Origin of the sequence: Aeromonas dhakensis, assembly GCF_002285935.1 — a bacterium.
In the GTDB taxonomy this organism is placed as follows: Bacteria; Pseudomonadota; Gammaproteobacteria; order Enterobacterales; family Aeromonadaceae; genus Aeromonas; species Aeromonas dhakensis.
In genome coordinates this window covers 4782501-4868053 of record NZ_CP023141.1, presented here as the reverse complement: position 1 = coordinate 4868053, position 85553 = coordinate 4782501, and the positions used below count along the sequence as shown (strand labels likewise).

The following is an 85553-nucleotide window of genomic DNA, read 5'->3' as shown; positions in this document are numbered from 1 at the left end:
ATGAAAAGCGGCGCCGGCCGGCGCCGTTTTTTGAGCGGTTTGTCACTATTTGCGCAGGCTGGCGACGTGGCGGCCCGCGCCCTTTCCTTGTCGCCGGTCACGGGGTAAACTGCGCCATCTTTTAACTGGCGCGTAACAAAAACAATGAAAGTCCTGACCGTCGATTACCGCTCGCCCGACGCGGCGCAGCGCTTCACCGAATCCCTGCGGACCACCGGCTTCGGGGTGCTGACCAATCACCCCATCCCGAAAGAGCTGGTGCAGTCCATCTATGACAACTGGTATCGCTTCTTCATGAGCGAGCAGAAGCAGGATTTCCTGTTCAATCGCGAGACCCAGGACGGTTACTTCCCGCCGTCGGTGTCCGAAGTGGCCAAGGGCCACAGCCAGAAGGACATCAAGGAGTACTTCCACATCTACCCCTGGGGCCAGATGCCTGCCGAGCTGAAAGAGCAGGCGATGGAGTACTACCGCCTCGCCAACGACCTGGCGGCCGAGCTGCTGGGCTGGGTCGAGCAGTACACCCCGAGCGACATCGCCGCCCACTACAGCTGCCCGCTCTCTTCCATGATTGAAGAGAGCCAAAAGACCCTGCTGCGGGTGCTGCACTACCCGCCGTTCGACGGCACCGAGGAGCCGGGCGCCATCCGCGCCGCCGCCCACGAAGACATCAACCTGCTGACCATTCTGCCCGCCGCCAACGAACCTGGCCTGCAGGTGAAGGGGTCCGACGGCGAGTGGATGGACGTGCCGTGCGATTTCGGCACTCTCATCATCAACATCGGCGACATGCTGCAGGAGGCCTCCCGCGGCTACTACCCCTCCACCACCCACCGCGTCATCAACCCGACCGGCGGCAGCGCCGCCAAGTCCCGCATCTCCCTGCCGCTGTTCCTCCACCCGCGGCCGGACGTGGTGCTCTCCGAGCGTCATACCGCCCACAGCTACCTGATGGAGCGGCTGCGGGAGCTGGGGGTGATCTAGTCCCCGAACCGGGCTCACCACAGTGCCAAACCGGAGCAAAATTGCTCCGGTTTTTATTTGTTGGCAGGATTGCGCGCTAAATAGAATTTAATTAGTCAGTGCTGCCAATAATGCGTGTTTCATCCAGATAAACGGCGTTGTGATTGCGCAGCCCCCCCCGTACTCTGAGCGTCATTTTGGGCCCCTTGTGGCGGGCCCCACGGTTGGAGTTCTTATGAAGCAGTCCCAATGGTCATCCCGGCTCGGTTATATCCTGGCCGCCGCCGGTTCCGCAGTCGGTCTCGGCGCTATCTGGAAGTTCCCCTATGTGACGGCCGCCAACGGCGGTGGCGCCTTCCTGCTGGTGTTTCTGCTGTTCAGTTTCACTCTGGGGGTGGCGGTGCTGATGGGGGAGACGCTGCTCGGCAGCCTGAGCCGGCGCGGGGTGGTGGGAGCCTTCGGTGAGCTGATGGGCAAGCGCTGGCGCTGGGTCGGCGCCATGGGGCTGCTCAGCAGCCTGCTCATCTACAGCTTCTACAGCGTGGTGGGCGGCTGGACCCTGGGCTACACCGGCATGGCGCTGGCGGGCAGTCTGCAGCATGGCGATGGCGCGGCCCTCACCGCCCGCTTCAACGACTATGTGGGGGATCCGCTCTGGCCGGTGCTGACCCACCTGCTGTTTGCCGGGCTCACCTGGTGGTTCGTGCAGGGGGGCGTGCAGAAGGGGGTGGAGCGCACCCTGCGCTGGATGATGCCGGCCCTCTTCATCATGATCCTGATGCTGGTGGCCTTTGGCCTCACCCTGCCCAATGCCATGGCCGGGGTACGCCACTTCCTGATGCCGGACTTCAGCAAGCTCGGCATGTCCGGCGTGCTCGACGCTATGGGGCTGGCCTTCTTCTCCCTTTCCATTGGCCTCGGCATCCACACCACCTATGGCGCCTACCTGCCCTCCAGCGAGGGGGTCGGCCGCTCCAGCCTCTGGGTGGTATTGCTGGCAAGCCTCATCGCCGTGCTGGCGGGCTTGATGATCTTCCCTGTGCTGGCGGCCACCGGCATCGATCCCGCCTCCGGCCCGGGTCTCACCTTCATGACCATGCCGGCGGTGTTCCAGCAGTTGCCGTTCGGCCAGGGGCTGGCGGTGGTGTTCTTCGCCCTGCTGGTGGTGGCAGCACTCTCGTCCGCCATCTCGCTGCTGGAGCACCTGCAGTGCTTCGTCAGCGAGAGTCTGGGCTGGTCACGACGGGCCGCCTGCAGCCTGATCACTGTGCTGGTGATGGCGAACGGCATTCCGGTCAGCCTGTCGTTCGGCCCCTGGGCGGACGTGACCCTGTTTGGCAAGAACATCTTCGAGCTGCTCGACTTTGTCACCTCCAACCTGATGATGCCGATGTTCGGGTTGGCGCTCACCCTGCTGCTGGGCTGGCGGCTCGGTCGCCAGGCACTGCCTGCCGGCTTGGCCCTGCATTGGCACACCCTGCTGATGGGCTGCTGGCGCTGGCTGGCACCGCTGCTCATCGGCGGCATCCTGGTACGCGGGCTGGTATAACCGGCTCAGGGATGAAGGGGGGCCGGCGTCGCCTGTGGGTGGCGGGCCCGCACCTTGTCGACGGCGGCCTGCCAGCGGGCGATCACGGCATCATCCTCGCTCTTCGAGAAGACGATGTAGAGCCAGTTCTCCTGCAGCAGCAACCCGGAGTTCACCACGCTGCGGGGGGAGAACTTCATCTTGGCCAGGATGGCCGGCATGATCTGATCCCCCATGGGGAAGGCGTCTATCTTGCCGAGCACCAGGAGCTCGATGGCATCTTCGATGGTCTGGCAGCGCACCAGGTTGGTGTAACCCTCCCGGGTGAGCAGCTCGTCATCGGCGTTGCCGAGCAGCACGCCGACCCGCGGCAGCTTGCGCAGCTGGGCCAGATTGGTCAGCGGCTGGCTGCCTCTGGTCTGGTAGATCACCACCCGGTTCGGAAACAGCGGCCCCACCCACTTGAATTGGGACTCCCGATGGGGTGTGCGCAGGATGACGAACAGGGCGAAACCGGGTTCGACCCGGGTCAGGGCGAGCGCCCGCTTGAGGGGGTAGATCTTGATGGGGTAGTGGACCCCCATCTCCTGCTGGACCTCCTGTACCAGTTGCACAGCCAGCCCGCCGACCTTGCCGTTGCTGGTGTGGGTAAAGGGGGGCAGCTCGTGGCTGATGAGGGTCAGCGGAGGTTGCGGTGTGGCCAGTGCCAGGGTGGGCAGCAGTAGCCAGGGGAGCAGCCAGCTCATCCAGTATCCGGTCAGGTGCGTCACGTCGGTGCATCCATGTTGCGCAAAGGGGTCGCCGCGGGTGGTCGCTGACCGGCCTGCCGAGGCTAACTCTATTATTGCTCAAGGGATTGGGCGGCCTGATGATCTTTGCCGGTGGCGGCAGAGAATCCCGTTTTGAAGGGGGGGATGAAAAAAAGTTGATCGCGTTGTGTCAATTTTTCTTTCCATGGTTTAGGCTGTGAGCCCATTTGGCATTCAGGCCCGCTTATTCATGTCATCCCGCTGCGCACTGCCCGGTCGATTTTTTGGCTCGCAAGAGAGGTGACCTTGCACGCACAGTTTGTCTGAATGTTCATTGCAAAGGTCGCCGCCAGGCGGCCTTTTTTGTGCCCCGCCCAGTGCGGTAACCCATGGAGTATCGATTCGATGTTGTCTTGCCCGGAGGTTGTATGAGCCAGGTTCAGTGGTCTTCCCGTCTCGGTCATGTGCTGGCTGCCGCCGGTTCGGCGATCGGTCTTGGCGCCATCTGGAAGTTTCCCTATGTGACCGCCACCAATGGCGGCGGCGCCTTCCTGCTGGTGTTTCTGCTGTTCAGCTTCACCCTGGGAGTGGCGGTGCAGGTGGGGGAGACCCTGCTCGGCAGCCATAGCCAGCGAGGGGTGCTCGGTGCCTTCCGCAAACTGGTGGGGCCGAACTGGCGCTGGATGGGGTACATGGGGATCCTGTGCGGCTTCTTCATCTACAGCTTCTACAGCGTGGTGGGGGGCTGGACCGTGGGTTATGCGGCTCTGGCCATCGGCGGAGAGCTCAACCTGAGTGAGGCGAATGCCCTCACCGCCCTCTTCACCGGCTACGTGAGCGATCCCCTCTGGCCGATCATCACCCACCTCATCTTCGCCGGGCTCACCTGGTGGTTCGTGCAGGGAGGCCTGCAGAAGGGGGTGGAGCGAGCGCTGCGCTGGATGATGCCGGCCCTGCTGGTGATGATGCTGCTGCTGGTGGCGACCGGCCTCTCCATGCCGGGCGCCATGGCCGGGGTGCGCCAGTTCTTGCTGCCGGACTTCAGCCAGCTCACCGGCCAGGGGGTGCTGGATGCGCTCGGGCTCGCCTTCTTCTCTCTCTCCATTGGCCTGGGGGTACACACCACCTACGGCGCCTACCTGCCAAACAGTGACGGCGTGCTGCGCTCCGGCGTCTGGGTGGTCACCCTGGCAAGCCTCATCTCGGTGCTGGCGGGGTTGATGATCTTCCCGGTGCTCGCCTCCACCGGCATCGATCCGACCGCCGGCCCCGGCCTCACCTTCATGACCATGCCGGCGGTGTTCAACCACCTGCCGTTCGGCCAGGGGCTGGCGGTGGTCTTCTTCCTGCTGCTCTTGGTGGCGGCGCTCTCCTCCTCCATCTCCATGCTGGAGCACCTGGTGCGCTTCACCACCGAGGAGTGGGGCTGGTCGCGCCGTGGCGCCTGCCGGGTGCTGACCTTGCTGATCATGGCCTGCGGCATTCCGGTCAGCCTGTCGTTCGGCCCCTGGGCCGAGTACACCCTGGTCGGCAAGACCATCTTCGATCTGCTGGACTACCTCACCTCCAACCTGATGATGCCGCTGTTCGGCCTGGTGCTGACCCTGCTGCTGGGCTGGCGACTGGGGGATCGCATGGTGCTGGCGGATCTCTCGCCAGTGTTGCGGTTCTGCCTGCTCTGGTGCTGGCGCCTGGTGGCCCCGCTGCTGATCGGCGGGATCCTGGTGCGGGGCTTGCTGTAAGAGCGGCCCGGCGCTGGCCGGGCCTGAGGGCCTAGTTGGGGGGCGTGGTGGGCAGGCGGGTATTGAGGTGTGAGCGGATCTGCAGCAGCGTCTTCTGGTACTCCTCGGCATGATGCTCCATGAAGGAGGCGCTGTGGTTGAGACGCCGCTCCAGCCGGTCTACCAGCAGCGCCACTCTGGGGGCTGCCATGCCGGCCGGCCAGCACAGTTGCAGCAGCTCCAGCAACTGCCAGGCATCGCCAGGCAGGGCCGGGAACTCCTCCTGCAGCGTCAGCGCATACTGCACGGCCAGTTGGTGCTGGCCCGCCGCGCTGGCCCGCTGCCGCTCCTGGCGCAGATAGGTCAGCCGCAGCTCGCGCCGCTCCAGTTGTTTCGTCAAGTCGATGACGACTTGCTTGAACAACTGTTGCAGCAGCGGGGCCGGGGCGACCCTGGCCTGATACTGGCCGAGCTGGGTCAGGTAGCGTTTGGCGTGGTGGGGCAGGCCGCAGAACTGGCTGACGGCGAAGCCGAGCAGCTGGTTGAGGTGGTTGTCCCGCGCACTCTCCGGCGGGTGCTTGGCCAGCAGCAGCAGGGCCTCGTCGAAGCGGTAGTCCAGGCTTAGCATCAGCGCCTTGAGCAGGGCATCCTCGTGGGCTCGCAGGGTGACGGCCTGGTTGAGGTAGCGATACTCCTGCTGCAGTGAGCTGATCCTGGCGGCGCTCGGATAGTGCCAGAGTACCGCCAGGCTGGCATTGAGGATGAAGTTATCGATGGACACCCGCAGCTTGTGATCGCCGAAGAAGCGCAGGCTGAGGGCGTTGGCCTGCTCCAGCGCCTTGCCCTCATCCTTGATCAGCAGTGCCAGCAGAATGGCCGCCTGGCGCCACTCCGGTTGCCAGGCGTTTTTTTGCAGCAGATGACCGAGCACGTCCCAGGCCGCCTCCCACTGCCCCTCGTGCAGCAGACAGGCCAGCGCCAGCTCCAGCTGCAGGGCCGGCGGCAGCCGCTCCCGGTTGCGGGCCAGATCCTTGCGCGCACTCTCCAGCCTGCCGAGTCCCAGCAGGGCGTAGATCAATCCCTTGCGCGGCCACCAGGCGTCATATTCCGTGGTACAGACTGCGTAGTGCTGGGAGGCATGGAAGTGATCCTGCCATTGCAGCAGCATGTAGCCCTTGCTCCGGTCCAGCTGTTGTCCCAGCTCCCGATACTTCTGCTGCTCATAGAGCAGGTCCTCGCACAGGGCACAGCTCAGTTGCCACTCCCTGAGCCGCATGGGGGCCGGCAGGGCCCGGGTCAGCCCGGTCAACTGTACCAGCTCGCGCAGGCGGGTGGTCAGTTGCTCCTGGGTAAAGGGGATGGTCAGCTGCAGGGAAAAGTAGAGATCCGAGGGGGGATAGTGGAGTGGCTCCGGGTCTGCATTGAGCAACAACAGCACGCAGCCCGGCTCCAGTAGCCCCAGATAGTGAGCCTCCTGCAGCATGCGTACTCCCTCCAGGTCCTGGTGATGGCTCTGGTGGCAGATGATGGCGTCGAACGACTGCTGGCGTAGCAGGGTTGGCAGGGTTGCCAGCTCCTTGCAGTGGGTCAGCTGGGTTGATGCTATGCCCTGCTGGCTCAGCCCCTGGGAGAGCGCCGTGCTGAGCATGGTGTCGTCTTCGATCAGGAGGATCTGCATCCTTGGCACTCCTTGGCCGGTTCAGGATCGGAACAAGTATGGCATGTGATGGAGTCAAAAAGAGCTATTACTCTGTTACAGAGGTGCCGTGCCGGTCAACCCCTCGTCCGAGCTCACCTGCGGTGGGGGGAGGGCGCCGGATTGACAAGAAACACCACCACGCCGCCATAGGCCGCCTCGTCGGCCAGCCTGCTTTCCCACGTTTGATCCCATTCGCCTCCCTGTACCAGCCCCACCTTGAAGGGGAGGGTCAGCCGCGTCAGCGTTTGCAGGTAGCGCGCGTAGCCCGGCTCGGTGCGGCGGCCACGGTAGGTCTGCACCACCAGCTCGTCGACCGTGCCGACGAGGGCGTTGAGGGTGGCGACGTCGCCGGTGCGGGTCCAGTCCAGCAGGCCTGTGATGCTGATGGCGCAGCCGGCGGGCAGCTGGCTGCGCAGTTTGCGCAGGAAGTCGCCATAGTCCGCCAGCCGGTGGGTGCGGGCATCGAAGTCTATCTGGATGCCGCGCACCTCATTGCCCTTGCGCTGCCAGGCCGCCAGCTGGTTGGTCAGGCTCTTGAGCAGGGCCTCATCCCAGTCGAGCCGCTCCACCCGATAGGCGAGCCAGAGCTCCTTTACCGGCAGCTTGCTCGGCGCTATGCCCTGCCCCTGAAAACGCACGGGTTGGCGCGCATCGAGGGGGCCTATCTCCCCCTGATGCAGATAGAGCCGCTCTGCCTGCTGCAGCACCGGCTGGGGCTTGACTCCGGCCCACAGCCAGAACTGGCGGTAGTGGCTCGCCTCGACGGCGGCGTTGGCCTTGGCGCTCAATAGCGCCAGCATCACCAGTAATATTTGAGCTGCTTGGCCCACTGGCTCGTTCCGTACTGGCGTTTGAGGGTGTTGAACCAGCCCTTGCGCTGGCTGAGGGGGATCTCCTGGCTGCCGCAGCTGTTGTTGCCGCTCGGGGCGTAGCAGTTGATGGCGCGATAGAGGGCGTAGACCTTCTCCTCTTTGGCGGCCTTGGGGTTGGCGATCACCTGTTGATACCAGTCGAGCCGGCTGCGCTGCTGACCGGCAAACAGATCCCGGCTGCCCGCCAGGGTGTCGGCCCCCGGCCGCTGCAGGAGCGGATCCCAGTCCAGCCCCTGGCTCAGGAAAAACTCGCCGAGGCAGTTGAGCGCCTTGGGGGATTTGGGGTTGTCCGCCAGGGTGGTAACCACCGCGGTGAGCGCCGGGCATTGATACTCCTGGCTCCCTTGCCAGTCGAACGGGGCGGCCAGCGGAACCAGCGCGAGATCCTGCAGGAAGCCCCGGTAGTCGCCGTGGGTCAGCTGCTTGTAGCGCAGGGTGTGGCCGGCGCGCTGGCGCAGGGTGTCGGAGGCATGCTCATCCTGCACCATGCGGCGCAGCAGCGGGGCCGGCGCCACGTACTCCAGCAGCGGAATGCGGTAGTGATCGCTCTGGATGGGGCTCTCCTTGGCAAACACCTGCTCCAGCCGGCCGGCCCGTTCCAGAGTCATGGCCAGCGCCAGTTGCAGCAGCTGATCCTGCAAGGGGGTGGGCTGGCTGGCGAGCAGGGCGCGCCACTGCTGCTCCGCCTCGGGCAGCGCCTGACTGGCCGCCAGCGCCATGCCCTTGAGCACCTGCTGGCTGAATGCCAGGTTGTCGAGTGGCCCCTTGCCGAGGGCGGGAGCGGCGGCGATGACGGCGGCATAATCCTTGGCCAGATAATAACGCTCGGCCTGTTGCAGGTAGGCGAGCCAGGCCGGGTTGCCGGCAAACTGGGCGCTCTGCTGGGTCAGCTCGCCGCTTTGCAGCGGCAGCCACTCGTCCCAGCTCTCGTGCAGCCGCAGCCGGCGCAGATCCTGCACCAGGGTCAGCTGCGGCATGGCGGCTGAGCCGGTGAAACCGGGCTGCATCAACAGCTTGAGGTCTATTTCGTTGAGCAGATCCGGGTTGCCCGGCTGGCGGCTCACCTGCCGGAACAGGCCGGCCAGCGCCGCTTCGTCCCCCTTGAACCAGGCGAGCCGGCGCAGCAGCCCGTTGGCGGAGTCTAGATAGCGCCCCTCTGGGTAGCGGCTGCGATAGTCGGCAATGAACTGCTCGGCGCGCTGCACGGCAGCCTGGTCAATCAGGTTGCGATCCAGGGTGCCCCAGTCATCGAAGGCGCTTTGCTGTGACTGGTTGAGGGCGACCCGGATCCGCATGTAATCCGCCGTCTCTCTCAGCCAGGGCTGATCCTGCCCGGCGAGAGCGGCAAACAGCGCATCGGCCTGGGCGAACTCCCCCTGATAGAAGAGTCGGCTGGCGGCCAGGTAGTCGGCAAAGCCCTGACCGGCGGCCGACAGCGGCGCGGTCTTGTCCTCCGGCGCCGTGGCCGTTTCGGCCTGCTGGGCGCACTGGCCCAGCATGGCCAGCCGCTGGCGGGCCAGCTGGCTGCGCTCGTCGGCGCCAAGGGCCGGGGTGTCGACCAGCGCCTGCAGGAAGGCTTCGGCCGCGACTGGATTGTTGCTGATGCAGCGCCCCTCGCTCCAGCCGGCGGCCCGCTCCAGGGCGGCCTGGGTGGTGCTCTGCTCGATGCCAAGACCGGCGGCCAGCGCCAGCAGGGGATCCGGCCCGGCGGGGGCCGGCTCGGCCTGGGTCGGGTTGAGCCGGGCCGGGTTGAGCAGATCCTCGATGGCGAAGGGCAGCGGCAGCGGCGCCTTGGGCAGCGAGAAGGCCTGCTCATCGGCCAGCAGCAGCGCCAGGTTGGTGCGGGTGTCGTTGTCGGGGGAAAGGAACGGCAGCCCGTTCAGGTGGCACTGGGCGGCGGTCAGTTGCAGGGTGAGCGGCGTCTCGCAGCCATCCGGGCCGCAGGCCAGGACGGGCAGGCTGCACAGGGCCAGCCACAGGGGAGTCAGTTTCATGGGCGCTTCCAGCAGGAGTCGGGATGCTGGCACGCTACAAGATGCCTTCACCCCTTTCAACTGACCATAGGGGCAGGTCGGCTGGCGGCGGGCCTACTGCAGGCCGGGCCCTTTGGCCGAAAAGGGGCAGTCGCGCTGCTGGATCAGTTGTTCCCCAGAGCCCGCCGCCCCCTGCCAGTGCAGGGCGAGCTGGCCGAGGCGGCCCAGGTGGCGCAGCTCGAATTCGTAGCGCAGGCAGGGCTCGGTGAGGGGCAGGCTGGCCATGCCGGCCGGCAGCCGGTAGTCGTAGCGCAGCAGGGGGCCGTCTGTCAGCGTGCTGTGGCTGGGCAGCAGCCCTTGTGCCGTAGGGACGGGGGTGGTCAGCCGGCGGCGCAGACTCAAGGGAGCGTCAATCGCCTTCTGGTAGTGCAGGCCGTTCATGGCCGCCAGCTCTTCCTCCAGCCGTTGCAACTCCCCCTCCAGCCCGCTCAGCGCGGCCCCCAGCTGCTGATGGCCGGGGGAGGCGCAGCCCCCCAGCAGCAGGGTGAGAAGCAACAAGGGGGGGCGGGTCGGGTGCATGGGCTCTCCTTTGAGCGCACGGATGGGCTGGGCCGGGGCTGACTATAGCAGGGTATTGGTGGGCGGCGCGGCGCGCAGCAGACCGGCGAGCCGCTCCAGCGCCTCGGCGACGCGGGCGTCGGTGGCCGGCTGGCTCAGGCTGAGGCGCACGCCCTGCGGCGCGGCGAACTGGCCGGCGGCGAAGTGTTCCCCGCTCGCCACGCCGACGTCAAGGGCGTTGGCGGCCTCGGCAAACTCCTGGCTGCGCCAGGGCTCCGGCAGCGGCAGCCAGGCGTGCATGGAGCCCGCCTGCCAGCAGGCCTCCGGCAACAGGTGGCGCAGCAGCTCGCCGCGACGTGCCAGGATCTGCCGCTGCTGCTCTACGAGAGGCATGATCTGGCGCTGACTCACCAGCTTGCAGGCCAGCTCGATGAGCAGCGGGCTCACCATCCAGCTCGACAGTCGCATCGCCTGGGCGAAGGCGCCGCGCAAGTGGGGCGGGGTCAGCACGAAGCCGACCCGCAGGCCGCCGCAGGCGATCTTGGCCAGACTGCCCAGATAGATGACCCGCTCCGGCGCCAGGTTGACCAGCGGCGTCACCGGCTGCTGGGGCAGCAGGCCGTTGACGTCGTCCTCGATGATCAGCAGATCGTGACGGCGGGCGATGGCGATGATGGCCTCGCGCCGCGCCAGGCTCATGGTGGCTGTGGTGGGATTCTGCAGGGTGGGGGTGAGGTAGAGCAGCTTGGCGCGGCGGGTGCGGCAGGCCGCCTCCAGCGCGTCGGGCAGCAGCCCCTCCTCGTCCATCGCCAGCCCCACCACCTGATTCTTCAGCTGGCGGGCGTTGCCCAGCATGCCGGGGTAGCTGAGCCCTTCGCAGAACAGGGTCTCCCCCACGCAGCCGGTGGCCAGCAGGGAGAGCATGATGCCGTGCTGGGCGCCGTGGCTGAACAGCAGATGCTCCTCGCTGCCCACTACCCCCTGCTCGGTCAGCCAGTCGATAAAGAGCTGGCGCTGGCCGGGCTGGCCCGCCTCCTTGTCGTAACCGAGCAGGGCGTTGAGATCCCCGTCTGCCACTTCCGCCAGCATGGGGCGGATGATGGCGGCCCGATCCAGCTGCACCGGCAGGTTCTGCCACAACTCGATGCGGTGCCCCTCCTCCTTGCGGATCACCCAGGCGTTGGCCGGATCCTCATGCTCCCCCTTGACCCAGGTGCCGTGGCCGACCCGGGCGGCCAGCAGCCCGCGCCGCTCAGCCTCGCCATAGGCGCGGGTGACGGTGCCGACGGTGACCCCCAGCCTGTCCGCCAGCGCCCTGTGGGTGGGCAGCCGGGTCTGGGGCGGCAGAGAGCCGTCCTGAATGGCTTGCTCGATGGCCTTCACCAGCTTGAGGTAGAGCGGGCCGGCGAAGGGGGTGAGGTCTGGGGTCCAGATTGTCATGGTGACAATAAATCCATTGATCGAAATGTATCGGCAATATAGCGTGATTTTGAACCCGATAACAATCAAAAACAGCACATTGTATCGATACAATGTGTGCAGTTCAGGAGTACAAAGATGACGATCGAATGGTATGCCACCCTGTTTGGCTTTGCGGTGCTCACCTGTGGCACGCCGGGCCCCAACAACCTCATGCTGACCGCCTCCGGCGCCAACTTCGGGGTGCGCCGCACCCTGCCCCATCTGATCGGGGTGGCGGTGGGCCAGCCGGTGCTGCAGATGGTGCTGGCGCTGGGGCTCTACCCCCTGTTCGAGCGCTGGCCGCTGCTGCGCCTCGGCTTGCAGATCTTCGGCAGCCTTTATCTGCTGTGGCTGGCATGGCGCATCGCGGTGGCCGGCGCCCCCGGTGATCCGGCCCGGCGTGCCCGTCCGCTGACCCTGCTGGAGGGGCTGGGATTTCAGTTCCTCAACCCCAAGGCCTGGATGATGGGGATCTCCGCCATCAGTCTGTTCAGCCTGCCCGGTGCCAGCTACTGGCCGAGCCAGTTCGCGGTGATGGCCATGTTCGTGCTGGTGGCGCTGCCGGTCTGCTTCGTCTGGGTGCTGTTCGGCCATCAGCTCAGCAACTGGATCAGCACGGATCGGGGCTGGCGCCGCCTCAACGGCAGCCTGGGGGCGCTGACTGCGCTCTGCGTGGTGATGCTCTGGTACTGAGCCTTGCCAGAGGCCGCATAAAGATGCGAAGAAAGTGCATTTGCGGCCTTGTCTGACGGGCACAGGCTCTGCATATTAGAAGGCTTGTCGCCGAGTCGGCGCCCTGCATCATCAAGAGGTTGAGATGGATCTGAACTGGTTGCTTCCCCTGGCGGGCTTTGCCCTCATCACTTGCGGCACGCCGGGCCCCAACAACATGCTGCTCACCAGCGCCGGTGCGGTCCAGGGCTTTCGCCGCAGCGTGCCCCTGCTGGTGGGGGTGGTGGGGGGGATAAACCTGATGATCCTGGCCACGGCGCTGGGGCTGGGGGTGATGTTCGAACAGCTGCCGCTGCTGCACGACGGGCTCAAGCTCATCGGCTCGGCCTACCTGCTCTGGCTGGCCTGGAAGGTGGCGACCGCCAGCGGCCCGGCCGAGGGCAACCGGCCGCTGATCCCGGCCCATCAGGGGGCCATGCTGCAGCTGCTCAACCCCAAGGCGTGGATGATGGCGCTTTCCGCCATCAGCGGTTTCACCCTGGCGGGGGAGGCCTACTGGCCCTCCGCCATCTGGGTGCTCGGTATCTTCTTCGTGACCGGCCTCTATACCGGGGCCTTCTGGGTGCTGTTCGGTGCCCAGGTGCGCCGCCTCATTCGCACCGCCAGAGGCTGGCGTCGTTTCAATCTCGGCATGGGGGTCGCCACGGCGGCCTGCGTGCTGATGATCTGGATTTAGTCCGGGCCTGTGCCCGGGCCTTTACCGGCTGTCTTGTTGGCCCTGCGGGGCCTTTTTTATTCCTGGGCGGTGCGATGACGCGCGCCGTCCTCTGCTCGGTTTGCACGATTGATTCACACGATCGGTTTGCATGATCGTTTTACACGATCGGTTCACAGAAGGAGGTCCCATGAAATGTATCGGTCTGCTGGGTGGCATGAGCTGGGAGTCCACCGTCAGCTACTATCAGGCGCTCAACCGGGGCGTGCGCGAGCGGCTCGGCGGCCTGCACTCGGCGCGGGTGCTGCTGAGCAGCGTTGACTTTGCCGATATAGAGCGGCTGCAGCATATCGGGGACTGGCCCGCCACCGCCCGTCTGCTGGCGGCCGAGGCGCGGGCCATCCAGGCCGGTGGCGCCGATTTTCTGCTGATCGGCACCAACACCATGCACAAGGTGGCACCCGAGATTGAGGCTGCCATCGACATCCCGCTGCTCCATATCGCCGATGCCACCGCACGTCAGCTGCAAGCGGACGGGATCCAGAGGGTCGGCCTGCTCGGCACCCGCTTCACCATGGAGCAGGAGTTCTACAAGGGGCGCTTGCAGGAGAAGTTCGGGCTGGAGGTGCTGGTGCCTGATGCGGCGCAGCGGGAGCGGGTGCACCGCATCATTTATGACGAGCTGTGCCTCGGCGACATTCGCGACGCCTCGCGGGCCGAGTACCTGGCCATCATCCGCGCGCTGGCCGCTGCGGGCGCCCAGGCGGTGATCCTCGGCTGCACCGAGATTGCCCTGCTGGTGGGGGAGGCCGACGCCGCGGTGCCGCTCTACGATACCACCGCGATCCACGCCGAGGCGGCGGTGAGCCTGGCGCTGGCTTGACGATCATGGCTCTGCTGGCAAGCAGGTGAGGCCGATAGTGGGTTGGAAAATGCCGGCGCCACGGTGCCGCTCTACGACACCACCACGATCCACGCCGAGGCTGCGGTAAGCCTGGCGCTGGCTTGACGACCATGGCTCTGCTGGCAAGCGGATAAGCCAGAAACTGTCCGGCCGCCGGCTCGGCAGGGCTTGACCTTGCCGCAGGGTTGCTGCATAGGCTGAAGGTCCGCTTTGGCCAACGAGGAGTGACTCATGCAGCGTCGCGATTTTCTCAAACTCTCCATCGCCGTCGGCATCGCCGGTGCCTTGCCCTGGTGGGGGCGGGCGGTTGCCGCCGAGCGCCCAGCCCTGCCTATTCCTGCGTTGCTGGAGGCGGACGCCAGCGGCCTGTTCCAGCTCAGGGCCCAGCCGGGCCAGATGCAGTGGCGACGCCAGCCGACCCGCAGCTGGGGCTACAACGGCAACCTGCTCGGCCCCACATTGCGTGCCCGCCAGGGGCAGGCGGTGCGAGTCCGGGTCGCCAACCAGCTGGCGGAGACCACCACGATACATTGGCACGGGCTGGAGGTGCCGGGCACCGCCGATGGTGGCCCGCAGGCCAGCATCCCCTCCGGCAAAGAGTGGCAGGCGGCGTTTCGCATCGAGCAGCCGGCGGCCACCTGCTGGTATCACCCCCATACCCACGGACAGACCGGCCATCAGGTGGCCATGGGGCTGGCCGGGCTCTTCATCCTCGACGACGAGGAGAGCCTGCGGCTGCCGCTGCCGCAACGCTGGGGGGTGGACGACATCCCGCTGGTGCTGCAGGACAAGCGGCTCGATGGGCGGGATCAGGTGGACTACCAGCTGGACGTGATGAGCGCGGCGGTCGGCTGGTTCGGCGATCTGATGCTGACCAACGGCGCCGTCTATCCGACCCACGACGCCCCCCGCGGCTGGCTGCGGTTGCGGTTGCTCAACGGCTGCAATGCTCGCTCCCTCACGCTGGCGACCAGCGACGGTCGCCCCTTGTATGTGATCGGCAGCGATGGCGGCCTGCTGGCGGAGCCGGTGGCGTTGAGCGAGCTGGCGCTGCTGCCGGGGGAGCGCTTCGAGGTGATGGTGGACGCCCGCAACGGCCAGGCGTTCGATCTGCTCACTCTGCCGGTACGCCAGATGGGGATGACCCTGGCGCCGTTCGATGCGGCCCTGCCGCTGCTGCGGATCCGGCCCTCCCTCATCGAGGGCAAGGGACGTCTGCCGGACAGCCTGGCGCGGCTGCCTGCGCTGCCCGCCACTCAAGAGTTGCCGAGCCGCACCCTGACCCTGTCGATGGATCCCGAGCTGGACCGGCAGGGGATGCAGGCGCTGATGAGCCGCTACGGCCACGGCGCCATGGCGGGCATGAGCATGGAGCACGGCGAGGCGGGCACCATGGCCGGGATGAAGATGGACGGGCAAGGCGACGGGATGGCCGGGATGTCGATGGCGGGGATGGATCACGGTGACATGGCCGATATGAAGCAAGCGGGCGGCGCGCTGGACTTGCACGGCGGCAACCGCATCAACGGCCAGGCCTTCGCCATGAACGACCCGCAGTTTGCGGTCAAGCGCGGCCGCACCGAGCGCTGGATCATCTCGGGGGAGGGGGACATGATGCTGCACCCCTTCCACATTCACGGCACCCGTTTCCGGATCCTGAGCGAGAACGGTCGGCCGGTGGCCCCCCATCGCGCCGGCTGGAAGGATATCGTCAAGGTGGAGGGCGGGCGCAGCGAGGTGCTGGTGCGCTTCGATCACACGGCGCCGAAGGAGCGGGCTTATATGGCTCACTGCCATCTGCTGGAGCATGAAGACACCGGCATGATGCTCTCGTTCACGGTGGAAGAGTGAAATAATGGCCCGTTCGGGGCCATTGTTTTTTACTGGTCAGATCTCACTATCTGGCTGCGCCGCATACCCCTCGGCATAAAAGCGTGTAAAATTGCGCCCTGAATTTTCCGGCCGGCGCACGCCGGCCGCGACTCCTTACACGCAAGGCTGACATTGTGACAGAAGTAGATAGATTCGCGGACATTCGCCCCTACCGCGATGAGGAAGTACCGGCAGCCATCGAGCGGCTGATCCGGGATGATGAATTCATCGGCGCCATCGCCAAGTATCGCTTCGGCTCCCTGATGAGCTGGCTGGGCTGGGCCATTCGCCCGCTGATCCGCCAGTTCCTGCGCTACAAGTGGTCCAAGGTGACCACCATCCATCAGGTGCAGATGGGGGTGACCCGCTACATGAGCCGGATGATCGCCACCTCCACCCAGGGGGTGACCTTCTCCGGGCTTGAGCATCTTATAAAAGAGCAGGGCTACCTGTTCGTCTCCAACCACAGGGACATCGCCATGGATCCGGCGTTCGTCAACTGGGGGCTGCATACCCATGGTTTCGATACCGTGCGCATCGCCATCGGCGACAACCTGCTGCGTAAACCCTGCGCCACCGAGCTGATGAAGCTCAACAAGAGCTTCATCGTCAAGCGCTCCGCCAAGGGGCCGCGGGAGATGATGAAGGCGCTCGGCGAGCTGTCGGCCTACATCGGCCAGTCGGTGCACGAAGGCCACTCCATCTGGATCGCCCAGAAGGAAGGGCGCGCCAAGAACGGCGATGACAAGACGGATCCGGCCATCCTCAAGATGTTCTATGTGGACGGCAAGAAGCAGAAGATCGAGTTCGTCGACTACATGCGCAGCCTCAATATCGTGCCGGTCAGCATCAGCTACGAGCTGGATCCCACCGACAAGGCCAAGGCGCGCGAGCTCTACGAGAAGTCCATCAACGGCAGCTACGAGAAGGGCGAGTTCGAGGACATCGAGAGCATAGTCGCCGGCATCGTCGGCCAGAAGGGGCGGGTACACGTCTCCTTCGGCGCCCCCATCACCGAAGGCTTCAGCGATCCGGACGAACTGGCGGCGCTCATCGACAAGGCGATCTGGGGCAACTACCGCCTCTTCCCGGGCAACTACCTGGCTGCGGATGTGGCGGGCCACGCCAATACCATCGAGCAGGCCGCCTTCCTGAGCCGTCAGTCGGAGGTGCCGGAAGAGCACAAGGCCATCTGGCGCGCCATGTACGCCAAACCGGTGGAGAACGCCGCCAAGGCTTGAATGACACCGGTTTTGACCAGGTGATGCGAAAAAAACGGGAGCTGATGCTCCCGTTTTTGCGTCTGGTCAAAGTCGCCGGCAATGGAGTAGTGAATAATATTGTTTCAGCTGGTACGATCACCCGGCGAACGCGCTTGCCCCGCTTGGCAAGCCGAGGATGAGTGTGTAACAGTGCACTCACCACGCCGGACAGAGCCATGGCTCCATCCCGGTCTGCACGGATAGCAGACGGTGTGACACAAGGACCTTCAACGGGTCCTTTTTCATTTTGCGGCTAAGATGTCGCCTGAATACACCTAAGGAAGCGCCATGATCACCGGCAGTCTGAATACCTTGCAGCGTACGCCGTTGCCCGCCCCGCTCGACCGCATCCTGGTCGAGGTGGTGCAAAGCGTCGACCGGTGGCGGCATGCCCCGCTCGGCAAGCAGGAGGTCGACGGCCTCAAGCTGTTCTGCCTGGTGAGCGAGGAGCTGACCGAGCCGGCGGCGGATCGCCGTGGCGAGTTCCATCAGCAGTACCTGGACATCCAGCTGCTGCTCACTGGCGAGGAGTGGATCGGGGTCGGCCCGCACACCTACGCGAGCGAAGGGGCGGATCACCCCCATCCCGATCTCTGGTTCGTCGACGACGAACAGACCAGTTATCTGGCGTTGCAGCCCGGCGACTTCGCCATCTTCTGGCCGGGAGAACTGCATCGCCCCCTCTGCACCCCCAACCTGCCGGCCAAGGTGAAGAAGCTGGTGGTCAAGGTGCATCGGGATCTGCTGGCCGGCCTGTGACCGCTGGCGCAGCCTGACTGAGACGAGTGCCCGGAATCATCCGGATTTGCACTTAACATATTGAAAAATTGGGCGCACTTTCCTGCGACCATAAGCCCCCGGCAGGGGAATCCCATCCATGTTGGATGACACGACACTGTCGGCATAAAGCCGAAGCACAGGAAGATGTAGAACATGAGCAAGTTGGTATTGATCCTTAACTGCGGTAGCTCTTCCCTGAAATTTGCCGTAATGGACGCCGAAACAGGTGAGGACATGCTGTCCGGCCTGGCCGAATGCTTCAATCTGGATGATGCACGTATCAAATGGAAACTCCACGGCGTCAAGGGCGAGGCCATGCTGGGCGCGGGTGCCGCGCACCAGGAAGCCCTCGACCACATCGTGGGTCACATCCTGCCGCAGGATCCGACCCTGGCCGAGCAGCTGGTGGCCATCGGCCATCGCATCGTGCACGGCGGCGAGCAGTTCTCCCGTTCCGTTCGCATCGATGACAGCGTGATCGCCGGCATCGAAGCCGCCATTCCGTTCGCTCCCCTGCACAACCCGGCGCACCTCATCGGCATCCGTGCCGCCCTCAAGGTCTTCCCGGCGCTGGCAGAGAAGAACGTGGCCGTGTTCGACACCGCCTTCCACCAGACCCTGCCAGAGGAAGCCTACCTCTACGCGCTGCCCTACAAGCTCTACAAAGAGAACGGCATCCGTCGTTACGGCGCCCACGGCACCTCCCACCGCTTCATCGCACAAGAGACCGCCAAGGCGCTGGGCAAGCCGCTCGCAGAGCTCAACATCATCAACTGCCACCTGGGTAACGGCGCCTCCGTTTGCGCCATCCGTGGCGGCGAATCCGTCGACACCTCCATGGGGCTGACCCCGCTGGAAGGGCTGGCGATGGGTACCCGCTCCGGCGACATCGACCCCGCCGTGGTCTTCTTCATGCACGACCAGCTCGGTTACAGCGTGGAGCAGATCAACCACACCCTGACCCGCGAGTCCGGCCTGCTGGGCATGACCGAGGCGAGCAGCGACTGCCGCTACGTCACCTCCAACTACGCCACCGACGCCGGTGCCAAGCGTGCGCTGGACGTGTTCACCTACCGGGTGGCCAAGTATGTCGGTGCCTATGCCGCCGCCATGGACGGTCGTCTGGACGCCCTGGTATTCACCGGCGGTATCGGTGAGAACGCCGCCATGGTGCGCGAGATGGTGCTGGATCGTCTGGCCCTGTTCGGCTTCAAGGTCGACAAGGAAGCCAACAACGCCGCCGTGCTGGGCGGTGAAGGCCCCATCACCGCCGAAGGCAGCCGCCTGGCGCTGGTGATGCCCACCAACGAAGAGCTGGTCATCGCCCGCGATGCCCTGAGCCTGGTCGGCTAACGCCCCTCGCTCCCAGACAACGCCCGGCCCCTGCCGGGCGTTGTCGTTTGTGGGCCGGTGCCCATTTGACATGGGGTGGCAGATACGTACCCTGACCGCAGTTTCACGCACAGGAGAATGGGATGAAGGAGACGATTTTTCGCTGGCTGGCCGGGCTCGGACTGGAGGTGACCGGCATGACGGGGCTGGTGATCGCCCTCGGCTTCATCGTGCTCACCTCGCTGGTGCTGCACATGCTGCTGCACCGGGTGTTGCTGGTGCGGCTGGTGGGCGTGCTCGGCAAGACCATGCAGGTGTGGCTGCCGCCCCAACTGCAGCAGCGGCTGTTCTACCGGCTCGCCTTCGTGCTGCAGGGGGCCGTGCTGCTGGGGCAGGCCGAGATCTGGCTGCCGCGCGACTCCGAAAGCCTGCAGCTCATCGAGACGGTGGCCCAGCTCTGGATCCTGCTGTTCCTGCTGCTGGCGCTGTTCGCCCTGCTCGACTGCCTGCTGTCGGTGAGCCGCTACACCCGGCTCGGACGGGATCTGCCCCTGCGCGGCATCTTCCAGGGGGTGAAGCTGGTGGGCAGCATCCTGGTGGGCATCCTGATGATCGCCCTGCTGCTCGGCAAGTCGCCGCTGTTCCTGTTCAGCGGCCTGGGTGCCATGACCGCGGTATTGATGCTGGTGTTCAAGGACCCCATCCTCGGGCTGGTGGCCGGCATCCAGCTCTCCGCCAACCGCATGCTGAGCGTCGGTGACTGGCTGCAGATGGACAAGTACGGCGCGGATGGCGAGGTGACCGACATCGGCCTCACCACGGTCAAGGTGTCGAACTGGGACAAGACCATCACCACCATCCCCACCTATGCCCTCATCTCCGACTCCTTCAAGAACTGGCAGGGGATGACGGAGTCGGGCGGCCGGCGCATCAAGCGCAGCGTCAACATCGACATGACCAGCGTGCGCTTCCTGACGGCGGACGAGCAGCTGCAGCTCAAGCAGGCCCAGCTGCTGGCGCCCTATCTGAGCCGCAAGGAGCAGGAGCTGAGCGCCTACAACCAGCAGCTGAGCGACGCCATCAGCTGCCCCATCAACGGCCGCCACCTCACCAACCTCGGCACCCTGCGCGCCTATCTGGACGCCTACCTGCGCGCCTACCCCGGCATTCGCAAGGACATGACCCTGATGGTGCGCCAGCTGGCGCCGACCACGGACGGCCTGCCGCTGGAGATCTACTGTTTCACGGCGACCACCGCCTGGGCCGATTACGAAGGGATCCAGGCCGACATTTTCGACCACATTTTTGCCATCATCGAGCAATTTCATCTGCGGTTGCACCAATCTCCCACAGGTTACGATATGCGCGCCTGGCAAAAGGGGTGAACGGCCATCAGACCAGGGCTGGCGGCGGATAAAAAAAGCGATATTAATCGCTGACCCGCCTCCACTTGTCAGTTGAAATTTGCCCGGCAGAGGAGAAAAATGGCGGCCTTCTCTTCGCCCCCGGATCGCCTGCCGCTCCCGGGTCAGCCCAGAGTCTTGAACCACGTCATCCATTACAGGAAAGTTATGAAGCTCCTCCACACTACTGCGGCCGCGCTGTGCTGCAGCCTCCTCTTGGGCGCCGCGCCTGCGCTCGCTGTTGAATACGCCCTGCCTGCGGCCAACAGCCGCCTGGTGGGTGAAAATCTGGAATACGTGGTCCCGGCCGAAGAAAACGGCCAGCCGCTGGAGGCCGCCGCCGCCAAATTCCAGCTGGGGCTGACCAACATGCTGGAGGCCAACCCCAAGGCGGATCCCCTGCTGCTGCAGACCGGCGAGAAGCTGATCGTGCCGCACCAGCTGATCCTGCCGGATGCGCCCCGTGAAGGGATCGTGCTGAACGTGGCCGAGATGCGCCTCTACTACTACCCGAAAGGCAAGAAAGTGGTGGAAGTGCTGCCCATCGGCATCGGCCAGCTTGGCACCGACACCCCGGAAAACTGGGTGACCAGCGTGCAGCGCAAGAAGGCGGGCCCGACCTGGACCCCGACCGCCAAGATGCATGCCGAATATGCCGCCCGTGGCGAGACCCTGCCGGCAGTATGGCCGGCCGGCCCGGACAACCCCATGGGGCTGTTCGCGCTCTACATCGGCAAGATGTACGCCATCCACGGCACCAACGCCCAGTTCGGCATCGGCCTGCGGGTGAGCCACGGCTGCGTGCGCCTGCGCAACGACGACATCGAGTACCTGTTCAAGAAGGTGCCGGTCGGTACCCGCGTGCAGTTCGTCAACCAGCCCATCAAGGCCAGTGTCGAGCCGGATGGCCGCCGCTACCTGGAAGTGCATCAGCCGCTCTCCCGCAATCAGGAGGAGTTCAACTCCAGCCTGCCTGCGCCGCTGCCGATGACCCCGGCGGTGACCCGCTTCATCGCCCACGCCGACAGCGACTCCCAGCTGGTCAAGCAGGCGCTGGAGCAGCGCAGCGGCATGCCGATCGCGATCAATCGCTGATTGGTGCTTGCCGACATGGCCCCGACTTCTGGTCGGGGCTTTTTTTTTGCCGCCGTGGCGGGATCGGGCCCCTGAACATGCCCGGTGGATAAGCAGTTGCTGCGTCAGGATAAAATCTGGCGGAACGGGGCAAAGCTGGTCTGTTGGTTAAAGATGAAACGTTTATATTGTGTTTTCTGTTTGTTAAAAAAGGTTGAGGTCATGGGATCTGCTGATTAAGCTAGGGCGGTTTTTTTAAGGAAGAGTCCGTCGTCAGAACGGGCACACACGTCACATAACGGAGTTTTGAATGACAGCCAGCACACCCATGCTTATCACCTTTCTGGTGTACATCCTCGGGATGGTCCTGATCGGCTTTATCGCCTATCGCGCCACCCGCAACTTTGACGACTACATCCTCGGCGGCCGCCGGATGGGGAGCTGGGTGACCGCCCTCTCCGCCGGCGCCTCCGACATGAGCGGCTGGCTCCTGATGGGCCTGCCGGGCGCCGTCTTCATCGGCGGCATCTCAGAGAGCTGGATCGCCATCGGTCTGACCCTGGGCGCCTACCTCAACTGGCGCTGGGTCGCCGGCCGGCTGCGGGTGCATACCGAGAAGAACCGCAACGCCCTGACCCTGCCGGACTACTTCACCTACCGCTTCGAAGACAAGAGCCGGGTGCTGCGCATCCTCTCCGCCCTGGTGATCCTGCTGTTCTTCACCATCTACTGCGCCTCCGGCGTGGTGGCCGGTGCCCGCCTGTTCGAGAGCACCTTCGGCATGAGCTATGACACCGCCCTCTGGGTCGGTGCCGCGGCCACCATCACCTACACCTTCTTCGGCGGCTTCCTCGCGGTGAGCTGGACCGATACCGTGCAGGCCACCCTGATGATCTTCGCCCTGATCCTCACCCCGGTGTTTGTCATCATCGCCGTGGGCGGCATCGACACCGCCATGGTGCAGGTGGCGGCGCAGAACGCCGGCAACCTCGACATGTTCAAGAACCTGGACTTCATCGCCATCATCTCCCTGATGGCCTGGGGCCTGGGCTACTTCGGCCAGCCCCACATCCTGGCGCGCTTCATGGCGGCGGACTCCCACCACTCCATGACCAATGCCCGTCGCATCAGCATGACCTGGATGGTGCTGTGCCTCGGCGGCGCCGTGGCCATCGGCTTCTTCGGCCTCTCTTACTTCTCCACCTTCACCGAGCAGGCTGGCGGTGTGACGGCCAACCCTGAGCGGGTCTTTATCGAGCTCTCCAAGATCCTGTTCAACCCCTGGATCGCCGGCGTGCTGCTCTCCGCCATCCTGGCGGCGGTGATGAGTACCCTCAGTTGCCAGCTGCTGGTCTGCTCCAGCGCCATCACCGAGGATCTCTACAAGCCGTTCCTGCGCAAGAACGCCTCCCAGCAAGAGCTGGTGTGGGTCGGTCGCGCTATGGTACTGGTGATCGCGCTCATCGCCATCGCCGTCGCCATGAATCCGGAAAACCGGGTGCTGGGGCTGGTGAGCTACGCCTGGGCCGGCTTTGGTGCCGCCTTCGGCCCCGTGGTGCTGCTCTCCGTGCTCTGGTCGCGGATGACCCGCAACGGCGCCCTGGCGGGCATGCTGGTGGGCGCCCTGACCGTCATCGTCTGGAAGCAGTTCGGCTGGCTGGGACTCTATGAAATCATCCCGGGCTTCCTCTTCTCCGGACTCGCCATTGTGGTGTTCAGCCTGCTGGACAAGGCCCCCTCCAAGGCCATGCTGGAGCGCTTCGACGACGCCGAGCGCGAGTTCCAGACCCCGCCGGATGCGCTGGGTCAGCCGGTAACCGTCAACTGAGTTGGCTACTGCCGATAACAAAAAGCCCCGCGATGCGGGGCTTTTTTGCCAGTACAAGCGACAGATCCGTATCGAAGACGCTCTAGATGCCAAAGATCCTTTCTGCGGTCTGAAAGAAGTTAAAAACCGGGCTTAATTGCTTGTCTTGCTCGTGTTTGGGTTGGCATGATGAAAGTCGGAACCGTATGGTTCCGACTTTCATCTGTTGATTGCCCATTTCTGCGAGAGAAAATTCAATATGCCCATTCTGATGAGTGGGCAGAGTGAGGATGGACGTCATCGCCACAACACAGGAGAGAAGGGTGATAGTAAGGTTTTGGCTGGGGTTGGGCTGTTTGTTGCTAGCTATGGTTGCGCAGGCCAGTGAGGTGTATCAAGGCAAGGTAGGGCGTATGCCGGTAGTGATGACCCTTGATACGTCATCAAATGGTACGGTCAGTGGGCGTTACTTTTACCGCAAGTACCGAAAGGATATTCCTCTGTCGGGTAAGTGGGAGGGTAAGATCCTGCAGCTCTCAGAATTGTGGGATAACAGTGAACCTGAAAAGATCGCCATGATCCTCGAGCGCTCCGGTAATGGCCTTCAGGGAACATGGGCCGGGAAGAAGCCTATTTCTGTGGTATTGAAGGTGGTCGATAGCAGCGCCATTGATATACAGGATCCGGTTCTTGTCAGCTGGCGTAAGCGTGATCTTTATGAACTCATGCGACTTGAAGGACTCTCACTAAAACCGGGCAAGCGCGAGTTATTTCAGGGTTATAGCTTGCAATGGCTGCAAGAGCCGCAAAGCAAAATTGCATATTTTCGCATTACGTCAGGGCTACCTGCTGAGCAGCTTGGGAAACTCAATCATGTGTTGGCAGAGCGTCAGTGGAGCGAGGTCGCCAGTTATTTTCAGTGTATGAGTACCCCTATGGGTGGGGAATTCGACCAGACGGTTACGCCCCGTTTCATCAGTCCGAACTTGCTCAGCGCCAGTATCTTTACCGGCTATTTTTGCGGTGGTGCACACCCTGACTTTGGTGATTCGCCATTAAACATTAATCTTGCCACCGGAGAGATGCTGACACTCGAAGACCTGCTCTGGGTTGGTAGTGGAGCTCCAGTAAAGTTCGATAGTCGGTCGTATGACCCAGCAGCATCTGAGTACAAGGAGAAGTATCTGGCCCCTTGGCTTGTAAACGAGTTTCGGCGGCTCTACCCCAATGATATGGTTCCCGATGCGGAAGAGTGCAATTACGCAGAACCGTCAATCTGGGAGTATGCCTCTTGGTATATGACAGAGAAGGGAATAGTGTTGGACCCTTCTTTTCCCCGTGTCGAGCGTAACTGCGAGTTGACCGAGTGGAGCATTCTGCCCTGGTCGGTTATCAAGCAGCACCCGGGGCGATTACCGCAGCTGATGCCTTGATGAAAAAACCGGAACCTTTGGGTTCCGGTTTTTTCATGCCTGCTGTTTGAGCCAACGCAGCAGCTGCTGCACAAACAGCGCGGGCTGCCGCAAAGATAGCTTTCGTTATGATCCTTGATGGTTGTGGAGCCAAGCCCTTGTAGGTTGTAACGGATCGTAGAGCAAGATTCTGTCTGGAGGCCGGTGTCAGGTGATAACTAGACCTGTACAAATAATCAAAGGCTTATGCGCATATCCGCACATTTGAATAGACCATCACCCAAAGTTAGAAACCGTGCATAATTCTTGAGCGTACCATGGTTTGTGAAACCTGACTTTTCTAAAACCCTTACACTTGCCATATGCTCAACAAATGGATTTGTTCTTACTTCCTTTATCCCCAAGCTTTTTAAATATTCCAGGCCAGCACAACACAATTCAGTCGAAATACCTCGATTGCTGAAATTTTCTGATATACCAAAAGGAATCTCAGCATGCCGTTTGTTGAACACAAACACAATCAACCCAAACACAAAGTCATCTTTGCTTTCTGCGACACCATAAACACGCACTTTGGGAGTATTATCCAAATATGACATTCGCCATTGTTTGATTTTCGAGAGCGTGGTTTCCGCAGTATCGTGAGGTAATGTCGAGATGTACTTTGCTGAAAATATTGAGCTGGAGTACAGATCAAACAAGGAGTCTGCATCAGCTTCTCTCAGCTCTCTGACTCTAAAAATATCACTCTCGTAGTTCATTATGCCTCCATTCGTCTAAAGCCAGTATAACAGGCGCTAGTTTGTGAACGTACTAATTAGCTTGATTGTTAATTTGAAACTTGTCGCCAAGATCCCTTGTTATTTCTTTTTCGCTATCCTGATACTTTAATCCTACAACTAGAAAAATAATTGCTAGCAGCCACACAAGGCCATCAAGCAGCCATAGTATCGCCAAATTTTTAGTTCCTAGAGCTGCAGAAGCATCACTTAATAGCCATGTCATTGCATATGAGGCCGGAAACCCAAACGCCGAATACGCTATAATTCCTTGCGTTATTTTCTTAGGGATACGTATTGTTCGATTAAAAATAAACCAATATGGTCGCTTTCCTTTTTTAAATCTGAACTTGGTTTTGTTTTCGTTAATCTCAATCGCTGGACGATATTTTAAATAGGTTCGAAACGCAGCATTTGGAGTTTCAGAATATATAAGGACCTTTATTTCATGAAAAGTTAAAGGCTTTGAATAAAGCTGCTCAAATGTTTCTTCAACAACAAGGCGGTTTTCTTGCTTTTTCCACTCCCTTTCATTTATTACCTTGTCAATTAACTCTACGCTTGAAGACCTAATCTTCATTTTTTCGCCACTTCTGGTAAGTAATGTGTAGATATACCGACTAAGTACAGTCACTATTGCAACGGCAATTGAGGTAACAAATTTTGATACTTCCAGATACTCCATTATTTCTCCTAAAGCTTAACAGTGATTAGATAGAAGGAAATACTAATACATTAGTATCGTCTTCTATCTAACGCCACTTAATACTGACTCAGGGAATTATAAATAATACTTTAATTTAATGGTTACTTTCCTACCTCTGAAGCTTATTGTATTCGCTTGATCTCTTCTTTGTGCACAGCCTTACGACTGTATAGAAATGAGCGTGGCGTTGGCCATGGGCAAATACCGACATGGCTACCGCCCCTGAATTTCAGCTTCCAGTGTGCTGCTTGTTACCTGCGAGAGGGTTGGCATGGCTCATGGGGAGACTCCGGTGAGGTGTGTTGCCATTTGGCTATAGTAACGCCCCTTGGATGGGGGAAAAGGGGGCAGCGAGTTATTTCTGAGCAAGATCAATAAATTGATAGATATGGCGAGAGCGGAGGGGGCGGGCAGGAGAAGGCGGCGTAGATGCCGCCGCCCCAAGTGATCGGCTTCTGGATTAGCGCTGCGTGCAGGTGAGAGTTGGCTGGCCGACACGCTCCAGCCTGGCTTCGTCTCCCTTGGTGAAGAGGGTGAGGTTTTGCCCTTCATAACGGGTGCCGCTGGCGCTGGGGGTTTCATAGGCGAGCACCTGCAGCGGGTCAGTACCCTCGTCCAGGTTGATCACCGCGGCGGGCCGCTTGGCCTCGTTGTAGAAGTAGGTGGAGAGGGTGACATTATTGCCACACTGGTAGTCCACCGGGCTTGGCACCATCAGCTGGCCGCCCTTGATCTGCAGTTCGGTGATCCGCAGCTGGTAGCTATCTTCCACGCACTGGCGCAGATCGCTCGCCTTCCAGCAGTCGTTGCGCCCCTTGATCCAACCGCGCTGGATGGCGCGCTCGGTTTTCTGCTGCTCGGGTGAGAACGCGGCAATTGCCTTGGGGTAGAGGGCCGCCAGCTCGTTATCCAGCGCCGCCAGCGCGGCATCCTTGCAGATCAGGGTTTCGGCGGTGCCTTTCGCCTTGGCGCAATCGAAGGAGGGGGTGGCAGCGGTGGCCAATAAAGGGGCAAACAGCAGAGTGGCAAGCAAGGTCTTGTTCATCGAGGGGGCTCCAGCAAGGGGGACCCGGCTACTAAAGCACAATGGCGCTGGGCCGCCGAGCATTTTTTGCGCCGGACGGCCCCAGACAAGGGGAGGGAGATCAGGCCAGCGCCAGGGACTGGCGGGCGCGCCACAGCCGCTCGTGGAAGAAGAACACGACCGTGTTGATGGCAGGCTCGATCATCGCCATCACGCCGCCGGTGAGCAGCTCGCCGCTCAGCAGGTAGGCGACGCCGAAGGCCACCGAGAAGTGCACCAGGGCGAAGCTGCTGGTCTTGGCCTGCAGGCTGTGGTGGGGCTTGAGCTTGTGCCAGCCGAGATCGTGGAAGTAGAAGGCGACCGTGTTGACGGCGGGTTCGATCAGGGCGATCAGGCTGGCGGTGAGCAGTTCACCGGTCAGCAGGTAAGCCACGGTGAAGGCCACGGTGAAGTGCAAAACGGCAAAGCTGATGGTCTTTTTCATGATGGCGGCTCCCTCTGGTGATAAGCAGAGTATCCCTCGAAATTGCATTAAATGAAAACCATTCTCACCTAATGATTGGATAGGGACGGCCTATCAAGTGAGAACGCCCTCACCGGATTGGGAGTTGCCAAGGGCCACAGCGGCGCTAGAGTGAGCCTTTGCCATGAAAAAGGAGCTTTCATGCATATGAATATCAACGCCACCCTGATGGGGCAGTTCATCCTGTTGCTGATGATCATCGTTGGCGTCGTGGCCTGGCGACTGGCTCGTCGCAAGAGCAAGCATCCGGCGCTGATCACAGTGCTGTGCATGCTGCTCAGCCTGGCCCCGCCTTTCGCCCTGCTAGCGCTGCTTATTCTGGCGCTCTGGCGGGATCTCCCCGCAGAGGTTGGCACCCGGCAATAGCAGCCCCCTCAGCCACCACTGCCGCGGTAATAGAAAAGCCCCTCGCGGGGCTTTGTCGTTTTTGTGGCGGATGAACGGTCAGGCCTCGGCCTTGTTGAGCCACTCCACCTTGTACTGGGCGCCGGCGCCCTGCGCCAGCTTGGCACAGAGGGGTTTGAGGAAGGCTTCGATCTGCTCGTCCAGCAGCCAGGGCGGGCTCACTATCAGCATGCCTGAGCCGTTCATACCCCAGTCGGCGGTCTGCCCGGCCACTTCCAGCTCGGCCACCAGCACGTTGCCGAAGTTTTCCCGCTTGATGGCGCGCAGCATGTCGCGGGACTTGTCCGCCTCTTGCCCGAGGATCGGATACCAGAGGGCGTAGATGCCGGTGGCCCAGCGTTTTTGCGCTTTTTTAAGGGTATCGACTACCGCGAAGTAATCTTCCTTCAGCTCATAGGGCGGGTCGATCAGTACCAGGCCGCGGCGCAGAGTGGGGGGCAGCAGGGCCACCAGCCCCTCGAAGCCGTCCCTATGGTGCACGGCGACGCGGGGGTCGTATCCCATGTTGGCGCGCAGGTCCTCCACCTCGTTGTTGTGCAGCTCCATCAGTGCCAGCTTGTCCTGCTCGCGGGCGAGGCGGCGGGACAGCTCCGGCGAGCCGGGGTAGTAGCGCAACTGACCATCGCTGTTCATCTCCTCGATGACGCCCAGATAGGGCGCCATGGTGGACCACTGGGCCCGCTCATCCCACAGCCGGCCAATGCCGTCGGCATATTCCGCCTTCTTCTGCGACCAGTCGCCGCGCAGGTCGTAGAGACCGCCGCCGGCATGGGTGTCCAGCACGATGAAGGGTTTCTCCTTCTTCTTGAGGGACTCGATGATCAGGGCCTGAACGGCGTGTTTCAGCACGTCGGCGTGGTTGCCGGCGTGAAAGGCGTGGCGATAACTCAGCATATTAGGTCTCTGAGGGGGCCCTGCTGGGCCCCCAGTAACGATAGATAGTTCAACAAGTTGCGGCTGTTGCCGCGAAACAGGGTGAGGCTGCGCAGGGTCTGCAGCAGGACCCCTTGTTGCAGCCGCTCCAGCTCCAGCTCGTGGGCCAGCATGGCCTGATACTCCTGCTCGCCAAGCCGCGCCTTGGCGCTCGAACGCAGGGTGCGCCAGGGGCCGAGCACCGCCTCGGTCTGCACCAGCGCCGGTTGCAGGTCGGTCAGGTCCACCGGGATCCCGCACTGATCCAGCCGGTGCAGCAACAGGGCCAGGTTGACGTTGCCCCCCAGCGCCTGCACGCTGAGCCAATCCTGGCTGCGCGCACCGTAGGTTTCGCCGCTCCAGTGCCAGAAGTCGAGCGGGCCCGGCAGTTCATGGGCGTCGATCCGCTCGCTCGTCATCAGCTGTTCGTCACGCAAAGAAGGCTTGCTCCATGGTTTCCAGCTCCTCAGAGAGGCTCATCCACTCCAGCTCCACCCCTTCCAGCTCCTCCTTGATGGGGCCCTGGGACTTGAGCAGCTCGGAGAGCTTCTGCTTGGCGCTCTCTTCATAGATGGCGGGATCGGCCAGCTGCTCTTCCACCGCGGCCAGCTTGGCCTGCAGCTTCGCCATGCTGGTTTCGAGCTTCTCCAGCTTCTGGCGCAGCGGCCGGGTCGCTTGCCGGAACTCCGCCTCACGCCGCTTCTGATCCTTGCGCGCCACCGCCGAGTTGGCGGAGACGACGCCGTCGTCCTGTTTGGCGTTGGCCTCTTTCTCCTGCTCGCCGAGCCACTTGTGGTAGTCGTCCAGATCGCCGTCGAAGGCCTCGACCCGGCCACCGTGCACCAGATAGAAGTCATCTGTGGTGGTACGCAGCAGGTGACGGTCGTGCGAGACCACCACCATGGCGCCCTCGAACCCTTGCAGCGCCATGGTCAGGGCGTGGCGCATCTCCAGATCCAGGTGGTTGGTCGGTTCATCCAGCAGCAGCAGGTTGGGCTTTTGCCAGGTGATGAGGGCCAGCACCAGCCGCGCCTTCTCGCCACCGGAAAAGGGGGCCACCTTGTCGAGCGCCTTGTCACCGTGAAAGCCAAAGCTGCCCAGGTAGTTGCGCAGCTCCTGCTCGGTCTTGTCCGGCGCGAGGCGCACCAGATGATCGAGGGGTGAGTCGTCCAGGCGCAGGGTCTCCAGCTGATGCTGGGCGAAGTAGCCGATGCTCACCCCGGCGCTCACTTCCAGCTTGCCGGAGAGCGGCGGGTTGGAGCCGGCCAGCATCTTGATGAAGGTGGATTTGCCGGCGCCGTTGCGACCGAGCAGGCCGATGCGCGAACCCGGTACCAGGTTGAGTTTGATCTTCTCCAGGATCACCTTGTCGCCGTAACCGGCGCTGAGGTTCTCCATGGCAATCAGCGGGGTCGGCAGGGCCGACGGCTCGCGAAACTCGAAGCTGAACTCGGAGTCGGCGTGGGCGGGCAGGATCTTCTCCATCCGCTCCATGGCCTTCAATCGGCTCTGGGCCTGACGGGCCTTGGAGGCCTTGTAGCGGAAGCGGTCCACATAGGATTGCATGTGGGCCATCTCCCGCTGCTGCTTCTCGTACATGGACTGCTGCTGGGCCAGGTGTTCGGCGCGCTGCAGTTCGAAGTCGGAGTAGCCGCCGCTGTATTCGTTGAGCTTGCCGTTCTCGATATGGATGATGCGAGTCACCACAGAGTCGAGGAAGTCGCGGTCGTGAGAGATGAGCACCAGCGTGCCCTGATAGCCCTTGAGCCACTTCTCCAGCCAGATGACGGCGTCGAGATCCAGGTGGTTGGTCGGTTCATCGAGCAGCAGCAGATCGGAGCGGCAGAGCAGCGCCTGGGCCAGATTCAGGCGCATGCGCCAGCCACCGGAGAAGCTGCGCACCGGCGAGCCGAGCTGCTCGTCGCCAAAGCCGAGGCCGTGCAACAGCTCGGCGGCGCGGGCGCGAATGCTGTAGGCACCGATGGTGTCGAGCTTGCCGTGCAGCTCGGCCACCAGCAGACCGTTGTCATCCCGCTCGGCCTGGGCCAGCTCGGCCTCCAGCGCGCGGAACTCCTTGTCGCCGTCGATCACGTAGTCGAGGGCGGAGCAGTCCAGCGCCGGGGTCTCCTGTGCCACCCCGGCAATCTGCCAGCCGGCGGGCAGGCTGAAGCTGCCGCTGTCGATGGCCAGCTCGCCCCGTACCAGTGCAAAAAAGGTGGACTTGCCACAGCCGTTCTTGCCCACCAGACCCACTTTGTGGCCGGGGTGAATGGTGGCGGATGCGTTGTCCAGCAGCTTGCGGCCGCCGCGGATCAGTTCGATTTGACTGGCAACTATCATGGATTGGTCTGCTTGGCTCAAATGAAGGAGAAAAACTGGCGCGGATCTTACGTGAAATGGCGCCGGTTTGCACTTTAGGTACGGGCCTGCTACTGGCTGGCACCACAAAAACATGTCATAACAGAACTATCAAACAGTATGACGGTGGAGGCTAGCATGCTGCATATCAGGGACATCATGACGACCCGGGTCGCCACCGTATCCATGGACGACAGGTTGAGCGTCATCAAGGAGATCTTCGAGCAGGCCCACTTTCGCCACCTGCTGGTGCTGGAAGAAGAGGAGCTGGTAGGTGTCATCTCCGATCGCGACCTGTTTCGCGCCATCAGCCCCTATCTCGACTCCGAGGCCGAGATGAGCCGCGACACCGAGACCCTCAACCGGCGCGCTCACCAGATCATGAGCCGCCACCCCATCACCATCGCTCCCCAGCTCACGGTGCGGGAAGGGGTCAAGCTGATGCTGGAGAAGAACGTCTCCTGCCTGCCGGTGCTGGAAAACGGCGCCCTGGTCGGCATCATCAGCTGGAAGGATCTGCTGCGCGCCGCCCTCGACAGCGACGCCTTCTAACCCGCCGGTACGGCTTGCAAGAGAATGAAAAAGGGCTCCGCGGAGCCCTTTGTTGTTGGTCACTGGTGCCAGCCCTCGTGTCAGGACAGCGGCTCCACCAGCAGGATATGGGAGTCATGCCCCGTCACCCGCACCTTGCTGCCGGCGAGCAGTGGCTGGCTGCAGCGCACCGTCCAGGCGGTGTCGTCCAGGTGTACCCGGCTCATCCCCTGAGTCACGTCATCCAGCAGCACCAGCTCGCGCCCCAGATACCCCTGCATCCGCTCGTTGATGGGGGCGGCGGCATCCTGCTCCGATCGATCCCGGCGGTGCTGCCAGCGCCACCAAGCCCAGGTGGTGAGCAGGGATTGCAGGGCGAACAGCAGCAGCTGGGCCTGCCAGCCGAAGGGCCAGACCAGCAGCAGCAGGCCCACCTCCAGCGCGGCGATGCCGGTCCAGAGCAGAAAGCCCACCGAGCCCAGCACCTCGATGGCCAGCAGCACGAAGCCGAGCCCCAGCCAGTGCCAGTGGGTCAGCCCCTCGAACAGGGCTGTCATGACTTGCCGCCCTTGCCATCCTTGAACAGCTCGGCCATGCCGGCCACGGCGCCGATCAGGCTGCCCGCCTCCAGCGGCATCATCACCACCTTGCTGTTGGGGCCTTCACCGATGCGGGCCAGCGCCTCTGTGTATTTTTGGGCCACGAAGTAGTTGATGGCCTGCAGATCCCCTTCGGCGATGGCTTTTGACACCATGTGGGTCGCCTTGGCTTCCGCTTCGGCGGCCCGCTCACGCGCTTCGGCGGCGAGGAAGGCGGCCTGACGCTCACCCTCGGCCTTGAGGATCTGGGACTGCTTCTCCCCCTCCGCTTTCAGGATCTTGGACTGGCGCACCCCTTCGGCTTCCAGCACCTCGGCCCGTTTCTGGCGCTCGGCCTTCATCTGGGCGTTCATGGCTTCGACCAGCGCCAGCGGCGGACGTACATCCTTGATCTCGATCCGGGTCACCTTGATGCCCCAGGGGGCGGTGGCCGCATCCATGGTGCGCAGCAGCTTCTCGTTGATGGTGTCGCGCTGGGAGAGCATCTCGTCCAGCTCCATGGCGCCCAGCACGGTCCGCATGTTGGTCATGGTGAGATTGCGGATGGCGCTGGTGAGGTCATTGACCTCATAGCCGGCCTTGCGGGCATCCACCACCTGCACGAAGCTGATGGCGTCTATGGTCACGTTGGCGTTGTCGCGGGAGATCACCTCTTGCGCCGGGATGTCCAGCACCTGTTCCATCATGATGATCTTGTGGCCGATGCGATCTATGTAGGGGATCAGCAGGTTGAGGCCGGGGGAGAGGGTGCGGGTGTAGCGGCCGAAGCGCTCCACGGTCCAGTTGTAACCCTGCGGCACTATCTTGATGCCGGCGCTCAGGGTGAGAAGTACCAGAAACACAAAGATCCCCAGCACAATCAATGACTCATTCATCATTTAGCTCCTTATGAAACACTTTCACTAGCCTATGGCCTTGTGTACGGCACCACAAGCGCCTTTGTCATCATACGGCTTTGTTAATTACTAAAACGCATTAAAAAGCATTTTTTATTATTTTGAGGGATAAGCAGCCCTGCCTATAGTCGCCCCATATTAGTCGTGTTCCGAGGGATGGGCCGAAATGGATTATTTGCCGATGTTTGCCAAATTGGACGGTCGCCCTGTGCTGCTGGTGGGTGGGGGCGAAGTGGCCCTGCGCAAGGCGCGCCTGCTGCTGGCGGCCGGTGCCAGGCTGACCCTGGTCTCCCCCGAGCTGGAACCCGACTTCCATGAATTTGCCGGTCGCTTCACCCATCTGGCGGAGCGCTTCACCCCGGCCCACTTGGCCGGCCAGATCCTGGTGGTAGCCGCCACCGACGACCTCGAGGTGAACGCTCTGGTCTATCAGAGCGCCAACCAGCTCGGTCTGTTCGTCAACGTGGTGGACGACCCCAAGCGCTCCAGCTTTATCTTCCCCTCCATCATCGATCGCAGCCCCATCATGGTGGCGGTCTCCAGCGGCGGCAAGGCGCCTGTGCTGGTGCGCCTGTTGCGCGAGCGGCTCGAGAGCCTGCTGCCTCGCCACCTCGGCGGCCTGGCCGAGCTCTCCGGTCGGGTACGCGACCGGGCCAAGCGGGTGCTCTCCTCCATTTCCGACCGCCGCCGCTTCTGGGAGCGGGCGTTTGCCTCCAACACCCTGGCCGGTCTGATTGAGAAAGAAGATTGGCAAGGGGCCGAGAGCTGGCTGAACGAGGGGCTGGACAAGGCCCGGACCGAGGTGGGTGAGGTGGTACTTGTAGGGGCGGGCCCCGGCGATCCGGGCCTGTTGACCCTCAAGGCGCTGCAACAAATTCAACAGGCCGAGGTGGTGCTCTATGACCAGCTGGTCTCCGCCGAGATCCTGGACCTGGTGCGCCGCGATGCGACCCTGGTGTCGGTCGGCAAGAAGGCGGGTGCCCACAGCGTGCCGCAGGAGGAGACCAACCGCCTGCTGGTGGAATACGCCAGGGCGGGCAACCGGGTGGTGCGGCTCAAGGGGGGCGATCCCTTCATGTTCGGCCGTGGTGGCGAGGAGCTGGAAGTGTTGGCCGAGGAGGGCATCCCCTTCTCCGTGGTGCCCGGTATCACAGCCGCCGCCGGTGCCACCGCCTATGCCGGCATTCCGCTCACTCACCGCGACCATGCCCAGAGCGCAGTTTTCATCACGGGCCACTGCCAGAAGGAGGGCAAGGAGCCCGACTGGCAGCAGCTCGCCGCCACCAGCCAGACCCTGGTCATCTACATGGGGCTGATGCGCTCCGAGCATATCCAGCAGCAGCTGGTGAACCATGGCCGAAGTGCCGCCACCCCCATCGCCATCATCGAGCGTGGCACCACGGCGCGGCAGCGGGTACTGACCGGCACCTTGGCGGAGCTGGCCGAGCTGGCCGCCCAGGCGGTGAGCCCGTCCCTTATCGTCATCGGCGAGGTGGTTGCCCTGCGTAAACAGCTCGCCTGGTTTGGCGAGACGGCGCAGGGGCAGGGGGCCGACAGCGGCCACGAGCTCAAGCTGGTGAGCCTGGCCTGAGGCCGAGACCCGAATCGATTTGACGGTGTTGCCAAGGCGGCACCGACCTGAACCAAGACCGCGTACCGACCAGGCGCGTCAGCAATGAACCGAGGACCCAGACATGGACCGTGAAAGATTGACCCATCTGCAGCAGCTGGAAGCCGAGAGCATCCACATCATCCGCGAGGTGGCTGCCGAATTTGAAAACCCGGTGATGATGTACTCCATCGGCAAGGACTCCTCCGTCATGTTGCACCTGGCCCGCAAGGCCTTCTATCCGGGCAAGATCCCGTTTCCCTTGCTGCACGTCGACACCGACTGGAAGTTCAAGGAGATGATCAAGTTCCGTGACGAGACCGCCAAAAAGTACGGGCTGGATCTGATCGTTCACAAGAACCCGGACGGCCTCGCCATGGGCATCAACCCCTTCGTGCACGGCAGCGGCAAGCACACCGACATCATGAAGACCGAGGGGCTCAAGCAGGCGCTCAACAAATACGGCTTCGACGCCGCCTTCGGTGGTGCCCGCCGCGACGAGGAGAAATCCCGTGCCAAGGAGCGGGTCTACTCCTTCCGCGACAAGTCTCACCGCTGGGATCCCAAGAACCAGCGCCCGGAGCTGTGGCGCGTTTACAACAGCCAGGTCAACAAGGGGGAGAGCATCCGGGTGTTCCCGCTCTCCAACTGGACCGAGCTGGATATCTGGCAATACATCTACCTCGAGAACATCGACATAGTGCCGCTCTACTTTGCGGCCCATCGCCCTGTGGTGGAGCGCAATGGCATCAAGATCATGGTGGATGACGAGCGCATGCCCATCGGCCCGGAAGATGAAGTGAAGCAGGAGCTGGTGCGCTTTCGTACCCTCGGCTGCTACCCGCTGACCGGGGCGATCGAGTCCAATGCCACCACCTTGCCGGAGATCATCGAAGAGATGCTGATCACCACCTCGAGCGAGCGGCAAGGGCGGCTTATCGACCACGATCAGGCCGGCTCCATGGAGCAGAAGAAGCGTCAGGGCTATTTCTAAAAAAATGTTCTAAGGAATCGCAACATGAACAACCACATTCAGACCGCCATCAGCGAACAGGGCATTGAAGCCTACCTGCACGCCCAGCAACACAAGAGCCTGCTGCGCTTTCTCACCTGCGGCAGCGTGGACGATGGCAAGAGCACCCTCATCGGCCGCCTGCTGCACGACTCCCAGCAGATCTATGAAGATCAGCTCAAAGCGCTGGAGTCCGACAGCCAGAAGCTTGGCACCACCGGCGAGAAGCTGGATCTGGCGCTGCTGGTGGACGGCCTGCAGGCGGAGCGCGAGCAGGGCATCACCATCGACGTGGCCTACCGCTATTTCTCCACCGCCAAGCGCAAATTTATCATCTCGGACACCCCGGGCCACGAGCAGTACACCCGCAACATGGCCACCGGCGCCTCCACCTGCGATCTGGCCATCATCCTGATCGACGCCCGCAAGGGGGTGCTGGATCAGACCCGCCGCCACAGCTTTATCGCGAGCCTGCTTGGCATCAAGCAGTTCGTGGTGGCGGTCAACAAGATGGATCTGGTGGAGTTCAGCCAGGAGGTGTTCGAGCGCATCAGCTTGGAGTATCGCGAATTCGCCAAGAAGCTCAGCGTTGACACCATCCATATCGTGCCGGTCTCGGCGCTGGACGGTGACAACGTGGTCAACCCAAGCGACAAGCTGGCCTGGTATCAGGGCGAAACCCTGCTCTCTCTGCTGGAGTCTGCCGAAGTGGAGCGCGAGCTGGAGCGTCACCCGGTGCGCCTGCCGGTACAGTACGTGAACCGCCCCAACCTCGATTTTCGCGGCTTCGCGGGGACGCTGGCCTCCGGCATCCTGCGGGTCGGCGACAAGCTGGCGGTGCTGCCGTCCGGCAAAGAGAGCACGGTGACTCGTATCGTCACCTTCGACGGGGATCTGGAGTACGCCCTGCCGGGTCAGGCCATCACGGTCACCTTCGCGGACGAGATCGACATCAGCCGGGGCGACCTGCTGGTAGATGCGGCGAAAAAGCCCCAGGTGACCCAGAACGTGCTGGCCCACATCGTCTGGATGGGGGAGGAGTCCCTGCAGCCGGGCCGGGTCTATGACGTCAAGCTGGCGACCAAGAAGAGCCGTGGCCAGGTGGAGGCCATCCGCCACCGTATCGAGATCAACAAGCTCGACGAGCTGCCGGCCTCCGAGCTCAAGCTCAACGAGATCGGCCTGTGTGAATTCAGCCTGACCGACCCGGTGGCGTTCGATCCCTACCAGGAGATCCGCGACACCGGCAGCTTTATCCTGATCGACCGGCTGACCAACGTCACCGTGGGCGCGGGCATGATAGTGGAAGGGCTGGCGGCCAAGGCGGTGGCAGGGCAATACAGCGAGTTCGAAGTCGAGCTCAACGCTCTGGTGCGCAAGCACTTCCCCCACTGGCAGGCGCTGACCATCAGCAACGATTCCGGCAAGGAGTAAGCCCATGACCTGGCAACAATCCCTGGTGCTGGGTCTGCTGGCTGCCCTCGTCGCCCTGCTGATCCAGGGCAAACTCCGGCCGGCGCTGCTCTTCTCGGGCGCCGTGCTCATCACCTACCTGAGCGGCCTGGCGGACATCAACGCCGTGGTGGCGGGCTACACCAACAGCGCCCTGCTGACCCTGGTGCTGTTGCTGCTGGTGTCGCTCGCGGTGGAAAAGACCCGGGTCATGAGCTGGTTCGCCAACCTGGTGGGCACCGGCTCCTTTAACAAGGTGCTGGTGAAGGTGTGGTTCTCCACCGCCTTCCTGTCGGCGTTCGTCAACAACACCGCCGTGGTGGCCTCCATGCTGGGGGCGGTCAAGCGCAACCCCAACCATGCGCCCTCCCGGTTGCTGCTGCCCATGTGCTTCGCGGCGACCTTTGGCGGCGTGCTGACCCTGATCGGCACCTCCACCAACCTGATCGTCAACAGCTTCCTCATCAAGATGGGGGCCAAGCCGCTCGGCATGTTCGACTTCTTCATGGTGGGGGCGGGGACCCTGCTGACCGGCCTCATCGCCGTGTTGCTGTTTGCCCGCCACCTGCCGGAGCAGGACACCGAGATGAGCCGGGAATCCGGCTATTTTCTCGAGGCCAAGGTGGGCCCCGGCTCCCCCATGGCCGGGCGCAGCGTCAAGGAGAACGGCCTGCGCAGCCTGAAAAGCCTCTATCTTGCCGAGATCATTCGTGGCAACCAGGTGATCTGCCCGGTGCAGCCGGAACACGAGCTGCACGAGGGAGACATGCTGCTGTTTTGCGGCGACGTGGAGAGCGTCGGCGTGTTGCAGGAGCTCAAGGGGCTGGATCTCTACGGCCAGCACCGCCTCAACGGCCAGCACCTGGTGGAGGTGATCGTCAGCCACAGCTCGCGGCTGGTGGGCCAGACCATCAAGGACGCCGAGTTTCGCACCCACTTCGATGCGGTGGTACTGGCGGTGCGCCGGGGTGAAACCCAGCTCACCGGCGGCCTCGGCCAGATTGAACTGCACGCAGGGGACACCCTGCTGCTGGCCCCCGGCCCCAAGTTTGCGGGCAACAAGTCCCTCTCCCGCGAGTTCGTGGTGGTGAGCGGGCTGGAGGCCTCCACCCGGCTCGATGCCACGCGCAGCGCCGCCGTGGTGGCGGGGTTCCTTGGAGTGCTGACCCTGTCGGTGCTCGATCTGGTGCCGCTGTTCAAGGGGCTGTTGGTGATGCTGGTGGTGCTGCTGTTCTCCCGCATCCTGACCCTGGACGAGATCCGCCGCCGCTTTCCGCTGGATATCTGGCTGGTGGTGGGCGGGGCGCTGGCTATCGCCGATCAGCTGGAAAAAAGCGGCCTGGCCAAGCTCATCGCCGACTGGCTGATGGGGGAGTTCAACGGCGCCAGCCCCATCATCGCCTTTATCGGCATCTACCTGTTTACCCTGGTGCTGACCGAGCTGATGAGCAACAACGCCGCTGCGGCCCTGGCCTTCCCCATGGGTTACCAGCTGGCGCTCAGCATGGATGTCTCGACCATGCCGTTCATTCTGGCGGTGCTGTTCGGGGCGAGCTCCAGCTTTATCCTGCCCTACGGCTACCAGACCAACCTGATGGTCTATGCGGCGGGCAACTACAAGATGCCGGACTACCTCAAGCTGGCCCTGCCGGTCTCCCTGGCCTACAGCATCGGGGTGATCGTCATGGTGCCCCTGCTGTTTCCGTTTTAAGGCGGCGCAACTGAGCTTTGCAGGGAATAGGAATACACGACGACCGTGGCCCCCGTCAGTGGCGAGTGGCCAGAGGCTGAGCTCCAGGGAGCCAGACCGTTTCAGCATTGAGGCGCGCGCGCCAAGCAAGGAGTGTGAATGAGCAATATCGTGTGGCATGCCCATGCCGTGGACAAACGGAGCCGGGCCGAGCAGAAGGGACAGAAGCCTCTGGTGATCTGGTTTACCGGCCTCTCCGGGGCGGGCAAGTCCACCCTGGCGGGGGCCCTGGAGCAGGCGTTGGCGGCCGAGGGCAAGCACACCTATCTGCTGGATGGGGACAACGTGCGCCACGGCCTCTGTGGTGATCTCGGCTTCGATGACGCCGCCCGCCAGGAGAATATCCGCCGGGTTGGCGAGGTGGCGAAACTCATGGTGGATGCGGGCCTTATCGTACTCACCGCCTTTATCTCGCCGTTTCGTGCCGAGCGGGAGCTGGTGCGCAAGCTCGTGGGTGAAGGGGAGTTTGTCGAAGTGTTTGTCGATGCGCCGCTCGCCGTTTGTGAAGAGCGCGACCCCAAGGGACTCTACAAGAAGGCGCGGGCAGGGGAAATTCGCAATTTCACCGGTATCGACTCCGCCTACGAGGCACCCGAGCAGCCGGAAATTCATCTGCTGAATGCTGGTAAACCTGTGGAAGTGCTGGTGGATGAGTTGCTGACTGCCCTTCGGCAGCGGGGTTTGATCGACTGAGGTTGATTTTTGGGGAGCTCGGTCGCGCTTCTGGCCTACGATGTGCATCTTGATGCGGCTTTGCCGTAGCATAGGGTGCGAGGTCATTGCCCTTGAAGGGGAGTAGCCCGCCATGCTGGCTGTGGCGAGTGACTTTTTTGCGTGGCCAACGAAAAGTCACCAAAAGAAAGGTCTTCCGCCGATTCTCTCTCCTTCATCGAGTTCCCTCATCTTAGCCACAGCACCGACGGTACGTGCCGATGGGCCCTCCATGGCCCGCCACCGCTCGCTCGATATCCCTGTCTCGCGACTTGGTGCAGTGGCCTCGTCTCGGCGAATCAGAGGGGACCAATACAGTGCCCGTCTGTGACAATGGGGATAGTTCGCCAGTCGGTTGGCCACATTATGTGGCGTTCAGAACGGTGAGTTCCCCAATTTCACTCATGAAATACATCGATTATTACAAAAGTGGTAAACTGGCGATTGTTGTGAGTGAGCTAAAAACAGAGGGGGTGGGGCGGTGACTGAAAGCAAGAATGACGTTTCCGATAACGTTGATTTTTCTGAGGTGTTTAGTGGTGTCGATATTAATGAAATAGTTAAATCTTTTCAGGAATATACTCAGGCCTTAAACTCATTTTTTACAATCTACACGCCTGAAACTAGTAAGGCTCTCATCCGTATACATAGTAATTTCAACCCTGAATTTTTCACTCAACAGGAGGTTGCTTTTGCAAATGAAGCTTTAAAGCTTGCAAACTATGACGAAAGTGCCCTTCACGGTGAGTTAGTTGTACTATTCTCGACTCCAGTTATTGTCTCAGAGCTTACTTGTTTCGGGGTGTCTAAATCTGAAAATGAAGGGGCGGTTAGGCTTATATCCTTCCGCGGTATAGATAAGAGATTTGCAACCAAAAGAACAACCGAATTTCCTCGTGATAGTCCGCCTTTCTCCAAGTATAAAATATATGATGTTGCGTTGGGGCTCATTTTGCCAAAGCACAGTACATTTTGCTCTGTGGGTGTGGTGAGCACCTCTGCGCTGCTTACTGAACCGGAAAAGTTTGATAGGGCGAAAGATGCTCTAAACAGAGCTAGAGAAATACCGCTTATCGAAATGCAAAAGATTAAAGGTAAGCTTGATGATATTAATGGTTTTATCGATATTAAGCGAGGCTTGTTTGATTCTATATCTAGTGATATAAGCATATTAGAGCAAGAGCGGTCCAACGCAGAAAATAGTCTAGCTCACAGTCAGAATGCTCTGGAAAAAGTCAGAAATGACATCGACAAGTCAAATCGGGAGTATGTAAAGCTTTCAAAAGATATTGCCGATGAGTCTGAAAATTTAATCGCGATAGAGAAAAGAATCGCCGTTGAGACGGATTTGTACAAGAAAGAAGAAAATAAACTTAAGTTGTTGGGTGTCGATACTGAGAAAGCGAGCGATGCCCTAAAGGCGGTACAGCAAGAGTTAGCTATTGCTAATCGGAAAAAAAATCTTACCACCCTCGATATGGTGGGGCACTCTAATGAAACGTCTAAACAGTTAAAGCCATATTATTTCTTGGCTATTTCTACATTTATCGCGTTAGCTTTTATGGCAAGATACATATACGGGAATGGTGAGAGCTTTATGTATATGGTGCCATTTTTGGGTAATGTTAGTGCTTGGGATATTCTTCTCAGTAGATTGCCGCTGATTACAGCCACCACCCTGATTATTGGCGGTTTATCGGGTGTTTTCTTTTTCTTGGTTAAGCATATCGTCTCTCTTAATAATGAGAAAATGGCAATGCTTAAGGCCGCCATTTTGGCAGAACAAATAACTAACTCCATTGAATGTGAGCATATGACTGAGCGGGAAAAACTAGAGTTCAAGCGTGACACTAAAATCAGGCTCATAACTCAAGTTTTCTCTAAGAGTGAGCCAGAGATAGACAAGGCTAGCTTTATCATGGATGTTCTAAAAGCACTCAGTGATAAAAAATAGTTCAATAAAGCCGCCGTATAAACGGTGGCTTTATTAACATGACTCATCATCTCGTATGTTGAGCTAAAAATGGTAGGTCGGTGCTGAACGAAGTGAAGCCCAACGTTTACCAGAAATGTATCTGCAAATTTTTTACCGATCGGCCCAATCCATCTTTATCCCGCTCTGGTTTAGGTGGTTATTTTCGTCCGTTGGGCTTCGCTATGCTCTGCGCCAACCTACAAAAAACAAAAAATGGTCGGGCCCAATAGTTGCTTTGAAAAGTTTGTTATAGGGCTAATTCCCCGCTCCATTCATTGCATTTAGTTAGTTGAATAAACTCATCGCTAGGATGCAGGTATATTGCTTCTATTTGGTTTGAGCTAATGTCTTCAGTGCTATATCCCTCGTGTTCAATGCTATTGCTAATCAGATAGCCTCGTTCCTGTAAATAGGAACGAATAAGCGCTGAACATGGATAATAGCTTTCTTTTAGCGAGCTGATAGCAACATTCGCTTTAATGACACAAGGAATACCAATCTCTTTTAGGGCATCGCCAGTTATTTTTTGATTTTCATGGCTATTGTAAAGAGCTTCGCCACCCCACGATTTAAAAAATCGATGGATACCGTAAAAGCCAGCAAGGTGAGGCTCAAAGAAGCAAAACCACAACATAAACGCTCTATTACTATCGTCAGCTTGATTACGGGCTAACAGCTTTTGAGACACCGCCCGCTCAATTTCTTGAGCTGACTCTAATCTTAGTACTCTTTGCCTTAGAGATTCACCGCATTGTAACTTCATACCATTCTTACGAATATCTTCAATTTCGTAATGTGTTAATTTTGTACAATGGTAGCCAATAAGTGAAAATTCCTTTAAAAGACTACGAAACTCTAGGATAGCGTGGTCATATACATACGCTGACACCCTATCCACACCGGAAGTTTCCCAACCAATAAACTTGAGGTGGTTACGGTCTAAATAGTCTACTACTTGCACTGGCCAAGTTGATTGCTGAGATATAACTATCGACATTTATTGATAACCTTTTATTATTTACTATCTCGTATGTTGGGCTAAAAATCGTAGATTGGTGCTGAACGAAGTGAAGCCTAACGTTTACTGCGAAATGTATCTGCAAATTTGTTTTACCGAACGACCCCATACATCTTTATCCAGCTCTGGTTTACGTGATCATGCTCGTCCGTTGTGCTTCGCTCTGCGCCAACCTACAACACCACGTGACCACCCCTGAATTTCAGTCTCCAGCCTGCTAAGCCCCGCTTCAATCAGTTGCCGCTGGATTAATTGGTAGGATTATCTATTTTGGACCTTAACCAAATATTTATATCGCTGACGACCTCTTTGCGAAGGCTTGTCCCGTCACTATTTTTTAGTCCATGATCGAGCTCTTCGTAACGCAGATACTCGATATTGTTCTTCCCGAGTTCTTTAAGGCGCTGCATCATTTCATCTGTTTTTTGCGGTGATACCGAGGTATCCATTCCACCCTGAATGATCAGCAAAGGAGAATTTACTTTTTTAAGGGTATCAAGCTGATCGATGGAGAGCATCTGCCGCCACCAATGATAACCGTGTCCACTCACCTCAAGCTCAAATGGTTTACTGTTAAGAACATGCTCGGCAAACCCTTTGAAATCGTTGATCTCTTTTCTCGCCGCTGCGGGGTTGTTATGCTTTGCAGCGATACTGTGTGAGACGTCATCGATAAACCAGCGGCCACCACCATTAAAGGCAACGGTGGCATCAATATAGTCAATATCTGCGGTCACCAGATTGGTGATAACGGCCCCCTCACTGCCGCCCAAGAGAATAAATGTCTTGTATTGCCCATCTTTTCGAACGATATCGAGCACCGTTTTGATATCCGCGACCCGCTGCGCAGGGCTGTCCTTTTCAAGGTACTGAGCAGGGCAATCCTTGCGTGCCGGATCGGTACTGTATTTTAATTGGCTGTCAATGCCGTACTTTTCGACTAGTAGAATATCAGCTTCTGGCCAAACATTTTTATAGTCGGAAAGTATCGAGTCTATGTTAAGCACGCTGTTGCAATCAGAGCCTTGCAGAATCAATAGCAAGGTATCTGTATCATGGGAATGTTGGACCAAGTAATAGGAGATAGGCGAACTATCATCCCTGCTGGCAGTGCGAGTCATGACCTCTTGGGCGCTTGTCGAGCATGTCAAAAAGAGCAAAAATAAATATATTGTTCGCATTCTCATTTTACCCTTGGCGATCAGGACAAGGCGCAACCATGCAGAGCGCAGAAATCCTGCCGAGTCCATAAAATGCAAGTGGGGCAGGTTACCATGGCATCATGGTAATGATACTAGCCCCAGCTGTTATTGGTTTTTGCATAACGAACGACCTGATATATCGCTATGTTTTCAGTTGCCAGCAGCCTGATTATTTCTGGTATGCATTGAATGGGGAGCTCCATTTCATAGCCATGGGCCAAGGTTACTATTTTTTCAGCCCGTGCGGGGCCCAGAAAACCAGAGATGATTTCCTTGGCCATACCATCATGATCACGAATCTCGAAATAGACGCGGTACATGTCAGATGTGTAATCCAGTGGTGTGCCTATTTCCTTAGTCTCATATGGCGGTACTGCGTCTGTGTTGTTCATGTTTCCTCTGAATTCTTTAATTTTTTAATGCGCCAAGGAGATATTACGCATTGGCGTATCATGTCTGAAGGGAAATGCTGCCTTTTATGGCGAAGAGTTTCCAGTCAAATTAGTAGCTAAGCAGGGTGTAACGCGCTCTTTTAGCTCTATCACCTGGGCAGTGAAATAATGGCGCCAACAAAATCAGGGCTGTCATCCTTCTTAATAACGCGCAGCAGATCGCCACCCGCGTGGCTATTCCTCAAGCAAGGCTACCGCCCCTGAATTCCAGCCTCCAGTCTGCTGCTCCTTCCCTGTGGTGTGGCTCCGGTCTGGTTCATGGCTGACTCCGACAAGAGGGGATCTGATGGCCATGTTACCGAACGGAGCTGGTGAGGGAAGGGGGAGTGAGTGATTTCTCGGGCAAGATCAATAAATTGAGCTGCCATGGGGGGGGCGGGCGATAGGGGTGTCTCAGCGTCCGTACTTTCTCAATGCTCGCTGCGCATTTGGACGGGGGAATGAACTGGGGGGCGTCACGCTGTTGAGTGAGGTGTAGTGCAGAAGCCAGGGCGAGGGCATCAAGGCCGGGCCAGTGATGGCATGGGCATCCCGGCCCGGTCAGATCTGCGTTTCCCACCAGAGATAAATGGGCCCGCTGTCGGTAACGACAGGGGCCCTTTTTGTTGTTAGCGCACGGTCTCGGGATCAGCGGGCCAGCACCACCTGGCCGGCAGGGCTGGGATTGGCAAGTTGTGGAGAGGCGGGTTGTTGCTGGAACTGGCGTACCAGTCGATCCAGGTCACTCAGCTGTCGTACCAGCTGGTTGATGCCGTGGACGGCATGCTGGCTGCCGACGCTGGAGTCATCGGCCAGGGTCTTGATGCTGAGCACGTTGCGATCGATGTCGGCAGTGACCTGGGACTGCTCCTGCACGGCCTGGGCTATCTGGCTGCTGCCGGAGGCGACCTGCTGCAACATGCTGTTGATCTGCTGCAGTATGGTGCCGGTAGCGGAGGCCTTCTGCTGGCAGCTGGCGGAGAGATCCCCCCCTTTTTCCATCGCCTGCTCGGCGTTGGCCGCGCTGGTTTGCAGCAGGTTGATCATCTTCTGGATCTCGCCGGTGGAGGCCTGGGTCTTGATGGCCAGGGATCTGATCTCGTCTGCCACCACCGAGAAACCGCGGCCCGCCTCACCGGCACGGGCCGCCTCGATGGCCGCATTGAGGGCCAGCAGGTTGGTCTGGTTGGCGATGCTGTTGATGACGTCGAGGATGCCGTCGATATCCCGGCATTGGGTCGCCAGGGTGTGGATCACCGTCTTGGAGGTGGCGATCTCGCCGTGCATCCCCTCGACCGCCCCTATGGTCTCCTGCACGCTGCGGTTGCCTTCCCGGAACAGGTCGGCGGTTTCATCCAGCAGGTCGGAGGCGGCGGTGGAGCTGTGGGACACCTCGCGGATCGACTCGGCCATCTGGGTGATAGCGGTGGCGACCTGATTGGTCTCGGCTTGTTGTTGCTGCAGGTTGCTGGTGATGGATTCGGCATTGCGCAGATCGCCTTCAGCCGAGTGCAGGATCCGGCTGCAGGTCTGCTGGGTGCGCGCCAGCACGGCGTTGAACTCGGCCTGGTTCATCAGCATGGCGAGCTCGATGGCGGCGATGTTGTCGACCTTGTTGGTGTAGAGCAGCTGCATCAGCGGGTTGTCGAAGCGGCTGCGGGCCAGCTTGTCGAGCTTGCCGAGGCGACGGTTCAGGGCCTGGGTGATCATGGCCGCCAGCAGCAAAGGCAGCACGGCCAGGGCCAGCAGCCAGCCGGAGGCCTGCTCATACCCCAGCGCCATCATGGCCACCAGGCTCGGCAGCAGGCAGAGGGTGATTGCCAGCGTGTGGGAGAAGGCCGGCAGCCGGAGCGCCAGCGGCGCCTTGTCGGCGCGCAGCCCGGCATAGATGCGCTCGGCCCGCTGCTTGATCTCCTCGCTGGGGGCGGTACGCACCGATTGATACTCCACCACCTTGCCGTGGGCATCCTTGATCGGCGTGACGAAGGCGCTGACCCAGTAGTGATCGCCGTTCTTGCAGCGATTCTTCACCGGCCCCATCCAGCTCTTGCCGGCCCGGATATGGTGCCAGAGGTCGGCGAAGGCCTGCTTGGGCATGTCCGGGTGGCGCACCAGGTTGTGGTGCTCCCCCTGCAGCTCCTCCAGCGTGAAGCCGGCGATCTGGCAGAACTCCTCGTTGGCGTAGGTGATACGGCTCTCCAGATCCGTGGTGGAGATGAGGTGCTGGTGTTCGGGATAGCGACGCTCATGCTGGGTGACAGGCTGATTGACTCTCATGGTGTGCTCCGAAACCGGGTTGTGGGGAAGGAGTCATCACCAATGCAAGGGCTGCACCAGCGGGGGTGAAAATCGTCGATCATGCGGCACTCATGCGGCACGGCGGGGGGCGATGACCGGTGGCGAGCGGATCTGCGGGCGCGGGGCTGACGAGTCAGAGGCGGCGGATTTGCATTTCAGGAACCGTTTTGGCAACGGCGGCGCCATTTCGCGAGCGGCGGCGGGAGGCGCAAAACAGCGGAGCCCTGACGGGCTCCGGAGGATCAGGGGGTCGGTTCGGTCGGGGCCGGCTCAGGCCCGGCGGGCGGGGTCAGCATCATGGTCTCGATCTGCAGCCCCTGCACCAGCACGGTTTTCAGATCCTGCAGGTACTCCTCCAGCGGCGGCTCCTGCAGCAGCTGGGCGAGCTCGTTGCCGACCGGGGTCAGCCGGTAGTAGAGCAGGGTGATGTTGGCCTGCTTGCGCTGCAGGCGCCAGCGCTGATCGCCGAACTCCAGCTCTACCCCGTCGGCGGGCAGCGGGCCGGACTCCAGCTCGCCCCGGTGCAGCAGGCCGAGTTCGAACAGCTGCAGCAGGGCGTTGTAGGGGATACGGTACTTGCCAAGGCCGAGCCGGGTCACCCGGGCGCGGCTGAGCAGGCTGGCCCCCTTGTGCAGCCCCAGCAGCAGGCGCTGCTCGTCGCTGCCCACGTAGTGGCAGGAGAGGGAGCAGATGCGCTGGAACAGCTGGGCCTCGCGCTGGGTCATCTCTTTGAGGGTGGTGAGCGCCCGGATGGAGAAGCGGCCCGGGGTGGCGATCTCGATGGCGAAGATGCGGCCCCACAGCTGCTGCATGGGCACCATGCTGATGTCTTCCGCCAGTTGCAGGAAGTGGGTCAGCCAGTCGCTGTCCATCTCGCCGCCGGCGGCGGTCTCCTCGCAGTGGCGGGAGGCCATCACCATGATGGACTCCAGGTTGCGCTGGCGGGCGGCCTGATCCGCCAGCTGGCGAAAGGCGGCGCGCTGCTCGAAGGTACTGTCGCTGTTGCGGATGAGCATGCCGTCGATGCCGCGGCTGCGGGCCAGGCGCAGGGTCTGCTCCTGGCTGCTCAGGATGGAACTCTCTTTCTTGGGCGGGGGCAGGTCAGCCATGCTGGCTCCGTGATCGCAAGGTCTAGCCTTGAATGTTACTCCAACCGGGATGGCGGGCAATCCCTCAGGCAGGGGCTGGCCGGGTTCTTGCCGTCGTGGATAACAAAACGGCCTCCCGCGGGAGGCCGTGTGCCTGGTTACTGCTCTTCGTAGACGCTCACCTCGACCGCCTCCAGCGAATAGGAGGCGGTGGCCATCTCGTGACTGGAGCTGACCGTGCGCATCTTGCCCTTCACCCAGATGGCGTCCCACAGGTCGTCCACCGGCGCTCCCTTGGGGTAGCTCACGTAGACCACCTGGTTGGTGGGCGGGGGCGGCACATGGATGCAGGCGCCGAAGTAGGGCACCAGCAGGAAGGCGGTGATCTTCTTGGCGTCCCCCTCCAGCGGCACCACGAAGCCCGGGATGCGCACCTCTTGGCCGTCCAGCTTCTTGTTGACCCCGCCCACCGGCTGGGGCACAGAGGCAAGATTGCCATCGTGGCTCACCTGGGGTGGGGGCAGCAGTTTTTCACCTTCCGGAATGAGCACATCCCAGTCGATGGTCTTGTAGTCGGCGGCCATGACCGGCAGCGTCAGCAGGGCGGCCAGCAGCGCCACGATTCTCCACTTCATCATCTGTCCTTCTCGTTTTTTATGGGCGCCTGGCTAGACGCGAATGCTCATGCCGTCGCTCAGGCTGTAGCGATAAGCGCGGGCGGCGGGCAACAGGCCTATCACCATGCCGGCCAGCCAGACCAGCCCCAGCAGTTGCCACTCGTGGGCGCTTGGCAGCCCCAGGCTCAATTGCAGGCCATAGTGACCGAGCAGCCAGGGGGTGGCAAGGGCTTGGCCCAGGTAGAGCGCGGCTACCCCGAGCGCGATGCCGGCGGTGGTGAGGGCCATCGCCTCCAGCGCCAGCAGGAGGAACAGGTGGGAGGGGCCGGCGCCGAGGGAGCGCAAGATGGCGAGCTCACGGCGCCGCTCGTTGAGGCCGGCCAGCAGGGTGGTCAGCATGCCGATGAGGCCTGCCACCACCACGAAGCCGGCGATCACCGACAGCGCCGTCTCCGCCACGCTCATCAGACTCCACAGCTCCTGCAGGGCGGCCCCCGGCAGGATCGCCATCAGCGGCTCGCCCCGGTAGGTGTTGACGCTGCGTTGCAGCTGGAACGCCAGGATCCGGTTGCTGAGCCCCACCATGAAGGCGGTGATGGTCTTGGGGGTGAGATCCTGCGCCAGTGCCTGCTCGGCGGTCACGTTCTTGCTGTGACGGCCGGTGTCCCAGCCCAGGTGGATCGCCTCGATACCGGCCAGCGGCACATGGATGGTGCGATCGATGGGGGTGCCGGTCGGTGCCAGGATCCCCACCACCTTGAACGGCAGGTTGTCGTGCTGGCTGAACGAGGTATTGCCGGCGCCGTGGGCGATGACGATGGACTGCCCCAGGTGATAGCCGAGCTTCTCGGCCACCTGGGCGCCGAGCACCGCCTCGAACGGCGTCTCGAATGCTCGCCCTTCACGCATGACCAGTGCCTGCTGCTGGCCATATTTGAGGTGGGTGAAGTAGTCGCCATTGGTGCCAAGCACGCGAAACCCCTTGTGGGAGTCACCAAGGGAAAGCGGGATGGTCCAGGCGATGCCGGGTTGTTGCTTGATCGCCTGATAGGCGTCCCAGCCCACGTTGTTGGTGGGATTGCCGATGCGAAACACCGAATAGAGCAGCAGGTTCACCTGGCCGGAGCGGGCGCCGACGATGAGGTCCGTGCCCGAAACCGTATTGGCGAAGCTCTCGCGGGCCTGATTGCGCACTCGCTCCACCCCGAGCAGCAGGGTGACGCTGATGGCGACCGCCAGCAGGGTGAGCCCGGCGGTGAGGCGGCGGGCCCAGAGGCTTTGCAGGGCGAGTTTCAGCATGTTGCCCTCCTGTTCAGTTGTTGCAGGTTCTCCACCCGCGGAAAGAGCGGTTCGAGGTAGGGGTCGTGGCTGACGAAGATCAGGGTCGAGCCCTGCTTGTCGCACTCCTCGAACAGCAGCTTGATGAAGGCGGCCCGGTTGTCGGTATCCAGCGCCGAGGTGGGCTCGTCGGCGATCACCAGCGGCGGTGAGCCGATGAGCGCGCGGGCGGCGGCCACCCGTTGCTGCTGGCCGATGCTGAGGGCATGGACGGGCCTGTGCAGCGCCTCCTCGGGCAGTTGTAATTCCCGCAGCAGGCGGCGCGCCTCCTCGGCCGGGCTGCCCTGCAGCCGGGCCCGCTTCTCGGGGGAGAAGGTGAGGGCGCTGGTGACGTTGTCCTGCACGGATAAAAACGGCAGCAGGTTGAACTGCTGGAAGATGTAACCCAGATTGGCCGCCCGGAAGTGGTCACGGGCCCGGCCAGAGAGCCGGGCCAGCGGTTGGCCCAGCACCTCCAGGGTGCCGTGGTTGGCGGTCTGGATCCCGGCCAGCAGGCCGAGCAGGGTCGACTTGCCCGAACCGGACGGTCCCTTGATGAACACCCGTTCCCCCTCGCCGATGGTGAGGGCGGGCAGATCGAGTACAACCTCGTGACCCGGCCAGGCAAAGGCCAGATCGCGGATCTCAACCACGGCGTTTTTCATGGCGTTACCAGCTCAGTTGGTTGGCGGAGGGGGTCAGCTCGGCCGCGGTCTGGCCTGTGGGCAGGATGCCCTGCACGCTCAGCTTCTCCAGGCTCGGATAGACGCTGAACAGGGTGGCTTCCAGCCCGGTCAGCTTGGCTGGCTCCGCGCAGGTGTAGGTGTACATGGCACCCATATCGGCGTGACCGGCATCGTCGTGCTGGTGTTCGTCGTGTTTGCCGTCAGACTTCTGGTGGTCATGGTCATGGTCATGGTCATGGTCATGGTCATGGTCATGGTCATGGTCGTGGTCGTGATCTTCCTTGGCGGCCTGCAACGCCTGCTGGGTCAGCGTGCAGCCGGCGGCCGGGTCGAGGCGCAGCAGGGCATCGGGTTGCTTGAGCTGGGCCACGGCCTTGGCGTATTGCGCCTTCTCTTCATCGCTCTTGGCGGCGTGCTCGAAGCCCACCAGATCGGCGGCGGGGGCCTGCAGCTCGATCATCAGCTGGTTGCCGTCGAGCACCAGGTTGAGGTGGCCGTGGCCGTGTTCGTGGGCACCGTGGCCGTGACTGTCGTGTTCATCGTGGTTTGCCTGCACGCCAAATGCGGCGGCCGCCAGTAACAGGGTGACTGCTTTCATCGTTAATCCTTTGAAAAGTTTATTGAAAAATGGATTTAGCCGGATAAGCGATGAAGCTGTGGCGGCGCGCGGATGCGGCACTGACCTGAGGGGGTGGCATGAGGTTTGGGCAAGGCGGCGTCAAGGCGCTTGCCGATGACGACTTGTGAAGAGGGGATGACCAGGGTCGGGGTGAGTGCCAGCTTGCCATCCAGATGCAGGGCGCAGAGGACGCAGGCGTGGTTGTGGCCGGGCAGGTCGGCTTCCAGCGGATGTTGTGCCAGCACGGGTTGCAACCACAACCAGCCCAGCAGCAGCAACCAGATTTTCAGCTTGGTACGACCCATAGACCCCTATCAAAGGGGCGCCATCAGCGCCCCTTTTCTCTGGCTTAGAGATGGGACTGGATGAGCCCCATCACGGTAGCGATATTGTTGGCATCGAGCTGACCGTCCTTGACGAACAGCACCTTGCCCTCTTTGTCCAGCAGGATGATGGCCGAGCTTTCCGGCGCCAGATCCCAGGCGTTGCGGGCCATGCCCTTGGCATCCAGCACCATGGCGGACCAGGGGAATTCCTTCTTGCTGTCTTCGGCACTGCTCTTCACGAAGCCGGAGGTGCCCCAGATGGCGTCATTGCTGTTGATGATGGTGACGGTCTGGTACTTGTCGTGGGGCAGCTTGGCCGCCTTGATCGCTTCGATCATGGGGGCGTTGAGCTCCTTGGCGCTGGAGCGACCGGCGATGTGCTGGATCAGAAAGACCTTGCCGGTCAGTACCTTGCTTTGCCAGGGCTGATAGCCGATCTCTTTCTCTTTCAGTACCAGCTCACCCTTGTCGCCGATGTTGACCAGCGGCACCTGGGCCGACTCCTTGATGTTGTGAGCCAAGGCCAGCGTTGGCAGCAGCGCCAGAGTAAGTACGAGATGTTTCATCCTGATGACACTCCTTTTGTTATGTTATAACGATTTTTGCATTGAGGGAATGGGGCCGAACTCATCCTAAACTGATCGGATCTGTTTAAAAAGTGTTAAATAAAAGCCGGCATTGAGGTGTTCGACTGCCCGCCAGCACGGGGGCTGGCTGGCAAAGGCGGCTAGGATGGCACGCAGTCGATAAAAATCAATTGCTTATAAACTGGTTTGAGGAGTCTGGCCGCGCTCTGCAGCCAGACTTGAGGAAGGGGATAGGCCTCAGTAGAGCGGCTCGCTCACCAGCGGGATCTTGGCCATGGTCATCTGCTGGGCCAGCAGGGGCGAGCCGGTCAGCAGTATGTGACGCTGATTGCCGATCACCACTGTATCCCCTTTCAAACCGCTGTCGGCGGTGATGGCCAGCCAGGCTGGCGAGACGCTGCCGATGCTGATGTTCGGATAGATGATGCTGAGCATGTATTGGGGGGCCAGCTCGGCCAAGAGGCTTGCCATCAGCAGCGCCTTCTCGTCGCTGTCCGCCTTGTTGTTCTGCAAGGCCTGCAGCGGCGGAGCGAAATGATCCATCTGCTCGGGCGGAGTGGGAATGCCGCTCAGCCACTCCTGCAGCAGGCCGACGCTGGTGGCGAGATCCTTGGCCAGGAACTGTTTCGCCAGGGGCCTCAGGTCACCCTTGAACTGGTAGAACAGCTGGGAATAGTTGGGGCGCACGCAGGGCAGCTTGCGGTTGGCGGGGTGAACGCAGGGCACCACCCGCATCTGATAAAAGGCGTCGTCCTGATATTGCTGATAGGCCTGCCAGAACAGGGTCGACTCCATGCTGTCGTCGTGCAGAGTGAAGGCCTGCTCCAGATTGCGAAACTTGGTGGCGGTCTCGGGGCTGGTCTGGTTGATGAGGTTGATGCTGTTGTAGAGCCGCGGGCTGATGTAGGAGTAGAGGGTCTCCAGCGGATAGTTGAGGGAGGCATCGAGCAGGGTCATCTCGTGGCGGCTGGCGGCGATGACCCGTTCGTCCGCGTTCAACTGCAGATGCTTCTGCTGACCGTCGGCCGATTGCCACTGCCAGCTCAGGGTGACCTCGTTGGCCCCGGCCATGGACGCGAACACTAGACTCAACAACAGACCTTGTGCCAGTTTCATGATGTGCATCCTGCTCGGGGTGATAATAAACAACTAGGTGAGCTGGCCGATTTTGGATGAGTCTGGCATTTGTGATTTTGATAACAGATTGATCGGGCTTTTAATTTAATTCTGGAAATAAGTCATGCAGGAAACCGTCATGAAGCGAATCACACCCTTGTTGCTGCTGTTGGCCACGTTGCCGGCCGCGGCGGGGCCTGTCATCGTCAACCAGGGAATGTCCAGCGCGGATACCTTTGCCCTGCGCGACAAGCTGGCGAAGGAACATGAGTGGCAGGAGTGGCTGCGCTTTCAGCAGGCCATCAAGTGGCTGGAGGTGCTGCCGGTGAACTGCGAGCTGATGAGCGATGCTGGTGGCAGTTATCGCTGCGGGGGGAATTACTACCGGCCCTATCAGCAGGATGGACGCGACATCTATATACAGGGGGATCCTGGCGGTGTGACGCCGGGTCAGCCCCAGCAACAGCCCACGAAAAAGGCGCCCTGAGGCGCCTTTTTCACGAAGGTTACGCTTACTTGGCAGCGTAACGCTCGGCAGAGCTCTTGATCTCTGCTTCGGCAGCGGCCTTGTCGCCCCAGCCTTCAACCTTGACCCACTTGCCAGCTTCCAGCTCTTTGTAGCGCTCGAAGAAGTGCTGGATCTGGGCGCGCAGCAGCTCGGGCAGATCGTTCACATCCTGGATGTGGTCGTACTGCTTGGTCAGCTTGGAGTGCGGAACGGCCACGATCTTGGCGTCTTCGCCGGATTCGTCGGTCATCTTCAGCACGCCAACCGGGCGGCAGCGAATGACGGAGCCGGCCAGCAGCGGATAGGGAGTCGGAACCAGCACGTCAACCGGATCACCATCCAGAGACAGGGTGGCGTTCACATAGCCGTAGTTGCACGGATAGAACATCGGGGTAGACATGAAGCGATCAACGAAGATGGCACCGCTGTCCTTGTCGACTTCGTATTTGATCGGGTCGGCGTTCTGCGGGATTTCGATGATGACGTAGATGTCGTCGGGCAGGCTCTTGCCAGCCGGTACCAGATTCAGGCTCATGACGTTTCCTTTGAGTGTTGGAGTCAAGTTTGCAGGCCGATATTATAGCGATGTCGCGTCAAATGACCATATTTCAGGGCCACTGCGACAGAGTTGGTGGATACCGTGCAGCTTGGGTCTGCCAAATTGCCGTCACCTTGTTAGAATGCGCACTTCCCTTTACTGCGAAAGGAAGCGGTATGCATATTCACATTCTCGGGATCTGCGGCACCTTCATGGGTGGTCTGGCGGTGTTGGCAAAACAGCTTGGTTATCGGGTCACCGGCTCTGACGCCAACGTCTATCCCCCCATGAGTACCCAGCTCGAGCAACAGGGCATCGAACTGACCGAAGGCTACGACCCTTCCCAGCTCGATCCGGCGCCGGACCTGGTGGTGGTCGGCAACGCCATGAGCCGCGGCAACCCCTGTGTGGAGTATGTGCTGGACCGCAATCTGCCCTATATCTCCGGCCCCCAGTGGCTGTTGGAACACGTGCTGCAGGATCGCTGGGTGCTGGCCGTCGCCGGCACCCACGGCAAGACTACCACCGCCAGCATGCTGGCCTGGGTACTGGAATACGCCAAGCTGGAGCCCGGCTTCCTCATCGGCGGCGTGCCCGGCAACTTCCCGGTCTCCGCCCGTCTCGGCTCGGCTCCCTTCTTCGTCATCGAGGCGGACGAGTATGACTGCGCCTTCTTCGACAAGCGCTCCAAGTTTGTCCACTACCACCCGCGTACCCTGGTGATGAACAACCTGGAGTTCGACCACGCGGATATCTTCCCGGATCTCGCCGCCATTCAGCGCCAGTTCCACCACCTGATGCGCACCGTGCCGAGCAACGGTCGGGTGCTCTTCCCCAAGGGGGACGAGAACCTGGCCGCCGTGCGCAAGATGGGCTGCTGGAGCGAGGTGGAGCTGGTGGGTCAGGACGATGCCAAGTGGAAGGCGGTCAAGCTGGCCGACGATGGCTCTGCCTTCGAGGTATGGCTGGATGGCGTGAAACAGGGCGAGGTGCACTGGGAGTGCATCGGCGAGCACAACGTCAACAACGGCCTGATGGCCATCGCCGCCGCCCGTCACGCCGGTGTCATGGTGGAGCACGGCATTGCGGCCCTCTGCCAGTTCAAGTCCCCCAAGCGACGCATGGAGCTCAAGGGGGAAGTGGCCGGCATCAGTATCTATGACGACTTCGCCCACCACCCCACCGCCATCGAAACCACCCTCGGCGGCCTGCGCGCCAAGGTGGGCAAGGCCCGTATCCTGGCGGTGCTGGAGCCCCGCTCCAACACCATGAAGCTGGGAGTGCACAAGGAAGAGCTGGCCGGCTGCTTCGACGGCGCCGACGAGGTGTTCTTCTTCCAGCCGCCCAACATCGGCTGGGATCTCGGCGAGGTGACCGCCCACATGACCCGACCGGCCAAGGTGTTCAACGATCTGGAGACCCTGATCAACCGGCTGGTGGCCGAGTGCCGCGATGGCGATCATATTCTGATCATGAGCAACGGCGGCTTCGGCGGCATTCATGACAAGCTGATCGCCCGCCTCAAGGACTATCACGGCCAGCTATGAACAAAGCGATCACCCTGGCGCTGACCGGTGCCTCCGGCGCCCCCTATGCCCTGCGCCTGCTGGAATGCCTGGTGCAGGCGGACTATCGGGTTTATCTGCTCGCCTCCTCGGCGGCTCGTGTGGTGCTCAAGACCGAGCAGCAGCAGGAGTGGCCGGGCTCGCCGAAAGAGCTCTCTGCCTACCTCTGTCGCCAATATGGCGCCAAGGAGGGGCAGATCGTCGCCTGTGGCAAGGAGGAGTGGTTCTCGCCGGTGGCTTCGGGCTCGGCAGCGCCCAAGCAGATGGTGGTCTGCCCCTGCTCCATGGGCACCGTCTCGGCCATTGCCAACGGCACCTCCGACAACCTGCTGGAGCGGGCGGCGGACGTGGTGATCAAGGAGCGCGGCCAGCTCATTCTGGTGCCCCGCGAGAGCCCCTTCTCGGCGATCCACCTGGAGAACATGCTGAAACTGGCCCGTCTTGGGGTGACCATCATGCCGGCGGCGCCGGGCTTTTATCATGAGCCGAAAAGCATCGCGGATCTGGTGGACTTCATGGTGGCGCGGATCCTCGATCATCTGGGGATCGAGCACGCGCTGACCCGCCGCTGGGGCTACGCCAAAGGGTGAGATGAGCGGATAGCGGACAAACAAAAGCGGCGCCGACCTGAACAGTTCGGCGCCGCTTTTTTGCTGGAGCGGATTAGGCTGCCTGGATGGGGGCGGTTACGTACTTGAACAGAAAATCGGTCACCTCTTCCCGGCTCGGGCGTTGTGGCTGATTGATCATCTGCATCATGACGTAGCCGAAGCCGGTCAGGGAGCGGGCCAGATCCTGCGCCGACAGCACACTCTGGATCTCGCCGGCATCCATGGCGCGTTGCAGGTGAGGTGCAATGCGTTCCAGAGCCTTGTCCAGCAGCTTGGCGTAACGGGGCCAGACCTCTTCCCGCACCGATGAGCTCCACTCCAGCCAGATGCTGGCGTGGTCAGGCTGATCGTAGGCAGCGTCGACAAACAGCTTCACGTGGCGGCGAATGCTGTCGCTGACCGGGCCCTGGCCGGAGTAGGCCTGTTCCAGCATTTGATGCACGAAACGTTCGATCTCGGCCAACACTTCATCCACCAGCTCTTCACGGGTGTTGAAATAGTTGAACACGGTAGCAACCGAGACCTTGGCCTGTTCTGCGATTTCGGCGTGACCCGCACGGCCGATGCCGCGACGGGAGAACACCTCGATGGCACATTCCATCAATTGATTGCGTCGGGCCTCCGGCGAAAGCCGGGTTCGACGTCTAATTTCTGCGCGTGGTTCCATAGTTTTTTCATCTAATAGTTATTGATTATGGTGTTTATAGTATTGTCACCGATAATGCCCGAGGGCCTGCTAACTCTATCAATTAAAATAAGCCGATAAAAGCATCACGTATGCCTGACGCCCTTCGGCTTGAATGGTAGAATCATCGGTTTTGACGTTAATGAACGGCCAAATTTGCTTTGGCCATTATGGAGTAAGTGATGAAACACACTGTCGAGGTGATGATCTCCGAGGCTGAAGTCGCCGCCCGGATCGCCAAATTGGGTGAAGAGATCACCGCCCGTTACCAGGGCTCTGATGAAGTGGTCATGATCGGCCTGCTGCGCGGCTCCTGCGTCTTCCTGGCCGACCTGTGCCGCCAGACCCAGCTGCCCATCACCCTGGATTTTATGACCGCCTCCAGCTATGGCTCCGGCATGCACAGCACCCGTGATGTGCGCATCCTGAAAGACCTGGATGACGACATCAAAGGGAAGGACGTGGTGATCGTCGAAGACATCATCGACACCGGCTACACCCTCAACAAGGTGCGCGAGATCCTCTCTCTGCGCGAGCCGAAATCCCTCGCCATCTGTACCCTGCTGGACAAGCCGTCCCGCCGTGAAGTGCAGGTGCCGGTGGACTGGATCGGTTTCTCCATTCCGGATGAATTCGTGGTGGGCTGCGGCATCGATTATGCCCAGAAGTACCGCAATCTGCCGTTCATCGGCAAGGTAATACCGCAAGAGTAAGCAAGGTTCAGGAATATGACGGGCAAGGTGGCAGAGCGCCATTTTCTGTCTGCAGGCGGCCTTGGCCGCCTTTTCTGTCTCGAGATGGGATGAGCCATCACAGGGGTTGCAATGAACGCACTGGAAATCAGCGGCCTGAAGAAGACCTATCAGGGGGGCGTCGAAGCCCTTAAAGGCATTGATCTCACTGTCAAACAGGGGGATTTCTTCGCCCTGCTCGGCCCCAACGGGGCGGGCAAGTCCACCACCATCGGCATCATCAGCTCGCTGGTGAACAAGAGTGCCGGCAAGGTGAAGGTGTTCGGCTACGACATCGACACCCACCTGGAAGAGGCCAAGGCCCAGCTCGGACTGGTGCCGCAGGAGTTCAACTTCAGCCAGTTCGAGAAGGTGATCCAGATCGTCACCCATCAGGCCGGCTTCTATGGTGTGCCGCGGGCCGAGGCCAAGATCCGCGCCGAGAAGTACCTGCGCCAGCTCGACCTGTGGGACAAGCGCGACATGCCGGCTCGCACCCTCTCCGGTGGCATGAAGCGCCGGCTGATGATCGCCCGCGCCCTGATGCATGAGCCCAAGCTGCTGATCCTCGACGAGCCGACCGCCGGGGTGGATATCGAGATCCGTCGCTCCATGTGGAATTTCCTCAAGGATCTCAACGAGCAGGGTGTCACCATCATACTCACCACACACTATCTGGAAGAGGCGGAGATGCTGTGTCGCAACATCGGCATCATCGACAAAGGGCGCCTCATCGAGAACACCAGCATGAAGAAGCTGCTGGGCAAGCTGGGCCGCGAGACCTTCATGCTGGATCTGGCGCCGGGCTCCGCCGTGCCGAACCTGCCGGAGTTCAACGGCCGCATGCAGGACGAACGTACCCTGGAGGTGGATCTGGACAAGAGCCAGTCCCTCAACAGCCTGTTCGATCAGCTGTCGAGCCAGCAGGTGCAGGTACTGAGCATGCGCAACAAGGCCAACCGGCTGGAAGAGCTGTTCGTCAGCCTGGTCGAGGAGGGGAGAAAAGCATGAACCTGACCACTTACTACATCGCCTTCAAGAGCATTCTGGCCAAGGAGATCAGCCGCTTCACCCGGATCTGGATCCAGACCCTGGTGCCGCCCGCCATCACCATGAGCCTCTACTTCGTCATCTTCGGCAACCTCATCGGTGGCCGCATCGGTGACATGGGGGGCTTCAGCTATATGGAGTTCATCGTGCCCGGCCTCATCATGATGTCGGTGATCACCAACTCCTACTCCAACGTCGCCTCCTCCTTCTTCAGCGCCAAGTTCCAGCGCAACGTGGAGGAGCTGCTGGTGGCGCCTGTGCCCAACTACGTCATCATCGCCGGCTACGTCGGCGGTGGCGTGGCGCGCGGCCTCTGCGTCGGCCTCATCGTCACCCTGGTGTCGCTGTTCTTCGTGCCGCTGCAGATCCACCACCTGTTCAGCGTCTGCTTCACCGTGCTGCTGACCGCCATCCTCTTCTCGCTGGGGGGCCTCATCAATGCGGTGTTTGCCAAGACCTTCGACGACATCAGCATCATCCCCACCTTCGTGCTGACGCCGCTCACCTACCTGGGCGGGGTCTTCTACTCCATCAGCCTGCTGCCACCCTTCTGGCAGGGGGTCTCCCAGGTGAACCCGATCATCTACATGGTGAACGCGTTCCGTTACGGCTTCCTCGGGATCTCCGACGTGCCGCTCGGCACCGCCTATCTCATCATCATCGGCTTCATCGTGGCTCTCTACGGTCTGGCCTGGTGGCTCATCTCCCGCGGCACCGGGCTGCGCCACTGATGCAATGCAACGGGCACCCTGGGGTGCCCGTTTCTTTGTTGCCTCTTTTCCCTCTCCTGCGCTGGCCCCCTCTCGAACAGGGTCAATAACCACCTTCTTATCAAGGTTTTATCCGGCACCTTGTGATCCACCGCAATTTTCAGATTACCCCCAAAGGTATAATTCCCGCGGTTGGAAGGCCTGCACTATGGAGGCCCTCCGTCTCTTCTTTTTCTCACCAGGGCAGGATCGCCTATGTCACTGATCACCGAGTTGCCAGCCATTTTCGACAGTTTTTCAGATGCCCGCCGTCAGGGCTTTCTGGCCGTGATGGCACTCAAGGAGCGACAGATCCCCCTGGTCGGCACCTACTGCACCTTCATGCCGCAGGAGGTGGCGATGGCCGCCGGCGCCGTGGTGGTATCGCTCTGCTCCACCAGCGACGAGACCATAGAGGAGGCCGAAAAGGATCTGCCCCGCAACCTCTGCCCGCTGATCAAGAGCAGCTACGGGTTTGGCAAGACCGACAAGTGCCCCTACTTCTATTTCTCCGATCTGGTGGTGGGGGAAACCACCTGCGACGGCAAGAAGAAGATGTACGAGTACATGGCCGAGTTCAAACCGGTGCATGTGATGCAGCTGCCCAACCGCGCCGATGACGAGGCCTCCCGCACCCTGTGGCGCAGTGAAATAGTCCGCTTCAAGGAGTTGCTGGAGCAGCAGTTCGGCAACCCCATCAGCGAGCAGGCGCTGCGAGAGGCCATCGTGCTGAAGAACCGCGAGCGCCGTGCGCTGGCCGACTTCTACCGGCTGGGTCAGCTCAACCCGCCGGCGCTGAGCGGCACCGACATCCTCAAGGTGGTCTATGGCGCCACCTTCCGCTTCGACAAGGAGCAGCTCATCGGCGAGCTGCAGGAGATGACTCGCCGCATCAAGGCCGAGTACGCCGAGGGCAAGCGGCTCGATGCCCGCCCGCGCATCCTCATCACCGGCTGCCCCATTGGCGGCGCGGCCGACAAGGTGGTGCGTCTCATCGAGGAGCACGGCGGCTGGGTGGTGGGCTACGAGAACTGCACCGGCGCCAAGGCGACCGAGCAGTGCGTCAGCGAGGAGGGCGATCCGTTCGATGCGCTGACCGACAAGTATCTGGCCATCGGTTGCTCCTGCATCTCTCCCAACCACCAGCGCATGAATCTGCTGAGCCAGATGGTGGAGGAGTATCAGGCGGACGGGGTGATCGACGTGATCCTGCAGGCCTGTCACACCTATGCGGTGGAGTCGCTCGCCATCAAGCGCCACGTGCGCGATCGCCACGGCATCCCCTACATGGCGGTGGAGACCGACTACTCCAGCGCCGACAAGGGACAGCTGGCCACCCGGCTGGCGGCCTTTATCGAGATGTTGTGAGGAGGCGCCGTGTCACTCACCATCGGGATTGACTCCGGCTCCAGTGCAACCAAGGGGATCCTGTTCGACCACAGGGAGGGCGGGCGTATCGTCCGCCGCTTTCTGGTGCCGACCCCCTTTCGCCCGCTGGCCGCCATCGAGCAAGGCTGGGAGACGCTCTCGGCCGATTTGCCAGAGCGCCCCCATCTGACCCTGACCGGTTATGGCCGCGATCTGGCGTCGTTCGCCGATCGGCGGGTCACCGAGATCTCCTGCCACGGGCTGGGGGCTCGCCTGCTCTGCCCGTCGGTGCACACCGTCATCGACATCGGCGGTCAGGACAGCAAGGTGATCCAGCTCGATGGCGAGGGCAACCTCACCGACTTTCTGATGAACGACAAGTGCGCCGCCGGCACCGGCCGCTTTCTCGAGGTGATCACCCGTACCCTGGGGGCGCGGGTCGAACAACTCGACGAGCTGCTGCAAGGAGCCGAACCCCACGACATCAGCAGCATGTGCACCGTGTTTGCCGAGTCGGAGGCGATCAGCCTGCGCTCGGCGGGCATTCCCGCCGAGTCGATCCTGGCCGGCATCGTCCGATCCATGGCCAGGCGCAGTGCCAACTTCATCGGCCGCCTCGGCGCCAGACCCACAGTGCTCTTTACCGGCGGCGTCAGCCACTGCGCCACCTTCCGCCACTATCTGGCGCAAGGATTGGGCTGCGACGTGGCCACCCACCCGGACGCCCAGTTTGCCGGCGCGCTGGGGGCGGCCCTGTTCGGTGCCCGTGCCCGCACGGGAGGCAAATCATGAACACAGAGTTCCTCTACCTGTTCCACTCCACCCTCGGCACGGTCAGGCTGCGCAAGCGGCTGGAGCAGCAGCCCCACCCGTTTCGGGTCTGCGACGTACCGCGCCGGCTCAGCGCCGGCTGCGGCCTCGCCATCCGCCTGCACTGCCCGCCCGAGGAGTGGCAGCAGTGGTGCCAGAGTGGTGAAACCGCCGCCGTTTTTCGCTGTGACGAAGACGGTGAGTATTGCGAACTGGCCCGCTATCCGGCCGCCGACTAGGGCATGGTGACGTCTTCCCGGGGAGTTGGCAGCAGGGGGCATGGATGATAAAGAGCTATCCCGTGGCCGTGTATCTGTGGGTGCTGGCCAGGTTGGCGCTGGGGGGATTTTTCGTCGTCTCCGCCGGGTTCAAGCTGGCGGAGCCGGAGCTGTTCGCCGCGCAGATCGGCGCCTTCGGCCTGCTCTGGTCGCCGTTCATTCCCCTTGCCATCTGGGGACTTATCGGGCTGGAGCTCTGCGCCGGGTTAGCGGTCATCGCCAACCGGCGCTGGGGACTCTGGCTGGTGATCGGGCTGCTTGCCCTGTTCATTCCGGTGTTGGGCTATGGCATCGCCATCGGGCTCGACATCTCTTGCGGCTGTCTTGGCAGGGCTGATCTCGGCTCGCTGCCACAGGCCCTCTTGCGGGATCTGCTGCTGTTGACGCTTGCGGGCGCCTTGCTGCGTCACTCCCGCCCCGTTTTTACCGTTCCAAAGGAGCAGTGACATGATGAGATTGCAATCCCGCACCCTGATGGCCTCGCTGATTGCGGCCAGTTTTGCCCTCGGTGGCTGTGGCGACAACCAGTTCGAGCAGGAGACCAAACTGGAGCAGGCGGCGGTACAGCTCTCCCAGGAGACCCAGCAGGGGGGCTACCAGCTGCTGACCGTGGCCGAGCTGAAGACCCGGATGGACAAAGGTGAGGCGCTGGTGATCATCGACACCATGCCGTTCGAAGACTCCTACAAGAAGGAGCATATTCCGGGGGCCAGGAATTTTGCCTTCGTGAAGGAGGCCAGGTCCGGCGATGACTGGAGCCAGATCGTCGAGGGGAGTGGCACGCCCGAGCAGCTGCTGGCCCTGCTGGGGGACGACAAGACCCGTCCGGTGGTGTTCTACTGCGGCTTCGTCAAGTGTGGCCGCAGCCACAACGGGGCCGCCTGGGCGGTCACCCAGGGTTATCAGCAGGTCTATCGGGTGCCGGGCGGCATCTTCGCCTGGAAAGGGGCGGGTTACCCGGTCAGCGCCGAATAGGCAGGAAACGTTCAGAAACAACAAAGCCCGCGCATGCGGGCTTTGTTGTCAGTGGCGCAGCGACTCAGGGGCGGGCCAGCGTCACCACCCGGTTGTCGATGAGGCGGGCCTTGCCGAGATACGCCGCCATCAGGATCACCAGCTGCTCGCTCTCGTCGGTGGCCGCTTCCAGGGTGGCGGCATCGACGATGTCGATGGCGTCGGTCCGAAAACCGGCCTTGTCGAGGCGCTGGCTGGCCTGGGCCACCAGGGAGGGCAGGTGGTGGTCACCCGCTTCAATCTGCTCGGCGATCCAGTTCATGGTGCGCGCCAGCTCAGGGGCAATAGCTCTCTCGGCGGCGGTCAGGTAGCCGTTGCGCGAGGAGAGCGCCAGCCCGTCTTCGGCCCGCACAGTGGGCACGCCGACGATCTCGATGGACATCGCCATGTCGGCCACCATCTTGCGAATGAGCGCCAGCTGCTGGTAATCCTTCTGGCCGAAGCAGGCCACGTCAGGCTGCACCAGATTGAACAGTTTGGTGACCACGGTGCTGACGCCGCGGAAGTGACCCGGACGCAGCGCCCCCTCCAGCAGCGTGGAGAGACCCGGCACCTCGACGAAGGTCTGGCTGGCCAGCCCCTGCGGATACATGATCTCCGGGGTCGGCGTGAACACCATGTCCACCCCGGCCGCCTCCAGCGCGGCGCAATCCTGCTCCAGGGTGCGCGGGTAGTTGGCGAGATCCTCGGCCTTGTCAAATTGCATCGGGTTGACGAAGATGCTGACCACCACCTTCTCGGCGTGGCTGTGCGCCTCCTTCACCAGGGTAAGGTGGCCCTGGTGCAGGTTGCCCATGGTGGGCACGAATGCGATGGCGCGCCCTTCACGGCGCCATTGGCCGATCTGTTCACGCAGAGCGGCGGGATTGTTAACGACCAACATCAACTGTTCACCTTCGAAAAGATCAAAGAGAGGCGGGCAGGAGCCCGTGCGGATAAGCGCGAAATGTCAACGCGCGGCATCATCATCGGCGGTTACCTTGGGATGAATCATCAAAAGAGGGGGCTCACTCTGCCCCGGAGGGCGAAACGAGGGCGCAGGCCCCCGCTCTCGTCACGGCATCACATCAGTTGAAGCAGTGCTCCGGGCCCGGGAAGGTCCCTTCGCTCACCTGCTTCACATAGAGCCGGATGGCGGCGCGCATGTCGCCGGTCTCGGCCAGGAAGTTCTTGGTGAACTTGGGCACATAGCCGGAGGTGATGCCGAAGGCGTCGTGCATCACCAGGATCTGGCCGTCGGTGGCCGGGCCGGCACCTATGCCGATCACCGGAATGCGCAGCGCCTTGCTGATACGCTCGGCCAGCGAAGTGGGCACGCACTCGAGCACCAGCAGCTGGATGCCGGCGGCCTGCAGCTCGAGGGCCTGACGGTAGATCTCCTGGGCCTGGAACTCGTCGCGCCCCTGCACCTTGAAGCCGCCAAACACGTGGACGGACTGCGGGGTGAGGCCGAGGTGGCCGCACACCGGCACGCCGTTGCGGGTCAGGTGGCGAATGGAGTCGCACAGCCAGTCGCCCCCTTCCATCTTCACCATGCGGGCGCCGGCTGCCATCAGGCGGGCGGCGTTCTGATAGGTCTGCTCTGGGGTGGCATAGCTCATGAACGGCATGTCGCTCACCACCAGGGCATTGGTCGTGCCGCGCACCACGCAACGGGTGTGATAGACCATCTCGTCCATGTTGACCGCCAGGGTGTCCTGGCCACCCTGCAGCACCATGCCCAGCGAATCGCCGATGAGCAGTACGTGAGCGCCCTCGTCGTCGAACAGCTTGGCAAAGGTGGCATCATAGGCGGTGATGGCGGTGATTCGTTGACCTTCCTGCTTCATCTTCAGCAGGTTGGTGGTGGTGATCTTGCTCATAGAGGCTCCTGTTCGTCTGCACTTGCGGCAATGATGGCAAGACCATTGCGCGGGCAGCGGGCAACCAGTTGTGCGAGCGGCGTGCCGCAGGGCAGCACCAGAGCGGGCGCGATTTCGGCCAGGGGCAGCAGCACGAACTCCCGCTCCTGCATGCCGTAATGGGGAACGATGAGGCGCTCAGTGTTGATCACCTGATCGCCATAGAGCAGCAGATCGAGATCCAGGGTTCTCGGCCCCCACCGCTCATCCTTGCGCACACGTCCTTGTTCCAGCTCGATTTTTTGCAGTTGATCCAGCAGCGCCAACGGCGCCAGCCGGGTGTTGAGCCGGGCCACGGCATTGACGTAGTCCGGTTGATCAGCAGGTCCCATGGGGCGGCTGCTGTAAAGCGACGAGGCCTGCACCAGCACGGAATCCGGCAGGGTCGCCAGCGCGGCGATGGCGCGGCGAGCCTGGCCGACGGGGTCGGCCAGGTTGGAGCCGATGGCGACGAAGACCTCGGTCATCACGTCAGTTGTCACTCGGCCGCTTTCGGTTTGCGACGACGGGGGCGACGACGGTTGCGGCTGTTGCTGCTGCGTTTCTCGCCATCGTTGCTGCGGGCCGCACCGCTCTGACCGCGCTCACCGCTGGCCGGGCGGCGAGTCGCTTCCCGTTGCAGTTGCGGGCGCACGTCCGGGTTGGATTCCACGTAGCGTTCCCACCAGCTGGCCAGCTCGCCGAGGCCGCGCTCGACCCGGTTGCGTAGCAGCAGGAAGTCGAACGCCGCGCGGAACTTGGGATGCTCCATGGCGCGCTCGGGGTGGCGGCCCTGACGGCGGGTCAGCCGCTGCTGCAGGGCCCAGATGTCGCGCACATCTGTGGTGAAACGGCGCGGGACGGCGATGATCCGCACCTGGTTGTCCAGCACCTCGTTGATCGCCAGCATGAAGGCGTCATACCAGGGCAGGCCGCTCTCGTTCTCCAGCACCCGGCCCCGGGCCTCGACGCAGCCCCACAGCAGGGTGGCGTAGAGGAAGGCGGGGGTGACGCGCTTGTCTTCACGAACGCGAGTATCGGTATCGATCAGCGCCTGCTCGATGAACTGCTCGTAGGGCGAGTTGCCGTGCGGGGTAAACAGCGCGGCTACCTGCGGGAACAGCTGCTGGAACAGACCGTACTCGCGCAGCAGCTTGTAGGTGGTCAGGGCATCGCCGGCCAGGAACAGCTTGAGGGTCTCCTCAAACAGGCGGGCCGCCGGAATATCCTGCAGCAGCGGCGCCAGCTCCTTGATGGGGGCGGCGGTGCGCGGGCTGATGGTCATGTCCAGCTTGGCGGCGAAGCGCACGGCGCGCAGCATCCGCACCGGATCTTCCCGGTAGCGGGTCTCGGGGTCGCCGATGAGTTCCAGTTTGCGTTCGGCCAGGTCTTCCAGTCCACCCTCGAAATCGTGCAGGGTGAAATCCTTGGCGCTGTAGTAGAGGGCGTTGACGGTAAAGTCGCGACGCTCGGCATCCTCTTCGATGGTGCCGTAGACGTTGTCGCGCAGCAGCATCCCTTCATCGGACTGGGCCGACACATGTTTGCTGGTATTGACCTGATGGTGGTGACCGCGGAAGGTGGCCACTTCGATCACGTCACGACCAAAGACGATGTGGGCCAGCCGGAAACGGCGGCCGATCAGGCGGCAGTTGCTGAACAGTGACTTGATCTGCTCCGGCGTCGCATCGGTGGCGATGTCGAAATCCTTGGGCGTCTTCCCGAGCAGCAGATCCCGTACCCCGCCGCCGACCAGGTAGGCTTCGTAGCCGCCCTTGTTCAGGCGATAGAGCACCTTGAGTGCATTCTCGCTGATCTCTTTGCGCGAAATCGGGTGCTGGTCACGGCTTAAGGTACGACGTTGCCCGGCGACACGGGCCGGAATGGGGGACTCCACCGACTGCTCGCCGTCTTCCTTGCCGAGCACCTTGCGGCAAAAGTTTGCGATCTGGGAAAAAATGGTACACCTCGTTATGACTTCAAATTGACGGGAGGCCAAAAAAATAGCGGCCTATCATAGCTCACGCCTAACCAAATGAAAAACCGTGACGGCAATTGATCTCGTTTGACTCGGATTATCCCGGCTAAATCATCGCAAACCGCGCTGATTCACACCCAAATCCCCCCTGAACTGCCTATTCGTTTACGCCAGCTGTCAGCGTAATCTTCTCGCTGGCAGGCACCCGGACCAGCTGCCAGTGGGCGATGCCCCAGTCGATGATCTCGTCGACCCGGCTCGCCAGCAGCTCGGGGGGCGGGCACTGGCCGAGAAAGTGCAGCGCCTGCCACAGGGCCGGGCGCACCTCGTCCTGTGCCAGCGCGGGTGCGTGATTCTGCTTGGAGAGCTTGTTGCCGTCGGCCTGCACCGCCAGCGGCAGATGCACCCAGGCGGGCACCGGTGCTCCCAGGGTCTGGTAGAGGGCAATCTGGCGCACAGTCGGCTCCAGCAGGTCGGCGCCGCGCACTATCTCGGTGATGCCGCAGTCCATATCGTCCACCACCACCGCCAAGTTGTAGGCATAGAGGCCATCGCGCCGGCGCACGATGAAATCCTCCTCGGCCAGCGCCGCCGGCACCGCGATATGACCCTGCAGGCTATCCTCGAAATCGTAGACCGGGTGATGCTGGCGCAGGCGGGCGGCGCAGCCCTCTGCGCTCAGTCCGAGGGTGCGGCAGTGGCCGTTGTAAAAGCCGCCGCTCGCCATGATTTCGCGCCGGGTACAGCGGCACCAGTAGAGATCGCCGGCCCGGTAGAGCTGCTCGATGATCTCGTCGTAGCGGGCGTGACGCCGGCTCTGGTACATCACCTTGCCATCCCACTGTAGGCCATGGGCCTCAAGGGTCTTGAGGATAAGGTCGGCGGCCCCTGCCATCTCCCGCGGCGGATCGATATCTTCGATGCGCACCAGCCAGCGCCCCTGTTGTGCCCTGGCCTGCAAAAAGCTGCCGAGCGCCGCAATCAGGGAGCCGAAGTGGAGCGGACCCGAAGGGGAGGGGGCAAAGCGGCCTATATAAGGGAGGGGGGGGGATGATGGGGTGGCATTCACGGACATGGTCATTCGGATAAAAAAGGCATTGAGGCAGCATTCTGGGACGACCCGGCCAAAAGCTCAATAAAAAAGGGAGCCCGCGAGCTCCCTTTTTTGTGTCATGCCAGAGGTCGGTATCAACCGGCCATCTGTTTTTCCTTGATCTCGGCCAGCGTCTTGCAGTCAACGCAGAGGTCGGCGGTCGGACGGGCTTCCAGACGGCGGATGCCGATCTCGATGCCGCAGTGTTCGCAGTAACCGAAGTCGTCGTCTTCGAGCAGCAGCAAGGTCTTCTCGATCTTCTTGATCAGTTTGCGCTCGCGGTCGCGGGTACGCAGTTCCAGCGCGAACTCTTCTTCCTGCGCGGCGCGATCCACTGGATCCGGAAAGTTGGCAGCCTCATCCTTCATGTGGTCAACGGTGCGGTCAACTTCCTGCATCAGTTGGTTGCGCCAGGCTCCCAGGATCTTGCGAAAATGTGCCTTTTGTTGGTCATTCATGTACTCCTCACCCGGTTTTTCCTGGTAAGGCGCCACACCCGCAATGGCCAGGGGGCCCAGAGATTTCCTGTTTTCGCCTGTTGGCATGCCCTGTCTCCTAATTCAGCACGCTACCCGTGCCATCCATAAATTGAGGGCGACATCTATAGCAGAAGGGTAACTTGGAGGCAAACAAGCCGTACCAATAATGTTACCCACTCCAACATTTATTCACTGCCCTCGGGTAGCAGGTGACAAGATTCAAACGGGATAAAATCTTGTGCCACCATGCTCTGCACCCCAACATGGGGTCGATAGCATAAAATTTCAACCCCTGCCGCAATTGCTTGCTCAATAAGCAGACTATAGTGCGGATCTATATGCGCTGCCGGGCGCATTCTCACGATTCCGGAGTGCAAAACCATAAATAACAGCACGGCTCTGTGCCCTGCCGCCTTCATGGCCATTAATTCACGCAAGTGCTTGGCGCCACGGGTGGTTACCGCATCGGGGAAGTAGCCCATGCCGGCTTGCTCCCGCTCGTCGAGCAGGGTTACCGATTTCACCTCGATATAACAGGCAGGCAGGTGGTCGTCCTCCAGCAGCAGATCGATGCGACTGTTCTCTTCGCCGTATTTCACCTCGGTGCGCAGTCTGGCATAGCCGCGCAGCGGGGCGAGGGCATCCTGCTCGATCAGCTCCCGGGCCAGCTGGTTGGCGCGGGCCGTGTTGACGCAGATGAAGTGACCGGCCGGGCTCTCGGCGATCTCCCAGCTGTGGGGCAGCTTGCGCTTGGGGTTGCTTGATGTGGAGTACCAGACCCGGGTACCCGGCTCGGCGCAGCCGGTCATGGCGCCGGTATTGGCGCAGTGGATGGTGATCACCTCGCCGTTGTCGAGCCGCACGTCGGTCAGGAAGCGCTTGTAACGGGCGACCAGCTGCCCGGATTGCAGTGGGGGATCGAAGATCATGGAATGGCTCTCTTAATCGATGAGTCTGGGCATGGCAGCCGGTCAGGATGCCATCTTCTCTCTGGCCCGCAGCGGCCAGCAGGCGAGGGGCTGGTAGCGCACCCCGTCCGGGGTGGAGAGGGATTGATAGAGGCAGAAGCGGTCGGCCCGCAGCACAAAGTCGGGGGCGGGCAGCAGCGCCGGCGGTTCGCTCGCCTTGCGCGACAGGGTGACGTGGGGGCGATAGCCCTGCTCGCCGTTGCCAAGCCCCAGCTTCTCGCCGTGGCGGCGCAGCGCCCTGGCCAGCACGCTCAGCTCGTTGGGCCACTCTCTCGGGCCAATCCAGGCGGCCTTGGCACGGCCGAACCAGCCGGTTTCATTGAGCGCTATGGTGAGCGGCGGACAGTGCTGGCGCTCGACGGCGGCCATCAGCTGCGCGGTGGTGGTCTCATCCGCTTCGCCGAGGAAGGCCAGCGTCAGGTGGAGGTTGGCGGCGGGGACCGGCTGGCCCGGCCAGGGCAGTTGATCGCGCCAGGCGACGATATCGGCGGCCAGCGCCTCGGCGGGCAGGGCAAAGAAGAGTTTGGCCATTCGGGGGAGGGTGCCTCTTTGATGCGGACGGGTGGCCCATTCTATGGCAGCCGTCCGCTCCTGTCTCGCCGGCCGACATCCACTCACGGTGGCCGGGCAGGCTGTGGCAGAATAGGCGCCGTTTTACGGCTTGCTACAAGAAGGTGCTGATCCCTTTGTCTTCTCTCCCCATAGTGTCGGTGCTGCCCGCACTCTTTGCCGCCATCGACAACCATGCCAGCGTGATCCTGCAGGCGCCCCCCGGCGCGGGCAAATCGACCCTGCTGCCGCTGGAGCTGGTGCGCCAGAACCGGCTGCCCGGTCGCATCATCATGCTGGAACCCAGACGTCTGGCGGCGCGCAATATCGCGGGCTTTCTGGCGCGCCAGCTCGGGGAGAGGGTGGGCGAGCGCATTGGCCTGCGGGTACGCGGCGAGAGCCGCACCAGCAGCCAGACCCGGCTCGAGATCGTTACCGAAGGGGTGCTGACCCGGATGTTGCAGCAGGATCCCGAGCTCACCGGCGTCTCCCTGGTCATCTTCGATGAGTTCCACGAGCGCAGCCTGCACGCCGATACCGCGCTGGCCTTCGCCATCGAGAGCCAGCAGGGGCTGCGCGATGACCTCAAGCTCTTGGTGATGTCTGCCACCCTGGACGGCATGGCGCTGGAGACCCTGCTGCCGGAGGCACCTGTGGTGCGCTCCGAGGGGCGCGGTTTTCCCATCGACTACCACTACCGCCCCGCCAATCGCCAGCAGTGGCTGGAGCCCCAGGTCGGCGCCGTGGTGCTGGAGGCGTTGGCCGCCCACGCCGGCAGCCTGCTGGTGTTCCTGCCGGGCCAGGGGGAGATCGAGCGGCTGGCGCAGTGGCTGGAAGGACGGCTGCCGGACGAGGTGACCCTCGCCCCCCTCTACGGCCGCCTCGACATGGCGGCCCAGCAGGCGGCCATCGAGCCGGCGCCTGCTGGGCGTCGTAAGCTGGTGCTCACCACCAATGTGGCGGAGACCTCCCTCACCATCGAGGGGATCTCGGTGGTGGTCGACAGCGGGCTGGAGCGGCGCGCCTCCTTCGACATCAAGAGCGGCGTCACCCGGCTGGAGACCCGCCCCATCACCAAAGCCTCCGCCACCCAGCGGGCGGGTCGTGCCGGGCGTCTCGGCCCCGGTGTCTGCTACCGGCTCTGGAGCAGCGAGGTGCAGGAGCGCCTCGCCGAGCAGAGCCCGCCCGACATCCTCACCCAGGAGCTGACCGGCCTGCTGCTGGACGCCGCCCAGTGGGGGGCCAAGGTCGAAGATCTGCCGCTGCTGGACATGCCGCCGGCCGCCGCCGTGGCCAGCGCCCAGCGGCTGCTGGTGAGCCTCGGCGCCATGAAGCCGGAGGGTGAGCAACAACTTACCCCGGCCGGCCGCGCCATGGCGGCCTTCGGTACCCATCCCCGGCTTGCCCGCATGCTGCTGCGCGCCCGCGAGCTGGAGGCCGAGGGTCTGACAGGGATTGTCGCCGATGCGGCTTTCCTGGTGGCGCTGCTGGAAGAAGATCTGCGAGGATCGGAGCGCCTCTCTGTGCTGTTCCACCGCCGCCAGGGGGCCCTGCGCCAGAGTGCGGCCCGCTGGTTCGAGCGGCTCGGGACTCGCTCCGCCAATGCGCAGGGGCAATGGCTGGGGCTGCTGTGTGCCCTCGCCTGGCCCGATCGCATCGGCAAGCTGCGCAGTGGCAGCCGCTATCAGCTCAGTGGCGGGGTGAGCTGCGATCTGGTAGAAGGTCACCCCTGTCAGGGGCAGGGGTCGCTCATTGCCATCGAAATGGGCCAGAACGAGCGCGGCAGCCGTATCTTCATCGCCGAGCCGGTGGAGCTGGATGAGCTGGTGCGCCAGTTGCCTGAGCTGGTCGGCGAGCGCCAGTGGTTCGACTGGGACGAGCGCGAGGAGCGGGTGCGGGCCGAACGTCAGCAGGTGCTCGGCGAGCTGGTACTGAGCCAGCGACCGCTGACGGATCTCTCCGATGAACAGAAGGGGCGTTGCCTGCTGCAGGGGATCCGCCGCAAGGGGCTGCATGTGCTGCCCTGGGATGACGCCAGCGAGGGGCTGCTGGCCCGCTTGCGCTGCGCCCGTGACTGGCTGCCCGACGAAGGGTGGCCAGCCATGGACGAGGCGAGCCTGCTGGCCGACCTCGAGCAGTGGCTGCTGCCGGCGGTGAGCGGCATGACCCGGCTGGAGCAGTTGAAAAAACTCGATATGAGCGACATCCTGCGCCAGTCTCTGCCCTGGCCATTGCCCAAGCGGCTGGACGAGGCGTTGCCAGGCCACTTCACCGCGCCGACCGGCAGCCGGGTGCGGATCCGCTATCAGCCGGGTCAGGCACCGGTGATCCCGGTACGCATCCAGGAGATGTTCGGCCAGGCCACGACCCCGTGCGTGGCCGATGGCCGGGTGGCGCTGGTGGTGGAGCTGCTCTCTCCGGCCCAGCGGCCGCTGCAGATCACCGCCGATCTGGCCGCCTTCTGGGCTGGCTCCTACGAGCTGGTGAAAAAAGAGATGAAGGGACGCTACCCCCGCCACTACTGGCCGGACAACCCGCTGGAAGCGATGCCAACCAGAGTCACCAAGAAGAAGATGGGGTTGTAGGTTGCTGCCGGGCATGGCGAAGCCCAACGCCAGCAGACGCCCCTCACCCTGACGCTCTCCCAGAGAGAGGGAACCGATCGAGCTGGGTGTTTGCGCCTTTTTCCTCTCCCTTTTCAAAGAGATGGGAGAAGGGTTGGGAATGAGGGGGCAGCCATTTGTCTGGCGAAATGAAACTCAGGATCCCGGTTCGATTGGTCAGGCCCGATCGGACGTTCGCGAATGCGACAACATAAGTAGAAAGAGAAGCAAAGAGGATTTATGGCAACGCAACGACGCAAGCGCACTCCCAAGAAGGTGGCGCCCAAACGCACCATCTGGCGCACGCTGTTCTGGCTGGGCTTCAAGCTCTCCCTGGTGGGAGCGGCCTTCATGGTGGTGTTTGGCATCTACCTGGATACCAAGGTGCGTGAACGCTTCGACGGCGAGAAGTGGCAGTTGCCAGTGATGGTATACAGCCGGCCGCTGGAGCTCTATCCCAGCCAGCGTCTCTCCCAGACCCAGATGCTGCGCGAGCTCAACATGCTGAGCTACAAGCAGGTGCGCCAGCCCCACTCCCCGGGCGAGTATGCGGTGAGCGGCAACCGCATCGAGCTTGTTCGCCGGCCGTTTGCCTTCCATGACGGGGCCGATGCCGCCCGCGGCCTGCGCCTCACCTTCAACGGCGCGCGGTTGGAGGGGATCCAGTCGCTGGAGAACCAGCGTCAGCTCGGTTACGCCCAGATGGACCCTGTGCTGCTCGATCGCCTCAACACCGAGGATCGGGAGGATCGCCTGCTGGTGCGCCTCGCCGAGGTGCCGGACAGCCTGCTGGTGACCTTGCTCACCACCGAGGATCGGGACTTCTACCAGCACGGCGGCGTCTCGCCGGTGGCCATCATGCGCGCCATGGCGGCCAACCTGCTGGCGGGGCGCACCGTGCAGGGGGGCAGTACCCTGACCCAGCAGCTGGCCAAGAACTTCTTCCTGACCCGGGAACGCAGCCTGTGGCGCAAGGCGCAGGAAGCCTACATGGCGGTGCTGATCGACTATCGCTACAGCAAGGACGAGATCCTGGAGGCCTACCTCAACGAGGTCTATCTGGGGCAGAACTTCTCCCAGGGGGTCTATGGCTTCGGGCTTGCCTCCTACTTCTACTTCGGTATTCCGGTCAACGAGCTGGACATCGATCAGGTGGCCCTGCTGGTGGGCATGGTGAAGGGCCCCTCCTATTACGATCCCTGGCGCTTCCCGGAGCGGGCCAAGGCGCGCCGTGATCTGGTGCTCAAGCTGCTGATGGATCACGGTAGTCTGACCCAGGCTGAATACACCCTGGCCAGCAAGCAGCCGCTCGGCATCATTACCCGCGGCCAGATGAGTTATGGCCGCACCCCGGCCTTCATGGGGCTGCTCAAGCGGGAGATCCAGAGCCGCTTCGGCCCGGATCTGCTCAAGCAGTCCGGCCTCAAGATCTTCACCAGCCTGGATCCCATCGCCCAGCACGCCGCCGAGCAGGCGGTGGAGTCGGGTCTGGCCACCATCGAGAAGCAGCGTGGCAAGAAGAAGCTGGAGGCGGCCATGGTGGTCTCCGACTGGCACAAGGGCGAGGTGGTGGCCATGGTGGGTGGCCGGGATCCGCGCTACGCCGGCTTCAACCGGGCGCTGGATGCTCGTCGCCAGATAGGCTCCCTGGTCAAGCCCGCGGTCTACCTGACCGGCCTCTCCAACGGCCTGACTTTGGGCACGCCGCTCAAGGATCAGCCGATCCGCATTCGCGGCAAGGATGGCCAGATCTGGACCCCGCAAAACTACGACCGCAAGTTCCGCCAGAGCGTGCCGCTGATGGATGCGCTGGCCAGCTCCCTCAACGTGCCGACCGTCAACCTGGGTCTGCAGGTGGGGCTGGACAAGGTGGTGGACACCCTGCACAAGCTGGGGGTGGAGCAGGAGATCCAGCCCTATCCGTCGCTGGTGCTGGGGGCGGTGGCCCTCTCGCCGATGGAGGTGAACCAGATGTACCTGCCCATCGCCAACCAGGGGCTGACCCAGCCGCTGTCGGCGATCCGGGCCGTTGTCAACAGCGACGGCAGCAAGCTCTATCAGCATGATGAGGCGGCCAAGCGGGTGACCGACGAGCAGGCCAGCTGGCTGACCCTGTTCGCCATGACCAAGACGGTGAGCCAGGGCACGGCGCGGGCGCTCGGTGCCAAGTTCCCCGGCGCCACCATGGCGGCCAAGACCGGCACCACCAACGAGCTGCGCGACTCCTGGTTCACCGGCCTCGACAACAACGAGCTGGTCAGCATCTGGGTCGGTCGCGACGACAACACCCCGGCTGGCCTGACCGGTGCCAGCGGTGCCCTGCAGCTGTTCAGCGGCTACATGAGCCAGCGCGGGGTCAACAGCCTGGCCATGAACATGCCACAGGGGGTGAGCTGGGCCAGCTTCTCCCGCGCCAGCGGCGCCCGGGTTGCCAGCGACTGCCCCGGCAGTCTGCAGGTGCCGGCCAAGCTGGCCGGGTTGGCCGAACCCATGAGCTGTGCCACTCCGGTGTCCAGCCCGGTCAATGCGCTGGACAACTGGTTCAACGGTTTCTTCAACTGACGGAGGCGGGCAGCCCTGGCTGCCCGTCTGCCAGGAGTGCTCATGAGCCTTCCCCTGTTCGATGCCATCCACCACGTGGCTATCATCGCCAGCGACTATGCGCGCTCGCGCCATTTCTACCACCAGGTGCTGGGGCTGCCCATCATCGCCGAGACCCTGCGGGCCGAGCGCCAGTCGTGGAAGCTGGATCTGGCGCTGCCGGACGGCAGCCAGCTGGAGCTGTTCAGCTTCCCGGCGCCGCCCCTGCGCCCCTCCCGGCCGGAGGCGTGCGGCTTGCGCCACCTGGCCTTTCGGGTCTCGGATCTCGACCGGGTCATCGCCCATCTACAGGGCCATGGCGTCGAGGTGGAGCCGGTGCGGGTGGACGAGTTGACCGGCCGCCGCTTTACCTTCTTCGCCGACCCCGACGGCCTGCCGCTGGAGCTCTACGAAGCCTAGTGCCGGGGCGCTCGCCGTCATGAAATCATGTCCAAAAACAAGCAGCCGCCCGGTGAGCCGGGCGGCTGCTTTTCATGGATGCATTCTCGGGATCAGGCGGTGGTGAGCAGGGTGACCGCGACGGCCATCACCAGCATGCCGACCCAGCCGATGGGCTTGAGCCGCTCGCCAAACAGCAGCAGGCCGCCGAGGGCTGTGCCCAGAATGCCGATGGCACCCCAGGTGGCATAGGCCACGGCCAGGTCGATCTTGCCGGTGCTGACCGCTTCCGACAGCAGGGTGAAGGCACACAGCACCAGCAGGATGCCGAGGAATCCCCACCCCTTGTGACGAAAACCGACCGAACGGTTGATCGCCATGTTGGCGCCGATATCCAGCAAGGCCGCGCCCAGCACTATCATCAGCGGGTGCATACGGCCTCCTCGTTGGCACGGGGTGTGCGAGCGGCCGGTTCATCGTGGCGCTCGCCCATCGTCACCAGAACAATCCCCACTATGGCCAGCGCCAGTCCGATCAACTCCTGAGCATTCAGCTGGTAGTCGAGGAACAGCACGGAGACGACGGTGATCAGCGCGATCCCCAGTCCCTCCCAGAGCGCGAAGGCAATGCCAATGGAGATTGTTTTGGCGGCTTTGGCCAACAACAGGTAGGAGAAGGAGATGAGCAGCCACATGGGCAGGTAGTTGAGCCAGCCGGCTTCGTTCTCCGGGATCATGGCCATGCTGGAGGTGCCGGCGACCTCGGTCAGGATGGCGCCCGTCAGGAAGATGCGGGCCAGGAGCATGCGATTGAATAACATAAAATGTCCTTTTGTTGCTGCGACGGGGCCATGATAGCCGCCACCCGGCGGGAGGCTGGAATCGCTGAGCGTCGGCAATTCAGACGCTGACGGTTTGCCTTGGCAGAAGCGGGCGGGGTAAGGTGAATGTCGGATACCCAGCTCTCGACCCGGATCATGAAGCTCTACCAGATACAACTCTTTGTGGAATCAGCCAGTAGCGGCTCTATCGCCAACACGGCGCGTCGGCTTGGCAAGAGTCGCAGCGCGGTCAGTACGGCGATAGCGGCACTGGAGGTGGAACTTGGCGTCGAACTTTTTGAACGAGGGGCCAACCAGAGTCGGTTGACCGAGATTGGCGAGCAGGTGCTGGACGACTGCAAGCGGCTGCTGCAGGCGGCCAACAGCCTCAAGCTCAAGTGCGAACATTACGCCTCCGGTGCCGAAGTGGCGCTGCGGGTGGCGCGGGACGATGCCATTCCCGAGGCGGTGTGGCGGGAGATGTTGGGCCAGCTGCGTCACCGGTTTCCCGGCACCAGCATCTCGCTGGTGCTGGCCTCGCCGCCCGAGCTGCCCGCGCTGGTGGAGGAGGGGTTTGTCGACGCCGCTTTCGGCCTCATCACCGAGGAGCAGGAGCGCAGCGGCCTCAACATCGAGGTGCTCAACCCGATCCGCACCCTGATGGTGGTGGCGCCTAGCCACCCGCTGGCCAGCCTGAAGCGGGTGCTGCAGCAGGATCTGACCGGCCACACCCAGGTCACCCTCTCCTACGTGGATGAATTCTCGGTCAAGAGCCTGCTGCCCATCGGCGGCCACCACATCGGGCTGTCGAGTTTCGAGCTGATGCGCGATGCGGTGATCGACGGCCTCGGTTGGGCCGTGTTGCCGTCGCCGCTGATCCAGAGCCAGCTGCGTCAAGGCTCTCTGATCACGCTCAAGCACAAGTTCAGCCTGCAGTGGCGGGACTACGGCGTCTATCTGTCGGAAAATGCCTATCACGGCAGGGTGCTGGCCTGGCTGCGCAAGGCGATCCAGGCCTATCTCGAACCGTTCGAGTGAGTCTTCTGCTCATGGATGGTGGCAGGCGGATCGCGCGGGGCTTGTGATCCATCGCGGCCTGATGGTACATACTGTCTGTACCCTCATGCAGCGCCTGGAGGCGTGAACGATATGAGCAGTGCCCAAGACAAGGACGAGATCTGGCTGGATGACGACATCATCGAGCTGGATGACGATGAGGCCGTGGTGACCAGGATGGCCAACCCCTGGCAGGTGCTGATCGTCGATGACGAACCGGACATTCATCATGCCACCCGGCTGGCACTCTCCAACATTCAGTACAAATCCCGCCCGCTAGCCCTGCTCAACGCCTACAGCGGTGCCGAGGCTGCCCGCATGCTGCAGGCCAACCCGCGCATCGCCCTGATCCTGCTCGACGTGGTGATGGAGACCGAGGACGCCGGCCTGCGGTTGGTGCACCAGATCCGCAACGAGATGAAGAACGGCCTGGTCCGCATCGTGCTGCGCACCGGCCAGCCCGGGCAGGCCCCCGAGCAGCGGGTGATCCTCGACTACGACATCAACGACTACAAGACCAAGACCGAGCTGACGGTGCAGAAGCTCTACACCACCGTCATCGCCTCCCTGCGCTCCTACGAGACCCTCTGCGCCATCGACAAGAGCCGGCAGGGGCTCGGCAAGATACTGGAGGGGGCGGGGGATCTCTATCACCTGCATTCGCTGCGGGAGTTTGCCTCCGGCGTGCTCAAGCAGATCAGCGCCATTCTCGATGTGGGCACCGAGGGGGCCATCTGCGCCGAGCGCCGACCCGGCTCGCAGGAGCTGGAGATCCTGGCCGCTACCGGCGACTATGAATCCCTGCTGAGCGACGTGCCGCTCACTACCTTCCCGGCTCTGCATGACTCTGTGATGAGTGCGCTGGCCAATCGCTGCAACCGCTTCGAGCATCCCCAGGATGCGCTCTACATCGCCGCCCAGAACGGGCGCGAGTTCGTGCTCAACTTCACCCCTACCCAGCCGCTCGACCCGCTCGAGTGCGATCTGTTGGACGTGTTCTGTCAGCGCATCTCGGCGGCATACGACAACCTCTATCTCTACAACCAGCTGTTGCGCGCCCAGGAGGCCACCGTGGTGGCGCTGGCGGCGCTGGCGGAGTTTCGCGATTCGGATACCGGTGATCACGTGCTGCGGGTGCAGAAACTCTCCGATGCCATCGTGGCGGAGCTGCAACAGGCGGGAGCCTATCCCGACGAACTGACCCCCGGCTTCGTCGACATGATCGGCATGGCCAGCATACTCCACGATGTGGGCAAGGTGGGCACGCCGGACCACATCCTGCACAAGCCGGGGCGGTTCGAGCCGGACGAGCGAGCCATCATGGAGCAGCACGCGGACATAGGCGCCAGCATATTGCACAAGGCGGGGGAGATGGTGGAAGGGACCAGTTATCTGTCGCTGGGGGCCGAGATCGCCCGTGGCCACCATGAGCACTTCGATGGCAAGGGTTACCCGGAGCAGCTGGCCGGCGAGCAGATCCCGCTGTCGGCTCGCATCGTGGCGGTGGTCGACGTATTCGATGCCTTGCTCAGCAAACGCCCCTACAAGGAGCCCTGGTCGCTGGCCCAGACCATGGAGTACATCATGTCGCGCTCAGGCAGCCAGTTCGATCCCGAGGTGGTGAAGGCGCTCAACCGGCTGGTCAGCGAATCGCGCTTGCCCTACGAGCTGTAGGGGAGAGCAAGAGACAACAAGGGGGCCGCGGGCCCCCTTGTTGTTGGCGGGGTCTGGCTGAGGGATCAGCGCTGGCCGTAGCGTACCCTGGGCTGGCGCTGGCGAAACGGCAGCAGCAGGAGGCCGAGCAGCAGATCGCCGACAAGGGCCGAGAGCAACCCCGCCGCCATGCCGCAGACGATAGCGGCTTGCTTGAGCGGTACCACATAGCTGTAGTTTTGTAGGGTATCCTGCCAGAGTTGGGGATCGGCACGCAGCAGCAGGTGGGAGAGCTGCCGGTACCAGGGGGCGTTCTTGTAGACGCTCTCCTGCTGCAGGGTCTGACGCTGGCTGACCAGCAGCTGCAGGCTGGCCGCATCCTTGGCGAAGACCGGATCCTGGTTGGTGCGGTAGTGGTTGACCAGGGCCGTCAGATCGCCGTCGAAGTGCTGGTCTGCCGTCTCCTGAAAGGGGGCAAGGCTGAGGCTGGCCTGTTGCAGACGGGCATCCAGCCGCTGGTAGTAGAGGTCGATCAGACCCGGGATCTGCACACCGGCCAGCAGGCCAAGGGCAAACAGCATCATCCTGAGGTAGCTGCGCATATTGCTGTTCATCTCGCGAAAGGGAAGAGCTCCATACTAGCCGCAAGGTCGGGGACGGCCAAGCCCGCCATCTGGATCGGAACATTCCAGAAAGGGCTTAAACGGAACCTGTTCTGCCGCGCTGTTTTCCCCATGAACTTTGCTTCCTCCCTCATTTGTGTGATTCACGTCACGCTTCTTATGTTCTAAAATACGGCCCCATTTTTCGGGGAGGAGAGTCCGTATGCGCAAATTTATACCCTGTTATCTGTTGGGTGGTCTCATCGCCGTCAGCTGGGCCGCTCTGCCCGATCACGGCCCCTGGGATCAGTGGGATCTCGTCGTCTTCCATCTGGTCAATGGCTGGCTGGGTCAGGCCCAATGGTGGGCCGATCTGGTGGCGGTGACCAACAACCGGTTGTTCGATCTGGCGGTGCTCTCCTGCATGGGGCTTATCCTCTCCCGTTGCTTCTGGCGTGCGGACGAGCAGGGGCGTCGCCGGTTGGTGGCCATGGGGTGTGTCATGTTGCTGGGGGCCCTGGTGATCAACCAGTTTGGTCATCTGCTGCCGGTCAGCCGGCCCAGCCCGACCCTGATGGTGGCGGATGCACTGCGGGTCACCCAGCTCAGCGGGATCCCGACCAAGGATTCGTCCAGCGATAGCTTCCCCGGCGATCACGCCCTGTTCCTGATGATCTTCGCCGGTTTTGCCCTGCGCTATCTGCCGCGCTGGGCCGGGGTGACGGCGCTGCTGATGGTGCCGTTGTTCTCGGCGCCCCGCATCCTCTCCGGCGCCCACTGGCTGACGGATGTCTATGTCGGCGCCCTCTCCTTGACCCTGCTCTGCCTGCCGCTGCTGCTGTCGACCGGGCTGTCGGATGCGCTGGTCGGCTGGATTGCCCAGCGGCTGCCACGCCTGCCGGGCTGGCAGTGGCTGGCGAGCAAAACGCCGGCGAGTCAGCAATAAAAAAAGAAGGTCGGTGCATACCGGCCTTCTTTTTGTCTACTTCCAGCCGGTGACTGTGGTCGTCGCGAAATGACCATGACTACCACCGGCGGCCCCAGGCCTGCTGGCCCTCATAGAGAAGTATTAGCAGATTCGTTCGGGCGTGCCTAACAAGAGTTTCTCCAAGGAATCGTTTGCAAGGGATGAATGCTTGATCAGGGCCAAGATTTTTTATTTTTGCTGCCTTAGAATCGCCGCCCGTTGCTGGAGAACTCTGTATGTTAATTAATCTTTTGCGCCTGATATTCATCATCTGTGCGCTGGCTTTCATCTTCATGCTGGTACGGGCCTGGTGGCACAAGCGGCAACAGGGTGAGCTGGAGTCGACCCCCTTCTGGCCGGTGGCGGCCATCGGTTTTGTCGCCAATTTTCTCGATACCCTGGGGGTCGGCAGCTTCGCGGTGAAGACCGCCTGCTACAAGCAGTTCAAGCTGATCGACGATCGGCTGCTGCCGGGCACCCTCAACGGCCAGTGCGTGTTGCCGACGGTCACCCAGTCGCTGATCTTCATCGGCGCCGTGCAGGTAGATCCGCTCACCCTCATCGGCATGATGGTGGCCGCCGCTGCCGGCGCGGCCTGGGGGGCGCGCCACGTCGCCTCGTTCGATCGCCAGACCATCCGGCTGGTGATGGCGGTCTCCCTGCTGGTGGTGGCCGGCCTCATCTTCGCCGGCCTGCTGGGGCTCTTCCCCCTTGGTGGCGACGCCATGGGGCTGACCGGTTACAAGCTCGGGATAGCGCTCGCCGGCAACTTCCTCTTTGGTGTGCTGATGAACGTGGGCATCGGCCTGTTCGCCCCCTGCATGACCCTGGTCTATCTGCTCGGCATGAACCCGCTGGCGGCCTTCCCCATCATGATGGGCTCCACTGCCGTGCTCAGCGTCTTCTCGGCGGGCACCTTCATCCGCAAGGGGGCCTTCGACGCCAAGGCTGTGCTGGCGGTGGCCATCTTCGGTCCGGTCGGCGTGGTGCTGGCGGCCATGCTGGTCAAATCCATGGACATGGCGATGCTCAAATGGCTGGTGGCCTTCATCGTCATCTATACCTCCTGGACCATGTACGCTTCCTGGCGGGCGGCGCGGCGGGCGCCACAACCCCGGCTGGCAGGCGTCACTGGTTAGCCAGTGCGGTGCGTGTGGGTGCTGGCCGCGGAGTATTGAAGTGGTTGCAGGCCTTTGGCGTTATCTATACCTCCTGGGCCAGGTACGTTTCTTGGCGGGCGGCGCGGCGGGCGCCACAACCCCGGCTGGCAGAGGTCGCAGGCTGGCCTGCACCAACGCCGCCTCGGCCCTGGCCCCGAGAAACACATAGAGCCCGAGGGCCAGTAGCAGCCCCACGGCGCACCCCATCACCCCCACCGCCGGCCAGAGCAGTTCGCTCTGGCCGAGCGAACCCTTGAACAGCAACAAGAGCCCCTCGATGGAGACCGCGATCAGAATGGCGGCGATGAAACGGGTAATGGTGCGGCGAATGGCGCTGTGGCGAAAGATGTCCTTATGCAGCAGCACCTCCTCTTCCAGAATGGTCTTGCCCAAGTCGAATACCGCTAGCGCCAGGGTCAGAAAGATGATGGCGCTGAAGGCCCCCAGCCGGTTCTGCTGCGCTCCGCACAGCAGCAGATAGAGCTGCTCCAGCCCGTGCCAGATGAGCGTCGCGACGATCAGAAACAGCGCCAGACTCAGCACCACATAAACCCCCTTGAACCAGGGCATGGCCCGGCGCCGCTCCCTGTCCCCCATCAACCAGGCGATAAGCTGGTTCAGGCAGAGGGTCAACTCACGGCCATGACCTCTCACTATCAGATGCAAACGGGTTTGCGGCGCCGGCACTGGCGGCAGGATCCCGAGTGGTTCCCGGCTGAAGGCCTGATGCAGGATAAAGGGGTAATCCTTGAGTGAATCGGGTGGCGCCGTCAGCAGCCCCAGCAGCAGGGGGGCCAGTTCGGCTTCGTACTCCTGATAGCGTCTCAGCACATCGATGGGGCTCATTTCCGCCATACCTACCTCGCTCACAAGGGGGTGTTGTTGCTGACGGCTGCAAATTGTGGGCCTGCTTTATGACAACGACTGTGGTGGGGGTTGCACCGTTTGGTGACAAATCACGGTTGCCGACGGGCAGATTGCACCGGCAGCGGGCATGACGAGGGGAGAATGAAAAAGGGCCCGTGAAGGGCCCTTGTTTGACAGATGGCGACGGTTTAGCCGGCCAGCTTGGCGAAGCTGCGCTCGGCGGCGGCCAGAGTGTGTTCGATCTCCTTGTCGCCGTGGGCCAGCGACAGGAAACCGGCCTCGTAGGCGCTCGGCGCCAGATAGACGCCCTCTTCCAGCATCAGATGGTAGAAGCGCTTGAAGCGCTCCATGTCGCAGCGGGTCACCTGCTCATAGCGGGTGATCTCGGTCTCGTCGGTAAAGAAGAAGCCGAACATGCCGCCCACGTAGTTGATGGCGAGCGGGATGCCGTGCTTGGCGGCGGCGGCTTTCAGCCCTTCGGCGACCCGGGCGGTCTTGGCGCTCAGCTGTTCATAGAGGCCCGGCTCCAGCAGCAGATCCAGCATGGTGAGGCCGGCGGCCATGGCCACCGGGTTGCCGGAGAGAGTGCCTGCCTGATAGACGGGGCCGGTCGGGGCGATATGCTGCATCACCTTCTTCTTGCCGCCGAAGGCGCCGACCGGCATGCCGGCACCGATGATCTTGCCGAGGGTTGTGAGATCCGGGTCGATGTTGTAGTGGCCCTGAGCGCCACGCAGGGAGACGCGAAAACCCGTCATCACCTCATCCAGGATCAGCAGGGCGCCGAATTCGTCACAGATGGCGCGCAGCCCTTCCAGGAAACCGGGCACCGGCGGGATGCAGTTCATGTTGCCGGCCACAGGCTCGACGATGATGCAGGCGATCTCGCTGCCGTACTGGCTGAAGGCCTCGCGCACCGAGTCCAGGTCGTTGAACACGCAGGTGAGGGTGTGCTTGGCAAAGTCGGCCGGCACGCCCGGGCTGTTGGGTTGACCCAGGGTCAGCGCGCCGGAGCCGGCCTTGACCAGCAGGGAGTCGGCGTGGCCGTGGTAGCAGCCTTCGAATTTGACGATCTTGTCGCGGCCGGTGTAGCCGCGGGCCAGCCGGATGGCGCTCATGGTCGCCTCGGTGCCGGAGTTAACCATCCGCACCTGCTCCATGGAGGGGACGATCTGGCGTACCTTCTCGGCCATCAGCACTTCGATCTCGGTGGGGGCGCCGTAGCTCAGCCCTTTCTCGACGGCCTTGATGACGGCGGCCTTGATGGCCGGGTGGTTGTGACCCAGCAGCATGGGGCCCCAGGAACCGATGTAATCCACGTAGGCCTGGCCGTCCACGTCATAGAGGTAGGCGCCATCGGCGTGATCGATGAAGCGGGGTGTGCCGCCGACCCCATTGAAGGCGCGGACCGGTGAGTTGACGCCGCCCGGAATGGTCTGGCGGGCCTGTTCAAACAGCTGATCTGATTTTGACATGGATCATCCTTAATGGGATTTTGGTCGTCACACAGGTGCAGGTGGCCGATTGCGGCTCGGCAGTCGGGGGGAGCTGGAGTATGCTTGCGCTCTTGACTCCCTGGCCAAGGACTGCCCCGTGTTAAATGAAACGGGCCGACTATAGCAGAAAGGCCCGGTGCTGGGCAGCCGGCTGGATGTCGTCACCTCCGTCAGCAAACGAATGTGGTTTTTTTCATGTCGCAACAAGCTTTATCCTCTGCCGAACCGCTCTCGCCTCCCCGTGGCCCCGTCCTGCGGCGGATCATTCATCAAGACAAGATGCCTCTACTGGTGCTGCTGTTGGCGGCACTGGTCGGAACCCTGGCCGGGCTGGTCTGTGGACTGTTCGAGTCCGGCGTCCACTGGCTGGCGCAGCAGCGCATTGATCTGCTGGCCGATCGCCCCTGGTGGCAGCTCGGTCTGCTCGGCTTCGGTTTCAGCGCCCTGCTGGGGATGATCGGTTATTTCCTGACCCACACCTTTGCGCCGGAGGCCGGGGGCTCCGGCATTCCCGAGATCGAGGGCGCCATGGACGAACTGCGGCCGGTGCGCTGGTGGCGGGTGTTGCCGGTCAAGTTCTTCGGCGGTATCTGCACCCTTAGCTCCGGCATGGTGCTAGGGCGGGAGGGGCCCTCGGTGCAGATCGGCGGCAACCTCGGCAAGATGGTGGCGGATATCTTCCGGCTGCCCAAGGAGCATGGCCATGCCCTGCTGGCGGCCGGTGCGGCTGGCGGTCTGGCCGCCGCCTTCAATGCGCCGCTGGCGGGGATCCTGTTCGTGATGGAGGAGATGCGACCGCAGTTTCGCTACTCCTTTCTGGCCATCAAGGCGGTGGGCATCTCCGCCATCATGGCGACCCTGATGCTGCAGAACATGAAGGGGCAGGGGGCCGTGATCAGCTTGCCTCACTACGATGCGCCTGCCCTCAAGGCGCTCTGGTTGTTCCTCTTCATGGGGGCCGCTTTCGGGGTGCTGGGGTTCGTCTTCAACAAGCTGGTGCTGGCCTGCCAGGATGGTTATCTGGCACTGCATCAAAACAAGCGCCATCGCTTCGTGGCCATCGGCATGCTGGTGGCAGGTACCTTCGGCGTGCTGTCGCTGTTCGCCCCGGCGGTGACTGGCGGCGGTACCGAACTCATCCCCCATCTGATGGGTGGGGAGTATGCAATGGCCACCCTGTTCCTCATCTTCT

General features: G+C 62.0%; 83 protein-coding genes (1 of these 83 only partly in view). 41 read left to right on the top strand and 42 right to left on the bottom strand.

Annotated features, from left to right (window positions below; translation table 11 throughout):
• Window positions 1-144 precede the first annotated feature (144 nt).
• Both CK627_RS22430 and CK627_RS22425 read left to right on the top strand, forming a co-directional pair.
• Window positions 145-984 carry an isopenicillin N synthase family dioxygenase gene (locus tag CK627_RS22430; protein ID WP_010636209.1) on the top strand — a complete coding sequence of 280 codons (840 nt, stop codon included), beginning with the start codon at window positions 145-147 and terminating at the stop codon, window positions 982-984.
• A gap of 214 nt (window positions 985-1198) precedes the next feature.
• Window positions 1199-2512: a sodium-dependent transporter gene (locus tag CK627_RS22425; protein WP_005304835.1), complete on the top strand. Its 1314-nt coding sequence runs from the start codon at window positions 1199-1201 to the stop codon at window positions 2510-2512.
• 5 nt (window positions 2513-2517) lie between these two features.
• Here CK627_RS22425 and CK627_RS22420 read toward each other — a convergent pair whose 3' ends face one another.
• Window positions 2518-3237 (bottom strand): substrate-binding periplasmic protein, encoded by a 720-nt coding sequence (locus tag CK627_RS22420; protein ID WP_095593429.1) that lies wholly within the window; start codon window positions 3235-3237, stop codon window positions 2518-2520.
• Between the two features lie 431 nt (window positions 3238-3668).
• On the opposite strand from CK627_RS22420, the gene CK627_RS22415 reads away from it, so the two are divergent.
• A complete protein-coding gene (locus CK627_RS22415) occupies window positions 3669-4982 on the top strand; it encodes a sodium-dependent transporter (RefSeq protein WP_095593428.1) in 1314 nt (437 codons plus the stop codon).
• Window positions 4983-5013: 31 nt separating this feature from the next.
• Here CK627_RS22415 and CK627_RS22410 read toward each other — a convergent pair whose 3' ends face one another.
• The 5 genes from CK627_RS22410 to CK627_RS22920 all read right to left on the bottom strand — a co-directional run bounded on the left by CK627_RS22410 (window position 5014) and on the right by CK627_RS22920 (window position 11503).
• On the bottom strand, window positions 5014-6639 hold the full coding sequence (locus CK627_RS22410; protein ID WP_095593427.1) for a response regulator: 1626 nt from the start codon (window positions 6637-6639) through the stop codon (window positions 5014-5016).
• Between the two features lie 113 nt (window positions 6640-6752).
• Window positions 6753-7490, bottom strand: a complete 738-nt coding sequence (locus CK627_RS22405; RefSeq protein ID WP_095593426.1) for a DUF3142 domain-containing protein — start codon at window positions 7488-7490, stop codon at window positions 6753-6755.
• On the bottom strand, window positions 7460-9526 hold the full coding sequence (locus tag CK627_RS22400; protein ID WP_167385410.1) for a PA5441 family protein: 2067 nt from the start codon (window positions 9524-9526) through the stop codon (window positions 7460-7462). The genes CK627_RS22405 and CK627_RS22400 overlap by 31 nt, the downstream gene beginning before the upstream one ends.
• Window positions 9527-9619: 93 nt before the next feature.
• Complete coding sequence (locus CK627_RS22395) at window positions 9620-10084, bottom strand: hypothetical protein (protein ID WP_095593424.1); 465 nt, start codon at window positions 10082-10084, stop codon at window positions 9620-9622.
• 42 nt (window positions 10085-10126) lie between these two features.
• Entirely contained in the window at window positions 10127-11503 is a 1377-nt protein-coding gene (locus CK627_RS22920) for an aminotransferase-like domain-containing protein (RefSeq protein WP_167385409.1), read from the bottom strand.
• Window positions 11504-11620: 117 nt separating this feature from the next.
• Here CK627_RS22920 and CK627_RS22915 point away from each other — a divergent pair, with 117 nt between their 5' ends.
• From CK627_RS22915 to CK627_RS22340, 11 genes are all read left to right on the top strand, one after another.
• Window positions 11621-12217, top strand: coding sequence for a LysE family translocator (locus CK627_RS22915; protein ID WP_005304811.1), 597 nt, complete (start codon window positions 11621-11623; stop codon window positions 12215-12217).
• Window positions 12218-12341: 124 nt separating this feature from the next.
• Entirely contained in the window at window positions 12342-12932 is a 591-nt protein-coding gene (locus CK627_RS22385; RefSeq protein WP_095593422.1) for a LysE family translocator, read from the top strand.
• A 169-nt stretch (window positions 12933-13101) separates the two neighbouring features.
• Entirely contained in the window at window positions 13102-13794 is a 693-nt protein-coding gene (locus CK627_RS22380) for an aspartate/glutamate racemase family protein (protein WP_095593421.1), read from the top strand.
• Window positions 13795-14046: 252 nt separating this feature from the next.
• A complete protein-coding gene (gene cueO / locus CK627_RS22375) occupies window positions 14047-15666 on the top strand; it encodes a multicopper oxidase CueO (RefSeq protein WP_095593420.1) in 1620 nt (539 codons plus the stop codon).
• A 155-nt stretch (window positions 15667-15821) separates the two neighbouring features.
• Window positions 15822-16928, top strand: coding sequence for a 1-acyl-sn-glycerol-3-phosphate acyltransferase (locus CK627_RS22370; protein WP_095593419.1), 1107 nt, complete (start codon window positions 15822-15824; stop codon window positions 16926-16928).
• Between the two features lie 309 nt (window positions 16929-17237).
• On the top strand, window positions 17238-17708 hold the full coding sequence (locus CK627_RS22365; RefSeq protein WP_095593418.1) for a NanQ anomerase/TabA/YiaL family protein: 471 nt from the start codon (window positions 17238-17240) through the stop codon (window positions 17706-17708).
• A 174-nt stretch (window positions 17709-17882) separates the two neighbouring features.
• Window positions 17883-19082: an acetate kinase gene (locus CK627_RS22360; RefSeq protein ID WP_095593417.1), complete on the top strand. Its 1200-nt coding sequence runs from the start codon at window positions 17883-17885 to the stop codon at window positions 19080-19082.
• A 122-nt stretch (window positions 19083-19204) separates the two neighbouring features.
• A complete protein-coding gene (locus tag CK627_RS22355; protein WP_095593416.1) occupies window positions 19205-20446 on the top strand; it encodes a mechanosensitive ion channel family protein in 1242 nt (413 codons plus the stop codon).
• Window positions 20447-20632: 186 nt separating this feature from the next.
• Complete coding sequence (locus CK627_RS22350) at window positions 20633-21559, top strand: L,D-transpeptidase family protein (RefSeq protein ID WP_005304791.1); 927 nt, start codon at window positions 20633-20635, stop codon at window positions 21557-21559.
• A gap of 289 nt (window positions 21560-21848) precedes the next feature.
• Window positions 21849-23366 (top strand): sodium/proline symporter PutP, encoded by a 1518-nt coding sequence (gene putP, locus CK627_RS22345; RefSeq protein ID WP_010636224.1) that lies wholly within the window; start codon window positions 21849-21851, stop codon window positions 23364-23366.
• Window positions 23367-23635: 269 nt separating this feature from the next.
• On the top strand, window positions 23636-24778 hold the full coding sequence (locus CK627_RS22340; protein WP_167385408.1) for a hypothetical protein: 1143 nt from the start codon (window positions 23636-23638) through the stop codon (window positions 24776-24778).
• A 215-nt stretch (window positions 24779-24993) separates the two neighbouring features.
• On the opposite strand, the gene CK627_RS22335 is transcribed toward CK627_RS22340, so the two are convergent.
• The 4 genes from CK627_RS22335 to CK627_RS22325 all read right to left on the bottom strand — a co-directional run bounded on the left by CK627_RS22335 (window position 24994) and on the right by CK627_RS22325 (window position 27750).
• On the bottom strand, window positions 24994-25518 hold the full coding sequence (locus CK627_RS22335; protein ID WP_080630698.1) for a GNAT family N-acetyltransferase: 525 nt from the start codon (window positions 25516-25518) through the stop codon (window positions 24994-24996).
• 52 nt (window positions 25519-25570) lie between these two features.
• Window positions 25571-26221 (bottom strand): hypothetical protein, encoded by a 651-nt coding sequence (locus CK627_RS22775; RefSeq protein ID WP_157737218.1) that lies wholly within the window; start codon window positions 26219-26221, stop codon window positions 25571-25573.
• Between the two features lie 481 nt (window positions 26222-26702).
• Window positions 26703-27287, bottom strand: a complete 585-nt coding sequence (locus tag CK627_RS22330; protein ID WP_095593415.1) for an MliC family protein — start codon at window positions 27285-27287, stop codon at window positions 26703-26705.
• 100 nt (window positions 27288-27387) lie between these two features.
• Complete coding sequence (locus CK627_RS22325) at window positions 27388-27750, bottom strand: DUF2061 domain-containing protein (RefSeq protein ID WP_005304770.1); 363 nt, start codon at window positions 27748-27750, stop codon at window positions 27388-27390.
• A gap of 186 nt (window positions 27751-27936) precedes the next feature.
• On the opposite strand from CK627_RS22325, the gene CK627_RS22320 reads away from it, so the two are divergent.
• Entirely contained in the window at window positions 27937-28155 is a 219-nt protein-coding gene (locus CK627_RS22320) for a hypothetical protein (protein WP_019841112.1), read from the top strand.
• A 78-nt stretch (window positions 28156-28233) separates the two neighbouring features.
• Here CK627_RS22320 and CK627_RS22315 read toward each other — a convergent pair whose 3' ends face one another.
• Genes CK627_RS22315 through CK627_RS22305 form a run of 3 tightly spaced genes read right to left on the bottom strand, consistent with a single transcriptional unit; the run spans window position 28234 to window position 31446 of the window.
• Window positions 28234-29088 carry a 23S rRNA (adenine(2030)-N(6))-methyltransferase RlmJ gene (locus CK627_RS22315; RefSeq protein WP_095593414.1) on the bottom strand — a complete coding sequence of 285 codons (855 nt, stop codon included), beginning with the start codon at window positions 29086-29088 and terminating at the stop codon, window positions 28234-28236.
• On the bottom strand, window positions 29082-29543 hold the full coding sequence (locus CK627_RS22310) for a DUF2390 domain-containing protein (RefSeq protein WP_167385407.1): 462 nt from the start codon (window positions 29541-29543) through the stop codon (window positions 29082-29084). The genes CK627_RS22315 and CK627_RS22310 overlap by 7 nt, the downstream gene beginning before the upstream one ends.
• Entirely contained in the window at window positions 29536-31446 is a 1911-nt protein-coding gene (locus tag CK627_RS22305) for an ABC transporter ATP-binding protein (protein WP_095593413.1), read from the bottom strand. The genes CK627_RS22310 and CK627_RS22305 overlap by 8 nt, the downstream gene beginning before the upstream one ends.
• 156 nt (window positions 31447-31602) lie before the next feature.
• On the opposite strand from CK627_RS22305, the gene CK627_RS22300 reads away from it, so the two are divergent.
• Window positions 31603-32016 (top strand): CBS domain-containing protein, encoded by a 414-nt coding sequence (locus CK627_RS22300; RefSeq protein WP_005304756.1) that lies wholly within the window; start codon window positions 31603-31605, stop codon window positions 32014-32016.
• A gap of 80 nt (window positions 32017-32096) precedes the next feature.
• On the opposite strand, the gene CK627_RS22295 is transcribed toward CK627_RS22300, so the two are convergent.
• Both CK627_RS22295 and CK627_RS22290 read right to left on the bottom strand, forming a co-directional pair.
• Window positions 32097-32552 carry an NfeD family protein gene (locus CK627_RS22295; protein ID WP_095593412.1) on the bottom strand — a complete coding sequence of 152 codons (456 nt, stop codon included), beginning with the start codon at window positions 32550-32552 and terminating at the stop codon, window positions 32097-32099.
• Window positions 32549-33469 (bottom strand): SPFH domain-containing protein, encoded by a 921-nt coding sequence (locus CK627_RS22290; protein ID WP_005304750.1) that lies wholly within the window; start codon window positions 33467-33469, stop codon window positions 32549-32551. The genes CK627_RS22295 and CK627_RS22290 overlap by 4 nt, the downstream gene beginning before the upstream one ends.
• Window positions 33470-33656: 187 nt before the next feature.
• Between CK627_RS22290 and cysG the strand changes: the two genes are divergently transcribed.
• From cysG to CK627_RS22260, 6 genes are all read left to right on the top strand, one after another.
• On the top strand, window positions 33657-35081 hold the full coding sequence (cysG, locus tag CK627_RS22285; RefSeq protein WP_095593411.1) for a siroheme synthase CysG: 1425 nt from the start codon (window positions 33657-33659) through the stop codon (window positions 35079-35081).
• Between the two features lie 103 nt (window positions 35082-35184).
• Window positions 35185-36093, top strand: a complete 909-nt coding sequence (cysD, locus tag CK627_RS22280; protein WP_005304721.1) for a sulfate adenylyltransferase subunit CysD — start codon at window positions 35185-35187, stop codon at window positions 36091-36093.
• A gap of 24 nt (window positions 36094-36117) precedes the next feature.
• Window positions 36118-37545 carry a sulfate adenylyltransferase subunit CysN gene (gene cysN / locus CK627_RS22275; protein ID WP_095593410.1) on the top strand — a complete coding sequence of 476 codons (1428 nt, stop codon included), beginning with the start codon at window positions 36118-36120 and terminating at the stop codon, window positions 37543-37545.
• Window positions 37546-37549: 4 nt separating this feature from the next.
• Window positions 37550-39274, top strand: a complete 1725-nt coding sequence (locus CK627_RS22270) for an SLC13 family permease (RefSeq protein WP_010636237.1) — start codon at window positions 37550-37552, stop codon at window positions 39272-39274.
• 138 nt (window positions 39275-39412) lie between these two features.
• Complete coding sequence (cysC, locus tag CK627_RS22265; protein WP_095593409.1) at window positions 39413-40006, top strand: adenylyl-sulfate kinase; 594 nt, start codon at window positions 39413-39415, stop codon at window positions 40004-40006.
• A gap of 499 nt (window positions 40007-40505) precedes the next feature.
• Complete coding sequence (locus CK627_RS22260; protein WP_095593408.1) at window positions 40506-41978, top strand: hypothetical protein; 1473 nt, start codon at window positions 40506-40508, stop codon at window positions 41976-41978.
• Window positions 41979-42246: 268 nt separating this feature from the next.
• Here the strand turns inward: CK627_RS22260 and CK627_RS22770 are convergent, their stop codons facing one another.
• The 12 genes from CK627_RS22770 to CK627_RS22205 form a co-directional block, all read right to left on the bottom strand.
• Window positions 42247-42996, bottom strand: coding sequence for a hypothetical protein (locus CK627_RS22770; RefSeq protein ID WP_157737217.1), 750 nt, complete (start codon window positions 42994-42996; stop codon window positions 42247-42249).
• A 269-nt stretch (window positions 42997-43265) separates the two neighbouring features.
• Window positions 43266-44138 carry an alpha/beta hydrolase family protein gene (locus CK627_RS22255; protein WP_254425336.1) on the bottom strand — a complete coding sequence of 291 codons (873 nt, stop codon included), beginning with the start codon at window positions 44136-44138 and terminating at the stop codon, window positions 43266-43268.
• A 173-nt stretch (window positions 44139-44311) separates the two neighbouring features.
• Window positions 44312-44611, bottom strand: coding sequence for a hypothetical protein (locus CK627_RS22250; RefSeq protein WP_174704188.1), 300 nt, complete (start codon window positions 44609-44611; stop codon window positions 44312-44314).
• Window positions 44612-45298: 687 nt separating this feature from the next.
• Window positions 45299-46927, bottom strand: a complete 1629-nt coding sequence (locus CK627_RS22245) for a methyl-accepting chemotaxis protein (protein WP_095593407.1) — start codon at window positions 46925-46927, stop codon at window positions 45299-45301.
• A 263-nt stretch (window positions 46928-47190) separates the two neighbouring features.
• Window positions 47191-48057, bottom strand: coding sequence for a TIGR03899 family protein (locus CK627_RS22240; protein ID WP_095593406.1), 867 nt, complete (start codon window positions 48055-48057; stop codon window positions 47191-47193).
• Window positions 48058-48194: 137 nt separating this feature from the next.
• Entirely contained in the window at window positions 48195-48674 is a 480-nt protein-coding gene (locus tag CK627_RS22235; protein WP_095593405.1) for a DUF3299 domain-containing protein, read from the bottom strand.
• 30 nt (window positions 48675-48704) lie between these two features.
• Window positions 48705-49952 (bottom strand): ABC transporter permease, encoded by a 1248-nt coding sequence (locus CK627_RS22230; protein WP_017766291.1) that lies wholly within the window; start codon window positions 49950-49952, stop codon window positions 48705-48707.
• The gene (locus CK627_RS22225; protein WP_005304683.1) at window positions 49946-50635 is read right to left on the bottom strand and encodes an ABC transporter ATP-binding protein; all 690 of its coding nucleotides are present in this window, start codon (window positions 50633-50635) and stop codon (window positions 49946-49948) included. Before CK627_RS22225 ends, CK627_RS22230 begins: the two co-directional genes overlap by 7 nt.
• 4 nt (window positions 50636-50639) lie before the next feature.
• The gene (locus CK627_RS22220; RefSeq protein WP_095593404.1) at window positions 50640-51254 is read right to left on the bottom strand and encodes a DUF2796 domain-containing protein; all 615 of its coding nucleotides are present in this window, start codon (window positions 51252-51254) and stop codon (window positions 50640-50642) included.
• A 35-nt stretch (window positions 51255-51289) separates the two neighbouring features.
• A complete protein-coding gene (locus CK627_RS22215) occupies window positions 51290-51580 on the bottom strand; it encodes a hypothetical protein (protein ID WP_095593403.1) in 291 nt (96 codons plus the stop codon).
• Between the two features lie 44 nt (window positions 51581-51624).
• The gene (locus CK627_RS22210) at window positions 51625-52167 is read right to left on the bottom strand and encodes a YtfJ family protein (protein ID WP_010636247.1); all 543 of its coding nucleotides are present in this window, start codon (window positions 52165-52167) and stop codon (window positions 51625-51627) included.
• Between the two features lie 258 nt (window positions 52168-52425).
• Window positions 52426-53304, bottom strand: a complete 879-nt coding sequence (locus CK627_RS22205) for a hypothetical protein (RefSeq protein ID WP_042051354.1) — start codon at window positions 53302-53304, stop codon at window positions 52426-52428.
• A gap of 124 nt (window positions 53305-53428) precedes the next feature.
• On the opposite strand from CK627_RS22205, the gene CK627_RS22200 reads away from it, so the two are divergent.
• Window positions 53429-53791, top strand: coding sequence for a hypothetical protein (locus tag CK627_RS22200; RefSeq protein ID WP_010636249.1), 363 nt, complete (start codon window positions 53429-53431; stop codon window positions 53789-53791).
• Window positions 53792-53816: 25 nt separating this feature from the next.
• On the opposite strand, the gene ppa is transcribed toward CK627_RS22200, so the two are convergent.
• Window positions 53817-54347, bottom strand: a complete 531-nt coding sequence (gene ppa, locus CK627_RS22195; protein WP_005304649.1) for an inorganic diphosphatase — start codon at window positions 54345-54347, stop codon at window positions 53817-53819.
• A 179-nt stretch (window positions 54348-54526) separates the two neighbouring features.
• Here ppa and mpl point away from each other — a divergent pair, with 179 nt between their 5' ends.
• The gene (gene mpl, locus CK627_RS22190) at window positions 54527-55897 is read left to right on the top strand and encodes a UDP-N-acetylmuramate:L-alanyl-gamma-D-glutamyl-meso-diaminopimelate ligase (protein WP_005304646.1); all 1371 of its coding nucleotides are present in this window, start codon (window positions 54527-54529) and stop codon (window positions 55895-55897) included.
• Entirely contained in the window at window positions 55894-56505 is a 612-nt protein-coding gene (locus CK627_RS22185) for a flavin prenyltransferase UbiX (RefSeq protein WP_005304643.1), read from the top strand. Before mpl ends, CK627_RS22185 begins: the two co-directional genes overlap by 4 nt.
• Before the next feature lie 73 nt (window positions 56506-56578).
• Here the strand turns inward: CK627_RS22185 and CK627_RS22180 are convergent, their stop codons facing one another.
• Window positions 56579-57193, bottom strand: a complete 615-nt coding sequence (locus tag CK627_RS22180) for a TetR/AcrR family transcriptional regulator (RefSeq protein WP_005304640.1) — start codon at window positions 57191-57193, stop codon at window positions 56579-56581.
• Window positions 57194-57393: 200 nt separating this feature from the next.
• Between CK627_RS22180 and hpt the strand changes: the two genes are divergently transcribed.
• From hpt to CK627_RS22140, 8 genes are all read left to right on the top strand, one after another.
• Window positions 57394-57924 (top strand): hypoxanthine phosphoribosyltransferase, encoded by a 531-nt coding sequence (hpt, locus tag CK627_RS22175; protein ID WP_005304637.1) that lies wholly within the window; start codon window positions 57394-57396, stop codon window positions 57922-57924.
• A gap of 111 nt (window positions 57925-58035) precedes the next feature.
• The gene (locus CK627_RS22170) at window positions 58036-58953 is read left to right on the top strand and encodes an ABC transporter ATP-binding protein (RefSeq protein ID WP_005304633.1); all 918 of its coding nucleotides are present in this window, start codon (window positions 58036-58038) and stop codon (window positions 58951-58953) included.
• On the top strand, window positions 58950-59723 hold the full coding sequence (locus CK627_RS22165) for an ABC transporter permease (RefSeq protein ID WP_005304632.1): 774 nt from the start codon (window positions 58950-58952) through the stop codon (window positions 59721-59723). Before CK627_RS22170 ends, CK627_RS22165 begins: the two co-directional genes overlap by 4 nt.
• A gap of 234 nt (window positions 59724-59957) precedes the next feature.
• Entirely contained in the window at window positions 59958-61109 is a 1152-nt protein-coding gene (locus CK627_RS22160) for a double-cubane-cluster-containing anaerobic reductase (RefSeq protein ID WP_095593402.1), read from the top strand.
• A 9-nt stretch (window positions 61110-61118) separates the two neighbouring features.
• Window positions 61119-61901: an acyl-CoA dehydratase activase gene (locus tag CK627_RS22155; RefSeq protein ID WP_095593401.1), complete on the top strand. Its 783-nt coding sequence runs from the start codon at window positions 61119-61121 to the stop codon at window positions 61899-61901.
• Window positions 61898-62158 (top strand): putative Se/S carrier protein, encoded by a 261-nt coding sequence (locus CK627_RS22150; RefSeq protein ID WP_095593400.1) that lies wholly within the window; start codon window positions 61898-61900, stop codon window positions 62156-62158. Before CK627_RS22155 ends, CK627_RS22150 begins: the two co-directional genes overlap by 4 nt.
• A 44-nt stretch (window positions 62159-62202) precedes the next feature.
• Entirely contained in the window at window positions 62203-62643 is a 441-nt protein-coding gene (locus tag CK627_RS22145; RefSeq protein WP_095593399.1) for a MauE/DoxX family redox-associated membrane protein, read from the top strand.
• A gap of 1 nt (window position 62644) precedes the next feature.
• Window positions 62645-63172: a rhodanese-like domain-containing protein gene (locus tag CK627_RS22140; RefSeq protein WP_017780523.1), complete on the top strand. Its 528-nt coding sequence runs from the start codon at window positions 62645-62647 to the stop codon at window positions 63170-63172.
• Window positions 63173-63236: 64 nt separating this feature from the next.
• On the opposite strand, the gene panC is transcribed toward CK627_RS22140, so the two are convergent.
• The 8 genes from panC to thpR all read right to left on the bottom strand — a co-directional run bounded on the left by panC (window position 63237) and on the right by thpR (window position 70140).
• The gene (panC, locus tag CK627_RS22135; RefSeq protein ID WP_095593398.1) at window positions 63237-64094 is read right to left on the bottom strand and encodes a pantoate--beta-alanine ligase; all 858 of its coding nucleotides are present in this window, start codon (window positions 64092-64094) and stop codon (window positions 63237-63239) included.
• A 184-nt stretch (window positions 64095-64278) separates the two neighbouring features.
• Window positions 64279-65073 (bottom strand): 3-methyl-2-oxobutanoate hydroxymethyltransferase, encoded by a 795-nt coding sequence (gene panB, locus CK627_RS22130; protein WP_005304470.1) that lies wholly within the window; start codon window positions 65071-65073, stop codon window positions 64279-64281.
• Window positions 65070-65579, bottom strand: coding sequence for a 2-amino-4-hydroxy-6-hydroxymethyldihydropteridine diphosphokinase (gene folK, locus CK627_RS22125; protein WP_017787632.1), 510 nt, complete (start codon window positions 65577-65579; stop codon window positions 65070-65072). The genes panB and folK overlap by 4 nt, the downstream gene beginning before the upstream one ends.
• 11 nt (window positions 65580-65590) lie before the next feature.
• Window positions 65591-67090 carry a polynucleotide adenylyltransferase PcnB gene (gene pcnB / locus CK627_RS22120; RefSeq protein WP_017781508.1) on the bottom strand — a complete coding sequence of 500 codons (1500 nt, stop codon included), beginning with the start codon at window positions 67088-67090 and terminating at the stop codon, window positions 65591-65593.
• A 136-nt stretch (window positions 67091-67226) separates the two neighbouring features.
• Complete coding sequence (gluQRS, locus tag CK627_RS22115; protein WP_167385406.1) at window positions 67227-68144, bottom strand: tRNA glutamyl-Q(34) synthetase GluQRS; 918 nt, start codon at window positions 68142-68144, stop codon at window positions 67227-67229.
• A gap of 113 nt (window positions 68145-68257) precedes the next feature.
• Window positions 68258-68707 carry an RNA polymerase-binding protein DksA gene (dksA, locus tag CK627_RS22110; protein ID WP_005304459.1) on the bottom strand — a complete coding sequence of 150 codons (450 nt, stop codon included), beginning with the start codon at window positions 68705-68707 and terminating at the stop codon, window positions 68258-68260.
• A 119-nt stretch (window positions 68708-68826) separates the two neighbouring features.
• The gene (sfsA, locus tag CK627_RS22105) at window positions 68827-69570 is read right to left on the bottom strand and encodes a DNA/RNA nuclease SfsA (protein WP_017780529.1); all 744 of its coding nucleotides are present in this window, start codon (window positions 69568-69570) and stop codon (window positions 68827-68829) included.
• A 42-nt stretch (window positions 69571-69612) separates the two neighbouring features.
• Entirely contained in the window at window positions 69613-70140 is a 528-nt protein-coding gene (thpR, locus tag CK627_RS22100; RefSeq protein ID WP_095593397.1) for an RNA 2',3'-cyclic phosphodiesterase, read from the bottom strand.
• A 155-nt stretch (window positions 70141-70295) separates the two neighbouring features.
• On the opposite strand from thpR, the gene hrpB reads away from it, so the two are divergent.
• From hrpB to gloA2, 3 genes are all read left to right on the top strand, one after another.
• On the top strand, window positions 70296-72743 hold the full coding sequence (hrpB, locus tag CK627_RS22095; RefSeq protein WP_095593396.1) for an ATP-dependent helicase HrpB: 2448 nt from the start codon (window positions 70296-70298) through the stop codon (window positions 72741-72743).
• Between the two features lie 258 nt (window positions 72744-73001).
• Entirely contained in the window at window positions 73002-75323 is a 2322-nt protein-coding gene (gene mrcB, locus CK627_RS22090; RefSeq protein WP_095593395.1) for a penicillin-binding protein 1B, read from the top strand.
• A gap of 42 nt (window positions 75324-75365) precedes the next feature.
• Window positions 75366-75761: an SMU1112c/YaeR family gloxylase I-like metalloprotein gene (gene gloA2, locus CK627_RS22085; RefSeq protein ID WP_095593394.1), complete on the top strand. Its 396-nt coding sequence runs from the start codon at window positions 75366-75368 to the stop codon at window positions 75759-75761.
• Window positions 75762-75853: 92 nt separating this feature from the next.
• On the opposite strand, the gene CK627_RS22080 is transcribed toward gloA2, so the two are convergent.
• The gene (locus CK627_RS22080) at window positions 75854-76174 is read right to left on the bottom strand and encodes an SMR family transporter (protein ID WP_005304440.1); all 321 of its coding nucleotides are present in this window, start codon (window positions 76172-76174) and stop codon (window positions 75854-75856) included.
• Window positions 76162-76560, bottom strand: a complete 399-nt coding sequence (locus tag CK627_RS22075) for an SMR family transporter (protein WP_005304437.1) — start codon at window positions 76558-76560, stop codon at window positions 76162-76164. Before CK627_RS22075 ends, CK627_RS22080 begins: the two co-directional genes overlap by 13 nt.
• A 156-nt stretch (window positions 76561-76716) precedes the next feature.
• Here CK627_RS22075 and CK627_RS22070 point away from each other — a divergent pair, with 156 nt between their 5' ends.
• Entirely contained in the window at window positions 76717-77598 is an 882-nt protein-coding gene (locus CK627_RS22070; protein ID WP_095593558.1) for a LysR family transcriptional regulator, read from the top strand.
• Window positions 77599-77709: 111 nt separating this feature from the next.
• Complete coding sequence (locus tag CK627_RS22065; protein ID WP_017766313.1) at window positions 77710-79290, top strand: response regulator; 1581 nt, start codon at window positions 77710-77712, stop codon at window positions 79288-79290.
• Between the two features lie 65 nt (window positions 79291-79355).
• On the opposite strand, the gene CK627_RS22060 is transcribed toward CK627_RS22065, so the two are convergent.
• Window positions 79356-79883 carry a DUF2937 family protein gene (locus tag CK627_RS22060; protein ID WP_167385405.1) on the bottom strand — a complete coding sequence of 176 codons (528 nt, stop codon included), beginning with the start codon at window positions 79881-79883 and terminating at the stop codon, window positions 79356-79358.
• Window positions 79884-80094: 211 nt separating this feature from the next.
• On the opposite strand from CK627_RS22060, the gene CK627_RS22055 reads away from it, so the two are divergent.
• Entirely contained in the window at window positions 80095-80817 is a 723-nt protein-coding gene (locus tag CK627_RS22055; RefSeq protein WP_095593393.1) for a phosphatase PAP2 family protein, read from the top strand.
• Between the two features lie 257 nt (window positions 80818-81074).
• Entirely contained in the window at window positions 81075-81977 is a 903-nt protein-coding gene (locus CK627_RS22050; protein WP_017787641.1) for a sulfite exporter TauE/SafE family protein, read from the top strand.
• Window positions 81978-82037: 60 nt separating this feature from the next.
• Here CK627_RS22050 and CK627_RS22045 read toward each other — a convergent pair whose 3' ends face one another.
• Both CK627_RS22045 and hemL read right to left on the bottom strand, forming a co-directional pair.
• Entirely contained in the window at window positions 82038-82853 is an 816-nt protein-coding gene (locus tag CK627_RS22045) for a hypothetical protein (protein WP_095593392.1), read from the bottom strand.
• A gap of 200 nt (window positions 82854-83053) precedes the next feature.
• Window positions 83054-84340, bottom strand: coding sequence for a glutamate-1-semialdehyde 2,1-aminomutase (gene hemL, locus CK627_RS22040; RefSeq protein WP_095593391.1), 1287 nt, complete (start codon window positions 84338-84340; stop codon window positions 83054-83056).
• A gap of 216 nt (window positions 84341-84556) precedes the next feature.
• Between hemL and clcA the strand changes: the two genes are divergently transcribed.
• Window positions 84557-85553, top strand: partial view of a H(+)/Cl(-) exchange transporter ClcA gene (gene clcA / locus CK627_RS22035; RefSeq protein WP_095593390.1) — the 5' portion only. The gene runs 398 nt beyond the window's last position; the window shows 997 of its 1395 coding nt (coding positions 1-997); the start codon lies at window positions 84557-84559; the stop codon falls past the right edge of the window.

What these genes read in the sequence shown, in the direction of transcription:
- CK627_RS22430 (WP_010636209.1), top strand. Translation starts at nt 145, where the DNA reads ATGAAAGTCCTGACCGTCGATTACCGCTCGCCCGACGCGGCGCAGCGC.
- CK627_RS22425 (WP_005304835.1), top strand. Translation starts at nt 1,199, where the DNA reads ATGAAGCAGTCCCAATGGTCATCCCGGCTCGGTTATATCCTGGCCGCC.
- CK627_RS22420 (WP_095593429.1), bottom strand. Translation starts at nt 3,237, where the DNA reads ATGAGCTGGCTGCTCCCCTGGCTACTGCTGCCCACCCTGGCACTGGCC.
- CK627_RS22415 (WP_095593428.1), top strand. Translation starts at nt 3,669, where the DNA reads ATGAGCCAGGTTCAGTGGTCTTCCCGTCTCGGTCATGTGCTGGCTGCC.
- CK627_RS22410 (WP_095593427.1), bottom strand. Translation starts at nt 6,639, where the DNA reads ATGCAGATCCTCCTGATCGAAGACGACACCATGCTCAGCACGGCGCTC.
- CK627_RS22400 (WP_167385410.1), bottom strand. Translation starts at nt 9,526, where the DNA reads ATGAAACTGACTCCCCTGTGGCTGGCCCTGTGCAGCCTGCCCGTCCTG.
- CK627_RS22395 (WP_095593424.1), bottom strand. Translation starts at nt 10,084, where the DNA reads ATGCACCCGACCCGCCCCCCCTTGTTGCTTCTCACCCTGCTGCTGGGG.
- CK627_RS22920 (WP_167385409.1), bottom strand. Translation starts at nt 11,503, where the DNA reads ATGACAATCTGGACCCCAGACCTCACCCCCTTCGCCGGCCCGCTCTAC.
- CK627_RS22915 (WP_005304811.1), top strand. Translation starts at nt 11,621, where the DNA reads ATGACGATCGAATGGTATGCCACCCTGTTTGGCTTTGCGGTGCTCACC.
- CK627_RS22385 (WP_095593422.1), top strand. Translation starts at nt 12,342, where the DNA reads ATGGATCTGAACTGGTTGCTTCCCCTGGCGGGCTTTGCCCTCATCACT.
- CK627_RS22380 (WP_095593421.1), top strand. Translation starts at nt 13,102, where the DNA reads ATGAAATGTATCGGTCTGCTGGGTGGCATGAGCTGGGAGTCCACCGTC.
- cueO (WP_095593420.1), top strand. Translation starts at nt 14,047, where the DNA reads ATGCAGCGTCGCGATTTTCTCAAACTCTCCATCGCCGTCGGCATCGCC.
- CK627_RS22365 (WP_095593418.1), top strand. Translation starts at nt 17,238, where the DNA reads ATGATCACCGGCAGTCTGAATACCTTGCAGCGTACGCCGTTGCCCGCC.
- CK627_RS22360 (WP_095593417.1), top strand. Translation starts at nt 17,883, where the DNA reads ATGAGCAAGTTGGTATTGATCCTTAACTGCGGTAGCTCTTCCCTGAAA.
- CK627_RS22355 (WP_095593416.1), top strand. Translation starts at nt 19,205, where the DNA reads ATGAAGGAGACGATTTTTCGCTGGCTGGCCGGGCTCGGACTGGAGGTG.
- CK627_RS22350 (WP_005304791.1), top strand. Translation starts at nt 20,633, where the DNA reads ATGAAGCTCCTCCACACTACTGCGGCCGCGCTGTGCTGCAGCCTCCTC.
- putP (WP_010636224.1), top strand. Translation starts at nt 21,849, where the DNA reads ATGACAGCCAGCACACCCATGCTTATCACCTTTCTGGTGTACATCCTC.
- CK627_RS22340 (WP_167385408.1), top strand. Translation starts at nt 23,636, where the DNA reads ATGGACGTCATCGCCACAACACAGGAGAGAAGGGTGATAGTAAGGTTT.
- CK627_RS22335 (WP_080630698.1), bottom strand. Translation starts at nt 25,518, where the DNA reads ATGAACTACGAGAGTGATATTTTTAGAGTCAGAGAGCTGAGAGAAGCT.
- CK627_RS22775 (WP_157737218.1), bottom strand. Translation starts at nt 26,221, where the DNA reads ATGGAGTATCTGGAAGTATCAAAATTTGTTACCTCAATTGCCGTTGCA.
- CK627_RS22330 (WP_095593415.1), bottom strand. Translation starts at nt 27,287, where the DNA reads ATGAACAAGACCTTGCTTGCCACTCTGCTGTTTGCCCCTTTATTGGCC.
- CK627_RS22325 (WP_005304770.1), bottom strand. Translation starts at nt 27,750, where the DNA reads ATGAAAAAGACCATCAGCTTTGCCGTTTTGCACTTCACCGTGGCCTTC.
- CK627_RS22320 (WP_019841112.1), top strand. Translation starts at nt 27,937, where the DNA reads ATGAATATCAACGCCACCCTGATGGGGCAGTTCATCCTGTTGCTGATG.
- CK627_RS22315 (WP_095593414.1), bottom strand. Translation starts at nt 29,088, where the DNA reads ATGCTGAGTTATCGCCACGCCTTTCACGCCGGCAACCACGCCGACGTG.
- CK627_RS22305 (WP_095593413.1), bottom strand. Translation starts at nt 31,446, where the DNA reads ATGATAGTTGCCAGTCAAATCGAACTGATCCGCGGCGGCCGCAAGCTG.
- CK627_RS22300 (WP_005304756.1), top strand. Translation starts at nt 31,603, where the DNA reads ATGCTGCATATCAGGGACATCATGACGACCCGGGTCGCCACCGTATCC.
- CK627_RS22295 (WP_095593412.1), bottom strand. Translation starts at nt 32,552, where the DNA reads ATGACAGCCCTGTTCGAGGGGCTGACCCACTGGCACTGGCTGGGGCTC.
- CK627_RS22290 (WP_005304750.1), bottom strand. Translation starts at nt 33,469, where the DNA reads ATGAATGAGTCATTGATTGTGCTGGGGATCTTTGTGTTTCTGGTACTT.
- cysG (WP_095593411.1), top strand. Translation starts at nt 33,657, where the DNA reads ATGGATTATTTGCCGATGTTTGCCAAATTGGACGGTCGCCCTGTGCTG.
- cysD (WP_005304721.1), top strand. Translation starts at nt 35,185, where the DNA reads ATGGACCGTGAAAGATTGACCCATCTGCAGCAGCTGGAAGCCGAGAGC.
- cysN (WP_095593410.1), top strand. Translation starts at nt 36,118, where the DNA reads ATGAACAACCACATTCAGACCGCCATCAGCGAACAGGGCATTGAAGCC.
- CK627_RS22270 (WP_010636237.1), top strand. Translation starts at nt 37,550, where the DNA reads ATGACCTGGCAACAATCCCTGGTGCTGGGTCTGCTGGCTGCCCTCGTC.
- cysC (WP_095593409.1), top strand. Translation starts at nt 39,413, where the DNA reads ATGAGCAATATCGTGTGGCATGCCCATGCCGTGGACAAACGGAGCCGG.
- CK627_RS22770 (WP_157737217.1), bottom strand. Translation starts at nt 42,996, where the DNA reads ATGTCGATAGTTATATCTCAGCAATCAACTTGGCCAGTGCAAGTAGTA.
- CK627_RS22255 (WP_254425336.1), bottom strand. Translation starts at nt 44,138, where the DNA reads ATGACTCGCACTGCCAGCAGGGATGATAGTTCGCCTATCTCCTATTAC.
- CK627_RS22250 (WP_174704188.1), bottom strand. Translation starts at nt 44,611, where the DNA reads ATGAACAACACAGACGCAGTACCGCCATATGAGACTAAGGAAATAGGC.
- CK627_RS22245 (WP_095593407.1), bottom strand. Translation starts at nt 46,927, where the DNA reads ATGAGAGTCAATCAGCCTGTCACCCAGCATGAGCGTCGCTATCCCGAA.
- CK627_RS22240 (WP_095593406.1), bottom strand. Translation starts at nt 48,057, where the DNA reads ATGGCTGACCTGCCCCCGCCCAAGAAAGAGAGTTCCATCCTGAGCAGC.
- CK627_RS22235 (WP_095593405.1), bottom strand. Translation starts at nt 48,674, where the DNA reads ATGATGAAGTGGAGAATCGTGGCGCTGCTGGCCGCCCTGCTGACGCTG.
- CK627_RS22230 (WP_017766291.1), bottom strand. Translation starts at nt 49,952, where the DNA reads ATGCTGAAACTCGCCCTGCAAAGCCTCTGGGCCCGCCGCCTCACCGCC.
- CK627_RS22225 (WP_005304683.1), bottom strand. Translation starts at nt 50,635, where the DNA reads ATGAAAAACGCCGTGGTTGAGATCCGCGATCTGGCCTTTGCCTGGCCG.
- CK627_RS22220 (WP_095593404.1), bottom strand. Translation starts at nt 51,254, where the DNA reads ATGAAAGCAGTCACCCTGTTACTGGCGGCCGCCGCATTTGGCGTGCAG.
- CK627_RS22215 (WP_095593403.1), bottom strand. Translation starts at nt 51,580, where the DNA reads ATGGGTCGTACCAAGCTGAAAATCTGGTTGCTGCTGCTGGGCTGGTTG.
- CK627_RS22210 (WP_010636247.1), bottom strand. Translation starts at nt 52,167, where the DNA reads ATGAAACATCTCGTACTTACTCTGGCGCTGCTGCCAACGCTGGCCTTG.
- CK627_RS22205 (WP_042051354.1), bottom strand. Translation starts at nt 53,304, where the DNA reads ATGAAACTGGCACAAGGTCTGTTGTTGAGTCTAGTGTTCGCGTCCATG.
- CK627_RS22200 (WP_010636249.1), top strand. Translation starts at nt 53,429, where the DNA reads ATGCAGGAAACCGTCATGAAGCGAATCACACCCTTGTTGCTGCTGTTG.
- ppa (WP_005304649.1), bottom strand. Translation starts at nt 54,347, where the DNA reads ATGAGCCTGAATCTGGTACCGGCTGGCAAGAGCCTGCCCGACGACATC.
- mpl (WP_005304646.1), top strand. Translation starts at nt 54,527, where the DNA reads ATGCATATTCACATTCTCGGGATCTGCGGCACCTTCATGGGTGGTCTG.
- CK627_RS22185 (WP_005304643.1), top strand. Translation starts at nt 55,894, where the DNA reads ATGAACAAAGCGATCACCCTGGCGCTGACCGGTGCCTCCGGCGCCCCC.
- CK627_RS22180 (WP_005304640.1), bottom strand. Translation starts at nt 57,193, where the DNA reads ATGGAACCACGCGCAGAAATTAGACGTCGAACCCGGCTTTCGCCGGAG.
- hpt (WP_005304637.1), top strand. Translation starts at nt 57,394, where the DNA reads ATGAAACACACTGTCGAGGTGATGATCTCCGAGGCTGAAGTCGCCGCC.
- CK627_RS22170 (WP_005304633.1), top strand. Translation starts at nt 58,036, where the DNA reads ATGAACGCACTGGAAATCAGCGGCCTGAAGAAGACCTATCAGGGGGGC.
- CK627_RS22165 (WP_005304632.1), top strand. Translation starts at nt 58,950, where the DNA reads ATGAACCTGACCACTTACTACATCGCCTTCAAGAGCATTCTGGCCAAG.
- CK627_RS22160 (WP_095593402.1), top strand. Translation starts at nt 59,958, where the DNA reads ATGTCACTGATCACCGAGTTGCCAGCCATTTTCGACAGTTTTTCAGAT.
- CK627_RS22150 (WP_095593400.1), top strand. Translation starts at nt 61,898, where the DNA reads ATGAACACAGAGTTCCTCTACCTGTTCCACTCCACCCTCGGCACGGTC.
- CK627_RS22145 (WP_095593399.1), top strand. Translation starts at nt 62,203, where the DNA reads ATGATAAAGAGCTATCCCGTGGCCGTGTATCTGTGGGTGCTGGCCAGG.
- CK627_RS22140 (WP_017780523.1), top strand. Translation starts at nt 62,645, where the DNA reads ATGATGAGATTGCAATCCCGCACCCTGATGGCCTCGCTGATTGCGGCC.
- panC (WP_095593398.1), bottom strand. Translation starts at nt 64,094, where the DNA reads ATGTTGGTCGTTAACAATCCCGCCGCTCTGCGTGAACAGATCGGCCAA.
- panB (WP_005304470.1), bottom strand. Translation starts at nt 65,073, where the DNA reads ATGAGCAAGATCACCACCACCAACCTGCTGAAGATGAAGCAGGAAGGT.
- folK (WP_017787632.1), bottom strand. Translation starts at nt 65,579, where the DNA reads ATGACCGAGGTCTTCGTCGCCATCGGCTCCAACCTGGCCGACCCCGTC.
- gluQRS (WP_167385406.1), bottom strand. Translation starts at nt 68,144, where the DNA reads ATGTCCGTGAATGCCACCCCATCATCCCCCCCCCTCCCTTATATAGGC.
- dksA (WP_005304459.1), bottom strand. Translation starts at nt 68,707, where the DNA reads ATGCCAACAGGCGAAAACAGGAAATCTCTGGGCCCCCTGGCCATTGCG.
- sfsA (WP_017780529.1), bottom strand. Translation starts at nt 69,570, where the DNA reads ATGATCTTCGATCCCCCACTGCAATCCGGGCAGCTGGTCGCCCGTTAC.
- thpR (WP_095593397.1), bottom strand. Translation starts at nt 70,140, where the DNA reads ATGGCCAAACTCTTCTTTGCCCTGCCCGCCGAGGCGCTGGCCGCCGAT.
- mrcB (WP_095593395.1), top strand. Translation starts at nt 73,002, where the DNA reads ATGGCAACGCAACGACGCAAGCGCACTCCCAAGAAGGTGGCGCCCAAA.
- gloA2 (WP_095593394.1), top strand. Translation starts at nt 75,366, where the DNA reads ATGAGCCTTCCCCTGTTCGATGCCATCCACCACGTGGCTATCATCGCC.
- CK627_RS22080 (WP_005304440.1), bottom strand. Translation starts at nt 76,174, where the DNA reads ATGCACCCGCTGATGATAGTGCTGGGCGCGGCCTTGCTGGATATCGGC.
- CK627_RS22075 (WP_005304437.1), bottom strand. Translation starts at nt 76,560, where the DNA reads ATGTTATTCAATCGCATGCTCCTGGCCCGCATCTTCCTGACGGGCGCC.
- CK627_RS22070 (WP_095593558.1), top strand. Translation starts at nt 76,717, where the DNA reads ATGAAGCTCTACCAGATACAACTCTTTGTGGAATCAGCCAGTAGCGGC.
- CK627_RS22065 (WP_017766313.1), top strand. Translation starts at nt 77,710, where the DNA reads ATGAGCAGTGCCCAAGACAAGGACGAGATCTGGCTGGATGACGACATC.
- CK627_RS22060 (WP_167385405.1), bottom strand. Translation starts at nt 79,883, where the DNA reads ATGAACAGCAATATGCGCAGCTACCTCAGGATGATGCTGTTTGCCCTT.
- CK627_RS22055 (WP_095593393.1), top strand. Translation starts at nt 80,095, where the DNA reads ATGCGCAAATTTATACCCTGTTATCTGTTGGGTGGTCTCATCGCCGTC.
- CK627_RS22050 (WP_017787641.1), top strand. Translation starts at nt 81,075, where the DNA reads ATGTTAATTAATCTTTTGCGCCTGATATTCATCATCTGTGCGCTGGCT.
- CK627_RS22045 (WP_095593392.1), bottom strand. Translation starts at nt 82,853, where the DNA reads ATGGCGGAAATGAGCCCCATCGATGTGCTGAGACGCTATCAGGAGTAC.
- hemL (WP_095593391.1), bottom strand. Translation starts at nt 84,340, where the DNA reads ATGTCAAAATCAGATCAGCTGTTTGAACAGGCCCGCCAGACCATTCCG.